The organism is Streptomyces sp. 7R007 (assembly GCF_054850255.1).
The window spans coordinates 606,887-703,448 of record NZ_JBTWMV010000001.1; the positions used below are offsets into that span (position 1 = coordinate 606,887).

The following is a 96,562-nucleotide window of genomic DNA, read 5'->3' on the forward strand; positions in this document are numbered from 1 at the left end:
TGGCCGTCCGGGTCGGTGGTGAGGTACAGCCGGCCGATGCCGGGTTCGTCCTCGACCCACTTGCCGCTGCCGCCGGCTTCCTCGATCGCCTTGACCCGGCGGGCGAGGGCCTCCTCGCTGGAGGTGCGCAGGGCGAGCCGGCCGAGGCCGGGCCGGTCGCGTGCGGTGAGCACCAGGCTGTGGTGCTCGTAGTCGTCGAAGGTCCGCAGGTAGACCGTGTCACCGTCCTGTCCGTTGACCGTGAGGCCCAGGTAGTCGGTGCAGAAGGCGACGCTGGCGTCCAGGTCGGGGGTGAACAGCTGGGCGTGGCCGATGTGGGCGATGTCGCCGAGCGGTGGAGTCATCACTGACCTCCTTGGGGGTGCGGGGGGATCGGGGCCGTCTCGGCGGACCTGGGGAAGACGGTGCCGTCGAAGATCTTGCGGGCCGTACGGACCACGGCGGTACGGCGGGCCGAGGGCAGGCCGTCGGGGGTGGTTCCGAGGCTGCTTTCGATGTCGAGGAACCCGGTGGGATGTTCTATGCGGACCCGGTCGCTTCCGGGAGCGATCCGCGCGAGGTGCGCGCCGACCGCGCCCTCGACGCGCAGCCCGGCGGCGACGCTGGCCGCGCCGAGCACGCCGATGGAGGTGTGGCAGCGCACCGGGATGAAGGTGCGGGTGGTGACCGCGCCGCCGTCCCGGGGCGGGGCGAGCAGGGTGAGCTTGGGCACCGTGGTGTCGGAGACGTCCCCCAGACCCATCAGATGGCCGGCCTTGAGCCGGATCTCGCGCAGCCGGTCGGCGAGCGCGAGGTTCTCCTCCAGGTCCTTGGGCGTCTCGTAGCCGGTGACGTCCAGGGCCGCGGCCTCGATGAGCACCGTCGGCATGCCGTTGTCCACGCAGGTCACGGGCACGCCGTCGATCTCGTCGCGGACCTGGCCGGTGGGCAGCAGCGGGCTGGCGCTCGGCGGGAACTCGATCACCACGGCGGCGGCCGTCCCGGGCACACCCGAGATCTCGGCGTCTCCGGTGTACCGCACGCGCCCGCCCGGGGTGGGGAAGGTCGCGGTGGCGTAGTCGCCGGTGTTGACCATGCGGATGCGGACGGAGGTCTCCGCCTCCCCCGCCGGGACCAGTCCGCGCTCGACGGCGAACGGGCCGATGCCGGCGAGAATGTTCCCGCAGTTCTGACGGTCGCTCACCTCGGGTTTGTCGACCACGACTTGCAGGAAGAGGTAGTCGACGTCCGCCTTCGGGTCGGCCGAGGGGGAGACGACGGCCACCTTGCTGGTGAGCGGGTGGGCGCCGCCCAGGCCGTCGATCTGCCGCTCGTCCGGGCTGCCCATGACACGCAGCAACAGCTCGTCGCGGGCGGCCGGTTCGGCGGGCAGGTCGTCGGCGAGGAAGTAGGCGCCCTTGGAGGTGCCCCCACGCATGAGCAGACAGCGCACGCCGTCGGTCACGGCCGTGCTCCCTCGCCCGCGGTGTACGCCTCGTACGTCTGGTACTCGACGCCGAGTTCCTTGAGCTTCTCGCGCAACCCGTAGCGGTCCAGGCCGAGTTGGCCGTCGAGGAAGGCGGCGCGGGCCTTGGCCTCCTTGTCCTCACGGGCCTGCGACTTCTCCGCGGTCTCCCGGGCCCGCTCGCGGGGGACGACGACCACGCCGTCGTCGTCGGCGAGGATCACGTCGCCCGGCCGGATCACCTGGCCGTCGATGGCGACCGGCACGTTGACCGAGCCGCCGGTGGCCTTGACGGTGCCCTGCGCGGAGACGGCCCGCGACCAGGCGGGGAAGCCCATCTCGCGCAGCTCCTGGGTGTCGCGGATGCCGGCGTTGATGATCAGGCCCCTGACGCCCCGCTTGTGCAGCGCGGTGGCGAACAGCTCGCCGAACATGCCGTCGGTGGACGGCGAGGTGGTGGTGACGACCAGGAAGTCGCCCTCGCCGCACTGCTCGACGGCCGCGTGGATCATGAGGTTGTCGCCGGGCCAGCTGAGCACGGTCACGGCGGTGCCGGCGACCCGCACACCCTGCTGGACGGGCCGTATCTGCGGGCCCAGCAGACCGGTGCGGCCCATCGCCTCGCTGACGGTGGCCACGCCGAAGCCGGCCAGCGCCTCGACGTCCTTGCCCTCGGCCTTCGGCGGGTTGGTGACGATCACGCCGCTCATGCCAGCTCCTTCGCGATCTGCGGGTAGGGACGCATGTACGCCTCGGCCATGGTCTTGTGGGCCAGGCCCAGGTTCGGGCCGGCGTTGCGCTTGAGCTGGACGCCGCGGCGCACGGCGAGGTCGGTGTAGTAGTCCCACAGGTGCTGCTGGGCGCCCAGGCACTCCATCGCCTTGCGCTTGGTCTCCCAGACCTCGGTGATGTCGAGCAGCACCTCGGGCTTGAAGCCGCTCATCTCGGGCTGGTGCGGCTCGAAGTAGAAGACCGGCGGCGCGCCGATGATCTCGCCCTCGCCCGGGTAGCCGATCGCCTGCGCGAGGACGCGGGCCTCCAGGGCCATGCGGTTGGCGGCCGGGTGGTCGCCGTTGTAGGGGTCCTCGGTGGGGTGGGTGAGCACGACGTCCGGCTGCGTCTCGCGGTAGACGGCGACCAGCTGGTCGGTCAGCTCGGCGGTGGCCACCAGCGGGTAGTCGCCGGCGTCGAAGAAGCGGACCTCGGCGCCGAGGGTGGCCGCGGCGCGCTCCGCCTCGTCGCGGCGGATCGCCTTGATCTCCTCCAGCTTCTTCCCCTCGCGCCACGCCTTCGCGGACTCGCCGCGCTCGCCGAAGGTCAGACAGGCGATGGTCACCTTCTCGCCCCGGGACGCGGCCAGGGCGATGGCTCCGCCCGCCCGCCACACGAAGTCGCCGGCGTGCGCGGTGACGACGAGCGTGGACCGTGGGGGGGCGGGCGCGTTGGCCTGGGTCATGCTGAGTTCTCCTTGGTGGACAGGTGAGCGCCCGCCCCCGCGTCCGGCGCGTGCACGTCAGTCGCGCAGCGCCTCGATCACGCTGGTGAGGTGGGCGCGGACGGCCGCCTCGGCCGCCTGCGGGTCCCTGGCCCTGATCGCCTCGATCATCGCCAGGTGCTCGTTCAGGGAGTGCTGCGGACGCCCCGGGCGCAGCGCCAACTGGAAGCGGTGACGCACCAGTTGGGCGTTGAGTCGCTCCAGCAGGTCCACTGCGGTCTGCTGGCCGGAGAACGCGCGCACCTTGGCGTGCAGTTCCTGGTTGAGCTCGGAGTAGGTCACCGGCTCACCGTCGGCCACGGCCTTGGTCATCGCCGTGCCCAGCTCCGTCAGCTCGGCGAGCTGCTCGTCGCCGGCCAGGACGGCGGCCTTGGCCGCGCAGAGCCCTTCGAGGACCATGCGGCACTCGGTGATGGCGACCGCCTCCTCGACGGTCACCACCCGCACCCGCGAGCCGCGGTTGCGGATCCGCTCGACGAGGCCCTGGGCCTCCAGATCGATGAGTGCGGCGCGGATGCTGGCCCGGGTCACACCGAACTGCTCGGCGAGCTCGTTCTCCACCAGCCGCTGTGCCGGTGCCATCTCGCCGTGCAGGATCGCCTGCCGAAGCTGCGTGAGCGCATGCTGCTTGGCCTGCTCTCCCGTGCTCGGACGGGCTTCTTTCGGCATCGTTGCCCTCCCTGAGTGAGTGCCTGTCGAACGTAAATCTAGCCAAACAGGATTGTCAACAATTTTGTCCGCGGTATTGCGGTTACAGATTCTCCGGATCATGCCCGGCGATGGTGCGGCCGAGGCCCCGGGGCACCTACCGGAACGGCACCGGCTCCCTGCCCTCGTACGCCGCCCGCAGCAGCGCCAGCACGCCGTCCGGCGTGACCTCGCGGGGGTGGGCGTGGGCCTGGCCCGCCGTCTGGGCGGCCGCCACCCGCAGATCGGTCTCCTTCAGGCCGAGTTCGGCCAGGGAGCGGGGTGCGCCGAGGCTCGTCGACAGGTGGCGCAGGGCGCGGGGGGCGTCGTCCGTGTCCAGGGCGCGGGCCACGGACGCGGCGGCCTCGGGGACGGCGGGCGCGTTGTAGGCCAGCGCGTACGGGAGGATCACCGTGTGCGTCTCGGCGTGCGGCAGCCCGAAGGTGCCCCCGAGCACGTGGCACAGCGTGTGATGCAGGCCCATCGTCGTGGCGCCCAGGCAGGAGCCGCACAGCCAGGCGCCGTACAGGGCGCGGGCGCGGGCCTCGGTGGACTCGGGCTCGGTGGCGATGGCGGGCAGGGCGCCGGCCATGGCCCGTACGCCCTCCTCGGCCATCAGCGCGACCAGCGGCGAGGTGTCGGGGGCGTAGAGGGCCTCGACGGCGTGGGCGAGCGCGTTGACGCCGCTGGTGACGGAGAGCGGCACCGGGAGGGAGAGGGTGAGTCCGGGATCGTAGACGACACTGCGCGGCAGGACCGCCGGGTCCCGGCCGGTGCGTTTGGCGCCGTGTTCGGTCAGGCCCCACACCGGTGTCATCTCGGAGCCGGAGTAGGTGGACGGCACGGCGATCAGCGGCAGCCCGGTGCGCAGCGCGATCGCCTTGCCCAGGCCGATGGCGGAGCCGCCGCCGACCGCCACGCACCCGTCGGCGCCCGCGGCCCGCGCCACCTCGACGGCGCGGTCGGCCACGTCGGCGGGAACGTGCATACGGGCCCCGTCGTGCAGCCCGGCGCAGACGGGGCCCAGCGCGTCGGCGACCGCGCGGGCGGTGCCGGCGCCGCGGCTGCCGCACACCACCAGCAGCCGCCGCAGGCCCAGCCGTAGGGCCTCGTCCGGGGTGGCGGAGAGGGCGGCGCCGGGCCGGAAGACGACCCGCACCGGCCGGGACTCGTAGGAGAAGTCGAGGAAGTCCCTCACGAGCGGTCCCCGTCCGTGTCGCGTTCCAGCACCAGGTCGAAGCGCGCGTGACGGAAGGGGTTCGGCACGCCGAACTCCCTTGCCTGCAAGGGGTCGTCGGTCTCGGTGAACTCCTTCACCAGGCTCGGCTTGACCGCGAAGACCGCGTCGGAGCCGAGGTAGTCGCTGCCGGCGACGAAGATGTGCGTGGTGATCGGCACATGGCCCCCGGCGGTGGCGATGAAGTGGATGTGGGCCGGGCGGTAGGGGTGACGGCCGGTGGCCCGCAGCAGGTCGCCCACGGGGCCGTCGGTGGGGATGGGGTACGGGCTCGGCACACAGGTGCGGAACCGGAAGCGGCCCTCGGCGTCGGCGGTGAACAGGCCCCGGCCGTTGCCCGGCGGCTGGACGTCGGGGCGCTGGACGTCGTAGAAGCCGTTGCCGTCGGCCTGCCACACGTCGACGACCGCGCCGGGCAGCGGGGTGCCGTCGGCGGACAGCACCCGGCCGCTGACCACGCAGGGTTCGCCGCCGCCGACCAGGTCGATGCTCGCGCCGAGTGCACGGACCGGTGACTCGGTCATGTGGAAGGGGCCGAGGACCGTCGACTCCGTGGCGCCGGGCCCGTGTTCGCCGTTGAGCGTCTCGACGAGCATGGACAGGCCGAGCACGTCCGACAGGAGGATGAACTCCTGCCGGGTGTCGGTGCAGGTCCGTCCGGTCGCGGTGAGGAACCCGATCGCCCGCTCCCACTCCTGCCGGGTCAGCCGGGTCTCGCGCGTGAAGGCGTGCAGGTGCCGGATGAGCGCGGTGAGCAGTTCCCGCAGGCGCGGATCGGCGGTGGCGTGGAGGCTGGCCACCGCCTCGTCCGTGACCGTCGTGTCGGTGGCGTCGGTGGTCATGCGGGTCCCTCCGGCGGGTCCTCGGGCCGCCCGCGGACAGCGGGCCGTCCTGCTTTCAACCACGTTAGTCGGCCGGGCGGCCCGGGACGGGGCCGCCTTACTTGATCATGGCGTTCGCCACCACCACGACCACGCCGAGCAGCGCGTCCACCAGCCCGACGAGCACCGCCACCGGCCAGGTCCGGCCCGACCAGCGTGCCGTGACCAGCCCCAGGGTGAACAGCAGCGCGATGTTCAGGGCGAACGCCGGGTACTCCACCCCCTCGGCCGGCCACCAGCCCCAGCCCGCCCCCGCCAGCACCACCGCGGTCGGCAGCACCGCGGTGACCAGCGGCCACTCGTCGGCGAGCGCGCGCACGGCGTCCCAGCGGCGGTGCGGGCCGCGCTCGGCGATGTAGTGGGCGTAGCCGTGCGCGAGTGCGGAGGCCAGCGCGGTGACCAGCAGCCAGGCCGCGTCGTAGCGGCGGCGGGCCGGGGAGGCGGGGCCGTACTGGCTGAGGGCGGCGACCATCGAACTGGCCAGGACGGCGCCGTAGACACCCCCGAAGAGGACGGCCTCGCGCGTGTCGTGGCGGTGCGGCGCGGGGACGGCCGCCGTGGAGTCCGTCATGCCCTCAACGATCACCCGGGCCGGGGCGCCCCGCCAGTCCGGCCCGGGGCGACGAAGTGTCCCGTCCCGGCGGCCGGCACCCCACACCCTGTCGCCACCGCGGCCGTGTCCACCCTGGTTAGGGTCACCGCATGACGCACAGCTTCGCACTTCACGTCCCCGACGCCGCGCTCGAACCCGAGCCCCTCGACCCCGGGCAGATCGTCTCCGGCACGCCGGAGGTGACCGGCAAGGTCGTGTGGGAGTCGGCGGACGGCAGGCAGCTGCGCGGGATCTGGCAGATGACCCCCGGCGTCGTCACCGACACCGAGGCCGACGAGTTGTTCGTCGTGGTCAGCGGGTCGGCGACGATCGAGGTCGAGGGCGGGCCGACGCTGCGGGTCGGGCCCGGCGACATGGCCGTCCTGCGCAAGGGCGACCGTACGACGTGGACGGTGCACGAGACGCTGCGCAAGGCGTACGCCGTCACGCTCTGAACAGACGCGCCCGCAGCAGCCGTACGCCGTCGGTCAGCGCGTCGGTCACCGCCTGCGGCGGCTCGTCCGGCTCTCCCGGCTGCCGGCCCTCGCGCCGGGTGCGGGCGAGGAGCGGGAGCTCCACCTGGACGCCGGCGGCGCCGGTCATGTTCACCGGGTTGCGGGCGTGCAGCCCGCGCAGCGCGACGGGGATGCGCGCGAGGTCGGTGACCGCGCGGAACTCCGGCCGCAGGGCACGCAGTCCGAAGGCGAGCAGCCGGGCCGCGGACCGGTTGCGGCCGCCCAGGAAGATGGCGCGCGGGGCCGCCTCGCGCATATGGCCGTGCAGCGAGACGGTGACCGCCACCCGGGCCAGGAAGTCCTGCAGGAGGACGCAGTGCTCGGCCGCCATGCGCGGCGAGGGGATGTGCACCGGCTGCCGGGCGCCGGGCTGGGTGAAGACCAGGCTGGTGGCGCCGCAGCGCCGTGCCACCGACTCGGCGAGTTCGGCCGTACCGCCTTCGTTGCTGCCGTGCAGGGCCAGCAGTCCGATACGGCCGCGGGGCGTCAGCGTGGCGGTGAGGCGGACGCCCTCGATCTCCACCCGCTCGGTCAGCGGGCGCGTCAACTCGCCACCTGCACCGGCATGTTGTAGGGCGTGACGACCTGGATGGCGGAGGGCAGGGTGGGTCCGGCGGGCGGCAGCGCGCCGTGCGCACGCATCACGAGGTGGCAGGCCTCGCGCATGTCCCGGCGCAGGTCGTGGTGGAGCACGGCGGACAGGCGGTGCTCGCGCAGCAGCCGGGTATTGTCGTGGTCGAGGTCGTGCGCCACGAACACCGCGCAGGTGCGGCCGAGGTCCTCGAAGGCGCGCAGGGTGGCGTTGTTGCCGCCGCCGATCGAGTAGACCGCCCGGATGTCGGGGTCCCGCTCCAGCGCGGCGCGCACGAGGTCGTACTGGGTGGCGTCCAGACCCTGTCCCTCGGCGATCTCGACCAGGGCGCGCTCGGGGTGGCGGGCGCGCATGGCGCTGCGGAAGCCCATCTCGCGCTCCTCCTCGTTGCGGAAGAAGCCGCTGCTGAGGCTGGTGAGCACGTTGCCGGGGCGGTCGCCGAGCCACTGGCCCATCAGGTACGCGGCCGTGGCGCCGGCCGCCCGGTTGTCGATGCCGACGTAGCCGAGCCGGGCGGTGGCCGGCAGGTCGGTCACCAGGGTGACGACGGGGATGCCGGCCTCGGCGAGCCGGCCGACGGCGGCGGTGATCTCGGGGACGTCGGGGGCCTTGAGGATCACGCCCTGCGAGCCGCGCCGGGCGATCCGGTCCAGGATGCGGGTCAGCTCGGGGACCGGGCCGGTCTCGCGGAAGTGGAAGCGGGAGCGGACGACCGCCGGGTGCAGGGCCGGCAGCTCGGCCTCCAGGGCGGCGCGCACCGCGGTGGAGAAGCGCTCCGGCGTCTGCATCACTATGTCGATCATGAAGGTGCGGCCGACCAGCCGGACCTGGGTGCGCTGCCGGTCGAGGTCGGCGATGGCCTGGCGGACCTCCCGCGCGGTGCTCTCGCGCACCCCTCCGCGGCCGTTGAGCACCCGGTCCACCGTGGCCTCGCTCAGACCGGCCTGACGGGCGATCTCCCGGATCGGGAAGGGGTGTCCCACGACCGGCTCCTTGAGGGGTTTTTGATGGCTGCCTGCTGGTTGTTCGAGGGGTTTGTACTGACAAGAATGACAGAGCCGCGTCGCTCCGTGACCCGAGAGGACGACGATGTCCTTCCTATCCGTCCACCGTCGTACCTGGCTGTCCGAGCAGGACTGCGACCTCGACGCCTTCCGCGCACTCGTGGAGACCACCACCGACCGCGCCGATTACCCGTACGCCTCCGCCGTCGAGCACGGCGTCCTGGTCTACGACGGCGACCGGCTGCGCGGCGCCCCCGACCGGGCCGACGTGCAGGCCGAACTGGTCCGGGCGCTCACCGACGGGCCCGGCATCGTGGTCTTCAAGGGCGCCTACGCCGACCCCGGCGTCGTGGACCGGCTCAGCGCCGTGTTCGAGGCCCTGATCGCCGAGCAGCGGGCCTCCGGCGCGCGGGCCGGCGACCACTTCGCCCGGCCCGGCGCGAACGACCGGGTGTGGAACGCGCTGGAGAAGGCCGCCCGCCACGACCCCGAGGCGTTCGCCGACTACTACGCCAACGACGTCCTCGCGCTGGTCTGCACCGCCTGGCTCGGCCCCGGCTACCAGGTCACCTCGCAGGTCAACGTGGTCAACCCGGGCGGCGCGGCGCAGACCGCGCACCGCGACTACCACCTGGGCTTCCTGTCCAACGAGACCGCCGCCGCCTACCCGGCCCATGTGCACGCCCTCTCCCCCGTCCTCACCCTCCAGGGCGCGGTGGCGCACTGCGACATGCCGGTGGAGTCCGGGCCGACGATGTACCTGCCGCACTCGCAGAAGTACGAGCCCGGCTACCTCGCGTGGCGCCTGCCGCGGTTCCGGGCCTACTTCGACGCCCACCACGTCCAGCTCCCCCTCGCCAAGGGGGACGCGGTCTTCTTCAACCCGGCGCTGTTCCACGCGGCCGGCACCAACCGCTCCGCGGACATCCGGCGCATGGCCAACCTCCTGCAGGTGTCCTCGGCGTTCGGACGGGCCATGGAGACCGTGGACCGTGAGGCCGTCGGCAACGCCGTGTACCCGGTGCTGCTCAGGCGCCGGGCCGAGGGCGCCGGCGAGGAGTGGCTGGAGCGTGTGGTCGCCGCGTCCGCCGAGGGCTACCCCTTCCCCACCAACCTCGACAGCGATCCGCCCGTCGACGGCCTCGCCCCGCCCTCGCAGGCGGACGTCGTCCGGCGCGCGCTGCGCGAGGCCTGGACCCCCGAGGCGCTGCGCGCGGAGCTGCGGGCCGGCGCCGAGCGGCGCGCGAGCTGAAAGGACGCAAGCACTCATGGGGCTTCTCGACGACAAGGTGGTCCTCGTCAACGGCGGCAGTCAGGGCGTCGGCGCGGCCATCGCCCGGGCCGCCGTGCGCGAGGGCGCCGTCGTGACGGTGACCGGGCGGCGCCCGGCGCCGGGCGAGGCGCTGGTGACCGAGCTGACGGCCGGGGGCGGCAAGGCGATGTTCGTGCGGGCCGACCTGGCCGACGCGGAGCAGGCGAAGTCGGTGGTGGGTGACGTGGTCGCCGCGTACGGCCGGGTGGACTGCCTGGTCAACTCCGCCGGGCTCACCTCCCGCGGCACGCTCCTGGACACCACGCCCGACCTGTTCGACCGGCACATCGCGATCAACCTCAGGGCACCGTTCTTCACCATGCAGGCCGCGGTCGCCGACATGGTCGCCCGAAAGGCGCCCGGCACGGTCGTCAACATCATCACCTCCTCGGCGCACGGCGGGCAGCCGTTCCTCGCGCCGTACGTCGCCGCGAAGGCCGGCCTGATCGGGCTGACCCGCAACGCCGCGCACGCCCACCGCTGGGACCGGATCCGGATCAACGGCCTGAACATCGGCTGGACGGCGACCGAGGGCGAGGACGCGACGCAGAAGACCTTCCACGGCGCCGACGACGACTGGCGGGAGGAGGCCGCGGCCAGGCTGCCGATGGGCAAGCTGGGCCAGCCGGACGAGATCGCCGACTTCGTGGTCTTCCTGCTGTCGGACCGGTCGGGCGTGGTGACGGGATCGGTGATCGACTGGGACCAGAACGTCCTCGGCGGCCTCGACTAGACCTTTCTTCCCAGGCAAAACCCTCTTAGGAGCAAGAAACCTCATGCGTATCGGCATTCTCGGCCTCGGCCGTATCGGCGCCTTCCACGCCGAGACCCTGTCCGGACTCGACGTCGTCGAGTCGCTCGTGCTCACCGATCCGTTCGCCGATGCCGCCAAGTCGGCCGCGGAGCGGTTCGGTGGGCAGGTCGTGGACTCGCCGGAGGCGCTGCTGGCCGCCGGTGTCGACGGCATCGTGGTCGCGGCGGCCACCGACGCCCACCCCGGGCTGATCCTGGCCGGCGTCGAGGCCGGCATCCCCGTCTTCTGCGAGAAGCCGGTCGCGAAGACCATGGCCGAGGGCGTCGAGGTCCTCAAGGCCGTCGAGGGCACGGACGTGCCGATCCAGATCGGCTACAACCGCCGCTTCGACGCCGGTTTCGTCGCCGCGCGGGCCGCCGTGCGCAGCGGCGAGCTGGGCGCGCTGCACACCGTACGGTCGACGACGCTGGACCCGGCGCCGCCGCCGGCCGCGTACATCGCCGCCTCCGGGGGCATCTTCCGCGACTGCAGCGTGCACGACTTCGACATCATCCGCTGGGTGACCGGCCGCGAGGTCGTCGAGGTGTACGCGGTCGGCGGCAACCGGGGCGCCGACTACATCAAGGAGGCGGGCGACGCCGACACCACGGGCGCGCTCCTCACCCTCGACGACGGCACCATCGCCGTGGTCTCCAACTCCCGCCACAACGCCCGCGGTTACGACGTCCGGATGGAGATCCACGGCTTCACGGACTCCATCGCCGTCGGCCTGGAGGACAAGCTGCCCCTGCGCTCCGTCGAGCCCGGCGTGACCTTCCCGGCCGGCACTCCGCACGACTTCTTCATGGACCGCTTCACCGAGGCCTACCGCGCCGAACTCACCGCGTTCACCGAGGTCGTGGCCGGCACCCGGCCCTCCCCCTGCACGGTGGCGGACGCCCTGGAGGCCGGCTGGATCGCCGAGGCGTGCACGCTGTCCCTGCACGAGCACCGCCCGGTGACCCTCGCCGAGGTCCGCTCGGCCTGACGGCCGGCCCCCTCTCCCGTGTTCCGGGCGCCGGCCGGCGGGCGGTGTCCGGAACACCTTCGCGTCGCTCCACGTATGACCAGGGAAGGCGATCACGCCCACCGACCGAGGAGCGACGACGATCATGAATTCCGGCTATGACGCCCGTGCACTCCCCTCCCGCCACCGCAGCGTGGTGGTCGTGGGGGCCGGACCCGGCGGCCTCGCGACCGCGCGCGAACTGGAGCGCGCCGGACACCGGGTGACCGTCCTCGAGGAGCAGGACTCCGTGGCCGGCAAGTGCCGGAGCGTGGAGGTCGACGGCCTGGCCTTCGACCTCGGCGGCCACATCTGCACCAACCGCTACGAACGCGTCGCGGAGTTGGTGACGGAGCTGGACGTCCAGACGGAGCGCACCAGCCGCTACCGCGTCCTGGACGGGGCGACGGGCGCCCCGAGCCGGCAGGCCATGGCGTTCCTGCGCGACGAGGCCTTCGGCCGCTACCGGGCGCTCAGGGAGCGGGAGTTCCCGCGCATCGCCGAGCCCGGGCTCGCCCACTCCGCGCGGGCGCTGGCCGCTCCCGTCACCCGGTGGCTGGCCGAGCACGGCCTCGAAGCGATGGCCGAGTCCTTCGGCACCGGCTTCACCGCGGCCGGCTACGGCTACCTGGACGACGACGTGCCCGCCCTGTACTTCGTCAAGTACGCCGAGATGACGGGGCTGTTGTCCCACAGCCCCGAACTCCTCGGCCACGGCGGCGCGTTCACCGTCGTCGGCGGCTTCGGCACGCTGTGGCGGCGGGTCGCCGACGCGCTGAAGGACGTGCGGTGCGGGGTGCGGGTGGAGTCGGTCGAGCGGCACGAGGGCGGGGTGCGGGTGCACACCGACGCCGGCCCGGTGGACGCCGACGACCTCGTCCTCGCCGTGCCCCTGGACCGCGTCCTGCCCGTCCTGGACGCCACCGACGAGGAACGCGACCTGGCCGCGCGGGTCCGCTCCCACGCCTACCACACCACCCTCGCCGCCGCCTCCGGCCTGCCCGGCGACGCCTTCTACTTCCTCGACCGGCACACCGCGAGCCGTGCGGCGAGCGGGCACTGCGTCTCGTACCACCACCGCTACCCGGACAGCGAGGTGCGCACCTTCTACTCCTACGGCCGCCCCGAGGAGGTCCTGCCCCGGCTGCGAGAGGACGTCGCCGCGCTCGGCGGGCGGCTTGCGGAGGTGCACCTGCGGCGGGAATGGGCGTTCATGCCGCACTTCGCCGCCGACGACCTCGCGGCCGGCGCCCTGGACCGCCTCGACGCGCTGCAGGGCCGCAACCGCACCTACCACGTGGGCGGTCTGCCCGCCTTCGAGCTGATCGAGTGCACGGTCGCCCAGGCCCAGGACCTCGCCCGTCGCCACTTCCCGCCGGTGCAGGGCACACTGATCCCGCACGCACACACTCAGGAGGAACACGCGTCATGAGCGAACCGGGCCGGGACCCCTTGCGCATCGGCGTACTCGGAGCCGCACGGATCACCGAGCGCGCACTCGTCGACCCGGCCCGGGCCGGCGGCCACCGCCTGGTCGCGGTGGCCGCCCGCGACCGCGGCCGGGCCGAGGACTTCGCCGCGCGGCACGGCGTGGAGCGGGTGCTGGGCTCCTACGCCGACCTGCTCGCCGACCCGGAGGTGGAGGTCGTCTACAACCCGCTCGCCAACGGGCTGCACGGGCCGTGGAACCTGGCCGCCCTCGCCGCGGGCAAACACGTGCTGTCGGAGAAGCCGTCGGCGAGCAACGCCGAGGAGGCCGCCGAGGTGCGGGAGGCCGCCGCGAAGGCGGGGACGGTGTTCATGGAGGCCTTCCACTACCTCTTCCACCCGGTCACCCGCCGTCTGCACGAGCTGCTGGAAAGCGGTGAACTCGGCGAACTGCGGCGCGTGGAGACGCTGGTGGCGATCCCCGCCCCCGAGGACTCCGACCCGCGCTGGTCGCTGCCGCTGGCCGGTGGCGCGATGATGGACCTCGGCTGCTACGGCCTGCACGCCCTGCGGACGCTCGCCCCGTGGGCGGGCGGCGCGCCGGAGCTCGTGTCCGCACGCGGCGGCCGGCGGGCGGGCGCGCCGGGCGTCGACGAGTGGCTGGACGCCGAACTGGCCTTCCCGGGCGGGGCGACGGGCTCCGCGCGCTGCCACATGGCCTACGACGGGCTGGAGATGAGCTGCCGGATCACCGGCAGCCTGGGCGAGGCGTTCGCGCCGAACTTCGTGCTGCCGCACCTGGACGACCGCGTCGTGGTGCGCACCGGCGAAGGCGAGCGCACCGAGCGGCTCGGCACGCGTTCGTCGTACTCCTACCAGCTGGACGCCTTCGCCGCCCGGGTCCGCGAGGGCGCCCCGCTGCCGCTGGACGCCGACGACGCGCTGGCGACGATGACGCTGATCGACGCCTGCTACCGGGCGGCGGGCTTCGAGCCGCGCCCCCGGTCCGCGGTGTAGACGAACGTCGGGTACGGCTCCCCTGTCGCCCGCTGCCACGCCGGGACGACCGCGTCCCGGTGCCGGGCGCGGGCGTCGGCGAAGGCTCTCAGGCAGGTGACGTGGACGCCGGTGGCGGCGGTGCGGCGGGTGAGGGCGAGCAGGGAGCGCAGGGCGGTGACCGCCTCGGCGGGGCGGCCGGCGTCCAGGTGGGCCACGGCGGCCCCTTCGAGGGCACCGGCGAGCACGGCGACCGTCGCCGTGAGCTCGGCCGCCGTGCCGGGCTGCTCCCGCAGCAGGGTCTCGGCCTCCGCGCAGGCGGCCACGGCCGCCGTGTGGTCGTCGACGTCGCTCAGCGCCTGGGCGAGGACGCGCAGGCGGCGGGCGACCAGCGGGGTGTACGTCTCCCAGTCGGACTCGGCCAGCCGGCGGGTGAGCTCCACCGCCTCACGGGCGCTCGCCACGGCCTGCGCCCGGTAGCCGGCCTGTTGCTGACGCAGGCTCACATTGGCGAGGGTGCGGGCGAGTTCGGCTTCGCGGCCGGTGGTGAGCCGGTAGGCGGCCACGCTGCGTTCGCCGGCCGCGACGGCGGCGCGATGGCGGCCGGCCTGTTTGTGGCAGCGGGCCAGGTCGTCCAGGGCGTCGGCGAGCGCGGGCCGGTAGGTCTCGGGATCCTCGGCCGCGAGCCGGGCGTACAGGTCCGTCAGCTCCTCCAGGGTGCGCAACTCCTCGTGGCGGGCGTCGAGTTCGCGCAGGGTCGCCGCCAGCCGGTACAGGGCGAGGGCGAGCGCCCGCGCTCCCTGGGCCGGGCTGGTCCGGGACAGCCTGCGGGCCTCCTCGACCGCCTCGACGGCCGCCTCGCGGGCCTGTCGATGCCGGCCCAGGGCGCCCGCGCAGTCGGCCAGGTACGTCAGCAGCCGTACGCGCAGTGTCCGTACGTACGCGGGGGCCGCCCACACGACGGGGCCCGCCACCGCCTCCCGGGCCTCGGGGCCGACCGCGAGGGCCTCCTCGTGGCGGCCGAGCGCCCGCAGCCCGGCGACCAGCTCGACGAAGACCCGGGGTCCCACCAGGGCGCCCCGGCCCGCCTGCCGGGGCGTCATGGCCCGCAGCAGGGCGGCGCACTCCTCGAACACCGCCACGGACTCCTCGGTGCGGCCGAGGGCGCCGAGCGCCAGTCCGCGGACGCGCAGGGCCGTGGGCAGGCTGCCGAGCGGGAGGTCCCGTCGCGCGGGGCCGGGGTGGGCGCGGTACAACTCCTCGGCACGCAAGGCGGCTTGCAGGGCCTCGTCGGCCCGCCCGACGCCCAGCAGCGCCTCGGCCCGCACCTGGAGCGCGCACGCCCGCTGCGCCGGAGACTGCCGGGCGCCGGGGACGGCCATCGCCGCGTCCACCGCCGCGCACGCCTCCTCGTACCGCTCCGCCAGCAGCAGCGCCTGGGCGTGCAGCACCAGGGCCCGGGCCAGCCCGTCCCCGTCGGCCATCGCCCGGTGCACGGCGACCGCCTCCTCGGCCCACGCCAGCCGGCGCGGCACCGGCGGCGGGCGCAGCAGCACCCAGCCCGGGGCGAGACAGCGCAGCAGCACCGCGCCGAGCAGGGGCCGGCCCGCTCCCGGCGCCGTCCGGGCCGCCGCCCGCGCCGGCGGCAGCACCCTCCGCAAGAGCCCCATCGGCACCCCCTCGCCGTCACACGGAGGACGCCCGGCGCTCCGGCGCGGTTGCACGCCTGGGATGATCGGCACCATGGCTGTCCGCATCACCCCCGCCCGTGTCACCGACATCCGGCAGGTTCTGGAGGACCACGCCCGCTACTGGGGCGAGCGGGACCTGCGTGCGCTGCATCTGCTGCCGCTGGTCCACGAGTTCGGGCAGACGTGTCTGGTCGCCCGCTCCGACGACGGCATCACCGGCTACCTCATCGGTTTCGTCACCCCCGACCGCACGGGCTACGTCCACCTGGTCGCCACCCGCGACGACGCTCGTGGCACGGGCCTGGGGCGCGCACTGTACGACGCCTTCACCGAGGCCGCCCGGCGGCAGGGCGCGGTGCGGCTGAAGGCGATCACGAGCGTCGGCAACGAGGGCTCGGTGGCCTTCCACCGCCGCCTGGGCTTCGAGGCGCGGGTGGAGCAGGAGTACAACGGGCCGGGTCAGCCCCGGGTGGTGTTCACGCGGGCGCTGACCTGACGCCGTACAGGGCGGGGCGCTCGACCAGTTCGACGGGCACCCGGCCGCCGTCCTCCAGCGCCCGTACGCCCGCCTCGCACACGGCCGCCACCGCGTAGCCGTCCCACACGCCGGGGCCGGTGACCTCGCCGCGGCGGGTGGCGTCCACCCAGGCCTGGACCTCGCGGTCGTAGGCGTCGTCGAAGCGTTCGAGGTAGTCCTGGGCGATGGTGCCGCCCCAGCGGCCCGCCATGTTCGTCACCATGGCGTGGCCGTCGCCGACGCGGGCGGTGCCGCGTTCGCACACCAGCTCCGCCTGGACCTGGTAGCCGAAGCCGCAGTTGACGAAGATCTCGACGTCGACGACCGCGCCGCCGTCGGTCTCGAACACCACGAACTGCGGGTCCTGCACGCCGTCGGGCGCGTTCGCGGACGGCGCCGGGCGCAGCACCGTCACCGCCGTGATCTCCTGCTCCAGCAGCCAGCGGGTGACGTCCATCTCGTGCACGACGGAGTCGTTGACGAGCATCTCGCTGCTCCAGCCGGGCGGCGAGGCGACGTTGCGGTGCCGGTTGTGCAGCATCAGCGGGCGGCCCAACTGCCCTGAGTCCAGCAGGGCCTTGAGCTTGAGGTACTCGGCGTCGTAGCGCCGCATGAAGCCGACCTGCACCTGGCGCCGGCCCCGTTTCAGCTCGGCCTCCATCACGCGCAGCGCGGAAGCCGCGTCGGGGGTGAGCGGCTTCTCGCACAGCACGGGCAGGTCGTGCTCGAACGCCGCGAGCAGCGCCGCCTCGTGGGCGGGGCCCGGGGAGGCGATCAGCACGGCGTCGACGTCGGCCGCCGCCATCGCCACGGCGGGGTCGGTGTAGGCGGTGCAGCCGTCGACGCGGGCCGCGACGGCCTTGGCGCGTTCGGCGTCGGTGTCGACCACGGCGCTCACCCGGGCCCCGCTGGTGACCTCCTGGATGCGGCGGACGTGGTCGGCGCCCATCTTGCCGGTGCCGACCACGGCCACCCTGAGCGTTCCTTGCCGAGCCATGGTCGTCCCCCTCCGAGGGTCAGGCGCCGCAGGACCTCAGAAACCTGCGGGTGCGGACCGCGATGGGCAGCGGCTTGTCCGGCTCGCACGGGTACATGTCCTGCTCGACGATGGCGAACAGCTCCACGCCGAGCCGCTGCGCCGCCTCCAGCACCGGCCCCAACTCGGGGACGCCGGAAGGCGGTTCGCACATCACACCGCGCGCCACGGCCGGCCCGAACGGGGTGCCCTCGGCCTGCACGGCGGCCAGGATCCGCGGGTCGACCTGCTTGAGGTGCAGGTAGCCGATGCGTTCGCCGTAGGTCTCGATCAGCTTGACGCTGTCGCCGCCGCAGTAGGCGTAGTGCCCGGTGTCCAGGCAGAGGTTGACCAGCTCGGAGTCGGTGGAGTCGAGGAAGCGCTCGACGTGGTCCTCGGTGTCGATGTGGGTGTCGGCGTGCGGGTGGACGACGATGTCCAGGCCGTACGTCTCCTTCACCTCGTGCCCGAGGCGTTCCATGCCCTTGGTCAGGTACGCCCACTGCTCGCCGGTCAGCTCCGGCGGCTCCAGGATCTCGGCGGTCTTGTCGTCGCGCCAGAAGGACGGGATGACGACGAGGTGCCGCGCGCCCATCGCCCGGGTGAGCGCGGCCACCTGGCTCACGTGGTCCCAGGTGGACTCCCAGACCGCGGGGCCGCGGTGCAGGCCGGTGAAGACCGTGCCCGCGGACACCTTCAGGTCGCGCCGGGCGATCTCGTCGGTGAGCCGGGCCGGGTCGGTGGGCAGATAGCCGTACGGACCCAGCTCGATCCACGCGTAGCCGGCCTCGGCGACCTCGTCCAGGAAGCGGTCCCACGGCACCTGGCGCGGGTCGTCCGGGAACCAGACGCCCCAGGAGTCGGGGGCCGATCCGACGCGGATGCGGTCGAGCGCGGCCGGCATGTCAGGCCGTCCCCTCGGAGGCGCCCGCCACGGGCGCGGTGAGGTCGGTCTCCTCGGGCAGCTCCTCCACGTCGACGCCGCGCACCTGGGACAACTCGTGCTTGAGGGCGGCGAGTTCGGCGCCGCCGGCCATGTGGTTGGTCAGCTCGTCGAGGCTGACCTCGTCCCGGGAGGCGTTGAGTTCCATGGTGCCCAGGCGCAGCACGCTGAAGTGGTCGCCGACCATGTAGGCGTGGTGCGGGTTGTGCGTGATGAAGATGACGCCGAGGCCGCGGTCGCGGGCGGCGGCGATGTACTTCAGCACCACACCGGACTGCTTGACGCCGAGGGCGGCGGTGGGCTCGTCCAGGATGAGCACGCGGGCGCCGAAGTAGACGGCGCGGGCGATGGCCACGCACTGGCGCTGGCCGCCGGAGAGGGTGCCGATGGGCTGTTCCAGGTCGTCCAGGACGATGCCCATCTCGCGCAGTTCGTGGTCGGCGGTCTTCTTCATGCGGGCGATGTCGAGGCGGCGCAGGGGCCAGGGGCCCTTGGTCATCTCCGAGCCGAGGAAGAAGTTGCGCCACACCGGCATCAGCGGGACGACGGCGAGGTCCTGGTAGACGGTGGCGATGCCCTTGTCGAGGGCCTCGCGCGGGGTGGAGAAGCGGACCGGGGCGCCGTCGACGAGGAACTCGCCCTCGGTGTGCTGGTGCAGCCCGGAGATGATCTTGATGAGGGTGGACTTGCCGGCGCCGTTGTCGCCCAGGACGCAGGTGACCTGGCTGGGGTGGACCGTCAGGTCGACGCCGTGCAGGGCGCGGATGTTGCCGTAGGACTTGCCGGCGTTGCGCAGTTCGACGATCGCCCCGTCGGACCGCTCCGGGGCGGCGTCGGTGAGGATGGCGCCGTGGGTGCCGGAGCCGTTGCTGGATGTCATGGGTGGGTCACCTCCGGGTCGCCGTGCGGCTGACCCACAGATTGATCATTACGGCGCCGAGCAGCATGACGCCCAGGAAGGCCTTGAACCAGTCGGGGTTCCAGCCGGCGTAGACGATGCCCTGCTGCACCATGCCGAACATGAACGCGCCGAAGACCGGGCCGATCGCGGAGCCGGCGCCGCCGGTCAGCAGACAGCCGCCGATGACGGCCGCGGAGATGTAGATCAGCTCGTTGCCGACGCCCTCGCCGGACTGCACGGTGTTGAAGGAGAACAGCTGGTGCATGCCGACGAACCAGGCGCCGAAGCCGACCAGCATGAACAGGGAGATCTTGGTGAAGGTCACCGGCACGCCGACGGCGCGGGCGCTGTCCTTGTTGCCGCCGACGGCGAAGGTCCAGTTGCCGTAGCGGGTGCGCAGCAGCACCCAGGTGGCGATCGCCGCGAAGACCAGCCAGTACACGATGGTGATCTTGACCTGGACGCCGCCGACGTCGAAGGAGGAGGCGAAGATCTTCTTGGCCTGGTCGAAGCCGTCCATGTCGCTGATGTCGTCGGTGGCCACGTTGCCGGTGACCAGCTTGGTCACCGCGAGGTTGACGCCCTGCAGGATCAGGAAGCTGCCCAGGGTGATCAGGAAGCTCGGCAGGCCGGTCCTGACCACCAGCCAGCCGTTGAGGAAGCCGATCGCCAGCGACACCAGCAGGGCGACGAAGACACCGGTCCACACGTTCACCGTCAGCTGGAAGCTGAGCATGCTCGCGGTCAGCGCCGAGGTGATCACCGCGACGCCCGAGGACAGGTCGAACTCGCCGCCGATCATCAGCAGCGCGACCGGCAGGGCCATGATCCCGATGGTCGACGACTGGTAGAGGATGTTCGCCATCGAGCTGCCGTCGCGCACCGGCGGGGCCGTGATGAGGAAGAAGACGTACACCGCGACCGCGCCGAGGAAGACGCCCACCTCGGGGCGGGCGAGCAGCCGCAGCGCCAGCGGACGCCGGGCGGTGCGCCCGTCGGTCTCCTTCGGGCCGGGGGCCGGCGGTGCGCTCACCGCCGGCTCAGCCTGCTGGGCCATGCTCATCACCGGGTGCCCTTCGCGGCGAACTTGGCGATCGTGTCGACGTTGGACTTGTCGACGAAGGCCGGTCCGGTCAGCACGGGCTGCTCACCGCCGCCGCTGTAGTTGCCGTTGTTCTTGTAGAGCCACAGCGAGTCGACGGCCAGGTAGCCCTGCAGATACGGCTGCTGGTCCACCGCGAACTGGATCGTGCCCTTGCTGATGGCGGTCGTGAGGTCCTTGTTGAGGTCGAAGGTGGCGACCTTCGCCTTGCTTCCCGCGTCCGACACCGACTGCACCGCTGTCAGCGCGAACGGGGCGCCGAGCGTGGCGACGTAGTCGATGGAGGAGTCCTGCTTGAGCTTGGCGGTGATCGTGGACTTCACGGACGGCATGTCGGTGCCGTTGACGTAGAGGATGTCGGTCTTGCCGCTGAAGGTCTTCTTCACGCCGTCGCAGCGCTGGGTCAGGCCGACGTTGCCCTGCTCGTGGATGACGCAGACGGTGTGCTTGGCGCCGAGCTCGTTGAGCTTGTTGCCGAACGCCTCGCCCGCCACCGTCTCGTCCTGGCCGAAGAACTCCATCAGGCCGAGCTTCTTCCAGTCGCTGACACCGGAGTTGAGGCCGACGACGGGGATGTTCGCGGACGTGGCCTTGCCGATGACGCTCTTGAGGGCGTCCGGCTTGGCGAGGGTGACGGCGATGCCGTCGACCTTCTGGTCGATCGCGTTCTGCACCAGGTTGGACTGGTTGCCCGCGTTCGGGTCGTTGGAGTAGATCAGCTTGATGTTGTCCTTGGCGGCGGCGGCCTCGGCACCCTTGCGGACGATGTCCCAGAAGGTGTCGCCGTTCGGCGCGTGCGTCACCATCGCAACGGTCATACGCGGGGTGCTGGCCTTGCCCGCGGAGGCGCCGTCCGCGCTCTCCTCGGCCTTCTTGCCGCCGGAACTGCTGGAGCAGCCGGCCAGGGTCAGCGCTGCCGCGGCGGCCATGGCCACCACAGGGGCCAGTCTGCGGGAGCGGGAGTGCGAAGAGCGGTCCATCTTTCCTGGCACCTCACTGTGCTTGCGGGGGAAAGGGGGGATCTCGAAGATCCGGGGCCCGGGATCTTGGCATGTCCGGGTCTTGCGCCGCAAATACGACTGTTGCGCTGGGACGCGATCCAAGCCCTAGATGCGCCCGCTGTCAATACTTTGTTAAGACATCATTTCACGAGCTAGTCCGAATGTAAGTACAAACTATTGACAGTGTCGCCTCTCCCGGCCTACACCTGGGAGGCGGCAGGCCCACGGGGTCTGATACCCCCAGCCCGGTTCGAGGAGCGTTGCGCATGGCCGAGTCAGCCCAGCCCTTCGACTTGATCACCATGGGCCGTATCGGAGTCGATCTCTACCCGCTGCAGTCGGGGGTACCCCTCAGCCGGGTGGAGAGCTTCGGCAAGTTCCTCGGCGGCTCGGCCGCCAACGTGGCGGTCGCCGCCGCGCGCCTGGGCCGCACCACCGCGGTGATCACCCGCACCGGAGACGACCCCTTCGGCGCCTACCTGCACGAGGCGCTGAAGGGGTTCGGTGTCGACGACCGCTGGGTGACGCCCGTCGACGCGTACCCGACACCGGTGACCTTCTGCGAGATCTTTCCGCCGGACGACTTCCCTCTGTACTTCTACCGGCAGCCTAAGGCCCCTGACCTGGAGATACACTCCGGGGACCTGGACTACTTCGCCATCCGGGCGACCCGCGTCTTCTGGATCACCGGCACCGGACTGAGCGCCGAGCCCAGCCGTTCGGCCACGCTGGCCGCCCTCAAGGCCCGCGACAAGGCGGGCACCACGGTCTTCGACCTCGACTGGCGGCCGATGTTCTGGAGCGACCCCGAGGAGGCCCGCCCGTACTACGCGGAGGCCCTGCGGCACGCCACCGTCGCGGTCGGCAACCTCGACGAGTGCGAGATCGCCACCGGCGTGCGCGAACCGCGCGCCTGCGCCGAGGCCCTGCTCGCGGCCGGCGTGGGGCTGGCTGTGGTCAAGCAGGGCCCCAAGGGCGTCCTCGCGGTGCACCGCGACGGCACCACCACCGAGGTTCCGCCGGTCCCCGTCGAGGTCGTCAACGGCCTCGGCGCGGGCGACGCCTTCGGCGGCTCGCTCGTCCACGGCCTGCTGTCCGGCTGGGAGCCGGAGCGGACCATGCGGTACGCCAACGCCGCCGGCGCCCTCGTCGCCTCCCGGCTCGCCTGTTCCTCCGCCATGCCGACCGAGGCGGAGGTCGACGATCTCCTCGCCCGGGCGACCCCCTGATCGGAGCCCCCACTTGACCATCGGCATCCCCGACCTCGTCTGGGTCCGAGCCCGCCACCCCGAGGCCGTCGCCGAGGCCGCGGCCCGGCGCGTGCGCCGGCCGCTGCTCGGCGCCGGCGGCCGCCTGATGATCGTCGCCGCCGACCACCCGGCCCGCGGCGCCCTCGGCGTCGGCGGCAGCCGGCTCGCCATGGCCGACCGGGCCGACCTGCTGGAGCGGCTGTGCGTCGCGCTCTCCCGCCCCGGCGTGGACGGCGTCCTGGCCACCGCCGACATCCTGGAGGACCTCCTGCTGCTCGGTGTGCTCGACGACAAGGTCGTCATGGGGTCCATGAACCGCGGCGGCCTGCACGGCGCCGCCTTCGAGATGGACGACCGCTTCACCGGCCACCGCGCCGAGGACATCGAGCGGCTGCGCTTCGACGCGGGCAAGCTGCTGCTGCGCATCGACCACGACGACCCCGGCTCGCTGACCACCCTGGAGTCCGCCGCCCGCGCCGTCGACGACATGGCCGCCCGGCGCCTGCCGCTGTTCGTCGAGCCGTTCCTCTCCCGCCGGGTGGCGGGCCGGGTCCGCAACGACCTGTCCGCCGAGGCCGTCACCACGTCGATCGCCATCGCCGCGGGCCTGGGCGGCACCTCCGCCTACACCTGGCTGAAGCTGCCCGTCACCGAGAACCCGGACGACATGGGCGAGGCCCTGGAGACCTCCACCCTGCCCACCGTGCTGCTCGGCGGCGAGATCGGCGACGACCAGGAAGGCGCCTACGAACGCTGGCGCAAGGCCCTCGCGCTCCCCACCGTGCTGGGGATGGTCGTCGGCCGCTCGCTGCTCTACCCGGCCACGGGCACTGTGGAGACGGCCGTCGACACCGCCGTAGGCCTGCTGTGACACGGAGGAACAGGATGACGTATCACCTTCCCGCGGGTAAGGCCCTCGGTGGCCCCTACGTCGTGGACATCACGCCCGAGAAGGCCGGCTGGGGCTACTCCAGCCTGCGTGTGCTGGAGCTGCCGCCCGGCGGCACCCACACCTTCGACACCGGCGACAGCGAGTGGATCGTGCTCCCGCTCAGCGGCGGCTGCACGGTCTCGGCCGCCGACGACTTCGGCCACGACACCTTCGACCTCACCGGCCGCGACAGCGTGTTCAGCGCCGTCAGCGACTTCGCCTACGTGCCCCGGGACGCCCGGGCGACCGTCACGAGCACCGGCGGCGGACGGTTCGCGCTCACCGGCGCGCGCTGCACCCGCCGGCTGCCCGCCCGCCACGGGCCCGCCTCCGCGGTCCCGGTCGAGCTGCGCGGCACCGGCAACAGCAGCCGCCAGGTCAACAACTTCGGCGCGGCCGGCGTCTTCGAGTGCGACAAGCTCATCGCCGTCGAGGTCATCACCCCGGGCGGCAACTGGTCGTCGTTCCCGCCGCACAAGCACGACGAGCACCGCCCCGGCGAGGAGTCCGTCCTCGAGGAGATCTACTACTTCGAGTTCGCCGGCCACGACGGCACCCCGGGCCTCGGCTACCAGCGCGTCTCGCCCTCCGGGCACGGCCGCGGCACCGACGTGCTGGCCGAGGTGCGCGACGGGGACGTGGTGCTGATCCCCGACGGCTGGCACGGGCCGTCCATGGCCGTGCCCGGCCACCACATGTACTACCTCAACGTCATGGCGGGCCCCGAGCCCGAGCGGGCCTGGCTGATCTGCGACCACCCCGACCACGCCTGGATCCGCTCCACCTGGGCCGAGCAGCCCGTCGATCCCCGCCTCCCCCTCTACACGGCACCGGAGAAGTCCTGATGAACACGCCCACCCGCCGACTGACCGTCGCCCAGGCCCTGGTGCGCTTCCTGTCCGCCCAGTACACCGAGCGCGACGGCGTGCGCCACCGGCTGATCGCCGGCACCTGGGGCATCTTCGGCCACGGCAACGTGGCCGGCGTCGGCCAGGCCCTGCTGGAGGCGGGCGAGGACCTGATGCCGTACCACCAGGGCCGCAACGAGCAGGCGATGGTGCACGCGGCCGTCGGCCACGCCCGCCACCTCAACCGGCTGTCCGCGCAGGCCGTGACGACGTCCATCGGCCCGGGCGCCACCAACCTGGTCACCGGCGCCGCCCTGGCCACCATCAACCGCCTGCCGGTCCTGCTGCTGCCCGGCGACTACTTCGCCTCGCACGCCCCCGACCCGCTGCTGCAGCAGCTGGAGCACCCGACCGAGGCGGACGTGTCGGTCAACGACACCCTGCGCCCGGTGTCGCGGTACTTCGACCGCGTCACCCGCCCCGAGGCCCTGATCCCCTCCGCCCTGAACGCCATGCGGGTGCTCGCCGACCCGGCCGAGACCGGCGCGGTCACCCTCGCCCTCCCCCAGGACGTGCAGGCCGAGGCGCACGACTGGCCGGAGGAGTTCTTCGCCGAGCGCGTGTGGCACGTACGGCGCCCCCTGCCCGACCCCCACGAGCTGGCGGAGGCGGTCGCGGCGATCCGGGCCGCCGAGCGCCCGCTGATCGTCGCGGGCGGCGGCGTCCACCACAGCCAGGCCGAGGAGGCGCTGAAGACGCTCGTGGAGGCCACCGGCATCCCCGTGGCCTCCACGCAGGCGGGCAAGGGCTCCCTGCGCCACGACCACCCCGCCGACCTCGGCGGCATCGGCCACACCGGTACCGCGGTCAGCGACGACCTCGCGCGCACCGCCGACCTGGTGATCGGCGTCGGCACCCGGTACACCGACTTCACCACCGCCTCCGGCACCCTCTTCCAGCGTCCCGGCGTGCGGTTCGTCAACCTCAACATCGCCGCGTTCGACGCCCACAAGCTGGCCGCGCGGACGGTGGTCTGCGACGCGCGGGCGGGGCTCACGGCGCTGGCGGAGGCGCTGGCGGGCCACCGGGTGAGCCCGGCGTACGAGGCGGAGTACCGGGCGGGCAAGGAGCGCTGGGAGCGGGTCGTCGACGCCGCCTACACCGCCGCCGACGAGAACGCCGTACCGACCCAGACGCAGGTGCTCGGCGCCCTGGACGCGGTCGTCGGCGACGACGACGTGGTGATCAACGCGGCCGGCTCGCTCCCGGGCGACCTGCACAAGCTGTGGCGGGCCCGCAGCCCGCGCCAGTACCACCTGGAGTACGGCTACTCCTGCATGGGCTACGAGATCCCGGCCGCGATCGGCGTGCAGCAGGCGACGCCCGACACCCCGGTGTGGGCACTGGTCGGCGACGGCACCTACCTGATGATGCCGACCGAGATCGTCACGGCGGTCCAGGAGGGGCTGCCGGTCAACCTGCTGCTGATCCAGAACCACGGCTACGCCTCCATCGGCGGCCTGTCCGAGACGGTCGGCGCCGAGCGCTTCGGCACCGCCTACCGCTACCGGGTCTGGGGGTCCCCCCGGACGAAGTCTGGGGGAGGCAGCTTCACCGGCGCCCCGCTCCCGGTCGACCTCGCGGCCAACGCCGGCAGCCTCGGCATGGACGTCCTGCGCGCCAAGACCGTGCGCGAGCTGCGCGAGGCGCTCGCCGCGGCCCGCGCCTCCGACCGGCCGACGTGCGTGTACGTCGAGACCGACACCACCACCGCGACCGCTCCCCCGGCCGAGGCGTGGTGGGACGTGCCGGTCGCCGAGACCGCCGCCCGCGAGGCCGCCGTACGGGCCCGGGCGGAGTACGACCGCCAGGCCGCCGACCGCCGCCGCCACCTGTGAACTCCCGTACCACGAAAGGCCCTTGCCCGATGAAGACCATCACCCACTGGATCGGCGGCAAGCCCGTCGAGACCGCCTCCGGCCGCTACGGCGCCGTCTACGACCCGGCGACCGGCGCGCAGGAGAAGCAGGTCGGCTTCGCCACCGTCGACGAGGTGGACGCCGCGGTCGCCGCCGCCAGGGCCGCGTTCGAGACCTGGGGCAGCTCCTCGCTGGCCCGGCGCACGGCGATCCTGTTCAAGTACCGCGAGCTGCTGGACGCCCACCGCGACGAGCTCGCCCGGCTGATCACCGCCGAGCACGGCAAGGTGCACTCCGACGCGCTCGGCGAGGTCGCACGCGGCATGGAGATCGTGGAGCTGGCCTGCGGGATCAGCGCGCATCTGAAGGGCGAGCTGTCGACGCAGGTCTCCACCCGCGTCGACGTGGCGTCGATCCGCCAGCCGCTGGGCGTGGTCGCGGGCATCACGCCGTTCAACTTCCCGGCCATGGTGCCGATGTGGATGTTCCCGCTCGCCATCGCGTGCGGCAACACCTTCGTGCTCAAGCCCAGCGAGAAGGACCCGTCGGCGTCGTACCGCCTGGCCGAGCTCGCCGCCGAAGCGGGCCTGCCCGACGGGGTGCTGAACGTCGTGCAGGGCGACAAGGTGGCCGTGGACCGGCTGCTGGAGCACCCGGACGTCGAGGCGGTGTCGTTCGTCGGCTCGACGCCGATCGCGAAGTACATCCAGCTCAAGGCGGTCGAGCACGGCAAGCGCGTGCAGGCCCTCGGCGGCGCCAAGAACCACATGCTGGTCCTGCCCGACGCCGACCTCGACTTCGCCGCCGACCAGGCGATCAACGCGGCCTACGGCTCGGCGGGCGAGCGCTGCATGGCCGTGTCGGTCGTGGTCGCGGTCGGCGACACCGGCGACGAACTGGTCGCGAAGATCGCCGAGCGGGCGCGGAACCTGAGGATCGGCCCGGGCGACGACCCCGCCTCGGAGATGGGCCCGCTGATCACGCGCGAGCACCGCGACAAGGTGGCCTCCTATGTGACGAGCGCCGCCGAGCAGGGCGCGGAGGTCGTGGTGGACGGCACGGGCCACACGGTCGAGGGCCACGAGAACGGCTTCTTCCTCGGCGTCTCCCTGCTCGACAAGGTGCCGCTGACGGCGGACGCCTACCGGGACGAGATCTTCGGCCCCGTGCTGGCGGTGGTGCGCACGCAGTCGTACGACGAGGCGATCAAGCTGATCAACGACTCCCGCTGGGGCAACGGCACCGCGGTCTTCACCCGGGACGGCGGCGCGGCCCGGCGCTTCCAGCTGGAGGTCAAGGCGGGCATGGTCGGCGTGAACGTGCCGATCCCGGTGCCCGTCGGCTACCACTCCTTCGGCGGCTGGAAGGACTCCCTCTTCGGCGACCTGCACGTCTACGGCAACGACGGCATCGCCTTCTACACCCAGGGCAAGGTGATCACCACACGCTGGCCGGACCCGGCCGACGCGGGCATCAACCTCGGTTTCCCCAGCCACTCCTGACCCCCTGAGGGAGGTGTACGTCCATGGCGAAGACCCGTGCCTCGGCCCGCGCCGGACACGCCCCGGCGCTCGACTCCCTGGACTTCGCCCTGGACCGGGGCAGTCCGGTGCCGCTGTACTACCAGCTCGCGCAGCAGCTGGAGGCCGCCATCGAACACGGCGCCCTCGCCCCGGGCAACCTCCTGGGCAACGAGATCGACCTCTCCACGCGTCTCGGCCTGTCCCGGCCCACCGTCCGCCAGGCCATCCAGTCCCTGGTCGACAAGGGGCTGCTGGTGCGCCGCCGCGGGGTGGGCACACAGGTGGTGCACAGCCAGGTCAAGCGCCCGCTGGAGCTCTCCAGTCTCTACGACGACCTGGAGGCCGCCGGGCAGGGACCGACCACGCGGGTGCTGCGCAACGAGCGCGAGCCGGCCGCCGCCGACGTGGCGGCCGCGCTCGGTCTCGCGGAGGGCAGCGAGGTCGTCGTCCTGGAGCGGCTGCGCTCGGCGTTCGGCCAGCCGGTGGCCTTCCTGTGCAACTACCTGCCCGCCACCCTGCTCGACCTCGACACGGGGCGGCTGGAGTCGACCGGCCTGTACCGGATGATGCGGGCGGCCGGCGTCACCCTGCACAGCGCCCGCCAGTCCATCGGCGCCCGCTCCGCCACCGCCGAGGAGGCGGCCCGCCTCGACGAGAAGGAGGGCGCGGCCCTGCTGACCATGCAGCGCACGGCGTACGACGACACCGGCCGCCCGGTCGAGTACGGCACGCACGTCTACCGCGCCTCGCGGTACGCGTTCGACTTCCAGCTGCTGGTACGGCCGTGAGCCCTTGACGCGGGCGAACCCCTGGGCGCACATTCGTACATATACGTCGTAAACGTACGATGTCGCCCAGGGAGCCGGGTCGATGAGCGCACCCTCCACAGTCCTGGTCACCGGTGGGGCCGGCTTCATCGGCAGTCACACCTGCGCCGAACTGCTCGACCACGGCTACGAACTGATCGTGGTCGACGACTACTCCAACAGCTCCCCGCAGGTCTCCGCCTGGGTGCAGCGGGTCGCCGGCCGCTTCGTCGGCGCCGTCTACGAACTGGACATCCGCGACCGGCAGGCGCTGTCGTCGGTCTTCGCCCGGCACCCCGTCGACGCGGTGCTGCACTTCGCGGCGCTCAAGCACGCCGACGACTCGGTCCGCAGCCCCGTCGAGTACTACGACACCAACGTGGGCGGCACCACCGCCCTGCTGCGCACCATGCACGACCACGGGGTACACCAACTGGTGTTCTCCTCCGCCGGCGCGGTCTACGGCGACGCCGGTCCCGGGCCGCTGGACGAGTCGGTCCCGGCCCGCCCCGGCACCCCGTACGCGCTCTCCAAGTGGCTCTGCGAGCGCATCCTCGCCGACGTGTGCCGGCGCCGGCCCGAGTACACCGTGGTGTGCCTGCGCTGCTTCAACCCCGTGGGCGCCCACCCCAGCGGACTGCTCGGCGAGGACCCGCGCGGGACACCGGGCAACCTGATGCCGTACGTCGCCCAGGTCGCCGTCGGCCGGCGCCGGCTGCTGCGCGTGTTCGGCGGCGACTACCCCACCCCCGACGGCACCGCGATCCGCGACTACGTGCACGTCATGGACACCGTCGAGGCGCACCGCCTGGCGCTGGACCACCTCGCCGACGCGCCGGGGCTGCACGTGTACAACCTGGGCGGCGGGCGGGGCCGTTCGGTGCTCGACGTGGTCGCCGCGTTCTCCCGGGTCTGCGGCCGGCCGGTCCCGTACGAGATCGTCCCGCGCCGGCCGGGCGGGGCGGCCGCACGCGTCGCCGACGCGAGCGCGGTGGCGCGTGACTGGGGCTGGCGGCCCCGCCGCGACCTGGACGCCATGTGCCGGGACGCCTGGTGGTTCCAGCGGCTGCACCCACGCGGCTACGCGGCCGCCGCCGCGCGTGCGCCGAGGTAGCCGGGAGGGCCGTATGGGACGAGATGCGGCACGGCCGGCGTCGTGCCTACGATCGGCTCCATCGCCGCCCCGGAGTCCTTGGCAACGAACAGGGAGGCGCTTGCCGTGCTGACCCGCCCGCGGCCGCCCATCCACCGGCTGATGACCGCCTACCTCACGCTGGTCGCGAGCGCCGCGGCGCTCTACATGGGCGTGCCCGCCCTGCGCACACCGCTGTGGGCGCTGATCGGACTGGGCGGGGCCGCGGCGGTCGTCACCGGCGTCCGGCTGCACCGGCCCGCGCACCGCTGGCCCTGGCTGGTGCTCGCCGCCGGGCTGCTGGCGTTCTGCGCCGGCGACACCTACTACAACGTGCAGGAGCAGTACTTCCAGGCGTCCAACCCGTTCCCGTCGCCGGCGGACGCCTGCTACCTCGCCGTGTACCCGCTGTTCGCCGCCGGCCTCGCCGGGCTGGTGCGCTACCGCTGGGAGGGCCGCGACCTGCCCAGCCTGCTGGACGCGCTGATCATCACCGCCGGGCTGGCCCTGCCGGTCTGGGTGTACCTGGTGCAGCCGCTGACCACCCTTGAGGGCCTGACCTGGCAGCAGCGCGCCATCAGCATCGCCTACCCCCTCGGCGACGTCCTGGTCCTGGCGATGCTGGCCCGTCTGCTGTCCCCCGCCGCCGGCTCCGCGCCCAACCGCGCGGTACGGCTGCTGGTGCTGGGCACCGTGACACTGCTGGGTTTCGACATCGCCTACGGCGTGCTGCAGCTCAACGGCACCTGGCAGTCCGGCACCCTGCTGGACTCCGGCTGGATCGTGTTCTACACCGCCTGGGGGCTCGCCGCGCTCCACCCGTCCATGGCCGAGCTGACCGAGCCGCAGCCCCAACCGCCCGCCCCGGCACCGGCGGCCGGCCGGCGGCTGGTGCTGCTCGCCCTGGCCACGCTGATCGCCCCGGCCATCCTGCTGGTGGAGGAGCGCGCCGGCAGCGTGCACGACGCGACCGTCCTCGCCGCCTTCTCCACCGCGCTGTTCCTGCTGGTCATCCTGCGGCTGGCGGTCATGGTCGCGGCCCACCGCAAGGCCGTGGCCCGGGAACAGGCGCTGCGCGCGGCCACCGTCTCCCTGGTGGGGGCGCTGGGGGTGCAGGAGATCGCCGGGTCCTGCGAGAGCGCGGTGACCGCACTGCTCGGCTCCGACGTCCCGCACCGCACCGTGCTGCTGCCGGCCGACCGGGCCCAGGAGGTGTACGGCTCCCTGACCGGCGACGGCACCGAGGGCGGCGCCCACCACCGCTCGGTGCTGGTGCCGGTGCCCCGGCTCGACCCCGGACTCGCCGCCGGCCTCGGCACCGGCCCGGCCGTCCTGGTCTGCCCCATGGCACAGCCCGGCCGCCCGGCCGACCGGAACCTGCCCGGCCTGCTGCTGGCCACCGGCCCCGAACGCCAGCTCACCGAGATGCGCGGCTCCCTGGAGATCCTCGCCTCGCACGCGGGGCTGGCCGCCGAACGCATCGCGCTGCGCGCGAAGATCACCCGGCAGGAGAGCGAGGCCTACTTCCGCACCCTGGTGCGCAACGCCTCGGACGTCATCCTCATCGTCAACGACGACCTGACCGTCCGCTACGCCAGCCCGTCCGCGACGGCCGTCTTCGGCAGCGCCGCGCGCCCCGGCACCGCGCTGCCCGACCTGGTCGACCCGCGCGACCGGGCACGCGTCGAGGGCGCCCTGGCGGCCCTGGACGCCGAGGGACGCCAGGAGGCGCACGACCACTGGTGGGTGGCGCGCGAGGACGACCGGATCGAGGTGGAGGTGCGCTGCCGCGACCTCCGCCACGACGAGACCGTCGGCGGGCTCGTGGTCACCCTCAGGGACGTGACCGAACAGCGCCGGCTGGAGCACGAGCTGACCCAGCGGGCCTTCCACGACCCGCTCACCGGCCTGCCCAACCGCACCCTGCTGCTGGAGCGCACCGGACGCGCCCTGCTGCGCGGCCGGCGCGAGTCGACGCTGACCTGCCTGCTCTTCGTCGATCTCGACGACTTCAAGATCGTCAACGACACGCTCGGCCACTCGGTCGGCGACCGGTTGCTGCGCGCGGTGGGCGAGCGGCTGGCGGAGACCCTGCGCCGCACCGACACGGCGGCGCGGCTGGGCGGCGACGAGTTCGCGGTCCTGATGGAGGACGCCCGGCAGCCGCTGGACGCGGAGCTGCTGGCCGCGCAGGTGATCCAGGCGCTGAGCAGGCCCTTCCAGCTGCCCGAGGGACTCGTCGGCGTCTCGGCCAGCGTGGGCGTGGCCACGGCGCTGGACAGCGACGACGCCGAGGACCTGCTCGCCCTCGCCGACCTCGCCCTGTACGCCGCGAAGTCCTCGGGCAAGCGCCGGTGGCGGCGCTACCGGCCGCAGCTGCGGATGCGGATGGCGGAGCGGCACGATCTTCAGGCACGGCTGGACGAGGCCATCGCCCGTGAGGAGTTCGCGCTGCGCTACCAGCCGGTGGTGGACATCGGCGCGGGCGACGTGGTCGGCTTCGAGGCCCTGGCCCGCTGGCCGCACGCGCGGCAGGGGCTGGTGCCGCCGGGCCGGTTCATCCCGCTCGCCGAGGAGACCGGCCGCATCGGCTCGCTGGGCTCCTGGGTGCTGCGCAACGCCGCCGCGGACATCGCCCGGCTCCAGCAGCGGGTGCGGACCTCGGCGCCGCCGTACGTGAGCGTGAACGTCTCCGGGCGGCAGTGGCAGGACGCGGGGTTCCTGGACGACGTCGGGCGGGCGCTGGAGACTCCCGGTCTGCATCCGGGGTCGCTGCAACTGGAGATGACCGAGTCGGTGCTGATGCGCCGGGACGACCGGCTCGACCAGGTCATCGGCGGACTGAAGTCCCTCGGCGTGCGCATCGCCGTGGACGACTTCGGCACCGGGTTCTCCTCACTGCGCTATCTGCGGGAGTTCCCCGTCGACGTCCTGAAGATCGACAAGACGTACATCGACGGCATGCCGCACAGCGCCCGGCAGACCGCCCTGGTCGAGGGCATCGTGCGCCTCGCCGACACGCTGGGACTCCAGGTGATCGCCGAGGGCGTCGAACACGAGGCACAACGGGACCTGCTGACGGCGATGGGATGCCGCTTCGGCCAGGGCTACCTGTTCGCCCGACCGATGACGGCCCAGGAGACCGAACAGGTGCTGCGCCGGGGGCGACGCCGGACGGGGCGGAGAGAGGCAAGGCGGAGGGGGACGGAACAGACGGGGCGAAGGGGAGCGGAACAGGCGGGGCCGACGGGAGGCGGGGGCCGGGGGGTGAGGGCGGACCGGGCCGGTAGGGCGGACCGGGCCGGTAGGGCGGACGGGGCCGACCGGATGGACGAGGCAGACCAGGCGGGCCGGCCGGGCCGGGCGGATGGGGCGAGGCTGGGCGGGCAGGCCGCTGCCGGGACGGAGGCAGGGCCGGGCCTGGCGGGTGGCAGGAAGCGGCCGGCGGAGCCTGACGGGGCGGAAACGGACGAGGCCCGGACGACGTCAGAACCGGACCCGACGGGTGGCAGGAAGCGACCAGCGGAGCCTGACGGGGCGGAAACGGACGAGGCCCGGACGACGTCAGAACCGGACCCGACGGGTGGCGGGGAGCCGTCGGCGAACCCTGACGGGGCGGATACGAGCAGGGTCCGGACGACGGCGGGGCCCGGTTTGGCGGGTGGCGGGGAGCCGTCGGCGAACACCGGCGGGGCGGATACGGACAGGGCACCGACAAAAGGCGCGCCGAACACGGCGGGCCGCGGAAAGTCGCCAGCGAACCCCGGCGGGGCGGATACGAGCAGGGTCCGGACGACGGCGGGGCCCGGTTTGGCGGGTGGCGGGGAGCCGTCGGCGAACCCCGGCGGGGCGGATACGGACAGGGCACCGACAAAAGGCGTGCCGAGCACGGCGGGTGGCGGAGAGTCGCCGGCAAGTCCTGACGGGGCGGATACGGACAGGGCTCCGATGACGGGCGTGCCGAGTGCGGCGGGTGGCGGGGAGCCGTCGGTGAGGCCCGGTGGGGCGGATGCGGGCAGGGTTCAGACGACGGCGGGGCTGGTGCGGGGCGGTGGCGTGGGGCGGTCGGTTGCCGTGCGGGCCGCCGGGCGGGGGCGTGACGCGCGGTGGGCCGATCTGGAGCGGCTGCGCGCGGGCAATCCCATGAGCGACGCGGTGCTGGACGAGGTGCGCGGGCGGCACATCCGCTGCGGGGACCGCTGGCTGGTCGACTTCGCGTCCTGCAACTACCTGGGCTTCGACTGGGAGCCGGAGATCATGGCCGCCGTCGGGCCCGCCGTCCACACCTGGGGCACCCATCCCAGCTGGTCGCGGCTGCTCGGCAGCCCCCGCCTGTACCCGGAGATCGAGGAGCGGCTGACCGCGCTGCTGGCCGCGCCGGACACCCTGCTGCTGCCCACCCTCACCCTCATCCACCACGCGGTGATTCCGGTACTGGCCGCGGGCGGGCACGTCTTCGTGGAGGCCACCGCCCACCGCACCGTCTACGAGGGCTGCGTGGCGGCCCGCGGCGAGGGCGCCACCCTGCACCGCTTCCACGCCGACCGCCCCGAGCAGCTGGCGGAGCTGCTGCGCAAGGCGCCGTCGGGCAGTGGCCCCCGCCTGGTCTGCCTGGACGGCGTCGACAGCATGCACGGCACGATCCCCGACCTGCCGGCCCTGGCCGCCGTGTGCCGGCGGTGGGGGGCGACTCTGTACGTCGACGACGCGCACGGCTTCGGCGTGATCGGCGAACGCTCGCCCCGGGAGCCGTGCCCGTATGGCACGCGCGGCAACGGGGTCGTACGGCACACCGGGGAGAGCTACGACGGCATCGTGCTGGCCGCGGGCTTCTCCAAGGCGTACTCGTCCCTGCTGGCCTTCCTGGCCCTGCCCACAAGCCTGAAGAACCACCTGAAGGTCGCAGCGGGTCCCTACCTGTACTCCGGCCCCTCCCCCACCGCCTCCCTGGCCACGGCGCTGGCCGGCCTGGAGGTCAACGACCGCCGCGGCGACGCGATCCGCGCCGACCTGTACCGCAAGACCGTACGGGTCCTCGACCACATCCGCGCCCTGGGCCTGGCCGCGCCGGGCGGCTGCCGGACCCCGATCGTGGAGATCCCGCTCGTGCACGCGGCGGACCTGGACGCGGTCGCCGGCTTCCTGTGGGACCGCGGCATCTACGTCACGCTGGCCGCCTACCCGCTGGTGCCGCGCGACCGGGTCGGCTTCCGCGTCCAGGTCACCGCACGCAACTCCGACGCCGACATCGACCGGCTCTGCGAGGTCCTCGACGCCCTCGACGAGCGCTTCGCGCTGCGCCACGCGGACTGAGGCGAGCGCCGTGCCGATCCGCAACGACGACGTCGACTGGGACAGCTGGCCGGTGCGGGACTACCTCGCCGAGAACTACCGCGAGCTGCACCCGGCCGACGCCGCCGTCATCGCCCACCACTGCGCCTACTACCGCACCCTCGCACCGGGCTCGGTGACCCGTTCCGTGGAGTTCGGCGCGGGCCCCAACCTGTATCCGCTGATGCTGGCGTCCCCGGTCAGCCGCCGCATCGACGCGGTCGACACGAGTACCGCCAACGTCGCTTACCTGCGGCGCCAGTTGACGCAGGGCCCGGACGCTTGCTGGCAGCCCTTCCACCGCCTCGCCCGGAGCCTGGACCCCCGGCTGCCGGCGACCGCGCGGGCGGCCCTGTCCGGCGTACGGGTCGTGCACGCGGACGTGCGCGCCCTGCCGCCCGCCCGCTACGGCCTGGCGTCCATGCACTTCGTGGCCGAGGGCGCCGGCGAGGACTTCGCGGAGTTCACCGCCTTCTGCCGGCTCTTCGCCCGCTGCGCGACGCCGGGCGGACACCTGGTGGCGGCGTTCATGGAGAACATGCCGACGTACCGCATCGGCACCTCCTCCGGATGGCCGGGCTGCCCGGTCGACCCGGACGCGGTGCGAAGGGTGTTCGCACCCCTGACCGAGGAGCTGACGGTGACCCGCATCGACACCGATCCGTCGCTGCCGGACTACGGGGACTCGGGGATGGTGCTGCTGACGGCGCGCGCCCGTAGCGGCCCCGGCGGTGACTGAGGGTCACGGTCCTGGCCCGGTGCCGCCTTCGCCGGGGCTGGGCGATCCGATGCCGGGCCGGCCCGGTGCCCGCAGGGTCCATCCCGCCGCCGACCAGGCGGCCGGGTCGAGGGCGTTGCGCGCGTCGACCAGGGCCGGGGTGCGGACCGTCCGAGCGAGGCTTTCGGGGTCGAGCTCCCGGTACTGGGGCCATTCGGTGAGGTGGAGGACGACGTCGGCCTGTTCGCAGGCCTTCGTCACGTCGAGCGCGTACTGGAGCTCCGGGCACACGGCACGGGCGTTGTCGATCGCCTCGGGGTCGTGCACCCGCACCTGGGCGCCGCGGTGCCGGACCGCCTCGGCGACGGCGAGGGCCGGGGAGTCGCGGACGTCGTCGCTGCCGGGCTTGAAGGCCGCTCCCAGCACGGCGACCCTGCGGCCGGGGAACGATCCGCCGGCCAGGCGGCGGGCGAGGTGGAGGGTGCGCCGACGCTGACGTGTGTTGATCTCGTCGACCTGCCGCAGCAGCAGCGCCGAGCGGCTCAGGCCGAGTTCCTCGACACGGGCGGCGAAGAGCCGCACGTCCTTGGGCAGGCAGCTGCCGCCGAAGCCGAGCCCGGGGCTCAGATGACCGCTTCCGATGCGGGGGTCGAGTCCCATGGCATGGGCGAGGGTCATGGCGTCGGCGCCGGTGGCGTCGCAGATCTCGGCCATGGCGTTGATGAACGAGATCTTGGTGGCGAGGAAGGAGTTGGCGGCCAGTTTGACCAGTTCGGCGGTGGCCGGGTCGGTGCGGAGGAACGGGGTGCCGGCATCGAGGAGGCTCTGGTAGAGCGACCGCAACCGCTCTTCGGCGTACGGCGAGCGCGTGCCCACGACGATGCGGTCCGGGTGCATGCTGTCCCGCACGGCGCACCCTTCGCGCAGGAACTCCGGGTTCCAGGCGACCTCGGCGAGCGGGCGCAGCCGCTCGGCGATGCGGTCCGCGGTGCCGACGGGGACCGTGGACTTGCCGACCACGACCGTCCGGCGGCGCGACGTGCGGCGCAGGTGCCGGGCCAGGGTGTCGACCGCGGCCTCGACGTGCCGCAGGTCGGCGGCGCCGGAGCCGGGGTGCAGCGGGGTGCCGGCGCACACGAAGTGGGTGTCGCCGAACCGCGCGGCATCGGCGGCGGAGGTGGAAAAGCGCAGCCGGCCGCCGTCCACGGCGCCGGCCAGGAGTGCGGCCAGCCCGGGTTCGTGGAAGGGGGCCCTGCCCTCCGAGAGGGTGGCGACCCGCTCGGCGTCGATGTCCACGCCGAGGACCTCGTGCCCGAGTTGGGCCATGCAGGCGGCGTGCACCGTGCCGACGTATCCGGTGCCGATGACGGTCAGACGCATGTCGGTCTCCCTGGTCGACTGAGGTCAGGTGCCCGGACCGGGTGCCGGTCGGGGCAGGCCCAGCAGGTCGCGGTAGCAGGCGTCGATGGTCTTGCACATGGCCTGCGGGGCGAAGGCGGTGCGCACCCGCCGACGGCCCTGCTGCCCCATCAGCTCCGCCTGGTCGGGGTGGTCGAGCAGCCAGCCGACGGCACGCGCCGCGGCCTGGGGATCGGAGGGGGCGACGAGCAGCCCGGTGGCACCGTGTTCCACGAGGTCCGGCACGCCGTTGACGGCCGTCGCGACGACGGGCCGCGCGCTGGCCAGGGCCTCGGTGAGGGCGCGGCCCAGACCCTCGTACAGCGAAGTGATCACGAAGACGTCGAGGCCGGCGGCGAGCCGGGCGGCATCCGACCGGGGCCCGGTGAGGACCAGATCGACGTCCAGTCGTGCGGCGAGCCGCCGCACCTCGTCTTCCAGCGGTCCGTCACCGATCATGACGAACGCGGTGCCGGGGTGCGCGGCGCGGACCGCTGCCGCCATGCGGACGAAGTCGTCCGGTGCCTTCTGGCGGTCGAGTCGTCCCACGGTACCGACCAGGGCCGTGGCGCGGGGTACCGCGAGCACCCGGCGGGCGAGTGGGTCGAAGCGGTCGGGAATGTCGGCGAGTTCGACCGCGGACGGCACCACCCGGACGCGCCCGGGTGGGGCCAGCCGCTCTTCGACGGCCTGGCGGGCCACGCGGGGTGCGACGGCCAGGAAACGGTCGGCCAGGCGGCGCGTCGCCCGCTCCAGCAGCCGGTACAGCGTGCGCCGCGGGCGTGACATGTACGGATGGAAGCTGACGCCGTGGAAGGTGTGCACGACGACCGGGGTGTGGCACAGCCGGGCCGCGAGCCGTCCCAGGAAACCGCCCTTGGCCGAGTGAGTGTGCACGACGGTGAACCGCTCGCGTCGCACGAGCCGCACCAACCTCCACAGCACCAGGGCATCCCGTGGTGTCAGGGTGTGCCGGAATCCGGCGATCTCGACGGTGCGCACTCCGGCGGCGCGCGCGCGGCTCCACAGCTCGCCGCCCGGTACGCCGGCGATCCACACCTCGTACCGCTCGGGATCCATGCCCGTCGCCGACAGCAGGGTGTTGCCGCCGGCTCCCGCCTCGAAGCGGGTGATGACGTGCAGGACCTTCAGGCGTGGCAGGGCCGGGGCCTTGGGGAGCAGGTCCGGCGGCGCGACCCGGGGAGGAGGGGCGGGCCAGCCCTCGGACGTGTCCGCCGGGCGTTCGGGGAAGGGCGCGAGAACCGCGTTCCGCATCGTCGTCACCGCCTGAAAGCTGTATATTTACGACGTATACATACATCTTCTCTCTGCGGGTGAACCGGGTCAATCAGCAGAAGAGGGCCGGAAGCTTGGCGGGAGGAACGCCCATGGTGCTGGCCGACCTCACGGCGATCGAGCCGCTGCTCGTGTGTCCGCGTTGCCGTTCGGCGCTGGCGGCCGGCGCCGACGCTCTGCACTGCACGGCCGCCCGCTGCCCCTGCCACGCCACTCGTGCGTTCCCGGTGGCCGGACACCGCCCGGTCCTGGTCGATTTCGACGCCAGCGTCGTCGACCGGCGGGCGCTGCCCGCCCCGGACGGCCCCTGGGAAGCCCCCGGGCCACGCAGGACCGCCGGCGCGGACGGTCTGCCCACCCCACTGCGCCACCTGCTCAAACCGCGCAACCGCGTCGCCGCCCGCAACATCGAGCGGCTGCTGGGGGCGCTCGACGGCCCGGCGCCCCGGCTGCTGGTCGTCGGCGGGGCGACGGTCGGCAACGGTGCGGACGCGATCTACCGGGATCCCCGCGTCGAGGTGATCGGGTTCGACATCGTCACCAGTCCGGTCACCCAGTTCGTCGCCGACGCGCACCGGATCCCGTTGCGCACGGCCTGTGTGGACGCGGTACTGGTGCAGGCCGTGCTGGAACACGTCCTCGATCCGCCCCAGGTCGTCGCCGAGATCCACCGGGTTCTCCGGGACGGGGGCCTCGTGTACGCGGAGACCCCGTTCCTGCAACAGGTGCACGCCGGCGCCCATGACTTCACGCGCTACACCGCGAGCGGCCATCGCTACCTGTTCCGCTCCTTTGAGGAGATCGCAGCGGGGCCGGTCACCGGCCCGGGCACCCAGTTGCTGTGGAGCCTCGACCACCTGGTCCGCGGCCTGACCCGCTCCGCCCTCGCGGGCCGCGCCGCCCGCGGACTGCTGTGCTGGCTGCGCGCGCTGGACCGGCTCGTGCCGGAGCGCTACGCGACGGACGACGCGACGGCCTTCTACTTCCTGGGGCGCAAGAGCGGCCGCGAGATGACGGCCGCGCAGATCATCGCCTACTACGGCGGGGCGCAGAGAGCGGGCTGACGACGCCCTCGCGACTCACCGCCGTCCCCCGAGCGCCGGCTCCTCGCAAGGACGGCACGCGCCGCTCCGCCCTCTCGGCACGCACCATCGCGGCCAGTCCCGTGCGGATGTCCGTGGTCGGCCGGTAGCCGAACGCGCGCCGCGCCAGAGCGATGTCGGCCGCCGTGCGCCGGGCGTCGCCGGGCTGCGCGGGTTCTCGAAGCACCTGCACCGGAGCGCCCAACTCGCCCAGCACGGCGATGACCTGACGCATGCTCACTTCGCAGCCGCCGCCGATGTTGGCGACGCCCGTCCACGTGGACAGCGCCGCCGCGCGCATCGCCGCCACCACGTCCCCGACGTAGGTGAAGTCACGGCTCTGGCGGCCGTCGCCGTAGAGCGGGAAGGTGCGGTGCGCACATGCGGCGGCGGTCAGTCGCGCGAACGCCATGTCGGGCCGCTGCCCGGGGCCGTAGACGCTGAACAGCCGCAGGCATGCCGTGGGTACGCCGAAGACGGCCCGGTAGGTCTCGCACAGCTGCTCGGCGGCGAGCTTGCTGACGCCGTACGGGGAGACGGGCCGCGGACGCACCGTCTCCGGGGTCGGGTACGCCTCCGCGTCTCCGTAGACCGACGAACTGGAGGCGAAGACCAGTCGGGCGGGACGGGTGTTCCGGGCCGCCTCCAGGACACGCTGGGTGGCGAGGACGTTGCGTTCGAGGTAGACGGCGAACCCGGCTCCCCACGAGCCCCGGACCCCGGGCTGGCCTGCCAGGTGGTAGACGGCGTCCACGCCCGCGAAGAGCTGCTCCAGGCGCAGCTCCAGCAGGTCGCCGCGGTGGAAGGCGAACCGGTCCCGGCCGAGCAACCGGGCGAGGTTGCGCCGCTTGAGCGCCGGTTCGTAGTAGTCGGTGAGGGCGTCCACGCCGACGACCTCGTCACCGCAGGCGAGAAGACGGTCGCACAGGTGGGAGCCGATGAACCCGGCGGCTCCGGTCACCACGGCACGCATCAGGATGCGCCTCCTCGGTCCCACGGGGCGTACAGCACACGGCCGGCCGTGGCGACGACCAGCAGTACGGCACGCCACGCCGTGGGGCGGCGCAGGAACCGCGCGTCCAGGACGGTCCGCTCGGGGACGAGGACGTTCAGGTAGTACGCCTCCGGGTCGGGGCGGCCGTCCAGCCGAGCGGCGAACTCGCGCGAGCGCAGCTGGCAGGGCCCGGTCAGACCCGGACGGTGGGCGAACACCCAGCGGTGCTCCGGCGGGTACCGGCGGGCGAGAGACGGCACTTCGGGGCGAGGCCCGGCCAGGGTCATGTCGCCGCGCAGCACGTTCCACAGCTGTGGCAGTTCGTCCAGGTGCAGCAGGCGCAGCAGGCGTCCCGTGCTCGTCACCCTGGCGTCGCGGCCGGCCGTCAGTGCCGGACCGGTGGCGCCGTCGCGCATGCTGCGGAACTTGTAGAGGGTGAACTCACCGCCGCCCTGGGCGACCCTCGGCTGCCGGAAGAGCACCGGCGTGCCGCTGGTGACCAGGACCCACCCCGCCAGCAGCAACAGGAGCGGAGCCAGGAGTGCGAGCAGTGTCAGCGCGCAGAGGACGTCCAGGGTGCGGCGCGTCCGAGTGAGGCGAGCCGGCGCCGGGAAGGGCGGGGCCCGTCGGAGGGTGCGGTCGATGGTGCTCATCACTGGACCTCTGGGGTATGTGCCGCATGTCCGTGATACCGTAAATTTACGGTGTAAACATGTTGGCCCCGGAAGTCGCATCCGGTCAAGCGAGGTGGACCATGTTCGAGCCGTACTACTTCTCCCCCGACTCGCTCTCCTCCCTGGCCGAAACCCATCGGGAGACCTTCCGCACCGCCCGGCCCTTCCCGCACGTCGTCCTGGACGGTTTCCTGCCCGAGCAGGTCGTGGACGAGGTCGTCGCGGAGTTCCCCGAACCCGGCGAGGTGCCCTGGACGCGGTTCGACAAGGCGACGTCCAAGAAGCTGGCGAGCGAGGGGGACGCGCTCTTCGGTGAGTTCACCCGGCACCTGCTCGCCCAGTTCAACTCCGCCACCTTCCTCGGCTTCCTGGAGCGGCTCACCGGCATCGACGGCCTGGTACCCGACCCGTACTTCGAGGGCGGGGGCCTGCACCAGATCGAGCGCGGCGGGTTCCTGAAAGTGCACGCCGACTTCAACCGGCACGAGAAGCTCCGGCTGGACCGGCGGCTGAACGCCCTCCTCTACCTGAACCGGGACTGGCAGGACTCCTACGGCGGCGCACTCGAACTGTGGGACCGGCGCATGACCCATGCGGTGACCCGGCTCTTCCCACGGTTCAACCGGTTCGTCGTCTTCGCCACCACCGACTTCGCCTACCACGGTCATCCGGAGCCGCTGACCTGCCCGCCCGGGCGCACCAGGCGCTCGCTGGCCCTGTACTACTACACGAACGGCCGCCCCGCCGAGGAACGCGCGTCCGCCCACAGCACGCTCTACCGGATGCGGCCGGGAGAGCGCGGCGACCGCGCCCGCCGGGCCGTCGAGCGCGTGACGCCCCCGATCCTGCTGGATGCCGCCCGGCACGCCCGGCGACGGGTGCTGTCCTCCTAGCCGCGTGCACCGCCGCGGCGCAGCCAGCGCAGATAGCTGCGGTAGACGGCCAGGGTGGGTCGGAGGTCCGACCACCGGCCGCGCAGCGCCGCCGACGCGAGCCGGGCCGCGGGTTCGACGGACACGCTGAGGGCGACGAGCAGTGCCGCCCGGTGACCGCTCCAGTGCCGGAACGCGTAGCGGCTACGGCTGCACAGCAGCAAGTAGTGCCGCCAGGGGCCGAGTTGGGAGGAGCTGACGTGCTCGGCGTGATGCACCCGCGCCTGCCGCACGTGGTACGAGGGCCAGCCGGCCCGGCGGGCCCGCAGCGCGAAGTCGACCTCCTCCAGATACAGGAAGTACCGCTCGTCGAAGCCGTCCAGCGCGCTGAACACCCCGCGGCGCACCAGGTAGAACGCGCCGATGACCTGGTCCACCGGGCCCGCCCGGACCAGTTCCCCGGGCCGCAGATGATGCGGCGGGAACAGCGCGGGCGCCACCCGGTCGAGTCCGGTCATCTTGCCGACGTACACGCGCAGGGTCGGGAACCGCGAGCAGGAGATGAGCGGGCGGCCGTGCGCGTCCACCATGAGCGCGCCGAAGATGCCGAAGTCGTCGGCGGCCGGCGTGCGCAGGAACCGGCCGACGGCCAGCAGGGTGTCCGGGTACAGCTCGGTGTCCGGGTTGAGGAACAGCACGAAGTCGCTGTCACCGAGGGCCGCGCCCTGGTTGCAGGCGGCGGCGAAGCCGCGGTTGCGGTCGTTGCGCACCACGTCGAGGGGGATGCCGTCCGCGCCGAGTCCGCCCAGCGAGCCGTCGGTGGAGGCGTTGTCGACGACCACCACCCGTGCGACGCGCAGCAGCGACCTGTCGGCGGCGGCGATCGAGTGCAGACAGGCGCGCAGATGGTCCCCGGTGTTCCAGTTGACGATCACGACGTCGGCGGCCGTTGCCGTGCTCTGCGCCGGAGTCATCGCGTCACCGGTTCCAGCTCCAGGGCCGCCGTCCAGGCCGGCAGCCACGCGTCGTACGTGTAACGGCGGCCGACGGTCTCGCGGGCCAGCCGCCCGAGCCGTGCCCGCGTGCCGGCACCGGCGTCGAGCAGGTGGAGGAGCGCGCCGGTCCACTCGTCGCGGGTGCGCGCCGCGGGCCAGCCGAACGCGTCGAGCAGACCGGCGTTGACGCCGAGGGGGCTCGCCACGGCGGGCAGCCCGGCGGCGGCGTACTGCAGCAGCTTGTATCCGCACTTGCCGACGCTGTAGGCGGTCGCGGGCAACGGCATCAGCCCGACGTCCATCGCGGCCGGCGCCGTGCGCTGGCCGGCCGGGCTCCAGGCGACGCGGTCGACGAGGGGTTCGAGCGCCCCGAGGGTGCGGGAGGTCGTGCCGACGAGCGTCAGCCGCGCGCCCGTACGCCGGTGCACCTCGGTGAGCGCCTCGGCGATCAGCAGCAGAAACGGTTCGTTGTGCGGTGAGCCGATCCAGCCGAGTCGCGGGGGATCGTGCAGGGCGTACGAGGTCTTCGGGGCGTAGTCCTCCAGCGAGACGCAGCTCGGGATCACCACGACGTCCCGGTGGAGCCCGGAGGCCCAGTCGGCCAGGACCGCGTTGCCGGCGATGACGCGGTCCGCGTACCGCACCGCCACGCGCGCCTTGCCCGCCTTGGGAGCGAGACGCCGGTGGAGGCCGCCTTCCCCGGCGTCCCACTGCAGGGCGTCGTCGAAGTCGTAGACGGCGAACTGCGCGCTCGTCAGCAGTCTCCGCTCCCACCAGCCCCGGCTGAGGGGCGAGGCCTCGCGGTGCAGGAGGAGCCGCTGCGGGCGAGTGCGCACGACGGCGCCCAGCCGCAGTTCCGCCCCGGCCAGGGCAAGCGGGTGGCGCAGCAGCCGGGACGGGGAGGAGTCCGGCAGCGACAGATAGCCATTGACGGCGAAGTCGCCACCGACCCGGTCCAGCCATTCGTAGACCCGGACCCGGGAGCTGCCGGCTTCCCGGCCGTAGGGGGTGATCGCCCAGCGATCCGAGTGACGTTCCATGGCTCGGCGTCCCACTCGTGTGCGCCGTACGTTTACGACGTAAACCCATGCTGCTTCGCGCTCCGCGCCACGTCAAGCGCGGTCGACGCGTGCCGGGACGCCGTGCATCGCCAGGGCCCCGAGGGCGAGCCCGGCGAGCACCGGCACCCCGGCCAGCAGCAGCGGGAACACCCCGTGCCGGCCCAGCCGCAGGACCAGCAGGTCGCCCAGCGCGGCGACGGCCGCGGCCGGCAGCGTCGCCCACGGCCACCGCGCCGGCAGACGCGGCTCCCGCAGCCCGACGTCCCTGCGGCACAGCACGACGAAGTACAGGGAGCCCGCCGCGAGTCCGACGGCGGTGGCCGTCACGACGCCCATCACACCGAAGGCCAGCGCCAGCGGTACCGTCAGCACGAGGTTCACGGCGGTCGCGACCCAGGAGTAGCGCGTCTCGTACCCGGGTCGGCCGATGGCGCGGACGAAACAGGTGCGCATCCCGGTGAACGCCACCTGCACCGAGTACCCGGCGAGCAGAACGGCGGCGACAGCGCCGCTCAGGGACAGCCCGGGTCCGAGCCACACCTGGACCGCGAAGCCGACGGCGGCGGTCGTCACCACCCCGTATCCGAGCACCGCCGGCAGCCAGCGGGCCTGCAGCAGGTGGTACTCCCTCACCGCGCCCTCCGGTCCGCCCCCGGCGTGGACGCGCGTCAGCCGGGTCAGGGTCGGCGGGAAGGCGTACAGCGGCAGGCTGCGCAGGGCCGTCGCGGCCTGGTAGCCGGCGGTGTAGACGCCGACGTAGCGCACCGGCAGCAGCGCCGCGATCACCAGTGCGTCGATCTCGCCGTTGAGGAAGAAGGTGACGGCGGACAGCTGCATACGGCCGGCGTAGCGGACGAATGCGTGTCGTTCGCGGCGGCTGGGCAGCAGGGGGCGCCGGACGCGCAGCCACCGGGCGCCGGCGGCGAGGCCACCGACCGCCACCAGCAGGTACCGGCCGACGGCCAGTACGGCGAGCAACGGCAGGTCGGGGCCCTGCCGGATCAGCGTGACCACGGCGGTCCCGTACACCAGGCAGGCCCCGGTGCTGACGGCCGCCAACCGCCGGAAGCCCGCGTTGGCCTGCAGCAGCGCGATGGCCGAGTTGGCGGACAGCGCCGCGGTCAGCAGGGGTCCGAGGGCCAGCAGCAGTCGCTCCGCCTCCGGCCGCAGGTGCTGCGGCACGTCCACGGCGGAGACGAGGGCGGGGCCGAGCAGCAGGCACAGGCCGGTCACCGCGGCTCCCAGGGCCAGGAACACCACGAGCGACGCGATGACGAGACGGCCCGCGCCCTCCCGGTCACCACGGGCGGCGTGGACGGCGTGGAAGCGGCCCAGCGAGGCGCCGATGCCGCCGTCCAGCACGGTCAGCGTGGCCAGCAGCACCAGGACCAGCGACCACACCCCGAACCGGTCCAGGCCCAGATGCCGGATCAGGTACGGGGTGAGCACCAGGTTGGTCAGCAGGGGCGCCGCCTGCGCCACCGCGCTGGGCCCGGTGCCGCGGAACAGCCTCCGCGCCCCGCCGTTGTGCGCGGCCCCGTTCCCGTCGGCCCCGGCTGCGGGCACCCGGCTCAGGCGGTCGCGCCGCATCCGCGGTCAACTCCCCCGCTCGGGCGCCTCGTTGCGCTCCTCGCAGGCGCGCACCACGGCCGCCGCAAGACCGACGGAGAGGTAGAACAGCACCCGCAGCGTCGTGCCCTCGAAGCTGGACTCCACGGCGAAGACGATCAGTTGCACCGTCACCGCGAAGCCCACGGCACGGCCCATGGGGCCGGCCCGCTCGCGCGAGAAGAAGAAGACCGCGGTTCCCACGAGGGCGAGCACGACGACGAGCCCGAGCAGCAGCCCGAAGCCCAGGACCTGCTGGACGTAGGTGTTGTGGACGCGTCCCAGCGGAACGTCCGAGCCGGGCGCGACGCCCCCGCCGTATCCCAGCACGGGCCGTCGTTCGATCCAGTGGACGGCCTCGGCGACGTAGTCGACGCGCAGGGTGGAGTTGGCCGAGCTGAATCGGGTGAGGAAGGAGTCGCGCGTGGCCCGGTTGAAGAGGTACAGCAGCGCCACGCCCACGGACACCACGGCGGCGGCGGACACCGCCTTGCCCAGCACCCGGTTGCTGATGCGCCGCCGGCGCAGGAGGTGCCCGAGGGCCGCCAGCAGCCCCGCGACGAGCAGTGCCAGCGCCACACCGCGCGAGAGGGTGAAGGCCACGGCCACGAGCGCGGCGTAGCCGGCCCTGGTGTACCGCGCGTCGGGCTTCACATGCCCCCAGACCAGGAGCACGGGCACGAAGAAGGCAAGGACCGTGCCGAGGTTGTTGGACGGCCCGAGCGCCGGATGCGACAACCGCGTGTAGTACGTCAGGTACCGGTCACTGTCCGGGGCGAGGCCCGACTCTTCGGGACCGAATCCCGGCACGTGCAGCAGCAGGAGGACCGCCGGGACGATCAGCAGGTACGTGTAGCGCCTGAGATACACCATGACCGCGTCCGGCGGGGCTCCGGCGAGTTCCCGCAGCACGAAGAGGTAGGCGACGACGCCCTCGGCGTAGACGAGCGCGCCGCGGGCCGTCTCCGCCCGGTTCTGGGACCAGATCACCGACAGTGCGCAGACGGCCGCGGGAACGCACAGCAACGCGAACAGCCGCAGATGCCCGACGTCCGGCGGCCGAAAGGCGCAGTCCAGCACCAGGGTCACGGCGACGGCGCCCAACAGGATGTCCAGGACCGACACCGACCTGATGAAGGAGTCGCCCGCCGGAAGTCGCACCGGCATGGCCGCGGCGAGCAGCACCAGGGTCAGCGCGACCCGGGGCCGGTGCCGCGCGGCCGTCTGCGCGCGAGCGGTCAGGACGGTCATCGGACCGCCTCACCGGAGACGGACATGCCGCTCGGCAGGTGCCCGTCGACCGCTCGGGCCGGGCGCGGGGCGGACGAGGGAGCCCAGGGCCGACGCGTCTCGCCCCCGCTGAGGACGGTGCCCACGACGGTGGCGCCCGCCGCTTCGAGGCAGCGCTCGGCCTCGGTGACCTCCTCGCCCCTGGTGCTCTTCGCCTCGACGACCAGGATGGTCCGGGGCAGCACGCGGGCGAGCACCACGGCGTCGGCCTCGGTCAGCACGGGAGGCGCCACGAAGAGCACCACGCCGTGCCGGTCCGCGAGCCGCTCGCACAACACGGCCAGCCGGTCGTGCCGCAAGGGGACTTCGTCGAGCTCCGGCCCGTTCGGCCGACCGGCGAGGGCCAGCAGCGGCAGTCCGGGGCGGACCGGCTCCAGTGCCTGGTCCAGGGCGACGCGGCCGGCCAGCACGTCCGTGAGGTTCCCGTCGGACACGAGCCCCAGGTCGGCGGCCAGCCGCCCATGCCGTACGTCCGCGTCGACGACGACGACACGGTCGCCGCCGCGGGCGAGGGTGACGGCCAGGGCCGCGGCGAGCCGGGCGGGAGCGTCACCGCCGGCTGGGGACGTCAGCGCGTACATCCGCGAGCTCGGGTCGGACGTGCCCGGACCGAGGTCCACCCCGAGCCGCCGGAAGGCCGCCCGTGCCCGCGGATGCCGTCCTTCCAGCAGGTCCGTGGGGCGGGTGTCCGCCACCGGGCGCGGCAGGACCGCGAGGAGGGGTGCCCCGGAGACCGCCCGCAGGTCGGCCTCGTCCCGGATCCGCGAGTCGGTGATCTCACGCAGCACCGCGGCGCCAAGGCCGAGGGCGAGCCCCAGCACCGCGCCGGACGTCACGTACAGGGTCCGGTTGGGCGAGACGATGCCCGGCACCGGTTCGGCGGGGTCCAGCACCGTGACCGTGACGTCACCGGGTTTCACCAGGTTCGCGAAGAGAGGCCCCACGGCGGCGGCGATGGTCCTCGCCCGCTGCTTCGAGTGGTCCTCCACGGTGACGGCGATGACGGACGTCCCGGCCGGGTTCACGGCGGAGATCTCGTGCCTGAGCCGGTCGGCGGTGTACGGCAGGTCCAGCTGCGCGATCAGCCCGCGGGCGACCGTGGAGCTGTTCAGCAGCCTCGTGTACGACTGTGCGGACTGCGTCGCGAGCAGCGAGCCCTGGTAGGCGTCGGTGGCGTTGCGGCCCGGGTTGGCGGACGCCACGACCAGCTGGGTCTTGGCCGCGTACACGGGAGGCTTCAGCCAGGCGATGGCGGCGCCGGCGGCCACACCGAGCAGGGTGAGCAGCAGGACGAGGGCCCGGTGCCGGCGCAGCAGTCTGAGATACGCCCTGACGTCCATGTCGTTCCCCTTCTCACCTCTGTCACGTTCTGGGCGGCCGTATCAGGCGAAGCGGTGACACCTCGTCCGCAGCTCCGACCGGTCGAGTACGAGCGCGTACTGGCCGTCGATCATCCGCGAGCCGGCGATCGGCGCGGTGGCGGAGGACAGACCCGAGCCGTCGAGATGACGCAGGCCGAGCACCAGGTCACGCAGGTCTCCGTTGGACATCCGGTCGTCGACGCTCACGGTCCGGGTGATCGCGTCCAGCATGCGCGCCGTGCCCAGCGGGTTGGTCGGTCCGGCTGCCGCGCGGATCTCGCCGACCAGGCTGTGCAGGAACTGCTGCTGCCGTCGGATCCGGTCGAGTTCACCGCCGGGCAGACCGTGTCGCTGCCGTACGTACGACAGGGCTTCGGCTCCGTTCATGACGTGCGTTCCCGCCGCGAACCGCCGGTGCTGCTCGGGGTCGTAGGAGTCCTTCGCGACGGTGATGCGTACGCCGCCGACGGCGTCGGTCAGTGAGGTGAAGCCATGCCAGTCGACGACGGCGAAGTGGTCGACGCGCACGCCGGTCAGTCGCTCACCGGTCTGGATGAGGAGCGGCGGTCCGCCCCAGGAGAAGGCGGCGTTGACCTTGGCGGAGCCGTGGCCGGGGATCGGCACCCAGCTGTCGCGCGGGATGGAGATCATGTCGGCGGTGCGTTCGCCGGGACCGAGGTGGACGAGCATGAGGGTGTCGCTGCGCTGGGCGCCGTAGGTCCACAGCCGCGCGGTGGCGTCGTCTCCGGTGGTCGGTCGGCGGGAACGGCTGTCGACTCCCGCCAGCAGGAAGGTGGTTCCCGGGTCCCTGGAAGGCCGTGGGCCGCTGGGGAAGGCGTGCGGGATGCGGGTCACCTGGTCGCCGTAGTGGTTGGTCGCCCACCAGATCCCCCCGGCTCCGAGCGCGACCAGTGCGAGCCCGGTGGCAGTCAGCAGGACCAGCACCCGCCACAGGAGGCGGCGGCCTCCGGTGGGAGCGGGGTGCGGCCTCGGCGGCCACTGCGGGTGCCCGGACATCAGAAGTCGTCCGGGTAGGGGTCGGTCAGTGCGGCGTGTGCGTGATCCGCCGGTTCCGTCGCGGGGAACCCCGGCAGCAACCCGGCGAGCAACTCCCGCACAGTTCCCCCGTCGTTGCGCTCCGCCGCCCCGTACAACGCCGGAAGCCGCCGTGCCAGTGACGGTGGGCGGGCCACGGGGGTCGCCGCCAGGATGCGGGGGTGGGGGGTGGGGGTGTGGTCCTCCTGGGCGCAGAAGAGGGTTTCGTTGAGTTTCTCGCCCGGTCGCAGGCCGGTGAAGCGGATGGTGACGTCGGGGACGTGCACCGAGCGGGCGAACTTGCGCACCAGGTCCACGATCCGCACCGGCCTGCTCATGTCCAGCACGAACACCTCGCCGCCGCGGGCCATCCGGGCCGCCTCCAGGACCAGGCCGACGGCCTCCTCGACGGTCATGAAGAAGCGGGTGACGTCGGGGTGGGTGACGGTGACCGGGGAGCCGGTGCCGAGTTGTTCGGCGACGACCGACAGGAGGGAGCCGCGGCTGCCGAGCACGTTGCCGAAGCGGACGGCCGCGCACACCGTGCCCGGCGGGGCGTCCTGCTGGGCGCTCTGGACGACGAGTTCGGCCAGGCGTTTGGTCGCGCCGAGCACCGAGACGGGGTCGGCGGCCTTGTCGGTGGAGATGAGCACGAAGCGCGCGGTGCCCACGGCGGCCGCGGCGCGGACGAGGTTCTCGGTGCCGCGGACGTTCGTCTTGACGCCCTCGCACGGGTGCAGTTCGAGGAGGGGGAGGTGCTTGTGGGCGGCGGCGTGGAAGACGACCTCGGGGCGCAGTTCGCGGAAGACCTGGTCGATGCGGGCGCGGTCGCGGATGTCAGAGATGACGATGTCGTCGCCGCGCAGCGCGTCGCCGTACAACTCCAGTTGCAGGCGGTGCAGGTTGGACTCGTCGTGGTCCAGGAGCAGCAGCCGGCTGGGCCCGAAGGCGCGTACCTGGTGGCACAGTTCGCTGCCGATGGAGCCGCCCGCCCCGGTCACCAGGACGCGCCGCCCGGCGACGACCGAGCGCGCCTCGGGGCTGACCACGTGCATCTCGGCGCGGCCGATCAGCGCGGGCACGTCGAGTTCGCGCATGTCGCCGCCGACCACGTCACGGCGGAGCGCGGCGACGAACGACGGCAGGTAGCGCACGCTCGCCCCTTCGGCCTCGGCGGCCCGCGCGACGCGGCGGAAGCGGTCCGGGGCCAGTCCGGGGACGGCGACGACGACGGCCTCGATGCGGTGGGCGCGTACGACGGTCCCGGTGGCGGCCAGCTCCCCCAGCACCGGCAGCCGCGCGACCGTTCCGGCGAGGCGTTTGGCCGGGTCGTCGTCGAGGAAGCCGACCGGGTCGAGGCCGTAGGCGGGGGTGCGGGCCAGGTCCCGGGCGAGGGCCCGGCCGGCCTCTCCGGCGCCGATCACCAGGGTGCGCAGTCCGGCGGGCGGGTGACCGCCGCCGGGGGCGGCCGCGTGACCGGCGAGTTCCTCGCAGACCCGGTCCACGGCCTGTTCGGTGAGGTCCGGGTACAGGGGCAGGGAGAGCAGCTGCGCGTGGAGCCGGTCGGCGCCCGGCAGCCCGCCGGGCGGGACGAGGGACCTCTCGCGCAGATACGGCAGCCGGTGCAGCGGCGTGAAGTGCACGGACGTGCCGATGCCGGCCGCGGCGAGCTTGTCGGCCAGGTCATCGCGGGAGACGCCGTACTCGTCCAGGACCCGTACGACGTAGAGGTGGTGGGCGTGCCGGCCGGGTGCCGCCGGTTGCAGGGGGCGCAGGCCGGGGACGGTCGCGAGGGCCGCCGTGTAGCGGTCGGCCAAGGTGCGGCGCCGGCGTTGCCAGGCGTCCAGGTGGCGCAGTTGGGCGCGGCCGATCGCGGCCTGGACGTCCGTCATGTTCGCCTTGAGGCCGGCCTCCTCGACGGTGTAACGCCAGCTGCCGCCCGGCAGGTTGCGCCGCCAGGCGTCGGCCGACATCCCGTGCAGCCGGGTGCGGCGGACGCGGTCGGCCAGCCGGGGATCGTCGGTGGTGACCATGCCGCCCTCGCCGATGGGCAGGTTCTTGGTGGCGTAGAAGCTGAAGCAGGACGCCCGCGACAGGCCGCCCACGGGGCGGTCCCCGACCCGGGTGCCCAGGGCGTGCGCGGCGTCCTCGACGACGTGCGTCAGCGGCAGCCGGGCGGCCCGGGCCAGTTCCGCGACGGGGGCGGGGGCGCCCGCGTAGTGCAGGACCATCATGGCCTGCGGGCAGCCGCACGCCCGGGCCGCGCGGGCGACGGTCTCCGGCGTGGGCATCGCCGTGCGCGGGTCGACGTCCACCAGGACCGGCCGCAGCCCGGCGTGCAGCACGGCCTGGGCGGCGCCGCAGAAGGTCACCGCCGGCACCAGGACCGTCCCGCCGTGCGGCAGGGCCAGCGCGCCCAGCGCCAGTTCGAGCGCCGCCGTGCACGAACTGACCGCGACCGCGTGCGCCGCCCCCACGTACGCGGCGAACTCGTCCTCGAACCGCTCGGTCTCCGGTCCGGTGGTCACCCATCCGGAGGCGAGCACCCGCCCGGCCGCCCGGCGGGCCTCGGGACAGATGCGGGGGGCGGCGAAGGGTACGGAGTCCGGCGGTCCCGGGCGGTCCGGCTGCCGCGTGGGGCCGAGCGGTCCGTGCCGGGGGCGCAGGCGGTGAACTGTCGTCATGGGGAGCTCCCCTGGTGGCGTCACTTCGTGGGGAACGGTTCGGGCGGGGCGGGCCGCGGGGAAGGGTTCCGCTACGGTGTCCGTCGGCCGACCGCACCACCCATAAGAAGTATATTTACGACGTATACGTACACTTTGCGCCGGTCCGCACATAGAGTCAACAGCGAGCGACGGCCGCTCGGGCGACCCCTCTGGAGGCACGGCATGGCCGACGAACGGACCGGGGCGCGGGGCAGGCCCGCCCGGCCCGAGACGGGGCCCGCGCGCCGGGCCAGCGACCGCGGGCGCTACGGCCGGCTGAGCCGGGAGCGGGTCCTGGCCAGCGCCCTGGAGCTGGTGGACCGCGAGGGCCTGTCGGCGCTGAGCATGCGCCGGCTCGGGGCCGAGCTCGGCGTCGAGGCCATGGCCCTGTACCGGTACGCGGCGGGCAAGGACGCCCTCCTGGACGGCCTGGTCGAGGCGCTCTACCTGGAGCTGGAACGCCGGCTCGCCGAACCGGAGACGGCCCCGGCCGGCACCCCCGCGCAGCCCGCCTGGCGCGCCGAACTGCACCGGATCGCCCGGACGACGTACGCCGTCTGCCTCGACCATCCGCAGGTCGTGCCGCTGCTCGCCACCCGCATGCTGGCGGTCCCGCTGGCCCAGCGGCCGGCGGCCGTGCTGCGCGACCACGAGCGGGTGCTGGCCCTGCTGCGGCAGGCGCCCCTGGACGCGGAGCGGGTCTCCGCCGTCTTCCGCGCCTTCACCGCCTGGCTGCTGGGCTACGTCACGGTGGAGCTGCGCCTCATGGTCGACAATCCCCAGGAGCCGGACCCCGCCTTCCGGCTCGGTCTGCACCGCATGTCCGCCCAGGAGCTGCCGCTTCTGCGGGAGACGGCCGCGGACCTGGCGGAGCGGGGAGGGCCGCAGGGGCTGGCGGCGGGCCTGGACGCCCTGCTGGACCGGTTCACCCGGCGCAGGTCCTAGCCCGGCCGGCCGGGCGGGGGCGCCGTCGTGCCCCGTACCTCCAGGAACGGCGTCGCGAGGTCGACCTCGCGGGGCCGGTCCGGCTCCTCGATGCGGTCCAGCAGCCGCTGCGCCGCCCGGCGGCCGACGTCGTGGCCGGCGTGGTCCACGGTGGTCAGCCACAGGTGGCGCAGGCGGGAGAGGTAGGTGTTGTCGTAGCCGACGAGGGAGAGGTCCCGGGGGACCCGCAGGCCGCTCTCCTCGGCGGCGGACAGGGCGCCGACGCAGGTCATGTCGTTGGCGGCGAAGATCGCGGTGGGCCGCTGCGGACGGCTGAGCAGCCGCACGGTGGCCCGGTAGCCGCCCTCCTCGGTGAGGTCCCCCGGCTCGGTGACCGCCGTCGCGGCCAGGCCGTGCTCCCGCGTCACGGCCTCGAAGCCGCGCCGGCGCAGCTCGCCGACGGCTCCCCGGCCCGCGATGTGCGCGAGATGCCGGTGGCCGAGTCCGATCAGGTGCTCGGTGGCCAGGCGGGCGCCGTGCTCGTCGTCGTTGGCGACGACGTCCACCTTCGGCAGCTCCGGCTCACGGGCGCCGGCGACGACGGTGGGGACCTGTCCGGCCGTGGCGCGCAGGGCATCGGGGTCCTCCAGGGTGCCGACGGCGATCAGACCGTCGACGCGCAGTTCGGTGAAGGTGCGGGTGAGGTCCTCGCCGAGCCGCCGGTTGAGGCGGCCGTCGGCGAGCAGCACGCGCAGGCCGCTGTCGTACAGGCGGGCGTTGAGTCCGTCGAGGAGTTCCACGAACCAGGGGTTGCGCAGGTCGTTCAGGAGCACGCCGACCGTCCGGGTGCGCCGTTCGCTGAGGCTGCGCGCGGCGGCGTTGGGCCGGTAGCCGAGCGCCTCGACGGCGGCGAGGACGGCCGCCCGCTTCTCCGGCCGCACGCCCTCGGAGCCGCGCAGCACCAGCGAGACCAGGGACTTGGACACGCCGGCCCGCTCGGCGACGTCGCGGATGGTCGGGGTCCTCATGAGTGGACCGTTCCACAGAGCGGACCGCCTTGTAAAGACTCTTGACAGCCTCACCGAACGCCCCCATCGTGAGCCGGGCCAGGGTTGTGGAACGGTCCAAAGAAGGAGCGGTCATCGTGGACAGGCTCGGCGTCGCCGTGGTGGGCTTCGGCTGGATGGGGCGGGTGCACACCCATGCCTACGCCCGGCTGCCGCACCACTTCCCGCAACTGCCCCTGCGGCCGGACCTGGTGACGGTCGCCGACGAGGTGCCCGGCCGGGCCGAGGAGGCGGCCGGGCGGTACGGCTTCTCGTCCGCGGTCCGCGACTGGCGCGAGGTCGCGGCGGACCCGCGCGTGCGGGCCGTGAGCATCACCGCACCGAACTTCCTGCACCGCGAGATCGGTGTCGCGATGGCCGAGGCCGGCAAGCACATCTGGATCGAGAAGCCGGTCGGCCTCACCGCGCAGGACGCCCGCGCGGTCGCCGACGCGGTCGCCGAGGCCGGTGTCCAGGGCACGGTCGGCTTCAACTACCGCAACGCGCCCGCCGTCCAGGCCGCCCGCGAGCTGATCGCCGCCGGTGAGATCGGCACGGTCACCCATGTCCGCATCCGCCTGTTCAGCGACTACGCCGCCCACCCCGAAGGCGCCCTGACCTGGCGGTACGAGCGTGAGCGCGGCGGCAACGGAGTCCTCGGCGACCTGGCCTCGCACGGCGTCGACCTGGCCCGCCACCTGCTCGGCGACATCGAGTCGCTGAGCGCCGACACGGCCGTCTTCGTGCCCGAGCGGGCCCGGCCCACCGGCGCCACCGCCGGTCACACCCGGGCGGCGGGCGGCGCCCTGGGCCCCGTGGAGAACGACGACTACGTGGGCTGCCTGCTGCGCTTCGCCTCCGGCGCCCGTGGTGTGCTGGAGGCCTGCCGGGTCTCGGTCGGCGAGCAGAACAACTACGGCTTCGAGATCCACGGCACGACCGGCGCGGTCTTCTGGGACTACCGCCGGATGGGCGAGCTGGCCGTCAGCCGCGGCGCCGCCTACCAGGACCAGCCGGTCAGCACGGTGTACGTCGGCCCGGGCGCCGGCGAGTACGCCGCCTTCCAGCCGGGCGCGGCCAACCCGATGGGCTACGACGACCTGAAGGTGATCGAGGCGTACCGCTTCCTGCGCTCCGTCGCCGAGGGGAGGCCGTACGGCGCGACCCTGGACGACGCCGTGGCGAGCGCGGAGGCACTGGACGCCATGACCCGCTCGGCCGAGGAACGGGCGTGGGTGAGCCTCGCGTGAGCGCCGTAGCCGTCGGGGTGGTCGGCGCGGGGAACATGGGCGCGGATCACGCCCGTACGCTGCACCGGTGGGTCTCCGGCGCCGTGACGCAGCCGGGGCTGTTCGATCAGGCGGCCGTGTAGCCGAGTTGGCGTCGCATGAAGGGGGTCATCAGGGTCTTCGCCTTGGCCAGTGCGGTGGTGCGGGTGCCGAGGACCGCGGTCTCTCCGCCGGGCACGGGCAGCACGGTCACTCCGTCGGCGGGGCCGAACGGCACGATGAGCGGGGTGCGGTGGACCGCGCGGTAGGAGCGGGGCCGCTTGCCGTGCCGGCCCGAACCGCGCAGGTACACGCGGATGTTGTGGGCGGCGACCTCCGCCTGGGCGAGCGCGGCGGGGGTCACCTTGAGCTCGCCCGCGTCGTTCACGTCGCCGACCGCGTACACGTCCGGGTGCCCGGCGACCCGCAGCATCCGGTCGACCTTCACGTGCCCGCTCCCGTTCAGCCAGTCGCCGTGCCCGGCCAGCCGCAGCCAGAGGGTGTTGGGGGTGGTGCCGGTGGCCCAGAAGGAGAGGTCGGCGGACAGGACGGTGCCGCGGGCGTCCCGGTAGGTGCCGAACTCGTTGCCGGGGGACATGAAGGAGTCCAGGCGCACCTCCACGCCGTGCGACTCCAGCCAGGCGCGGGCCTTGCGGCCGGCGCGGGCGCTGCCGGTGGAGTCGAGCAGCTCCGTCCCCGAGTGGGCGAGGGTGACCCGGGCGTCCGGGCGGGCCAGCCGGATCTCGGCGCCGAGTTCGACGCCGGAGGGGCCGCCGCCGACGACGAGGACGTGCTCGGCGCCGGCGATCCTGTGCTGGTGCCCGGCGAACGACTTGGCCGCCTCCTCGGGGGTGGTGCCGGTGAAGCGCGCGGGCTCGGGGTAGTCGGCGCCGGTGGCGATGACCAGCACGTCGTACGGCAGCCGTTCGCCCGTGGCCAGGTGGACCTCGCGCGCGGAGGTGTCGACGCGGACGGCCTTGCCGACGACGACACGGCCGTTGCTCAGCAGCCGGTCGTAGGGGATGAAGGGCGTGATCGTCCACTCCGGGCGCACCCCGGCGCGCAGGGAGGCGATGCGGTGGAAGAAGACCTCCTTGCGGTCCACCAGGGTGACCCGCGCCGTCGCGTCCAGGCGTTTGGCGAGCCGTACACCCGCGTAACCGCCGCCTATCACCACTACGTTGCCGTCTCGCACAACGGTCTCCTGTAACGGGTGGGGGGAACGGCAGCGAGCGTAGCAGTTGAAACCTCAAGCACCGGGTGGGCTTTGTGCGGATGCCGTGAAGAGCGGCGGGGATACGGTCGGCACGGAACGGTGCGCGGCCGCGGGGACCGGGTCAGTGCACGGGGGCGCCGGCCTGGGCGGGGAATCCGGGACGGCCGGCCAGCTCGGAGGTGCAGAACGCGCACCGCACCGCCGCCGCGGGCACGGTGCTCAGGCAGTCCGGGCAGTCGGTCTTGGCCACCGGCTGTTCCTTGACCGGGTTGAAGCGCGCCTGGAGCCGGCCCACGGGCAGGACGACGGCGAAGTAGATCACGGCGGACACCAGCACGAAGCTGATCAGGGCGTTCAGGAAGGCGCCGTAGGGGAACGCCGTCTCCCCGACCGTGAACGCCTGCTTGCTGAAGTCGCCGACCGCCCCGGTCGCCACTCCGATCAGCGGCGTGAGGAACGCGGTGACGAAGCCGGTGACCACGGCGGTGAACGCGGCGCCGATCACGATGCCGACCGCGAGGTCGACCACGTTGCCGCGCAGCAGGAACGAGCGGAATCCCTTGAGCACCGGGTACTCCTTGTGCGATGGGTGAGGGGTGACGGCGGCCCATGCTGCCGGTCGCTTTCTCCGGCGTCCAACCGCCTCACTCGTTCCGGTGAACGGCCGGCGGGCGCCACACCTCGGGGGCGGCCCGCGCCTGACCGATCACGCGAAAAAGGGCCTCCACAGGCTGCCGCCTGCGAAGACCCTTCGCACCGTCGGGACGACAGGATTTGAACCTGCGACCCCTTGACCCCCAGTCAAGTGCGCTACCAAGCTGCGCCACGTCCCGGTGCGCGTGCCGCGGTGGACCGCGTGATCGCGCCGACAGCACTTTACCCCATGTGCCCCGTCGCGCCGAAGCGGGCGGGGGTCGGGGGACAATCGTCGTATGGGCGAGACATCCTCCGAGCGGCGGGCAGGCGTGCGGGACCGGGACGGCGAGGGGCGGGCCCGCAACGCCCGGCCCCGGGACGGGCTCGGGCGGCCGCTGCCGTACGGGGCCCGGGGCGTGGCCCGGCAGCCCGAGGGCGTCGTGCGCGGACCGGAGCAGACCGTGGCCGAGGCGCAGGAACTGCTGGACGCGGGCAAGCCCTTCCACGCGCACGAGGTGTTCGAGGACGCCTGGAAGTCGGGGCCGGAGACGGAGAGGACACTGTGGCGCGGCCTGGCGCAGCTCGCCGTGGGGCTCACGCACGCCGCCCGCGGAAACGCCACCGGCGGGGCCCGGCTGCTGCGGCGCGGCGCGGCGGCCGTGCAGGAGTGGGCGGAGGTCTCCGGACAGCCGCGACCGTACGGGATGGATCTCGCGGGGCTCGCCCGCTGGGCGCGGGAGCTCGCGGAGGGCGTGGCGGCGGGCGGCGGTCCGGTGGACGCGGCGGCCCGGGCGCCGCGCCTGCGGTAGCGCCGCCGACCAGGGCGGACGCGGTGCGCCCACTGTCAGTGGCGTACGGCAGACTCGGGGTGTGCGAAAGATTCATGTCATCGGTATCGGCGCGGGCGACCCCGAGCAGCTCACCCTCCAGGCGGTCAGGGCGCTGCGGAGCACGGACGTGTTCTTCGTCCTGGACAAGGGCGAGGCGAAGAGCGACCTGACCCGGCTGCGCCGGGACATGCTGGAGACGCACATACCGCACGGATCGGCCTACCGCGTGGTCGAGGCGCGGGACCCGGAGCGGGACCGGAAGGCGGGCGGCGCGCAGTACTCCCCGGCCGTCGGGGACTGGCGCAGTGCCCGCGCCGGCATCTACGAGCGGCTGATCGCCGAAGAGCTCGGCGAGAGCGAGAGCGGCGCGTTCCTGGTGTGGGGGGACCCCGCGCTGTACGACAGCACGATCGGGATTCTGGAAGAGGTGCTGGAGCGCGGCACGGTCGCCTTCGAGTACGAGGTCGTGCCGGGCGTCAGCAGCGTCTCGGCGCTCGTCGCCCGGCACCGCACGGGGCTGAACCGGGTCGCCCGGCCCGTCCAGATCACCACCGGCCGGCGGCTCGCGGAGGGCTTCCCGGACGGCGTGGACGACGTGGTGGTGATGCTGGACGCGCACCAGACGTTCCTGAAGTACGCCGACCAGGACATCGACATCTACTGGGGGGCGTACATAGGCACCCCGGACGAGATCCTCGCCTCCGGCCCGATCGCCGAGGCCGCGCCGCGGATCGAGCGGTTGCGGGCCGAGGCCCGGGAGCGCAAGGGCTGGATCATGGACACGTATCTGCTGCGCAGGCATCCGCGGGAGTAGGCCGCCGGGTCGGCGGGCACTCGTGCGGACCGTCCCCGCATGCGGGAACAACCCCCAGGTGTGAAGGTGACCTCGTGACAGCAGCGTTGGAGGAAACCGCACTGCCCGCCGCGCAGCCCCCCGTCCTGGACACGCGTCGCCGCAACGTCGTCTTCCTGACGATCATGCTGGGCATGCTGCTCGCGGCCCTCGACCAGACCATCGTCGGCACCGCGCTGCCCACGATCGTGTCGGACCTGGGCGGCGCCGCGCACATGTCCTGGGTGGTGACCGCGTATCTGCTGGCGGAGACCGTCTCGACGGTCCTGGTCGGCAAGTTCGGCGACCTGTTCGGCCGCAAGGTGGTCTTCCAGGTCTCGGCGATCGTGTTCATCACCGGCTCGTTCCTGTGCGGTCTGGCCGGCAACATGTCGCTGCTGATCGCCTGGCGGGCGATGCAGGGCGTGGGTGCCGGCGGGCTGATGGTGACGGCGATGGCGCTGATCGCCGACGTCATCCCGCTGCGCGAGCGCGGCAAGTACCAGGGTGCCATCGGCGCGGTGTTCGGGGTGGCCACGGTCATCGGGCCGCTGCTGGGCGGCCTGTTCACGGACCACCTGTCGTGGCGCTGGGCCTTCTACGTCAACGTGCCGATCGCGGTCGTCGTGGTCGTCGCCGCCGCCCGCACCATCCCGGTGGTGAAGTCGGCCTCCCGGCCGGTCATCGACTACCTCGGCATCGCGCTGGTCGCGGTCGGCGCGAGCGCGCTGATCCTGGCGACGAGCTGGGGCGGCAACGAGTACGCGTGGGGCTCCGGCGTCATCATCGGCCTGTTCGCCGCCGGTGTGGTCGCGCTGGGGCTGTTCTGCCGGGTCGAGACCCGGGCGAAGGAACCGATGCTGCCGATGCGGCTGTTCGCCAACCCGGTCTTCACGGTCTGCTCGATCCTCAGCTTCATCGTCGGCTTCGCCATGCTCGGCGCGATGACCTACCTGCCGAGTTATCTCCAGTACGTCGACGGCGACTCGGCCACGATCTCCGGTGTGCGGACGCTGCCGATGGTGGTCGGCCTGCTCATCGCGTCGGTGTTCAGCGGCAACGTGGTCAGCAAGACCGGCCAGTACCGTCTCTTCCCGATCGTCGGCTCACTGGTCATGGGCGTCGGCCTGTTCCTGATGTCCCTCATGGGGCCGGACACCGGCGCCTGGCTGGAGTCGCTGTACATGTTCGTACTCGGCGCCGGCATCGGCCTGTGCATGCAGGTGCTGACCATCGCCGTGCAGAACACCGTCGAGTACGCCGACCTCGGCACCGCCACCTCGGGCGTCACCTTCTTCCGTACGCTGGGCAGTTCCTTCGGCACCGCCGTGTTCGGCACGATCTACACCAACAGCCTGGGGCCCAACCTCACCGACGGGATCGCCGCCGCCGCGCGAACCGGCGCCGCGTCGCCGGCCGTCATCGCCAAGGCGGCGACCAGTCCGGAGGGCCTGCACAGGCTGCCGGCCGCGGCGGCCGCCCCGGTCATCGACGCCTACGCCGACACGCTCCAGACCGTCTTCCGGTGGACCGTCCCGGTCGCCGCCGTCGGCTTCCTGGTCGCCCTCTTCCTCAAGCAGGTCCAGCTGCGCGACAGCGCCCGGGCCGGTTCGACGGACATGGGCGAGGGGTTCGCCTCACCGCACGGTGCGGACTCGCAGCGGGTGCTGGAGGCGACCGTCGGGAAGATCATCGGCAGCACGGACCAGGGCACCGCTCGCCGGCTGATCACGGAGTCCGACACGCGGCTCGACATCGCCGGTGCCTGGGCGGTGATGCAGGTCGAACTGTTCACGCGGATGGTGGGCCACGCGGGCCTCGGGCTGATCGCCGCGCGCCGGCATCTGCCGCCCGAGGTGTTGCTGCCGGTCTTCGACCGCATGGTCGAGGAGGGGTACCTGACCCGCGAGGGCAGTCTCCTCTCGCACACCGAGGCGGGCCGGCGTGAGGCCGCCGTCATCAGCGCGGCCTGGGCGAAGTGGCTGGAGGAGCAGGTGCGGCAGGACGTCGGCCGCCCGACCGACGCCGACCTGCGCGCCGCGGTGGACACGATCGCCAAACGGCTCCTGGTCGAGGACCTGAACAGTGGTCTGCCGCAACGGGCACGGGAGCTGGAACCGGCGACCGCCTGAGCGGGCCGGGTTGCGCGGGCCGCTGGGGGCGGTCGCGCTGCTGGCTGCTGGTGCCGGTCGGGCTGCGCGGGCCGCTGATGCCGGTCGGGCTGCGCGGGCCGGTGGGGCCGGTCGGGCCGGTCGGGCCGGTCGGGCCGATCACGCCGGTCTGAAGATCACGCCTTGTGGCCGGTCAGGCGGATCAAGCGACCACGGCCATCCGGCTGGTGAAGCCGGCGGGGTCGATTGGGCCGCGGATGCGCGGGCCGCGGGTGCCGGTCGCGCCGATCACGCCCGTCTGGCCGATCACGCCCTTTGGCCGGTCCGGCAGATCAGGCGATCAACCCACCCGGCTGGTCAGGCCAGCGGGGCTATCAAGCCCGGCGAGCCGGTCAGGCTCGTCAGGCTCGTCAGGCCGGTGTAGCTCGTCGGGCCGGTCATGTCCATCAGGTCAGTCCTGGGTTCAAGTGGTCGAGGGCGGTGGGCACGTCGGGTACGGCGGTCACACCCGGGGGCAGTGGTGGGCGGCGGACGATCACGACGGGCAGGGCGAGTTCGCGGGCGGCCGTCAGCTTGGCGGCCGTCGCTTCTCCCCCGCTGTCCTTCGTGACCAGTACGTCGACCAGGTACGCGCGCAGCAGCTCCGTCTCGTCGGCCGGAGTGAACGGGCCCCGGGCGAGGAGCACTTCGGTATGCGGCGGCATGGGAGGCTCGGGCGGCTCCACCGACCGTACGACGAAGTGGAGTTCCGTCAGATGCGCGAAGGCCGCAAGGCCCAGGCGCCCGGTGGTCAGAAAGATCCGGCGGCCCAGGCGGGGCAGCAGCTCCGCGGCCTCGGCCAGTGAACCTACCGGGTGCCAGCGGTCGCCGGGGCCCGGCCGCCAGCCCGGCCGGCGCAGTACGAGGGCGGGCACACCGGCGGCCGCCGCGGCCCGCGCCGCGTTCGCGGTGATCGTCTCGGCGAAAGGGTGTGTGGCGTCGACGAGGACGTCCACGCGCTCGTCGCGCAGCCAGCCGGCGAGCCCCTCCGCGCCGCCGAAGCCGCCGACGCGCACGTCCCCCGCCAGCGCGCCCGGCCTGCTCACGCGCCCGGCCAGAGAGGTGGTCACCCGCACACCGGGACGTGCCGTGAGGGCGGCGGCCAGTTCGCGGGCCTCGGTGGTACCGCCGAGGATCAGGACATGCGGGGGCATGGCAGGAGCGTACGAGACGCCCCGACCGGCAACGGTCCCGGCCCCGAGGGCCCCCCGGGACGACAGCGACCGGGACGACGGCGACCCGGACGACCGGGACACCCTCGATGACCCGCACAAACCCCGTCGGCCGGGACACCCGAGACCGACCCGGGCGGACCAGGTCGGCCGGGACCACTCGCGATGACCCGGATGGACCGGATCGGCCGGGACACCCGCGGCGACCGGGACGACCGGATCGGCCGGGATACTCGCGACGATCGGGACGGCCGGAGCACCCAGGACAACTGGGTCGGCCCGGACACCCAGGACGACCGGCATGATCGGGACGTCGCGACGCCCGGGGTGCCCGGACGGCGAAGGGCGGCCGTCCGGCGTATGGCCCGGCGGCCGCCCTCCGTGTTCGTTCGTCAGCCCTGGCGGGCCTTGAAGCGGGGGTTCTTCTTGTTGACGACGAAGACCGTGCCGCGTCGTCGGACCACCTGCGCGCCGGGCTTCGCCTTCAGCGCGCGCAGGGACTTGCGCACCTTCATGGTGCCGCCTTCCTCATCGTGCCGACTTCCTCATCGTGCCGCCGTCGCCGACCCCGCCGGCCGTGTCGGCGTCGTGAAACGGCCGTAGCGGCGCTCGAAGCGCTCCACTCGGCCCGCGGTGTCCAGGACCCGCTGGTTGCCGGTGTAGAAGGGGTGGCTCGCCGAGGAGATCTCGACGTCGATCAGCGGGTACGTGTGGCCGTCCTCCCACTCGATCGTCCGGGACGAGTCGGCGGTGGAACGGGTCAGGAACGCGACGTCCGCGGCACGGTCACGGAAGACGACGAGCCGGGATTCGGGATGGATGCGGGGCTTCACGGGGTTTCCCTCCTTGGGAGCGGCCTGGGAGCGGCAGTCGTCGTTCAGCGGGTCTCGCGGAACTCGACGTGCTGCCCGGCCACGGGGTCGTACTTGCGCAGGACCAGCCGGTCGGGGTGGTTCTGGCGGTTCTTGCGGGTCACGTAGGTGACGCCGGTTCCGGCCGTCGACCTCAGCGTGACGACGGGGCGCGCCTTGCTGCGTGCCATGGGGTCCTCCCTTCGCCCACGCCACGGATCCTTGATCCAGGCATGTCAATCACATGCGGTGTAACGCGGGCCCCCCTCCCCGCATTCCCGGCCCCGAACCCAGCCCCGGACCCCGCGATTCCGTGTCAGCGCAGCAGCAGCTGCAGTCCGCCGACGATGGTCGCTGCGATCACGAGCCGCTCGAAGAGCCGCTGGTTGATGCGGTTCACCGCCCACTTGCCGAACAGGGCGCCGGGCACGACGAAGACCGCGAGTGCGGCGTCGAGCAGCAGCGAGCGGCCGTCGATCAGACCGAGGCCCGCGCTGAACGGCACCTTCGAGACGTTGACGATCAGGAAGAAGAAGGCCGAGGTGCCGAGGAAGCCGAGCTTGCGGAAGCCGGCGGAGAGCAGGTACATCGACATCACGGGGCCGCCCGCGTTGGCGACCATGGTGGTGAAGCCGCCGAGGACGCCGTACGAGCGGGCCTTGACGCGGCCGGAGCGGGTGGCGACCGAGTCCGGTTCCTCGTCGGCGTCCGCGGTGCGCCGGCGCCACACCGTCACCGCCGCCATCAGCAGCAGGATCGCGCCGATCGAGGTCCGTACGACCTTGTCGTCGGCCCACACCAGGAACAGCGTGCCGACCACCACGCCGGCCGCGACCGCCGGGAACAGGCGCCACAGGGTGGGCCAGTGGGCGTGCCGGCGGTAGGTGAGGACGGCGAGGACGTCGCCGGCGATCAGGACCGGCAGGAGGACGCCGGTGGAGGCGCGGGCGGGCAGCACCGCGGCGAAGATGGCGAGGCTCACCGTGTTGGCGCCGCTCACGGCGGTCTTCGAGAAGCCGACGAGGAGGGCGGCGAAGGCGAGGGCGGCGAACTCCCAGCCGGTTATGTGCCAGAGCGTCATCGTGTCCATGCGGGGACCGATGCTATGTGCAGGCAACCGGTCCCGTAAGCACCGTCTCGCTGGTTGGCACCCGGCGTCGCCGGCGCCGGGTGATGCGGACCGGCGGCCCGTGATGCCGCTGGTGCCGCTGGCCAGACCCCGTTCCGCTCCCGTGCGGCGCATGCGGTGCAGTAAGGTCGTCAGGATGCGGGCGCCCGAGCAGCCCAGGGGGTGGCCCAGGGCGATCGCGCCGCCGGTGGGGTTGACCAGGGCGGGGTCGATGCCCAGCTGGTCCACGCAGGCCAGGGCCTGGGCCGCGAACGCCTCGTTGAACTCGGCCTCCTCCCGGCGTCTGGGAAGATCCCCGGACCAGGCCCATCCCCGACACGGCCCGAGGAGAGCGATGTCCGACGCCCGCGAGCACGTCCTCGCAGGAAGCCACGGCGCGGTCGCCGTACGCGCATGGCCCCGGGAGCGGCCCCGGTACGTGGCGCTGCTCGTGCACGGGTACGGGGAGCACGCCGGCCGGTACGAGGAGCTCGCCGGCGTGCTGGCCGGGCACGGGGCGGCGGTGTACGCGCCGGATCACCTCGGTCACGGGCGGTCGGACGGCGAGCGGGTGCTGGTGGCCGACTTCGAGGACGTCGTCGACGACCTGCACGCCGTGGCCGGGCTGGCGCGGGAGGCGTGTCCCGGGGCGCCGGTCGTGCTGGTGGGGCATTCCATGGGGGGCCTGATCGCGGCCCGGTTCGCCCAGCGGTACGGCGCCGGGCTGGCGGCGCTGGTGCTGTCCGGGCCGGTGATCGGCGCGTGGGAGCTGCCGGGGCGGCTGCTCGCGTTGGACGAGATCCCGGACACGCCCATCAGCCCGGCGGCGCTCTCCCGCGACCCGGCGGTGGGAGCGGCGTACGCGGCGGATCCGCTGGTGTGGCACGGGCCGATGAAACGGCCGACGGTGGAGGCGTTCGCCCGGACCCTCGGGACCGTCGCCGAGGGCGGGGGCGTCGGCGCGCTGCCGGTGCTGTGGCTGCACGGCGACGACGACCGGCTCGTCCCGCTCGCCGGCAGCCGCATCGGCGTCGAACGGCTCGGCGGCGTACGCGCCGAGCGGATCTATCCCGGCGCCCGGCACGAGGTGTTCCACGAGACGCACAAGGCGGAGGTGTTCGCCGACCTGAAACGCTTCCTCGACGGCGTCCTGCCCCGCTGATCCGCGCCGTCGCGCCGGCCCGGGCCCGGCTGTTTGCAGCAGTGGGTCATGGGCACCCGCGCACGCATGGAGTGGTTGCGGAGAGCGGCCTGCGTGGGTGAGGACCCCGAACTGTTCTTCCCCGTGGGGACGACGGGCCCGGCGTTGCGGGAGACCGCCGCCGCGAAGCGCGTCTGCGCCCGCTGCCCGGTGAGCGACCCGTGTCTGGCCTTCGCGCTCAGCAGCGGCCAGACGGCGGGCGTGTGGGGCGGCACGGGCGAGGAGGAACGCGTGGAGCTGTTCCGCACCTCCAGACGGCACATGACCAGCGACACGAGGAGGAGAAGCGCGCTATGACCGGTGTGAAGAGCACGCTGCCCGACGATGCCCGGAAGGTGGCCTGCACGGCGCTTCAGGACACGCTGGTGGATCTGCTGGGCCTGTCCCTGACCGGGAAGCAGGCCCACTGGAGCATCGTGGGGCGCAGGTTCCGCTCGATCCACCTCCAGCTCGACGAGGTGGTCTCGGCCGCACGCTCGTTCTCCGACACGGTGGCGGAACGCTCCGCGGCCCTCGGCGTGCCGCCGGACGGGCGGCCGGAGACGGTCGCCAAGGACTTCACCCTGCCCGACCCGCCGCACGGCTGGCTGCGCGACTCGGACGTCGTGCAGCTGATGGTGGACTCCCTGGAGGCGGCCATCGGGCGGCTGCGCGAGCGGATCGAGGCGACCGAGACGGCGGATCCCGTCACCCAGGACCTGCTGATCGCCATCACGGCCGAGCTGGAGAAGCAGCGGTGGATGTTCGACGCGGAGAACTACCCGCGCGAGGACTGACCCCGGGCCCGGCCGGAGCACGTACGTACGGAAGGGGCACCCGATGACCGACGCCCTCGAACTCGACGCGCTGTGGGAGGACTTCCACCGCGTGGTGAACATGACCTCGCAGGAGCTCGCCGCCTGGCTGCGGGTGCGGGACGCCGAGGAGCGGACCGAACCACTGCCGGAGGAGGCGGGCACGCCCACGGGGCAGCACGTCCTGGCGATCCTGCAGAAGCGGCGCACCGACCTCACCGACGAGGACATCCAGGTGATGTACAAGGTCGTGGACACGGTGACCGCGCAGACCGACATGGAGAACGAACCGGCGGCCGAGGACACTCCGCGCCGTCACCGGCTGATGACGATCGGCCACGACCCGCTGAAGCCGTGAGCGACCGGCAGGACGTCGTACGGCACCTGGTGCGCGGCCACGGGCGGACGTTCGCCGAGGAGGCGGGCATCACGCTCAGGGACACCCCGCAGCCCCTGTACCGGCTGCTGGTCCTCGCGCTCCTGCTCAGCGCCCGCATCCGCGGCTCGATCGCGATCGACTCCGCCCGCGAGCTGTACCGGGCGGGGCTGCGTGATCCGCGGCGGATGGCCGGGGCGGACTGGCAGGAGCGCGTCGACGCGCTGGGCCGCGGCGGCTACCGGCGCTACGACGAGCGCACCGCCACCCAACTGGGCGACGGTGCCGAGCTGTTGATCGAACGCTGGGGCGGGGACCTGCGCCGGATGCGGAAGGAGGCGGACGGCGACATCGACGCACTGCGCCGGCTCCTCCAGGAGGTGCCCGGCATCGGTCCGGCCGGTGCCGACATCTTCCTGCGCGAGGTGCAGAGCGTGTGGCCGGAAGCCGCGCCGTACCTGGACGCCAAGGCCCTCGACGGGGCGGCGCGGCTCGGCCTGCCGAAGGACCCGGAGCGGCTGGTGAAGCTCGCGGGACGTACCGAACCGGCCGTTCTCGCGGCCGCGTTGGTGCGGGCGGCACTGGATGAGAAGGTCGCCGAGGACAGCCTCCGCGGCGCCGCGTGACCGCATGCGACGCCCGACAGGACGCCCGCGTCCTCGACGCCGACCCGCGGACCCGCCGACTCGCGTCGCCTGACGCCCGTCAGCCCAGCAGCCATCCCCCGTCGACGTTCAACTCCACCGCGTTCACCGACCGGTTGCGCAGCAGGAAGTCGACGGCGTCGACCACGTCGGCCATCGTGGCGAGCCGTCCGGTCGGGGTCCTGGCCCGCAGCCCTTCCAGCACCTCGGCCGGCTTGGCCAGCCAGTAGGGGCTGTCACCGACGACGCCCGGGTGGATCGCGTTGACGCGGACCGGCGCGAGTTCGACGGCGAGGGTGTTGACCAGGCCCCGTACACCGGCGTTGACGGTGGCGACCGTGGTCGCTCCCGGGTAGGGGCGCTCCTTGGCCTGGCCGCCGAAGACGACGACCGCGCCGTCGTCGGGCATCCGGGGCCGCAGGACGTGCACGACCTCGGTGTAGCCGACGAGCTTGAGGGTGACGAGGGCGAGGGCCGCGTCGATGTCGTAGGCGGTGGCCCGGTTCTCGTCGCGGGAGACGCCGGCGAGGACCAGGTGGTCGACGTGTCCGACGCCCGCCAGCGCCGCGGCGATCTCCCGCGGCCGGGACAGGTCGAGGGCGAGTCCGCGCGCCCCGACCTCCTTGGCGACGGTGTCCGCGCGGTGGCCGTCGCGGCCGGTGAGCACGACCCGGTCGCCCACCCGCGCGCGGACGCGGGCGAACTCCCGGCCGATCCCGGACGTGCCGCCGACGACGAGGACACTGCTCATGAGCGAAGGGCCTCCCTCAGGTACTGCCAGTCGCGGGTGAAGCGGTACGAGTGGCGTGGCGGCGGCTGCGGTGCCTGCGTCTCCAGCCAACGCAGCGGTCCCGTACCGGCGTTGGCGAAGCCGTGCACACAACCGGCGCCCGCCCAGGCGCAGTCGCCGGGGCCGAGCCGGTGGGTCACGCCGTCGAAGGTCGCCTCCGCCTCGCCTTCGAGGAAGTAGTACGTCTCCTCGAAGGGGTGGTCGTGGGTGCCGGCGACGCCGTCGGGAGCGTACTGCACCATGAACATGGTGGAGGCGACCGCGCCCAGGTCGCTGTCGACCATCGTCTTCACGGTGATGCCGCTGTAGACGAGCAGGGCGGTGCGCATGCTCGCGGAGACGGCGAGCAGGTCCTGGGACTGCTTGCCGGGGTCCATCTGGGCGGGTTCGAAGTGGCCGAAGGAGCGGGTGCGCGGGTCACGGACGTCGATGCGGACGGGGTCGCGCCGGGGCAGCTCCGGTACCGGCTGGGTGTCGTACCCGTAGCGCGCCCGCGGCACGGGCGCCAGCATGTCCGCCCAGCGTGCGGCCGTGTCCCCGGCGCCGCGCCAGGCGTGCGGGACGCCGGTGGGCAGGAGGCCGTAGTCGCCCTCGCCGAGGAGGTACGAGCCCTCGGGCACGTCGAGGACCACGCTCCCGTCGAGGACGTGGAAGCTCTCCTCGTAGGAGTGCACATGGGCCGGGACCGCTCCGTCCGGCCGCAGTTCGCACAGGCCGAAGCCGGTGTGCACGCTGCCGTCCTCCTCGCCCACCAGCGCCCGCCTCCGGTGGCCGAGCCGGTCGTAGGGCGGGGCGGGCAGGTCGGCGGCCCGGCGCACCAAGTGCCGTGTCATGCCGTCCCCTTCGCCTGCTTCGCCTGCTTCGCGGCCAGCAGCCGCTCCCGGGACTCCTCGACCAGCCGCCGCGCCCGCGCCACGTCGGCGGTCGGCTTGCCGTCCCGCTTGCGGACCACGCCGTCGACGATCACCGTCTCCACGTTGGAGACGTCCGCCGACAGCGTCACCGCGGCAGCCGGGTCGTGCACCGGGGCGACGTTCAGGGCGGTGCCGTCGAGGGCGACGACGTCGGCGCGCTTGCCGGGGGTCAGGGAACCGGTGCGGTGTTCCAGTCCCGCGACGTGCGCGCCGTTGCGGGTGGCGATCTCCAGCATCTGACGTGCCGTCAGCATCGTGTCGGGCACCGGGGTGTCGGCCTCCCAGCAGGCGGCGTTGACGCGGGCGCGCTCGGCGCCGAAGGCCGCGCGGATCTGGGTGAACATGTCGCCGGGGACGGTGGTGACGACGTCGATGCTCAGCGAGGGGCGCAGGCCGTGCTCGATCGCCTTCATCACCGGCGGCCAGCCGTGCCCCATCTGCGTCTCCACCTGTGGCGCGATGGACACCGTGCCTCCGCTGTCGGCGACCATCCGCCACTCCTCGTCGCTGAGGTGGCAGCAGTGGATGTAGGTGGTGTCGGGGCCGAGGAGCCCCAGGTCGCCCAGTTGGCGCACCATGCCGAAGCGGCCGGCCAGGCGGCCCATCGCCACGTGCACGGTGATCGGGATGCCCAGGTCGCGGGCGAGGGCCCATTCGGAGGTGACGACGTCGGTGACGCAGAAGCCGGGACCACGGGTGGCGAGGGCCATCGTCAGCAGGCCGTCGTCGGAGGCGAAGTGCCGGTCCCGGACGCGGCGCACGTCGTCGCCGGGGATCGCGATCTTGCTCTCGAACCAGTAGTCGGCGAGGGAGGTGTTGGCGCTGCCGTAGGCGTACTGCGCCCGGATTCCGGTCTCCTTCAGGGCCTCGATCGCCGCGTCCGGGTGGTCGGGGGTGTTGTTGATGTGCGACCAGTCGACGAGGGTGGTGATGCCGGCGTCGAGGCATTCCAGGGCGCCGGCGAGGTTGGCCGCGTACACGTCCTCGGGCGTGTAGAGCGGAGCGAAGGTGTCGAGGATGTCGATGAAGTAGTCGTCCAGGGTGGCGTCGGGGGCGACGCCCCGGATGGACGCCTCCCAGGTGTGGCGGTGGGTGTCGACGAAGCCGGGGATCACGATCCGCCCGGTCATGTCGAGGACGTCGGCGTCCGCGCTGATCTCCGGTCGCACGGCCGCGATCTTCCCGTCCTCGATGAGGACGTCCCCCCTCGGCAGGTCCCCGACGGCGGGGTCCATGGAGATGACGTACCCGGCGCGCAGGAGTGTCCGATCGGTCATCGCGCTTCCTCCTCAGGGGTGTTCAGTACGCGGCGAGGCTCCGCACGGCCGCCACGACCTTGTCGGCGGTGGGGATGACCCGCTCCTCCAGCGCGTCGGCGAAGGGCAGCGGGACGCACTCCCCCGCGATCCGCCGCACGGGCGCGTCCAGCAGTCCGAACCCCTCGTCGGCGACGACCGAGACGAGGGTGGCGCCCCAGCCGCCCTGGTACGGGTTCTCCTCGACCGTCACCAGCCGCGAGGTCCTGCCGAGGGAGGCGAGGACGGTGGCGGTGTCCAGCGGGACGAGGGTGCGCAGGTCGACGACCTCGGCGTGGATGCCCTCCTCGGCGAGCCGTTCGGCGGCCGTCAGCGCCACCGGCACCATGGCGGCGAGGGCGACCAGGGTGACGTCCCCGCCCTCGCGGACGACGGCGGCGCGCCCCAGCTCGACCACGTGGTCCGGCGGCGCGGGCGTCCCCTTGCTCGCCAGCAGCCCCTTGTGCTCGAAGAAGACGACGGGGTCGTCACTGCGGATCGCCGCCGCCATCATGCCGATCACGTCGGCGGGGGTGGCCGGGGCGGCGATCTTCAGTCCGGGGACGGTCAGCGCCCAGTTCTCCGTGGCCTGCGAGTGCTGGGCGCCGAAACCGAGCCCGCCGCCGTTGGCGGTGCGCACGACGAGGGGCACGGTGACCTGACCGCCCGTCATGTAACGCACCTTGGGTATCTCGTTGGCGAGGTAGTCCCAACAACAGGCCAAAAAGTCCGAGAACATGATCTCGGCCACCGGCCGCATCCCGGTCATCGCGGCGCCCATCGCCGCGCCCACGATGGCCTGTTCGGAGATGGGTGTGTCCCACACCCGGCGCGGCCCGAACTCCTTCAGCAGTCCCGCGGTCGTCTTGAAGACCCCGCCGGCCGCGCCGATGTCCTCGCCGAGGCACACCACGGCCGGATCCCGGCGCATCTCCCGCGCGATGCCCTCGGCGACCGCCTCACGGTAGGTGATCACGTCCGCCATGCGGCACCTCCGTCCGCCCACACGTCGGTCAGCGCCTCGCGCGGATCGGGCGGCGGGGCGTTCTTCGCCGCCTCGACGGCCCGCCGTACGACGTCCCGGACGCGTGCGTCGGCCGCGGTGACCGTCTCCTCGGACACGCCCAGTTCGGCGAGGCGGCCGCGCGCGAGGTCCAACGGGTCGTGCTTGAGCCAGCGTTCGACCTCCTCGGCCGGCCGGTAGGCGGCCGGGTCGGCGCGGCTGTGCCCGAAGTGGCGGTAGGTCTCGGCCTCCACGACAGCGGGTCCGTCTCCCGCACGGGCCCGCTGGACGAGGGCGGCCACCGTCTCCCGGACCGCGAGGACGTCGTTGCCGTCGACGACCTTGCCGGGGACGCCGTACGCCGGTGCCCGGTCGGCCGCCGGGCGGGGCACGGCCGTGACGTCGGCGATGGGGGTGTACTCCATGTACAGGTTGTTCTCGCAGACGAACAGCACCGGCAGCTTCCACACGGCGGCCAGGTTGAGGGCTTCGTGGAAGGCGCCGATGTTGGTGGCGCCGTCGCCGAAGAAGGCGACGGCCACCTGCTCGGTGCCGCGCAGCCGGGCCGACCAGGCGGCGCCGACCGCCATCGGCAGGTGGGCGCCGACGATGGCGTAGGAGCCGAGCATGTTCACGGACGCCTTGGTGAGGTGCATGGAGCCGCCCTTGGCCCGGCACAGCCCCGTGGCGCGGCTCATGAGTTCGGCGAGGCACTCCTCGGGGGTGGCGCCGCGGGCCAGGGCGTGGTGGTGGCCGCGGTAGGTGGCGAAGACGTAGTCGTCCTCGCGCAGGGCCGCGCTCGCGCCGACGGCGATCGCCTCGTGCCCGGCGGCCAGGTGGGTGGTGCCCTTGACCAGTCCGGACATGAACAGGTCGTGGGCGGCCTGTTCGGTACGGCGGATGAGGGCCATCTGCTCGTACAGGGCGAGGAGTTCGGCGCCATGCATCAGCGGTCCCGGGTGTTGAGGTGGGACTGTGACTCCCGCCGGGTGTTCAGCTCGCCGCCGACCGTCCAGTACTTGCGGCCGGCCACCAGCAGTTCCTCGGCCGGGAACTTGGTGATGACCTCGCAGCCGTCGGCGGTGACGACGAGTTCCTCCTCGATGCGGGCGGCGGACCAGCCGTCGACGGCCGGCCAGTAGGTCTCCAGGGCGAACACCATGCCCTCTTCGAGGACTTCGGGGTGGTCGAGGGAGACCAGCCGGCTGAAGATGGGCTTCTCCCAGATGGACAGGCCCACCCCGTGCCCGTACTGGAGGGCGAAGGCGGCCGTCTCGTCGGCGAAGCCGAACTCCTCGGCGCGCGGCCACACTTGGACGATGTCGGCGGTCGTGGCACCGGGCCGGACGAGTGCGATGGCCTCGTCCATGTACGCGCGGCAGCGGACGTAGGCGTCCCGTTGCGCGCGGGAGGCGCTGCCGACGGCGAAGGTGCGGTAGTAGCAGGTGCGGTAGCCGAGATGGCTGTGCAGGATGTCGAAGAAGGCGGGGTCGCCCGGGCGGATCAGGCGGTCGCTGTAGACGTGCGGGTGGGGTGAACAGCGCTCGCCGGAGATGGCGTTGACGCCTTCGACGTACTCGCTGCCGAGATCGTAGAGCACCTTGCTGACCAGGCCGACGCACTCGTTCTCGCGCACCCCGGGGCGCAGGTACCCGTACAGCTCCTCGTACGCGGCGTCCACCATCGCGCAGGCCTGGGTGAGCAGGGAGATCTCGTCGCGGGTCTTGGTGCGGCGGGCCTCCAGGAAGACCTGCTGGCCGTCGACGACGTCGATGCCCTCGGCGCGCAGGGCGGCGAGGACGGGCATCTCGGCCACGTCGACGCCGAGCGGCTCGTTCGCCAGGCCGTGCTCGCGCAGTTCGGCGGCGATCTTGCGGGCGACGTCCCCGGCGATCCCGGCATCCGGGTGGAAGGCTCCCCGCAGGGTCGATATCCCGGCGCGGGCGCCGGTGGGCGGGCCGTCCTTGCCGTCGCTGTAGTCGAGCCAGGGGTTGTAGAGCTGGTGATGGCGGGCGGCGGAGCCGAAGTCCCAGACGACCGGTTCGCCGCCGCGGACCAGCAGGGCGAAGCGGATCAGCTTGTCCATCGCCCAGGTGCCGATGTGCGTGGCGGTCATGTAGCGGATGTTGGCGAAGTCGAAGCTGAGCACGGCGCCCAGCGAGGAGCGGTTCAGGGTCTCGTGCAGCCGGGACAGGCGCTGCCCGCGCAGCCGGCCGAGGTCGACGCGTTCTTCCCAGTCGACGGCGTTGGGTCCGTATGTGCGGATCGCCATGGCGACCACCCCCACTTCGGAGTGAACGACGGCACCCGCCGGGTGTCAAGTGTTACTGAACACCCTTGCCGTCGTCCTCACCGTCGCCGGTCACGAACCACACCCCGACGGCCGGTTCCGTGCCCTCGTTGCGGTAGCGGTGCGGGGTCGTCGACTCGAAGCAGACCGCGTCGCCGGGGCGCAGCGTGTACTCCTCGAAGCCGAGGGTGAGGACGAGCTCGCCCGAGGTCAGCCAGCCGTACTCGGTGCCGGCGTGCCGCATCAGACCGCCGGAGCCGGAGGAGGCGCCGCCGGGCCGGTAGGTGACCAGCAGGAAGTCCACGTCCATGCCGGGCACGTGCCCGAGCCGCTCCCACACCACCCCCGAGTCCAGCTCCAGCCGCTCCCGCTCCCCCGGCGTGACCAGCGGTCCGATCCGGCGGCCGGGGTCGGCGGCGAAGGCGGCGAGGGCGTGCACGACGGTACCGGCCACCGGCGCCGCGACCGCCGGCTCCCCCGCCTCGAACAGGGACTCCACGGAGATCGACAGCGCGGTCGTGATGGCGTACAGCGTGCTCACCGACGGCTGGCTCTTGCCGGTCTCGATCTGGGACACGAGGCTCGCCGACACCCCGACCTCCCGCGCCAGCCGCCGCAGACTCACCCCCCGGGCAAGCCGGGCCTGCCGGATCCGCGCCCCGACGGGCGGCACGTCGGCAGGGGACACGGTGGCTCCTCTCCTCGACCGGGCTGTGCAGCCCCATTGAACAGCCGACGCGGGTGCCGACGCCAGGCCACCGGGCTCGGCGGCCGACCGGACGGCTACAGGCCCAGCACGCGCGCGATGGTGCGCAGTACGCCGTCGTCGTTGTTGGACGGCGCCAGGTGGCGGGCCCTGGCGATGACGTCCGGGTGGGCGTTGGCCATGGCGAAGGACCACTCGGCGGCGTCCAGCATCTCCAGGTCGTTGAGGTAGTCGCCGAACACCATGGTCTGGGCGGGGGTGATGCCCAGCTCGCGCTGGAGGCGGCGCAGGGCGGCGCCCTTGTTGGCGGTGCGGTTCATCACGTCGACCCAGTGCTTGCCGGAGACGACGACCTGGTGCGTGGCGGTGAAGGCGGCCAGGGCGGGGGCGGTGGTCCGCTCCGCCGACCCGAAGTCGAACAGGGCCACCTTGATCACGTCGTCGTCGACCGCGGTGGCGTCGGCGACGACGCGGTGCTCGACGTAGTACTTGCGCACCTCGGCCAGGAACGCCTCGTCGCCGCGCTCGACGTAGGCGGAGCGCTTGCCGCACACGACGGCGCCCACGTCGACCCCGTCCGCCCGCAACCGCCGTACCGCCTCGACCACGTGGGCGGCGACGCCGGGCGCCAGCGGGTCCGAGCTGAGCTCGGCGCCGTCGCGTACGACGTAGGTGCCGTTCTCCGCGATGAACACCATGCCCTCGGCCACGTCGGCGAACTCCCGCGCCAGCGTGGCGTACTGGCGCCCGCTCGCTGGGCTGAACAGCACCCCGCGTCGGCGCAGTTCGGCCAGGGTCTCCCACAGTCCGGCGGGCAGCCGCTTGGCGTCGTCGAGGAGGGTGCCGTCCATGTCGGTGACGATCAGCCGGATGTCGGCGAGAGCACTGGGTATGCCGGACGGGGTGAGGAGGGGCGCGGAGGACATGACCTGCTTCCAGTAGGGGTACGGCGGCCCTGTCACCCTACGCGAACGGGTCAGCCGCCCGGCCTGATCAGCCCGGTGAGGTACCGCCACAGCGACGACCGCCGCTTGGCCGTCCGGTCGGCTGCGACGGGTGCCGCGGGCGCCGGTGCCGGGGGCGCCGGCAGCGCGGGCACGGACCGGGCGATGAGCTCGTAGCGCACCGGCAGTGAGCGCAGTCCGCGCATGAACGGTGAGGACCGCCAGGGCAACTGGTCGACGGGCAGGGCGAGTTCGAGGTGCGAGAACCGTTCGAAGAGGCGGCTGACGCCGGCCGCAGCGATCGTCGAGGCCAGTTCGCGGGCCGGGCACTGGCGCGGTCCGGCGCCCCAGGACAGGTGGGCCCGGCTGCTGATGTTCGAGCCGGGTGTCATCCGGTCGGCGAAGAGGGGGTCGGCGTGGGCGGCGGCGGAGGAGACCCAGACGGGGTCGCCGGCGCGGATGACGTAGTGGCCGAGGGGGGTGTCCGCGGCGGCGAACCTCGGCACGAAGTTGACCAGCGGCGGCTTGCGCATGACCACGCGGTTCATGGTCTCGCGGACCATCCCGGCGGACAGCGTGGCGCGCACGCCGCCCTCGCTCTCGCCGCAGATCACCTCGACGACGGTGTTGGAGATCAGGATGCCGACGTGGTCCGACGTCATGCCGAGCAGCATGAACAGCTCCCGGGCCAGCGCGTCCACCGGGAGGTCGGGGTGGGCGGCGAGCAGGTGGGAGGGGAAGTCGTCGCCGGGTTCGGCGGTCTTGGCGGCGGCGAGGTCGGCGAGGGTGCGCAGCAGCCGTTCCAGGGCGGGTTCGGCGTCCGGGCCGGCGTCCAGGACCCGCCACATGTCCATCAGGGCGTCGTCGCCCTGGGAGCCGGGGAAGCCGAGCAGATGGCTCGCCGCCATCAGCGGCAGCGGCCGGGAGAACTGCGCGGACAGGTCGGCGTGGCCGGTGTCGCCGCCCTGGGCGAGCAGGGTGATCAGCTCGTCGGCGTATCCGGCGACGGCCGCCTTCAGCCGCCTGGCCTGCGGCTGGCGCGGGTCCTGGAAGGGGCGCAGGGCGGCGTCCCAGGCGGTGCGCAGGGTGCGGTAGGCGGGGCCGCCCTGGATCAGGACGTGGTTGACCTCCAGGGAGGGCCCGAGCGGCCAGTCGGCGGGGACGCGGCCCTCGGTGCGGGCCCGCCAGTTCTCCAGGCCCTTCGGCCAGCCGGCGTCGTCCTGCAGCACCTGGAGCGACTCCCGGTAGCCGAGCACGAGCCAGGCGGGCACGCCCAGCAGGTCGACGGGGGCGACCGGGCCGTGCCGCTCGCGCAGCCGCTCGTAGACGAGCTCGGGGCGGGTCTCGTAGTCCCGGGTGAGCAGGGGCTCTGCGGCCAGCTCCTCCAGCGGGGTGCCGTCCGGCACCGCGGCGCCGCCGTCCTCTTCGTCGACCAGGTGGATTCCCACGCTTCCCCCGCCCCCTTCGCCTCCGCCCGCGGACCGGGCAAGAAGCTACCTCAGGTGTCCGGTGGGCCAGGCGAGGGGGGTACTCACCAGTAGCAAATCTTCACAACCGGTCCCGAGGGGGCCCGCGCCGGTGCACGGTGTGGCCGCCGCGTGTGCCGCGGCGGCCACACGAGGGCGCCGAGCGGTGGTCAGTTCCTCGGGTAGAACGTCTGGTTGCCCGGCCGGTAGACACCGACCTGGTCCGCGGCGATGTTGTTCCAGTCGCCGATGACGGGCGTGTCCCCCGTATTGCCGAAGGGTACGACGATGACGCTGCCGTCGTCCTTGCGGAGGTAGAACGTGCTGTTGGCGGGCCGGTAGACGCCGATCTCGTCACCGCCGTCGACGTTGTCCCAGTCGCCTGTGACGGGAACGTCCCCGGGGTTGCCGAAGGCGGTGCTGGTGACGGCGCCGTTGTCGAAGCGGAGGTAGAAGGTGATGTTGCCCGGCCGGTAGACGCCGATCTCGTCGCGGCCGTCGTTGTCCCAGTCGCCGGTCAGCGGAGTGTCGTTGGGATTTCCGAAGGTGATGCGCGTGACGGCGCCGCTGTCCGAGCGGAGGTAGAAGGTGGCGTTGCCCGGCCGGTAGACGCCGATCTCGTCACCGTCGTCGCCTCCCCAGTCCCCGGTGAGGGGAACGTCGTTGGGGTTGCCCAAGGCGACCTGGTCGACAGCCCCGTTGTCGTGGCGGAGGTAGAACGTGATGTTGCCCGGCCGGTAGACACCGATCTCGTCACCGCCGTCGTTGTTCCAGTCGCCGCCGAGAGGCACGTCACCGGGGTTGCCGAACTGTACCGAGCCGGGCAGGTTGGCGCTCGCCGGCACGATGGACAGGGTGGCCGCAGTCGCGCCGCCGAGGACTACGACGGCGATACGGCGCAACAGGCGTTGTCTGCGCATGGCTCCTTCTTCCGGTCGTATCGGGTTCGTTCTCGACACCCCTGCGTGAGGTGCCCCGTGCTGTTGTCACAGGGTGTGGCGCGAAAGTGGGCAGGAACCTTGGGGGAACCTTGCTTCACTGGTCAGCGCGGAAGGTGCGGAGTAGCCACGGGGAAGCGCATGACGGAATTTCTGTTGCTGGGCCCGGTCGAATCGAGGGGCGCGGACGGTGCTCCGGTGGACCTGGGTCCGGCCAAGCAACAAACTGTCCTGGCAGCGCTGTTGGTGGACGCGGGCCGTCAGGTGCCGATGGAGACGCTCATCGACCGGGTGTGGGGCGAGGAGGTGCCCGCCCGGGTACGCCCCTCGCTGTACGCGTACGTCACCAGGATCCGCCGGCTGCTGGCGGGGAGCGGCGCCGGGTCCCAGCTGCGGCGCGGCCCGGGCGGCTACCTCCTCGACGTACCGCCCGACCGGGTCGACGCGCACCGGTTCCGCCGGCTGGTCGAACAGGCCCGCGGCCGGGACCGTACGGATGCCGAGCGCGTGGCGATGCTGCGTACGGCCCTCGCTCTGTGGCGTGGCGAGCCGCTGTCAGGTCTGGCCGGAGCGTGGGTGGAACGCACCCGGGCGAGCTGGCGACAGCGACGGATCGAGGCGGTGCTGGCATGGGCGGAGGCCGAGTTGCGGGCGGGAGACCACGCGGCGGTGATCGACGCGCTGACCCCTCTGGTCGCCGAGCATCCGCTGGTCGAGCCGCTCACCATGGCGCTGATGCGAGCGCTGCGCGCCGCCGGGCGCGGCCCGGAGGCGCTGGACCGCTACGCCGTTCTCCAGAAGCGGCTGGCCGAGGAACTGGGTACGGACCCAGGTGCCGAGGTGCGGCAGGTGCATCTGGCGATCCTGCGCGGCGAGGCGGACCCGCCACCGGCCGAGACGGGGACGCGGCGGGTGGTACCGGCACAACTGCCCATGGAGGCGCGCGGCTTCACCGGCCGCGAGGAGGAACTCGCCGCACTGGACGCGCTCTTGGCCGCGACCGCGCGGCATCCGGCCGTGGTGGCGGTGTCGGGGACGGCGGGCGTGGGCAAGACGGCGCTGGCGGTGCACTGGGCGCACCGGGTGGCCGGTCGTTTCCCGGATGGGCAGCTGTACGTGAATCTCGGGGGCTTCGACCCCTCCGGGGCGGTTCTGACTCCCGATCAGGCTGTGCGGAGCCTCCTCGACGCGCTGGGCGTGCCGGCGCCGCGCCTGCCGGCGGACGAACAGGCCCGGGTGGGCCTGTACCGGAGCCTGATGGCCGGCAGGCGCGCCTTGCTGGTGCTGGACAATGCCCGTGACACCGAGCAGGTCCGTCCGCTGCTGCCCGGCACCCCGGGCTGCCTGGCCCTGGTCACCAGCCGCGACCGATTAGCCGGCCTGGTCGCGGCGGAGGGTGCGCACTGCCTCGCGCTGGATCTGCTCTCGCCGGACGAGGCCCGTGACCTGCTGGCCCACCGGCTCGGCGCGCACCGGGTGGCGAGCGAACCGGACGCGGTGGAGGAGATCATCACCCGGTGCGCGCGGCTCCCTCTGGCCCTGGCCATCGCCACCGCCCGTGCCGCCGCCCACCCGGGGTTCCCGCTCGGCGCGGTCGTCGAGGAGCTGCGCGAGAGCGACGGCAGCCTGGACGTGTTCACCAGCGGTGACATCACCACCGACGCACGGGCCGTCTTCTCCTGGTCCTACCAGGCCCTGTCCGCCCCCGCCGCGCGCCTGTTCCGCCTGCTGGGCCTGCACCGCGGGCCGGACGTCTCCGCCCCCGCCGCGACCGCCCTCGCCGGACTCGCCCCGCGCCGCACCCGCGCGCTGCTCGTCGAGCTGACCCGCGCCCATCTGCTCACCGAGCACGCGCCCGGCCGCTTCACCCTCCACGACCTGCTCCGCGTCTACACCACCGAACGCGTTCTCGCTGAGGAGACCCCTCGGGAACGGCGCCGCGCCGTCGAGCGGCTCCTCACCTGGTACCTGCACACGGCCGACGCCACCCACCCGTTCCTCACCCCGCACCGCCGCCGCGTTCCGCTGGATCCTCCGCCCGCTTCCTGCCACCCCCTGGCGTTCACCGCTCAGGAGCAGGCCCTGGAGTGGTGCGAGGCCGAGCGGGTCCATCTCGTCGCCGCGGTGCACCAGGCCGTCTCCGTCGGCCGACCCGACATCGCCTGGCGTCTGACCTCGGCCCTGTGGGGGTTCTTCCGCCTCCGCGGCCATCTGCACGACTGGCTCGACACCGCCCGCACCAGCCTCGATGCCGCCCGTGAGGCGCACGACCCGGTGGGCGAGGCCCGAAGCCTCGACGACCTGGCCTGCGCCCTGACCCAGCTGCACTGGTACGACGAGGCCGTCGACTGCCTGCGGGCAGCGACCGACCTGTGCCGGGAACTCGGCGACCTCTACGGCAGATGCCAGGCCATGGTCGGCATCGGCTACGCCTACGGCAGGGCGGACGAGCCGTACAGGGCCGTCGAGTACTGCCGCCGCGCACTGGCCGTCTGCCGCGTGCTCGACGACTCCCGCGGTCTCGAGGGCAACATCCTGGTCTACCTGGGCGACGCCTACCAGCGGCTCGGCCGGTTCGACGAGGCCATCGACGTCCTGGAGCAGGCGCTGACGATCCTGCGCCGGGAAGGGGATCGCTGGGGCGAGGGCATCGCACTCGACACCGTCGGCACCGCCCACCTGCTGCTGCGACGGCCTGACGACGCCGTCACGTACTACCACCGGGCGCTCGACACCCATGCCGGCGTCGGCAACCGATGGGCACAGGCCCGCACCTTCGGCAACCTCGGCGACGTCCAGCTGTCCACCGGTGATCCGGACGCGGCACGCGCCAGCTGGCAACGGGCGCTGACGATCCTCGAAGGAGTCGGTCACCCGGACGCGCAGGAGATGCGGGACAGACTCCGCCGGCTGGCGGACCGGTCCATTCCCGGGACACCGTGATCACCGGACGGCACAATGGGCGGCGACGGCCGCGGGTGGTGGAAGAAGGAGCACAGGCGTGAGCGAGAGCGACACCTCGTCGGGCGGGTCGGCCATGCTGAACACCGGTGTGGCGCACAACGCGCGGGTGTGGAACTACTGGATCGGCGGCAAGGACAACTACGAGGTCGACCAGCAGGTCGGCGAGCACGTCGCCGGGATGTTCCCGGTGATCCGGGACATCGCCCGCGCCGACCGCTGGTTCCTGGGCCGGGCGGTGCGCTTCCTGGCCGAGGAGCGCGGCATGCGGCAGTTCCTGGACATCGGCACGGGGCTGCCGACGGCCGACAACACCCACGAGATAGCGCAGCGCGTCGCGCCGGACGCGCGGATCGTGTACGTCGACAACGACCCGATCGTCCTGGTCCACGCCCGCACCCTGCTCACCGGCACGCACGAGGGCGTCACCGACTACATCGACGCCGACGTGCGCGACCCGGACGCGATCCTCGAACGGGCCGCGCGCACCCTCGACTTCGGCCGGCCGGTGGCGGTGATGATGCTGGGCATCCTCAACTTCGTGCTGGATGTGGAGGAGGCACGGGACATCGTCCGGCGGGTCATGGCCGCCGTCCCCTCCGGCAGCCACCTGGCCCTCACGCACCCCACCTTCGACGCCGAGGTCGGCGGCGAGGGCCAGGTCCCGGCGATGAAGTTCTGGAACGAGAACGCCACCCCGCCGATCACCGCCCGCAGCGGCGCGGACATCGCCTCGTTCTTCGATGGGCTCGACCTGCTGGAACCGGGCCTGGTGTCGTGCTCGCAGTGGCGTGCCGAGTCCGGCTCCCCCGCCGCGGTACCGCAGTACGGCGCGGTGGCCGTGAAACCCTGAGCGGCAGCCCATCCGTCGAGGAGGACGCATGACCACCCTTGCCGACCCCGTTCCCGGCGGACGCCCCGGCGACGTCGAGCGGGCCACCGCACTGGGCGCCGAGCTGTCCGCGCAGGGCGTGCACGGTGTCGTGCTGGCCTACGTCGACACGGCGGGCGTCGGCCGGGTGAAGACCGTTCCGGCGGCGAGGCTCGCCTCGGCGGCGGCCTGGGGCGTCGGCATGTCACCGGTGTTCGACACCTTCCTCGCGAACGACTCCATCGTCACCACCGACGTCCTCGGCTCTCCCGACGGCGACCTGCGTCTGTACCCGGACCTCGACCACCTCACCGTCCTCGCCGGGCAGCCCGGCTGGGCGTGGGCGCCGGTCGACCGGATCACCCAGGAGGGCGAGCCGCACCCGGGGTGCGCCCGTACGGTGCTGCGCCGGACCGTCGCCGAGGCAGCCGAGCGGCACGGCCTCACCTTCAAGGCCGCCGTCGAGGTCGAGTGGGCCGTCGGCCAAGGGCCGTCGGAGAGCGGCGCGTTCGTGCCCGCGACCACCGGGCCCGCGTACAGCGCCACCCGCCAGGTCGAGCTCAGCGACTACACCGCCGACCTGCTGGCGGCGTTCGCGGCGCAGGGCGTGGACGTCGAGCAGGTCCATCCCGAGTACGCGGCGGGGCAGTTCGAGATCTCGGTCGGCGCGCTGGATCCGGTCGCGGCGGCCGACCGCAGCCTGCTGGTGCGGCAGACGATCCGGGCGGTGGCCCGGCGCCACGGCTTCGTGGTGTCGTTCGCACCGGCGGTGTTCGCCGAGGGCGTCGGCAACGGCGGCCACATCCACCTCTCCGCCTGGCGCGACGGCGTCAACCTGCACGCCGGCGGCGAGGGCCGGTACGGCATGACGGCCGAGGCGGAGTCCTTCGCCGCCGGGGTGCTCGCCCACCTGCCGGGGCTCACGGCGGTGACCGCGCCGAGCCCGGCCAGCTATCTGCGCCTCAAACCCTCCCAGTGGGCCGGGGTGTTCACCGCCTGGGGCCGCGAGACCCGCGAGGCGGCGGTGCGGATCGTCACCGGCACGGCCGGGCTGCGCGACCAGGCGGCCAACCTGGAGGTCAAACCGGTCGACCTGGCCGCGAACCCGTATCTCGCGCTCGCCTGCCTGATCGGCGCGGGCCTGGACGGCGTAGGGTCCGCCACGCCGCTGCCCGAGGAGATCACCGGGGATCCGGCCCGGCTCACGCCCGAGGAGGCGGCCGGCCGCGGGGTGCGGCGGCTGCCGGTCTCGCTCGCGGAGGCGGTCGAGGAGTTCCGCACGGACGAACGGCTGCGGGCCGTGCTCGGCCCGGTCCTCGCCGACGCGGTGATCGCCGTACGGCAGGGCGAGGGCGCGGCGGTCGAGGGGCACGACGACGAGTACGTGGCGGCGGCCTACCGCTGGAAGTACTGACGTGGGCGCCGTCCGGGAGGCGCTCGACGCACTGCCGCTGACCGACCACCACTGCCATGGCGTGGTCACCGCCGACCCGTCCCCGGAGGAGTTCGCGTCGCTGCTCACCGAGGGTGAGGCGTGGCCGGGCGTCTCGCCCTTCGACACCCCGGTCGGGGTGGCCGTCCGCCGGCACTGCGCGCCCGTCCTGGACCTGCCCCGGCACGCCTCCGCCGACGACTACCTGGCCCGGCGCGCCGAACTGGGCCGGCGCGAGGTCGACCGCCGCTTCCTCGCCGCCGCGGGCACGGACGTGTTCTGCGTCGACACCGGGTTCGACGCGGACCGCGTCACCTCCCCCGCCCGGCTGGCCGGGGCCGCGGGCGGGACGGCGTACGAGGTGGTGCGGCTGGAGAGCGTCGCGGAGGCGGTGGCGGCGCGGGGCGTCGAGACGGACGGGTACGCCGCCGCCTTCCGTTCGGCCGCCGAGGAGGCCGTGCGGCGGCCGGGCGTGGTGGGGGTGAAGTCCGTCGCCGCCTACCGGACCGGCTTCGACCTGGACCCGGCGCGCCCGCCGGACGCGGACGTCACGCGGGCGGCCGGCCCCTGGCTGGCGCGGGGCGGCCGCCTGGACGATCCGGTGCTCGTACGGCATCTGCTGTGGACCGCCGTCGACCTGGGCCTGCCCCTGCAACTGCACACCGGGTTCGGCGACAACGACATCCGCATGCACCGCGTCGACCCCACCCACCTCACCGACTGGCTGCACCTGACCGCCGGCACGATCCCGGTGCTGCTCCTGCACTGCTGGCCCTACCAGCGGCAGGCCGCCTATCTGGCGGCGGTGTTCGAGCAGGTGTACCTGGACGTCGGCCTCACCCTGCACCACGTCGGCCCGGTACGGGCGCGGGCCGTCCTGGAGGAGGCCCTGGAGATCACGCCGTTCCGCAAACTGCTCTACAGCTCCGACGCCTACGGTCTGGCCGAGTTCTACCGCCTGGGCGCGCTGGCCTTCCGCCGGGGTCTGGCGGAGCTGCTCCAGGACCGGGTGGACGCCGACGAGCTGAGCCTGTCCGACGCGCTGCGGATCGCCGAGTGGGCGGGAGCACACAACGCCCGCAGGGTCTACCGCTTTTCCGGCCCCTCCTGAAAGTATGATCAAGCAATGTCTGACATGACCGAAACCACGCCGGGCTGGCTCTCCCCCGACGAGCTGGAGATGGCGCGCGCCCGCATGCCGATCCTGTACGTCGAGGCCGTGCCCGTCCGTGTCGACGACAGCGGCGAAGTCACCAGCGTCGGCCTGCTGCTGCGCATCGGGCCGGACGGGACGGTCAGCCGGACGCTGGTCTCCGGCCGGGTCCTGCACCACGAGCGGGTCCGTGACGCCCTGCTGCGCCACCTGGAGAAGGACCTGGGCCCGGTGGCGCTGCCCCGCATCCCCGCCTCGCTGCAGCCCTTCACGGTCGCCGAGTACTTCCCGACGCAGGGCATCACGCCGTACCACGACCCGCGTCAGCACGCGGTGTCCCTGGCCTACGTCGTCCCGGTCACCGGTGACTGCCGGCCCCGCCAGGACGCCCTGGACCTGGTGTGGTTCAGCCCGCAGGAGGCGCTGTCACCGGCGGTGCAGAGCGAGATGCCGGGCGGCCACGGGGTGCTGCTGCGGCAGGCGCTGGCCCACGTGGGCTGCGTGCTCTGATCCCGCCTCCGGCGGTCCGGTCGTCAGTGGGCCGCGTCCAGCCGGGCCCGCTGGTCCTCGGTGAGGTCCAGGTCGACCGCGGCCAGGCTCTCCTCCAGCTGGGCCACCGACGACGCCCCGACCAGGGGGATGACCGGCAGCTTCCCGCCGATCTGCCAGGCCAGCACGACCTGGTTCAGGGTGGCGCCGGTCTCCCGGGCCACCTCGCGCAGGGCCGTGAGGCGGGCGGGGGTGCCCGGGTGGTCGTAGTCGGGCGGGAGCGGAACGTCCTGGCGGGTGTAGGCGCCCTTGAGCAGCGGTGAGTAGGCGACCAGGGTGAGGCCGGGTTCGGCCCGCAGGTAGCCGAACATCTCGGCGCCGGCGGAGCCGAGGCTGCCGTCGGGGAAGAGGTCGCTGGGCACGTCGGTGCGCGGGCGCAGGTAGCTGTGCTGGTACTGGAGCACCTCGTAGCCGGGCAGTCCGGCGGCGGCCGCGAGGGCGCGGGCGCGTTCGACGCGCCACACGGCGTGGTTGCTGGCGCCGAGGAGGCCGACCGTGCCCTCGGCGACCAGTTCGGCGAAGCCCTCGACGGTCTCCCTGAGCGGGACGGTGGTGTCCTCGATGTGGGCGTAGAGCAGGTCCAGTTTCTCCACGCCGAGGCGTTCGCGGCTGCGTTCGGCGGACTCGCGGATGACCTTGGCGGACAGTCCCTCGGGGTTGTCGACGTAGCTGGTGCCGGGGGCGAGGGGGCGGGCGCCGAGCTTGGTGGCGATGACGATCTCCTCGCCGACGCCGCGGCTGCGCCGCCACCGGCCGAGCAGTTCCTCGCTCTGTCCGCCCTGGCCGCCGTCCTGCCAGAAGGCGTAGTTGTCGGAGGTGTCGATGAAGTTGCCGCCGGCCTCGACATACCGGTCGAGGACGGCGAAGGAGGTCTCCTCGTCGGTCCGCGAGCCGAAGAGCATCGCGCCGAGCTGGAGCACGGCGACCTCGCGGCGGTGGGCCGGATCGCTTCCGATGATGTGGTACTTCATGGCGGTGCCTCCCGTCCGTGCCCGGTCCCCGGGCACGGACGGGAGTCTTCCTGCTGGAGCGCACGCGAAGTCAAGAGGCGGCGAACGGCCCTTCGAGGGCGGCCCACTGGAGCAGCATGATGGTCTTGGCGTCGTTGATCTCGCCGGTGCGGATCATCTCCAGGGCGCGGCGGAAGGGCAGTTCGACGATCTCGATGTCCTCGCCCTCCTCGTCGAGCCCGCCGCCCTCGTGGGTGCGGGTGGCGGGGCCGTAGGCGGCGGCGTAGAAGCTGACGCGTTCGGTGACCGAGCCGGGGCTCATGTAGACGTCGAAGACGTGCCGGACCTCGCCGATGGTGTGCCCGGTCTCCTCCACCACCTCGCGGCGCACGGCGAGTTCGGGGTGCTCGTCATCGTCGTCGAGCAGGCCGCCCGGGGTTTCGATCAGCATGCCGTCGGGGTGGCCGTTGACGTAGACGGGGAAGCGGAACTGCCGGGTGAGTAGGACGGTTTCCCGCTCGGTGTCGTACAGCAGCATGGTGGCGCCGTTGCCTCGGTCGTGGGTCTCGCGCTGCTGGGTGGACCAGGTGCCGTCGGCGTGCTGGAAGTCGAAGGTGGTGGCGCGCTCGACGTACCAGTGGCTGGAGAGCAGTTTCACCTCCCGTACCTTCACGCGGGGGTTGCCGGTCAGGTCCAGGCCCGTGCGGTCCAGGCCGGTGCGGCCGCGGCCGTCCGGGGTGTCGATGCCGGCGGTCATCGGGCACCGCCGGTCCGGCGGGAGGGTTGGCTCGCGTTGTTCATGGTCGCTGTCTATCACGGTGCTGTCAGGTCAGTGCGAACACGTGGTGGTGCCGGGCGGGCAGGTCGACGAAGAGGCCGGGCGCGACCAGTTCGCCGCCGTCGCGGTCGTACGTCTGTGCCGTGAGCAGGTCGGTCAGCCGGCGGGTGTCGCCGGCGAGGTCGGGCCAGGGCAGGGGGACGCGGCCCTGGGCGGGGGCGTCGGAGTGGTTGACGATCACGACGTGCCGGGTGTCGGCGCCGGTCCAGCTCCAGGCGAGCAGGTTGCGGTGGCTGTCGTTGTCGGGCCAGCCGGTGGTGTCGAGCAGTTGCCAGTCGCCGTCGCGGACGGTGGCCGCGGCGGGCAGCAACCGGTCGTAGAACGCGCGCAGTTGCTCGTCCACGGGCTCTGCCGGGCGGCGGTTGAGGAACACCGGCGGGCGGACGCGGCGGCCCTCGAACTGGCCCTCGTGCCAGAGGGTCGCGCCGGGGAGGGTGGCGACGGTGACGGCCGCCGCGCGGTGCCGGTCGCCGGGGAGGGTGGCGGCGGCGCGGGGTTCGTCGTGGTTCTCCAGGAAGCGGACCAGGCCGCGCTGGTAGCCGGGGCCGGCCCGCAGGTGGGAGCGGACGGCCTCGGCGTCGTCGTGCAGGAGGCGGTCGTAGAGGCGTTTGTCGTAGCAGTGGTCGAAGCCCTGCTGCTGCAGGGCCCCTTCGAGGTCCCAGTACGCCTCGGCGACGAAGAGCATGTCGGGGTGGCGGGCGCGCACGCGCGGCAGGACGTACGGCCAGAAGTCCTCGGCGGGCGGCGGGCCCGCGCGGTCGCCCCAGGTCTTGGCGAAGACGTCGTTCATCAGCAGCATCGCCATGTCGCAGCGCACGCCGTCGGCCTGCTCACCGATGTTCACCAGCGTGTCGACGGTCGCGGCGCGCATCTCCTCGCTGAACGCGTCGAGTTGGACCACGTCCTGCCAGGGCGCGAAGTAGGGGTCGCGGCCGTTGGCGTAGATCCGGCCGCCGGCCTCGACGAACGCCTCGGGTGCGCGGGCCAGGTCCTCGGCCGTGCCCCGGATCAGGCAGCCGGGGCGTCCGGTGAGCCAGGGGTGGTCGGGGGCGACGTGGTTGGGGACGTAGTCGAGGAGCAACCGCACGCCGCGCGCGGCGAGTCGGGCGCGCGCGTCGGCCAGCCCCGCCGGGCCGCCCAGGGACGCGTCGGCCACGTAGTCGCGTACGCAGTAGGCGGAGCCGGTGACGTCGGCGTCGGTGAGGTCGGGCAGGGCCGCGCGGAAGGAGGCCGTCAGGGACGGGTCGCGCAGGGCGATGGCGAGACCGGCGGGGCTGCGTCGCCACACGCCCATCAGCCAGACCGCGTCGACGCCGGGCCGGGCGACCTCGTCCCAGACCTCGCCGGGCACCTCGCCGAGGGTGACACGGCGTCCGTAGCGGCTGCTCAAGTCGCCGAGCCAGACGAGGGTGTTGATCTCGTAGACGACCGTCATTGGAACGGCTCCTCCTCGTCGACGGTGAACCGTTCACCGTCCCCGGGCCGCAGCGACTCGCGGCCGCCGCGGTGCCAGTCGTCGGCGCTGATGGTGTGGAAGACGGTCGCGGTGGCCGCCACCAGGCCGGTCCAGCCGGTCTGGTGGGAGGCGCCGAGGCCCGCGCCGTTGTCGCCGTGGAAGTACTCGTAGAAGAGGATCAGGTCCTTCCAGTGCGGGTCCTTGGCGAACTTGGCCTGCATGCCGTGCACCGGGCGGTGGCCGTCCTCGCCGCGCAGGAAGGTGGCGGTGAGCCGGTCGGAGATCTCCCGGGCGACCTCGTAGAGGTTGAGCCGGCGACCGGAGCCGGTCGGGCACTCCACGGTGAAGTCGGGGCCGTGGAAGGCGTGCAGGTTCAGCAGGGCGCGGATGAGCAGGAGGTTCATCGGGAACCACACCGGGCCGCGCCAGTTGGAGTTGCCGCCGAACATGCCGGAGTCGGACTCGGCGGGCAGGTAGCCGACGCCGTACCGTTCGCCGTGCACGTCGAAGGTGTACGGGTGGGCCGCGTGGTGGCGGGAGAGGGAGCGGATGCCGTGCGGGCCGAGGAACTCCTCCTCGTCCAGCATGCGGGCCAGGATGCGGCGCAGGCGGTCCTCGCCGAACAGGGCGAACAGGTAACGGCCGTCGCTGTTGGGGTCGGTGGTGACGTGCTGGTCGACCAGGGCCTCGACCGCCGGGTGCCGTTCGATGAACTCCCGTGCTCCCCGGACCAGTTCGGGGAAGCTGCGGTCGGCCCGGCCACCGATCACGCTGGTCGCCGCCAGCGGTATCAGGCCGACCAGCGAGCGCACCTTCAGCGGCGCCGAGCCGCCGTCGGGCAGCCGCAGGACGTCGTAGAAGAAGCCGTCCTCCTCGTCCCACAGGCTGGCGTTGTCCTTGCCGATGCGGTTCATGGCGACGGCGATCCACGCGAAGTGCTCGAACAGCATCTGCGCCTGCTCGACGTAGACCGGGTTGTCGACGGCCAGCTCGATGGCGATCTCCAGCAGGTTCTGGCAGTACAGCGCCATCCAGGCGGTGCCGTCGGCCTGGTCGAGGTGGCCGCCGGTGGGCAGCGGGGCGCTGCGGTCGAAGACGCCGATGTTGTCCAGGCCCAGGAAGCCGCCCTGGAAGACGTTGTTGCCGTCGACGTCCTTGCGGTTGAGCCACCAGGTGAAGTTCTTCGCCAGCTTCTGGTAGGCGTTCTCCAGGAAGGCGCGGTCGGCCTTGCCGGTGCGGTGCTTCTCCAGTTCGTAGACGAAGAGGGTGGCCCAGGCGTGCACGGGCGGGTTGACGTCCCCGAAGTTCCATTCGTAGGCCGGGATCTGGCCGTTGGGATGCAGGTAGAGCCGGCGCAGCAGCAGCTCCAGCTGGGACTTGGCGAAGCCGATGTCGACCATGGACAGGGCGATGCAGTGGAAGGCGAGGTCCCAGGCGGCGAACCACGGGTACTCCCAGGTGTCCGGCATCGACATGACCGCGTCGTTGACCATGTGGTACCAGGCGCTGTTGCGGATGCCGGGGTCGGCGGCGAGCGGGTCGACGCCGTGTTCGGCGAGCCAGCGCTCGACGTCGAGGTGGTAGTACTGCTTGCTCCACAGCATCCCGGCGAGTGCCTGGCGCACGACGCGTCGCTCGTCCTCGCCCATGCCGTCGGGCAGGAGGTCCGCGTAGAACGCGTCGGCCTCGGTGCGCCGGATGTCGAGGGTGGCGCCGAAGTCGGCCCAGGGATCGGCGAGTTGGGTGTCGGTCAGGCGCAGCCTCAGGGTGGTGTGCGCGCCGCCGGGGACGGTCGCGACGTGGTGCAGGGCGGCCTTGGTGCCCCGCCGGGCGGGGTCGACGGCGGCCGTCTCGCCGTGGACGACACAGCGGTCGATGCCGTCCTTGACGTACGGCGTCGGGTTCGGGCTGCCGAAGACGCGCTCGTCGTTGGTCTCGTTGCCGGTGAACAGGGCGGGGGCGTCGGCGTCGCAGTACAGCAGGCGCGGGCCGAGCTCCTCGTGGTCGGCGCGGATGCCGTCGGGTGTCGCGGTGAGGTTCGGCACGGCTCTTCCGCCGGCCCAGGACCAGGTGTGCCGGAACCAGAGCGTCGGCAGCAGGTGGAGGGTGGCCTCCTCCGCGCCGCGGTTGTGGGCCGTGATCTCGATCAGCAGGTCCTCGGGGCCGGCCTTGGCGTACTCGACGAAGACGTCGAAGTAGCGGTCCTCGTCGAAGATGCCGGTGTCGAGGAGTTCGTACTCGGGCTCGCCTCGGGTGCGCGCCCGGTTGGTGGCGACGAGGTCGGCGTAGGGGAACTCGCCCTGCGGGTACTTGTAGAGGTACTTCATGTACGAGTGGGTGGGCGTGGAGTCGAGGTGGAAGTAGTACTCCTTGACGTCCTCGCCGTGGTTGCCCTCCGCGTTGGTCAGGCCGAACATCCGCTCCTTGAGGATCGGGTCGCGGCCGTTCCACAGGGCCAGTGCGAAGCACAGCCGCTGCTTGTCGTCGCTGACGCCGGCGATGCCGTCCTCGCCCCAGCGGTAGGCGCGGGAGCGGGCCTGGTCGTGGGTGAAGTACGACCAGGCGTCGCCGCCGGAGCTGTAGTCCTCGCGGACGGTTCCCCACTGGCGCTCGCTGAGGTACGGGCCCCAGCGCCGCCATGCCGCGCGGGAGGCGTCCGCCTCCGCCAGCCGCTGCCGTTCCGCGCCCGCCGTGCCGTCGTCCGCCGCCATCGCCAGCCCTCCCTAGGACCATTGCTCCCAGACTCGGACGTCCCGGACGGAGCCGCAATGGCTGGGCGGCGGAGGGGGGACTTCCCCATACAAGGCAGGCGCGGGCGGTCGCCTCAGGCGTTCGGCAGCGGGAAGAGCATGCAGGTGCTGGTGGCGTGGGCGAGCAGCCGGTCCGCCGGGTCCAGCAGGCGCGCCTCGGCGAGCGCGGTGCGCCGACCGCTGCTCAGCACGCTGCCGACGGCGCGCACCTTGCCGGTGTCGAAGGTGATCGGGCGCAGGAACTTCACCGTGATGTCCTGCGAGGTGTACCCCACGCCGCGCGGCAGGGTCGACTGGACCGCGCAGCCGGCCGCCGAGTCGAGCATCGTCGCGTAGATCCCGCCGTGGACGCTGCCGATCGGGTTGTAGTGCTCCTCGCCGGGGACGAGGGAGAACACCGCGTGCCCGTGGTCCACCTCTTCCAGGGCCATGCCCAGCGTGGCGGCGATCGGCGGCGCGGGCAGCCGGCCGGCCAGGATCTCCCGGAGGAAGTCCAGGCCGGAGCCCTGTCCGACGGCGCCCGCGGTGATCGCGGGGTCGTCCCAGTCGTACGTACGAGAGCGTTCCATGCGCCTGCGCCACCTCCCTGACTATGTTTCCCGAAGCTAGCTTTGCCCGACGCTGACTGTCAATGACGAAGCCAGCCGGGCTACCCTGGCGGCATGGAGTGGCTGGAGATCAGCACGGAGAACTGCACGGTCCAGCGCACCCTCGACCTGATCGGCGAGAAGTGGACCCTGCTGCTCCTGCGCGACGCCTTCAACGGGGTCCGCCGCTTCGACGACTTCCGGCGTCACGTGGGCCTGTCGGACGCGGTGCTCGCCGACCGGCTGCGCAAGCTGGTCGCGGCGGGGATCCTCAGGACCGAGCCCTATCGGGAACGCGGCAGCCGCACCCGGCACCAGTACCGGCTCACCGCCAAGGGGCGGGACCTGTGGCCGGTCCTGGTGGCGCTGCGGCAGTGGGGCGAGACACACGTGGCGAACCCCGAGGGTCCCGTCATCGACATCCTGCACCGCGACTGCGGCGCGCCGGTGCGGGTCGTGGTGGAGTGCGGCGAGGAGCACGCGGCGCTCTCCCCCGCCGAGGTCACGGTCCGCCCGGGACCGGCGGCCCGGCCGCGGGCGGGCACCGGGAGTCCGTCCACCGCGACCGCCTGACCACGCCACCGTATGCTGCGGCCGTGGCCTCTGGGCGACCGAGGTGCACGCGTCGCGCGGCCGCTACCACCTGTTCACCACCCTCCACGACCAGGACAGGCCGCTGCCGGCTCCCCCGCCCGGCCGGTGGGGCACGCCGTTCCCGGTCGTCCTCCACATGCGCGGCACCGTCGTCGCCGTGTCCGACTCGCTCCAGGGGCTTCGAGGGCTCGGACGCGTCCTGGCCTGGCGAGCGGATCGCTGCGCCTGCCGCGGCAGTGCACGGAGCTCGACGACGGCGACTGAAGAGAAGTCAACAGCCTTCTGCGCACCGGTAGTTGGGGACCACGGTGCACGTGAGCCGGGTCGGGGGAATAACGTGGGCCTTCACTACTGGTGTTCGACGGTCGCGTGGTGCCCGCGCCACGCAGACACAAGGGAGCGTCCATGACCGAGCAGGCGGAGAACTCCGAGCAGGAGGCACTCTCCAAGATCGATACCTCCGTGCCGCAGTCGGCCCGGATCTGGAACTACTGGTTAGGGGGCAAGGACAACTACGAAGTCGACCGCGTGGCCGGTGACGCGTTCCGCGCGATCTTCCCCGGCATCGAGACCGGGGCCCGCGCCGCCCGGTACTTCCTCGCCCGCGCCGTGCGTCATCTGGCCGCCGACGAGGGCATCCGCCAGTTCCTGGACATCGGCACCGGCCTGCCCAACGTCGACAACACCCACGAGATCGCCCAGCGCGTGGCGCCCGAGAGCCGGATCGTCTACGTCGACAACGACCCCCTGGTCCTCGCGCACGCCCGCGCCCTGCTCACCAGCACCCCGGAAGGCGTCACCAACTACGTCGACGCCGACCTGCGCGACCCGGACACCATCGTGCGGGAGGCCAGGAAGACGCTGGACTTCGACCAGCCCGTCGCCCTGATGCTGATGGGCATCCTGGGCCACATCGAGGACTTCGACGAGGCCCGCTCGATCGTACGGCGGCTCGTGGACGCGCTGCCCTCCGGTAGCTACCTGGTGCAGTACGACAGCACCAACACCAGCGAGGCCTACGTGGAGGCCATCCGCCAGTACAACGAGGGCGGTTCGCTCCCCTACATCCTGCGCAGCCCCGAGCAGATCGCGCGCTTCTTCGACGGTCTGGAACTGCTCGAACCCGGCGTGGCGTCGTGCTCGCGCTGGCGCCCCGACGCGGGCGCCTGGGAACTGCCCGAAGAGGTCCACCAGTACGGCGGTGTCGCCCTCAAGCGCTGAGGCCCGCCCGGCCCCGCCGGGTGCGCTCCCGGATCACGTCTCCTGAAGGACGCGATGCAGAATCGTCGGAGTCTCCTCCGGCGATTCCGCCTCGACCACCAGGCGGTTCATGACGTCCCAGTAGCACTCGATCTCGGCCGGCTTGTCGGGATACAGGGCCGTGGTGAGCTGTTCGAGGTAGACCATGTCGGGCAACTGCCCGCCGGGCAGGCGCAGGATGGTGACCGGCCCGCTCTCCGCGGCGTGGCCGCCGCCGACGAGCGGCACGACCTGGATGGTGACCTGGGGAAGCCGGCACATCTCGATGAGGTGCCTGAGCTGAGCGCGCATCGTCCGGGCGCCGCCCACCGGGCGCCGCAGCGCCGCCTCGTCGATGACGGCCCAGAGCTGGGCCGGAGGCTGCCGGCGCAGGATCAGCTGACGCGTCATCCGCAGCCTCACGCGCCGCTCGATCTCCTCGGCCGGGGCGTTCGCGTGGGAGAGCCGGATGGCGGCACGCGCGTAGTCGGGCGTCTGCAACAGGGCGGGCACACGCTGGACTTCGAAGCAGCGGACGACGCTCGCCGCCTGTTCGGCGCCGAGATAGGCCTGCTTCCACGCGGGCACGACGTCACTGAAGTACTGCCACCAGGCGGGGGCGTTGGCCTGTTCGGCCAGCGCCAGCAAGGTGTCGCGTTCGGCCTCGTCGGTGACTCCGTAGAGCGTGAGCAGATCGGCCACGTCACGCTGTTTGAACGAGTGGCGCCCCGCCTCCAGCCGGCTGATCTTGGACCGAGAGGCGCGGATGACGTGCCCCGCGGCCTCACGGGAGATGTCCCGCTCCTCCCGCAGCTCGCGCAGCCGGGCGCCCAGCACCAGACGCGGCACCATGGGCCCCGCCGACGTGCCGTCCAGAACTCCACTGTCGTACGGGGTGTGTAACTCCCCTGCGCTGCCCATGGGCGTCTCCCTGCGGCTTTCTGCGGTCGCTGCCGGCGTGCACGCCGGCATATGACCAGCCATCGTAGGGGCTGGCCCGTGCGCCGCAATGCCGCGCGCGACGGCAATGGCCCGAACTGCTGCTTTAGCCCTGCATTAACGCGCGGCCGCATCAATAGCCCTATGGCCTCGGACTCGGACCTGTGGATCCGCCGCTACCATCCGGCACCGCAGAGCAACGTGCAACTCGTGTGCTTTCCCCACGCCGGCGGTTCCGCCAGCTTCTACTTCCCTGTGTCGGCGGCGCTGACGCCCGCCGTCGACGTGGCGGCCGTCCAGTACCCGGGCCGCCAGGACCGCCGTACCGAGCCCCACGTCCGCAGCATCCAGGACCTCGCCGACGCGATCTTCGCCGCGATACGCCCCCTGACCGCCCGGCCCCTGGCCTTCTTCGGCCACAGCATGGGAGCGATCCTCGCCTACGAGGTGGCGGTACGGCTGGAGGCAGCCGGCGCCGAACCCCTCACCCGGCTGTACGTCTCGGGTCGGCGGGCGCCGTCGTGCCGGCGGGAAGAGAGCCTGCACCGGCAGAGCGACCAGGCCCTGATCGCGGAACTGGCCCACCTCAGCGGGACGAGTTCGGATCTGCTCACGGATCCGGAGGCCCTTGAGATGATCCTGCCCGCCATCAAGAGCGACTACCAGGCCATCGAGACCTACCGGCCCACTCACACCCGGCCGCTGCGGGCCCCGGTCACCGCCATCATCGGCGGACAGGACTCCCGGGTGACCGTGGAGGAGGCCGAGGCCTGGCGCCGGCACAGCAGCTCCTCCTTCGACCTGCGCGTGCTTCCGGGCGGTCACTTCTACCTGATCGACCGCAGCCGCGACGTCATCCGCCTCATCGCCGAGGACCTGGCCCTCGACGGCGCCCGGCCGCCGGGAGATGTCCTGCGGTGAGCGGCGAGGCACGCCCAAGCCACCCCGACGACCGGGCGCCGTGCCACCACGCCGTCACGCTCGCGAACCCATCCTGCTCTCCCGGCGAAGGGACACAACGGTGACCGGACCACTCCGACACGGGGTCGTGCTCGGCGCGAGCTGGGCCGGCGTGCTGGCGGCTCACGTGCTGGCCCGTCACATGGACTCGGTCACCCTGGTGGAGCGCGACACCCTCCCCGACCAGCCCGCGCACCGCAGGGGACTGCCGCAGGCCCGCCACGTCCATGTGCTGTGGTCGGGCGGTGCCAGGATCGTGGAAGCCCTGCTGCCCGGCGCGATCGACCGGGTGCTGGCGGCGGGCGCGCGCAGGGTCGGCTTCCAGGAGGACGTGGTGACGCTGACCGCCCACGGATGGCAACACCGCTTCCCGGCACGGCAGTACGCCATCATGTGCGGACGCCCGCTGCTGGACTGGGTGGTCCGCGACCAGGTCCTGACCGGCAGCCGCATCACGGTGCGCCAGCGGACGGAGGCCGCCGCGCTGGTCGGCCACGGCACGCGGGTCTGCGGCGTCGAGGTCCACGACCTCGACAGCGGCGCACGGGAGACGCTGGAGGTGGACCTCGTCATCGACGCCACCGGACGGGGCTCGGGTCTTCAGCGCTGGCTGTCCGAACTGGGCCTTCCGCCGGTCGAGACGGACATCGTCGACGCGGGGATCGCGTACTCCACCCGGGAGTTCGCGGCGCCTCCCGGCGCGACTAGCGGGTTCCCCGCGGTCAACGTGGCCGCCGACCACCGGACGGGCAGGCCCGGCCGCTTCGGCGTGCTCTTCCCGCAGGAAGGCGACCGCTGGATGGTGACCCAGTCCTGCACCCGCGGGGGCGAACTGCCCACCCGGAGCGAGGACTTCCTCCCCTGCGCGCAGTCGCTGCCCGACCCGCTCCTGGCGCAGCTCATCAGCTCCGTCGAACCCATGACGGACGTCTTCGTCTCGCGCATCGGGGCCAACCGGCGGCTCTACCCCGAGCGGCTCGACCGGTGGCCCGACGGCCTGCTCGTCCTCGGCGACTCGCTCGCCGCGTTCAACCCGATCCACGGCCAGGGAATGAGCGCCGCCGCCCGCGGCGCGGCCGTGCTGGACGCCCGGCTCGCCGAGGGCGACCTGGGGCCCGGGGAGGCACACCGCACGCAGAAGGCCATCAGCGAGGCCGTCGACGACCCGTGGGTGATGGCGGCCTCCAAGGACCTGGAGTACGTCGACTGCCGCAACGAGTCCACCGATCCGCGGCTCAACCAGGAAGTGGCCTACACCCACCAGTTCGCGGAACTCATCGCCCGCAAGTCGATTCGTTCCCGCGAGGTGTCCGACGTGGCGACCGACGTGGCAAGCATGAGCGTGTCCCAGACCGACCTCGGTTCGAGCCGTTTCCTGCTGCTGATGCAGCAGGCCAAGGAGCTCCCGCCGCTCAGCCGACCGCCGCTGCACGCCGACGAGTTGGCCCTCGCCAACCTGGAGTCGCGTGCGGGGCGTTGACGCCCTCCCGCCCCGACTCCAGGTTCCCGGCCGGTCCTTCCGCCGCGGCTGTCCGGCTCCCCGGCCCGCGGGTCACTCCGACCCGGCCAGCCCGAGCTCGCTGTCGATGAACTCCAGCACCTGATCGGCGGTCGCCACCTCCAGCCGCTCCGCCGCGCTGCCGCCGTTCTGCTGCTGGAGGCGGGCCGCCTTCCAGCCGCCCAGCAGTGACTCCAGCCGGGCCTCGACCGCCTTCGCGTCCACGCCCTGTCCGGGGAGCGCGGCCAGCATGCCTTCGAGCCTGGCCACCTCTTCCAGAACGGAGTCGAGGGCGACCGCGGCCGGCGTCGCCGAACCCTCGGGAAACAGCCGGCTGTCCAGGTAGCCCACCAGACTGGACGGGTCCGGGTAGTCGAACACCAGCGCCGGGGGCAGGCGCAGTCCGGTGG

The 96,562-nt window shown here is 72.9% G+C and carries 89 protein-coding genes, 1 tRNA gene and 3 pseudogenes (1 of these 93 only partly in view); 39 read left to right on the plus strand and 54 right to left on the minus strand.

The features are described from left to right. The 8 genes from ACYF6T_RS02905 to ACYF6T_RS02940 form a co-directional block, all read right to left on the minus strand. Positions 1 to 344 carry the start of a catechol 2,3-dioxygenase gene (locus tag ACYF6T_RS02905; protein WP_461693097.1) on the minus strand. 607 nt of this gene lie to the left of the window's left edge, so 344 of the gene's 951 nt are visible here — the first part of the coding sequence; the start codon lies at positions 342 to 344; its stop codon lies off the left edge, out of view. Beyond that, positions 344 to 1,444 (minus strand): 4-oxalomesaconate tautomerase, encoded by a 1,101-nt coding sequence (locus tag ACYF6T_RS02910; RefSeq protein ID WP_461693099.1) that lies wholly within the window; start codon positions 1,442 to 1,444, stop codon positions 344 to 346. The genes ACYF6T_RS02905 and ACYF6T_RS02910 overlap by 1 nt, the downstream gene beginning before the upstream one ends. Continuing rightward, the gene (locus ACYF6T_RS02915; protein WP_461693100.1) at positions 1,441 to 2,154 is read right to left on the minus strand and encodes a 4-carboxy-4-hydroxy-2-oxoadipate aldolase/oxaloacetate decarboxylase; all 714 of its coding nucleotides are present in this window, start codon (positions 2,152 to 2,154) and stop codon (positions 1,441 to 1,443) included. Before ACYF6T_RS02915 ends, ACYF6T_RS02910 begins: the two co-directional genes overlap by 4 nt. Continuing rightward, complete coding sequence (locus ACYF6T_RS02920; protein WP_461693101.1) at positions 2,151 to 2,900, minus strand: PIG-L deacetylase family protein; 750 nt, start codon at positions 2,898 to 2,900, stop codon at positions 2,151 to 2,153. Before ACYF6T_RS02920 ends, ACYF6T_RS02915 begins: the two co-directional genes overlap by 4 nt. 57 nt (positions 2,901 to 2,957) lie before the next feature. Continuing rightward, a complete protein-coding gene (locus tag ACYF6T_RS02925; RefSeq protein ID WP_461693103.1) occupies positions 2,958 to 3,608 on the minus strand; it encodes a GntR family transcriptional regulator in 651 nt (216 codons plus the stop codon). A gap of 136 nt (positions 3,609 to 3,744) precedes the next feature. Further along, on the minus strand, positions 3,745 to 4,824 hold the full coding sequence (locus tag ACYF6T_RS02930) for a maleylacetate reductase (protein ID WP_461693104.1): 1,080 nt from the start codon (positions 4,822 to 4,824) through the stop codon (positions 3,745 to 3,747). Continuing rightward, complete coding sequence (locus ACYF6T_RS02935; protein ID WP_461693106.1) at positions 4,821 to 5,705, minus strand: dioxygenase family protein; 885 nt, start codon at positions 5,703 to 5,705, stop codon at positions 4,821 to 4,823. Before ACYF6T_RS02935 ends, ACYF6T_RS02930 begins: the two co-directional genes overlap by 4 nt. A 97-nt stretch (positions 5,706 to 5,802) precedes the next feature. Beyond that, on the minus strand, positions 5,803 to 6,315 hold the full coding sequence (locus tag ACYF6T_RS02940) for a hypothetical protein (RefSeq protein ID WP_461693107.1): 513 nt from the start codon (positions 6,313 to 6,315) through the stop codon (positions 5,803 to 5,805). Positions 6,316 to 6,446: 131 nt separating this feature from the next. On the opposite strand from ACYF6T_RS02940, the gene ACYF6T_RS02945 reads away from it, so the two are divergent. Then, entirely contained in the window at positions 6,447 to 6,791 is a 345-nt protein-coding gene (locus tag ACYF6T_RS02945) for a cupin domain-containing protein (protein WP_461693108.1), read from the plus strand. Here ACYF6T_RS02945 and ACYF6T_RS02950 read toward each other — a convergent pair. Together ACYF6T_RS02950 and ACYF6T_RS02955 are read right to left on the minus strand one after the other, a co-directional pair. Next, positions 6,781 to 7,398: a poly-gamma-glutamate hydrolase family protein gene (locus ACYF6T_RS02950; RefSeq protein ID WP_461693109.1), complete on the minus strand. Its 618-nt coding sequence runs from the start codon at positions 7,396 to 7,398 to the stop codon at positions 6,781 to 6,783. The two genes, ACYF6T_RS02945 and ACYF6T_RS02950, sit on opposite strands and share 11 nt — an antisense overlap. After that, positions 7,395 to 8,426 (minus strand): LacI family DNA-binding transcriptional regulator, encoded by a 1,032-nt coding sequence (locus tag ACYF6T_RS02955; protein WP_461693110.1) that lies wholly within the window; start codon positions 8,424 to 8,426, stop codon positions 7,395 to 7,397. The genes ACYF6T_RS02950 and ACYF6T_RS02955 overlap by 4 nt, the downstream gene beginning before the upstream one ends. 106 nt (positions 8,427 to 8,532) lie before the next feature. Here ACYF6T_RS02955 and ACYF6T_RS02960 point away from each other — a divergent pair, with 106 nt between their 5' ends. The 5 genes from ACYF6T_RS02960 (at position 8,533) to ACYF6T_RS02980 (ending at position 14,003) form a co-directional block, all read left to right on the plus strand. Then, positions 8,533 to 9,699, plus strand: a complete 1,167-nt coding sequence (locus tag ACYF6T_RS02960) for a phytanoyl-CoA dioxygenase family protein (RefSeq protein ID WP_461693111.1) — start codon at positions 8,533 to 8,535, stop codon at positions 9,697 to 9,699. 16 nt (positions 9,700 to 9,715) lie between these two features. Continuing rightward, complete coding sequence (locus tag ACYF6T_RS02965) at positions 9,716 to 10,492, plus strand: SDR family oxidoreductase (protein ID WP_461693113.1); 777 nt, start codon at positions 9,716 to 9,718, stop codon at positions 10,490 to 10,492. Positions 10,493 to 10,535: 43 nt separating this feature from the next. After that, positions 10,536 to 11,540 carry a Gfo/Idh/MocA family protein gene (locus ACYF6T_RS02970; protein ID WP_461693114.1) on the plus strand — a complete coding sequence of 335 codons (1,005 nt, stop codon included), beginning with the start codon at positions 10,536 to 10,538 and terminating at the stop codon, positions 11,538 to 11,540. A 124-nt stretch (positions 11,541 to 11,664) separates the two neighbouring features. Then, on the plus strand, positions 11,665 to 12,990 hold the full coding sequence (locus ACYF6T_RS02975; RefSeq protein ID WP_461693116.1) for an FAD-dependent oxidoreductase: 1,326 nt from the start codon (positions 11,665 to 11,667) through the stop codon (positions 12,988 to 12,990). After that, on the plus strand, positions 12,987 to 14,003 hold the full coding sequence (locus ACYF6T_RS02980; RefSeq protein ID WP_461693118.1) for a Gfo/Idh/MocA family protein: 1,017 nt from the start codon (positions 12,987 to 12,989) through the stop codon (positions 14,001 to 14,003). The genes ACYF6T_RS02975 and ACYF6T_RS02980 overlap by 4 nt, the downstream gene beginning before the upstream one ends. On the opposite strand, the gene ACYF6T_RS02985 is transcribed toward ACYF6T_RS02980, so the two are convergent. Next, complete coding sequence (locus ACYF6T_RS02985) at positions 13,958 to 15,652, minus strand: hypothetical protein (protein WP_461693120.1); 1,695 nt, start codon at positions 15,650 to 15,652, stop codon at positions 13,958 to 13,960. The two genes, ACYF6T_RS02980 and ACYF6T_RS02985, sit on opposite strands and share 46 nt — an antisense overlap. A 73-nt stretch (positions 15,653 to 15,725) precedes the next feature. Between ACYF6T_RS02985 and ACYF6T_RS02990 the strand changes: the two genes are divergently transcribed. After that, a complete protein-coding gene (locus ACYF6T_RS02990; RefSeq protein ID WP_461693121.1) occupies positions 15,726 to 16,169 on the plus strand; it encodes a GNAT family N-acetyltransferase in 444 nt (147 codons plus the stop codon). On the opposite strand, the gene ACYF6T_RS02995 is transcribed toward ACYF6T_RS02990, so the two are convergent. From ACYF6T_RS02995 to ACYF6T_RS03015, 5 genes are read right to left on the minus strand one after another with little or no spacing between them, the layout of a single operon-like run. Continuing rightward, positions 16,150 to 17,187, minus strand: coding sequence for a Gfo/Idh/MocA family protein (locus ACYF6T_RS02995; protein WP_461693122.1), 1,038 nt, complete (start codon positions 17,185 to 17,187; stop codon positions 16,150 to 16,152). The genes ACYF6T_RS02990 and ACYF6T_RS02995 overlap by 20 nt on opposite strands. A gap of 19 nt (positions 17,188 to 17,206) precedes the next feature. After that, entirely contained in the window at positions 17,207 to 18,109 is a 903-nt protein-coding gene (locus ACYF6T_RS03000) for a sugar phosphate isomerase/epimerase family protein (RefSeq protein ID WP_461693124.1), read from the minus strand. Position 18,110: 1 nt separating this feature from the next. Continuing rightward, entirely contained in the window at positions 18,111 to 19,028 is a 918-nt protein-coding gene (locus ACYF6T_RS03005) for an ATP-binding cassette domain-containing protein (protein ID WP_461693125.1), read from the minus strand. 7 nt (positions 19,029 to 19,035) lie between these two features. Next, positions 19,036 to 20,112, minus strand: coding sequence for an ABC transporter permease (locus tag ACYF6T_RS03010; RefSeq protein WP_461693127.1), 1,077 nt, complete (start codon positions 20,110 to 20,112; stop codon positions 19,036 to 19,038). After that, complete coding sequence (locus ACYF6T_RS03015) at positions 20,112 to 21,131, minus strand: sugar ABC transporter substrate-binding protein (RefSeq protein WP_461693128.1); 1,020 nt, start codon at positions 21,129 to 21,131, stop codon at positions 20,112 to 20,114. Before ACYF6T_RS03015 ends, ACYF6T_RS03010 begins: the two co-directional genes overlap by 1 nt. A gap of 287 nt (positions 21,132 to 21,418) precedes the next feature. Here ACYF6T_RS03015 and iolC point away from each other — a divergent pair, with 287 nt between their 5' ends. From iolC to ACYF6T_RS03060, 9 genes are all read left to right on the plus strand, one after another. Beyond that, a complete protein-coding gene (gene iolC / locus ACYF6T_RS03020; RefSeq protein WP_461693130.1) occupies positions 21,419 to 22,381 on the plus strand; it encodes a 5-dehydro-2-deoxygluconokinase in 963 nt (320 codons plus the stop codon). Between the two features lie 13 nt (positions 22,382 to 22,394). After that, a complete protein-coding gene (locus ACYF6T_RS03025; RefSeq protein WP_461693132.1) occupies positions 22,395 to 23,273 on the plus strand; it encodes a Cgl0159 family (beta/alpha)8-fold protein in 879 nt (292 codons plus the stop codon). Positions 23,274 to 23,287: 14 nt separating this feature from the next. Beyond that, on the plus strand, positions 23,288 to 24,178 hold the full coding sequence (gene iolB / locus ACYF6T_RS03030) for a 5-deoxy-glucuronate isomerase (protein WP_461693134.1): 891 nt from the start codon (positions 23,288 to 23,290) through the stop codon (positions 24,176 to 24,178). Then, the gene (gene iolD, locus ACYF6T_RS03035; RefSeq protein WP_461693136.1) at positions 24,178 to 26,079 is read left to right on the plus strand and encodes a 3D-(3,5/4)-trihydroxycyclohexane-1,2-dione acylhydrolase (decyclizing); all 1,902 of its coding nucleotides are present in this window, start codon (positions 24,178 to 24,180) and stop codon (positions 26,077 to 26,079) included. The genes iolB and iolD overlap by 1 nt, the downstream gene beginning before the upstream one ends. A gap of 29 nt (positions 26,080 to 26,108) precedes the next feature. Next, positions 26,109 to 27,602, plus strand: a complete 1,494-nt coding sequence (locus ACYF6T_RS03040) for a CoA-acylating methylmalonate-semialdehyde dehydrogenase (protein WP_461693138.1) — start codon at positions 26,109 to 26,111, stop codon at positions 27,600 to 27,602. Between the two features lie 23 nt (positions 27,603 to 27,625). Next, positions 27,626 to 28,411 (plus strand): GntR family transcriptional regulator, encoded by a 786-nt coding sequence (locus ACYF6T_RS03045; RefSeq protein ID WP_461693139.1) that lies wholly within the window; start codon positions 27,626 to 27,628, stop codon positions 28,409 to 28,411. Positions 28,412 to 28,493: 82 nt separating this feature from the next. Continuing rightward, on the plus strand, positions 28,494 to 29,543 hold the full coding sequence (gene galE, locus ACYF6T_RS03050) for a UDP-glucose 4-epimerase GalE (protein WP_461693140.1): 1,050 nt from the start codon (positions 28,494 to 28,496) through the stop codon (positions 29,541 to 29,543). Between the two features lie 141 nt (positions 29,544 to 29,684). Beyond that, the gene (locus ACYF6T_RS03055; protein WP_461693244.1) at positions 29,685 to 34,874 is read left to right on the plus strand and encodes an aminotransferase class I/II-fold pyridoxal phosphate-dependent enzyme; all 5,190 of its coding nucleotides are present in this window, start codon (positions 29,685 to 29,687) and stop codon (positions 34,872 to 34,874) included. Positions 34,875 to 34,884: 10 nt separating this feature from the next. Further along, positions 34,885 to 35,631 carry a class I SAM-dependent methyltransferase gene (locus ACYF6T_RS03060; protein ID WP_461693141.1) on the plus strand — a complete coding sequence of 249 codons (747 nt, stop codon included), beginning with the start codon at positions 34,885 to 34,887 and terminating at the stop codon, positions 35,629 to 35,631. 3 nt (positions 35,632 to 35,634) lie between these two features. Here the strand turns inward: ACYF6T_RS03060 and ACYF6T_RS03065 are convergent, their stop codons facing one another. Next, positions 35,635 to 36,990, minus strand: coding sequence for a UDP-glucose dehydrogenase family protein (locus tag ACYF6T_RS03065; protein WP_461693142.1), 1,356 nt, complete (start codon positions 36,988 to 36,990; stop codon positions 35,635 to 35,637). Positions 36,991 to 37,014: 24 nt separating this feature from the next. After that, positions 37,015 to 38,283, minus strand: a complete 1,269-nt coding sequence (locus tag ACYF6T_RS03070; RefSeq protein WP_461693245.1) for a glycosyltransferase — start codon at positions 38,281 to 38,283, stop codon at positions 37,015 to 37,017. A 113-nt stretch (positions 38,284 to 38,396) separates the two neighbouring features. Here ACYF6T_RS03070 and ACYF6T_RS03075 point away from each other — a divergent pair, with 113 nt between their 5' ends. Then, entirely contained in the window at positions 38,397 to 39,368 is a 972-nt protein-coding gene (locus ACYF6T_RS03075) for a methyltransferase domain-containing protein (RefSeq protein WP_461693143.1), read from the plus strand. Here the strand turns inward: ACYF6T_RS03075 and ACYF6T_RS03080 are convergent. Then, positions 39,331 to 40,359 carry an NAD-dependent epimerase/dehydratase family protein gene (locus ACYF6T_RS03080; RefSeq protein WP_461693144.1) on the minus strand — a complete coding sequence of 343 codons (1,029 nt, stop codon included), beginning with the start codon at positions 40,357 to 40,359 and terminating at the stop codon, positions 39,331 to 39,333. The two genes, ACYF6T_RS03075 and ACYF6T_RS03080, sit on opposite strands and share 38 nt — an antisense overlap. Then, the gene (locus ACYF6T_RS03085) at positions 40,359 to 41,033 is read right to left on the minus strand and encodes a sugar transferase (protein WP_461693145.1); all 675 of its coding nucleotides are present in this window, start codon (positions 41,031 to 41,033) and stop codon (positions 40,359 to 40,361) included. Before ACYF6T_RS03085 ends, ACYF6T_RS03080 begins: the two co-directional genes overlap by 1 nt. Before the next feature lie 101 nt (positions 41,034 to 41,134). On the opposite strand from ACYF6T_RS03085, the gene ACYF6T_RS03090 reads away from it, so the two are divergent. After that, positions 41,135 to 41,947, plus strand: a complete 813-nt coding sequence (locus ACYF6T_RS03090; protein WP_461693147.1) for a 2OG-Fe(II) oxygenase — start codon at positions 41,135 to 41,137, stop codon at positions 41,945 to 41,947. On the opposite strand, the gene ACYF6T_RS03095 is transcribed toward ACYF6T_RS03090, so the two are convergent. From ACYF6T_RS03095 to ACYF6T_RS03125, 7 genes are all read right to left on the minus strand, one after another. After that, a complete protein-coding gene (locus tag ACYF6T_RS03095) occupies positions 41,944 to 42,900 on the minus strand; it encodes a glycosyltransferase family 2 protein (RefSeq protein WP_461693148.1) in 957 nt (318 codons plus the stop codon). The two genes, ACYF6T_RS03090 and ACYF6T_RS03095, sit on opposite strands and share 4 nt — an antisense overlap. Then, the gene (locus ACYF6T_RS03100; protein WP_461693149.1) at positions 42,897 to 43,961 is read right to left on the minus strand and encodes a glycosyltransferase; all 1,065 of its coding nucleotides are present in this window, start codon (positions 43,959 to 43,961) and stop codon (positions 42,897 to 42,899) included. Before ACYF6T_RS03100 ends, ACYF6T_RS03095 begins: the two co-directional genes overlap by 4 nt. Positions 43,962 to 44,033: 72 nt before the next feature. Beyond that, positions 44,034 to 45,572, minus strand: a complete 1,539-nt coding sequence (locus ACYF6T_RS03105; RefSeq protein WP_461693150.1) for a lipopolysaccharide biosynthesis protein — start codon at positions 45,570 to 45,572, stop codon at positions 44,034 to 44,036. A gap of 6 nt (positions 45,573 to 45,578) precedes the next feature. After that, the gene (locus ACYF6T_RS03110; RefSeq protein ID WP_461693151.1) at positions 45,579 to 46,841 is read right to left on the minus strand and encodes an O-antigen ligase family protein; all 1,263 of its coding nucleotides are present in this window, start codon (positions 46,839 to 46,841) and stop codon (positions 45,579 to 45,581) included. Beyond that, complete coding sequence (locus ACYF6T_RS03115) at positions 46,838 to 48,220, minus strand: Wzz/FepE/Etk N-terminal domain-containing protein (protein WP_461693152.1); 1,383 nt, start codon at positions 48,218 to 48,220, stop codon at positions 46,838 to 46,840. Before ACYF6T_RS03115 ends, ACYF6T_RS03110 begins: the two co-directional genes overlap by 4 nt. Before the next feature lie 42 nt (positions 48,221 to 48,262). Beyond that, positions 48,263 to 49,258 (minus strand): LCP family protein, encoded by a 996-nt coding sequence (locus ACYF6T_RS03120; RefSeq protein ID WP_461693153.1) that lies wholly within the window; start codon positions 49,256 to 49,258, stop codon positions 48,263 to 48,265. Beyond that, the gene (locus ACYF6T_RS03125; protein ID WP_461693155.1) at positions 49,258 to 51,960 is read right to left on the minus strand and encodes a DegT/DnrJ/EryC1/StrS family aminotransferase; all 2,703 of its coding nucleotides are present in this window, start codon (positions 51,958 to 51,960) and stop codon (positions 49,258 to 49,260) included. Before ACYF6T_RS03125 ends, ACYF6T_RS03120 begins: the two co-directional genes overlap by 1 nt. 204 nt (positions 51,961 to 52,164) lie before the next feature. Here ACYF6T_RS03125 and ACYF6T_RS03130 point away from each other — a divergent pair, with 204 nt between their 5' ends. Beyond that, entirely contained in the window at positions 52,165 to 52,926 is a 762-nt protein-coding gene (locus tag ACYF6T_RS03130; RefSeq protein ID WP_461693157.1) for a TetR/AcrR family transcriptional regulator, read from the plus strand. Here the strand turns inward: ACYF6T_RS03130 and ACYF6T_RS03135 are convergent. Further along, on the minus strand, positions 52,923 to 53,933 hold the full coding sequence (locus tag ACYF6T_RS03135; protein WP_461693158.1) for a LacI family DNA-binding transcriptional regulator: 1,011 nt from the start codon (positions 53,931 to 53,933) through the stop codon (positions 52,923 to 52,925). The two genes, ACYF6T_RS03130 and ACYF6T_RS03135, sit on opposite strands and share 4 nt — an antisense overlap. A 113-nt stretch (positions 53,934 to 54,046) precedes the next feature. Between ACYF6T_RS03135 and ACYF6T_RS03140 the strand changes: the two genes are divergently transcribed. Beyond that, positions 54,047 to 55,201, plus strand: coding sequence for a Gfo/Idh/MocA family protein (locus ACYF6T_RS03140; RefSeq protein ID WP_461693246.1), 1,155 nt, complete (start codon positions 54,047 to 54,049; stop codon positions 55,199 to 55,201). After that, positions 55,198 to 55,323 (plus strand): hypothetical protein, encoded by a 126-nt coding sequence (locus ACYF6T_RS03145; protein ID WP_461693159.1) that lies wholly within the window; start codon positions 55,198 to 55,200, stop codon positions 55,321 to 55,323. The genes ACYF6T_RS03140 and ACYF6T_RS03145 overlap by 4 nt, the downstream gene beginning before the upstream one ends. On the opposite strand, the gene ACYF6T_RS03150 is transcribed toward ACYF6T_RS03145, so the two are convergent. From ACYF6T_RS03150 to ACYF6T_RS03160, 3 genes are all read right to left on the minus strand, one after another. After that, complete coding sequence (locus ACYF6T_RS03150) at positions 55,308 to 56,414, minus strand: NAD(P)/FAD-dependent oxidoreductase (protein ID WP_461693160.1); 1,107 nt, start codon at positions 56,412 to 56,414, stop codon at positions 55,308 to 55,310. The two genes, ACYF6T_RS03145 and ACYF6T_RS03150, sit on opposite strands and share 16 nt — an antisense overlap. Positions 56,415 to 56,556: 142 nt before the next feature. Continuing rightward, on the minus strand, positions 56,557 to 57,003 hold the full coding sequence (mscL, locus tag ACYF6T_RS03155; RefSeq protein WP_461693162.1) for a large conductance mechanosensitive channel protein MscL: 447 nt from the start codon (positions 57,001 to 57,003) through the stop codon (positions 56,557 to 56,559). Between the two features lie 191 nt (positions 57,004 to 57,194). Further along, positions 57,195 to 57,268, minus strand: a tRNA-Pro gene (locus tag ACYF6T_RS03160). Between the two features lie 99 nt (positions 57,269 to 57,367). On the opposite strand from ACYF6T_RS03160, the gene ACYF6T_RS03165 reads away from it, so the two are divergent. The 3 genes from ACYF6T_RS03165 (at position 57,368) to ACYF6T_RS03175 (ending at position 60,865) form a co-directional block, all read left to right on the plus strand. Continuing rightward, positions 57,368 to 57,880, plus strand: a complete 513-nt coding sequence (locus ACYF6T_RS03165) for a DUF309 domain-containing protein (protein ID WP_461693164.1) — start codon at positions 57,368 to 57,370, stop codon at positions 57,878 to 57,880. Positions 57,881 to 57,941: 61 nt separating this feature from the next. Further along, complete coding sequence (gene cobF / locus ACYF6T_RS03170; protein WP_461693165.1) at positions 57,942 to 58,715, plus strand: precorrin-6A synthase (deacetylating); 774 nt, start codon at positions 57,942 to 57,944, stop codon at positions 58,713 to 58,715. 74 nt (positions 58,716 to 58,789) lie between these two features. Beyond that, complete coding sequence (locus tag ACYF6T_RS03175; protein ID WP_461693167.1) at positions 58,790 to 60,865, plus strand: MDR family MFS transporter; 2,076 nt, start codon at positions 58,790 to 58,792, stop codon at positions 60,863 to 60,865. A 425-nt stretch (positions 60,866 to 61,290) separates the two neighbouring features. Here ACYF6T_RS03175 and ACYF6T_RS03180 read toward each other — a convergent pair whose 3' ends face one another. The 6 genes and pseudogenes from ACYF6T_RS03180 to ACYF6T_RS03205 form a co-directional block, all read right to left on the minus strand. Further along, positions 61,291 to 62,037, minus strand: coding sequence for a cobalt-precorrin-6A reductase (locus ACYF6T_RS03180; RefSeq protein ID WP_461693168.1), 747 nt, complete (start codon positions 62,035 to 62,037; stop codon positions 61,291 to 61,293). A 410-nt stretch (positions 62,038 to 62,447) separates the two neighbouring features. Next, on the minus strand, positions 62,448 to 62,570 hold the full coding sequence (gene ykgO, locus ACYF6T_RS03185; RefSeq protein ID WP_461693169.1) for a type B 50S ribosomal protein L36: 123 nt from the start codon (positions 62,568 to 62,570) through the stop codon (positions 62,448 to 62,450). A gap of 30 nt (positions 62,571 to 62,600) precedes the next feature. After that, a complete protein-coding gene (locus ACYF6T_RS03190) occupies positions 62,601 to 62,888 on the minus strand; it encodes a type B 50S ribosomal protein L31 (RefSeq protein ID WP_461693170.1) in 288 nt (95 codons plus the stop codon). A 44-nt stretch (positions 62,889 to 62,932) separates the two neighbouring features. Then, positions 62,933 to 63,097, minus strand: a complete 165-nt coding sequence (gene rpmG / locus ACYF6T_RS03195; RefSeq protein WP_461693172.1) for a 50S ribosomal protein L33 — start codon at positions 63,095 to 63,097, stop codon at positions 62,933 to 62,935. Positions 63,098 to 63,222: 125 nt separating this feature from the next. Further along, positions 63,223 to 63,996, minus strand: a complete 774-nt coding sequence (locus ACYF6T_RS03200) for a sulfite exporter TauE/SafE family protein (RefSeq protein WP_461693173.1) — start codon at positions 63,994 to 63,996, stop codon at positions 63,223 to 63,225. Between the two features lie 84 nt (positions 63,997 to 64,080). Beyond that, positions 64,081 to 64,305, minus strand: a pseudogene (locus ACYF6T_RS03205) (3-oxoadipyl-CoA thiolase); the annotation flags it as partial. 64 nt (positions 64,306 to 64,369) lie between these two features. On the opposite strand from ACYF6T_RS03205, the gene ACYF6T_RS03210 reads away from it, so the two are divergent. Genes ACYF6T_RS03210 through ACYF6T_RS03230 form a run of 5 tightly spaced genes read left to right on the plus strand, consistent with a single transcriptional unit; the run spans position 64,370 to position 67,011 of the window. Continuing rightward, positions 64,370 to 65,176 carry a lysophospholipase gene (locus tag ACYF6T_RS03210; RefSeq protein ID WP_461693174.1) on the plus strand — a complete coding sequence of 269 codons (807 nt, stop codon included), beginning with the start codon at positions 64,370 to 64,372 and terminating at the stop codon, positions 65,174 to 65,176. A gap of 48 nt (positions 65,177 to 65,224) precedes the next feature. Further along, entirely contained in the window at positions 65,225 to 65,512 is a 288-nt protein-coding gene (locus ACYF6T_RS03215) for a WhiB family transcriptional regulator (protein ID WP_461693176.1), read from the plus strand. Continuing rightward, complete coding sequence (locus ACYF6T_RS03220) at positions 65,509 to 65,991, plus strand: Dps family protein (RefSeq protein ID WP_461693177.1); 483 nt, start codon at positions 65,509 to 65,511, stop codon at positions 65,989 to 65,991. The genes ACYF6T_RS03215 and ACYF6T_RS03220 overlap by 4 nt, the downstream gene beginning before the upstream one ends. 43 nt (positions 65,992 to 66,034) lie before the next feature. Beyond that, on the plus strand, positions 66,035 to 66,367 hold the full coding sequence (locus tag ACYF6T_RS03225) for a DUF3140 domain-containing protein (RefSeq protein WP_461693178.1): 333 nt from the start codon (positions 66,035 to 66,037) through the stop codon (positions 66,365 to 66,367). Next, positions 66,364 to 67,011: an HhH-GDP family DNA glycosylase gene (locus tag ACYF6T_RS03230; RefSeq protein ID WP_461693180.1), complete on the plus strand. Its 648-nt coding sequence runs from the start codon at positions 66,364 to 66,366 to the stop codon at positions 67,009 to 67,011. Before ACYF6T_RS03225 ends, ACYF6T_RS03230 begins: the two co-directional genes overlap by 4 nt. Positions 67,012 to 67,090: 79 nt before the next feature. Here the strand turns inward: ACYF6T_RS03230 and ACYF6T_RS03235 are convergent, their stop codons facing one another. The 10 genes from ACYF6T_RS03235 to ACYF6T_RS03280 form a co-directional block, all read right to left on the minus strand. Beyond that, positions 67,091 to 67,780, minus strand: coding sequence for an SDR family NAD(P)-dependent oxidoreductase (locus ACYF6T_RS03235; protein WP_461693181.1), 690 nt, complete (start codon positions 67,778 to 67,780; stop codon positions 67,091 to 67,093). Next, positions 67,777 to 68,652, minus strand: coding sequence for a cupin domain-containing protein (locus ACYF6T_RS03240; protein ID WP_461693182.1), 876 nt, complete (start codon positions 68,650 to 68,652; stop codon positions 67,777 to 67,779). Before ACYF6T_RS03240 ends, ACYF6T_RS03235 begins: the two co-directional genes overlap by 4 nt. Beyond that, positions 68,649 to 70,010, minus strand: a complete 1,362-nt coding sequence (locus tag ACYF6T_RS03245) for an amidohydrolase family protein (protein ID WP_461693183.1) — start codon at positions 70,008 to 70,010, stop codon at positions 68,649 to 68,651. The genes ACYF6T_RS03240 and ACYF6T_RS03245 overlap by 4 nt, the downstream gene beginning before the upstream one ends. A 22-nt stretch (positions 70,011 to 70,032) precedes the next feature. Then, a complete protein-coding gene (locus ACYF6T_RS03250; protein WP_461693185.1) occupies positions 70,033 to 71,013 on the minus strand; it encodes an alpha-ketoacid dehydrogenase subunit beta in 981 nt (326 codons plus the stop codon). Beyond that, a complete protein-coding gene (locus ACYF6T_RS03255) occupies positions 71,001 to 71,978 on the minus strand; it encodes a thiamine pyrophosphate-dependent dehydrogenase E1 component subunit alpha (RefSeq protein WP_461693186.1) in 978 nt (325 codons plus the stop codon). Before ACYF6T_RS03255 ends, ACYF6T_RS03250 begins: the two co-directional genes overlap by 13 nt. After that, positions 71,978 to 73,303, minus strand: coding sequence for a M24 family metallopeptidase (locus tag ACYF6T_RS03260; RefSeq protein ID WP_461693187.1), 1,326 nt, complete (start codon positions 73,301 to 73,303; stop codon positions 71,978 to 71,980). Before ACYF6T_RS03260 ends, ACYF6T_RS03255 begins: the two co-directional genes overlap by 1 nt. Before the next feature lie 52 nt (positions 73,304 to 73,355). Next, positions 73,356 to 74,009 (minus strand): helix-turn-helix domain-containing protein, encoded by a 654-nt coding sequence (locus tag ACYF6T_RS03265; RefSeq protein ID WP_461693189.1) that lies wholly within the window; start codon positions 74,007 to 74,009, stop codon positions 73,356 to 73,358. Positions 74,010 to 74,104: 95 nt separating this feature from the next. Then, the gene (locus ACYF6T_RS03270) at positions 74,105 to 74,953 is read right to left on the minus strand and encodes a Cof-type HAD-IIB family hydrolase (RefSeq protein WP_461693190.1); all 849 of its coding nucleotides are present in this window, start codon (positions 74,951 to 74,953) and stop codon (positions 74,105 to 74,107) included. Between the two features lie 50 nt (positions 74,954 to 75,003). Further along, positions 75,004 to 76,419, minus strand: coding sequence for a cytochrome P450 (locus ACYF6T_RS03275; protein WP_461693191.1), 1,416 nt, complete (start codon positions 76,417 to 76,419; stop codon positions 75,004 to 75,006). A gap of 188 nt (positions 76,420 to 76,607) precedes the next feature. Next, a complete protein-coding gene (locus ACYF6T_RS03280) occupies positions 76,608 to 77,357 on the minus strand; it encodes a hypothetical protein (RefSeq protein WP_461693193.1) in 750 nt (249 codons plus the stop codon). A 159-nt stretch (positions 77,358 to 77,516) separates the two neighbouring features. Here ACYF6T_RS03280 and ACYF6T_RS03285 point away from each other — a divergent pair, with 159 nt between their 5' ends. From ACYF6T_RS03285 to ACYF6T_RS03305, 5 genes are read left to right on the plus strand one after another with little or no spacing between them, the layout of a single operon-like run. Beyond that, positions 77,517 to 80,318 (plus strand): AfsR/SARP family transcriptional regulator, encoded by a 2,802-nt coding sequence (locus ACYF6T_RS03285; protein WP_461693194.1) that lies wholly within the window; start codon positions 77,517 to 77,519, stop codon positions 80,316 to 80,318. A gap of 58 nt (positions 80,319 to 80,376) precedes the next feature. Next, the gene (locus ACYF6T_RS03290) at positions 80,377 to 81,189 is read left to right on the plus strand and encodes an SAM-dependent methyltransferase (protein WP_461693196.1); all 813 of its coding nucleotides are present in this window, start codon (positions 80,377 to 80,379) and stop codon (positions 81,187 to 81,189) included. Positions 81,190 to 81,217: 28 nt separating this feature from the next. Next, positions 81,218 to 82,621 carry a glutamine synthetase family protein gene (locus ACYF6T_RS03295; RefSeq protein ID WP_461693197.1) on the plus strand — a complete coding sequence of 468 codons (1,404 nt, stop codon included), beginning with the start codon at positions 81,218 to 81,220 and terminating at the stop codon, positions 82,619 to 82,621. A 1-nt stretch (position 82,622) separates the two neighbouring features. Further along, entirely contained in the window at positions 82,623 to 83,750 is a 1,128-nt protein-coding gene (locus tag ACYF6T_RS03300) for an amidohydrolase family protein (RefSeq protein ID WP_461693199.1), read from the plus strand. Between the two features lie 24 nt (positions 83,751 to 83,774). Then, positions 83,775 to 84,302 (plus strand): NUDIX hydrolase family protein, encoded by a 528-nt coding sequence (locus ACYF6T_RS03305; protein ID WP_461693247.1) that lies wholly within the window; start codon positions 83,775 to 83,777, stop codon positions 84,300 to 84,302. A gap of 23 nt (positions 84,303 to 84,325) precedes the next feature. Here the strand turns inward: ACYF6T_RS03305 and ACYF6T_RS03310 are convergent, their stop codons facing one another. From ACYF6T_RS03310 to ACYF6T_RS03330, 5 genes are all read right to left on the minus strand, one after another. Continuing rightward, entirely contained in the window at positions 84,326 to 85,312 is a 987-nt protein-coding gene (locus tag ACYF6T_RS03310) for an aldo/keto reductase (protein WP_461693200.1), read from the minus strand. Positions 85,313 to 85,382: 70 nt separating this feature from the next. Then, a complete protein-coding gene (locus tag ACYF6T_RS03315) occupies positions 85,383 to 86,048 on the minus strand; it encodes an NUDIX domain-containing protein (protein ID WP_461693202.1) in 666 nt (221 codons plus the stop codon). A gap of 67 nt (positions 86,049 to 86,115) precedes the next feature. After that, positions 86,116 to 87,564 carry an alpha-amylase gene (locus tag ACYF6T_RS03320; RefSeq protein WP_461693204.1) on the minus strand — a complete coding sequence of 483 codons (1,449 nt, stop codon included), beginning with the start codon at positions 87,562 to 87,564 and terminating at the stop codon, positions 86,116 to 86,118. Further along, positions 87,561 to 90,296 (minus strand): MGH1-like glycoside hydrolase domain-containing protein, encoded by a 2,736-nt coding sequence (locus ACYF6T_RS03325; protein ID WP_461693205.1) that lies wholly within the window; start codon positions 90,294 to 90,296, stop codon positions 87,561 to 87,563. The genes ACYF6T_RS03320 and ACYF6T_RS03325 overlap by 4 nt, the downstream gene beginning before the upstream one ends. A 113-nt stretch (positions 90,297 to 90,409) precedes the next feature. Continuing rightward, positions 90,410 to 90,904, minus strand: coding sequence for a PaaI family thioesterase (locus tag ACYF6T_RS03330; protein ID WP_461693207.1), 495 nt, complete (start codon positions 90,902 to 90,904; stop codon positions 90,410 to 90,412). A 93-nt stretch (positions 90,905 to 90,997) separates the two neighbouring features. Between ACYF6T_RS03330 and ACYF6T_RS03335 the strand changes: the two genes are divergently transcribed. The 3 genes and pseudogenes from ACYF6T_RS03335 to ACYF6T_RS03345 all read left to right on the plus strand — a co-directional run bounded on the left by ACYF6T_RS03335 (position 90,998) and on the right by ACYF6T_RS03345 (position 92,737). Next, positions 90,998 to 91,495, plus strand: a complete 498-nt coding sequence (locus ACYF6T_RS03335; RefSeq protein ID WP_461693208.1) for a winged helix-turn-helix transcriptional regulator — start codon at positions 90,998 to 91,000, stop codon at positions 91,493 to 91,495. Between the two features lie 25 nt (positions 91,496 to 91,520). After that, positions 91,521 to 91,694, plus strand: a pseudogene (locus tag ACYF6T_RS03340) (glycoside hydrolase); the annotation flags it as partial. A 227-nt stretch (positions 91,695 to 91,921) separates the two neighbouring features. Next, positions 91,922 to 92,737, plus strand: a complete 816-nt coding sequence (locus ACYF6T_RS03345) for an SAM-dependent methyltransferase (RefSeq protein ID WP_461693209.1) — start codon at positions 91,922 to 91,924, stop codon at positions 92,735 to 92,737. A 33-nt stretch (positions 92,738 to 92,770) separates the two neighbouring features. Here ACYF6T_RS03345 and ACYF6T_RS03350 read toward each other — a convergent pair whose 3' ends face one another. After that, positions 92,771 to 93,676 carry a helix-turn-helix domain-containing protein gene (locus tag ACYF6T_RS03350; protein ID WP_461693211.1) on the minus strand — a complete coding sequence of 302 codons (906 nt, stop codon included), beginning with the start codon at positions 93,674 to 93,676 and terminating at the stop codon, positions 92,771 to 92,773. 162 nt (positions 93,677 to 93,838) lie between these two features. Between ACYF6T_RS03350 and ACYF6T_RS03355 the strand changes: the two genes are divergently transcribed. Both ACYF6T_RS03355 and ACYF6T_RS03360 read left to right on the plus strand, forming a co-directional pair. Continuing rightward, the gene (locus tag ACYF6T_RS03355; protein ID WP_461693212.1) at positions 93,839 to 94,615 is read left to right on the plus strand and encodes a thioesterase II family protein; all 777 of its coding nucleotides are present in this window, start codon (positions 93,839 to 93,841) and stop codon (positions 94,613 to 94,615) included. 100 nt (positions 94,616 to 94,715) lie between these two features. After that, positions 94,716 to 96,134, plus strand: a complete 1,419-nt coding sequence (locus tag ACYF6T_RS03360; protein WP_461693213.1) for an NAD(P)/FAD-dependent oxidoreductase — start codon at positions 94,716 to 94,718, stop codon at positions 96,132 to 96,134. 72 nt (positions 96,135 to 96,206) lie between these two features. On the opposite strand, the pseudogene ACYF6T_RS03365 reads toward ACYF6T_RS03360, so the two are convergent. Next, positions 96,207 to 96,562: pseudogene (locus ACYF6T_RS03365) on the minus strand (hypothetical protein); the annotation flags it as partial.

Excerpts from the sequence above, each read along its gene's own strand:
- ACYF6T_RS03045 (WP_461693139.1), top strand. The coding sequence starts at position 27,626 with ATGGCGAAGACCCGTGCCTCGGCCCGCGCCGGACACGCCCCGGCGCTC.
- ACYF6T_RS03110 (WP_461693151.1), bottom strand. The coding sequence starts at position 46,841 with ATGACCGTCCTGACCGCTCGCGCGCAGACGGCCGCGCGGCACCGGCCC.
- ACYF6T_RS02940 (WP_461693107.1), bottom strand. The coding sequence starts at position 6,315 with ATGACGGACTCCACGGCGGCCGTCCCCGCGCCGCACCGCCACGACACG.
- ACYF6T_RS03055 (WP_461693244.1), top strand. The coding sequence starts at position 29,685 with ATGACCGCCTACCTCACGCTGGTCGCGAGCGCCGCGGCGCTCTACATG.
- ACYF6T_RS03335 (WP_461693208.1), top strand. The coding sequence starts at position 90,998 with ATGGAGTGGCTGGAGATCAGCACGGAGAACTGCACGGTCCAGCGCACC.
- ACYF6T_RS03075 (WP_461693143.1), top strand. The coding sequence starts at position 38,397 with ATGGTGCTGGCCGACCTCACGGCGATCGAGCCGCTGCTCGTGTGTCCG.
- ACYF6T_RS03080 (WP_461693144.1), bottom strand. The coding sequence starts at position 40,359 with ATGCGTGCCGTGGTGACCGGAGCCGCCGGGTTCATCGGCTCCCACCTG.
- ACYF6T_RS03120 (WP_461693153.1), bottom strand. The coding sequence starts at position 49,258 with ATGTCCGGGCACCCGCAGTGGCCGCCGAGGCCGCACCCCGCTCCCACC.
- ACYF6T_RS02990 (WP_461693121.1), top strand. The coding sequence starts at position 15,726 with ATGGCTGTCCGCATCACCCCCGCCCGTGTCACCGACATCCGGCAGGTT.
- ACYF6T_RS03310 (WP_461693200.1), bottom strand. The coding sequence starts at position 85,312 with ATGAAGTACCACATCATCGGAAGCGATCCGGCCCACCGCCGCGAGGTC.
- ACYF6T_RS03085 (WP_461693145.1), bottom strand. The coding sequence starts at position 41,033 with ATGAGCACCATCGACCGCACCCTCCGACGGGCCCCGCCCTTCCCGGCG.
- ACYF6T_RS03010 (WP_461693127.1), bottom strand. The coding sequence starts at position 20,112 with ATGAGCATGGCCCAGCAGGCTGAGCCGGCGGTGAGCGCACCGCCGGCC.
- ACYF6T_RS02975 (WP_461693116.1), top strand. The coding sequence starts at position 11,665 with ATGAATTCCGGCTATGACGCCCGTGCACTCCCCTCCCGCCACCGCAGC.
- ACYF6T_RS03125 (WP_461693155.1), bottom strand. The coding sequence starts at position 51,960 with ATGACGACAGTTCACCGCCTGCGCCCCCGGCACGGACCGCTCGGCCCC.
- ACYF6T_RS03100 (WP_461693149.1), bottom strand. The coding sequence starts at position 43,961 with ATGGAACGTCACTCGGATCGCTGGGCGATCACCCCCTACGGCCGGGAA.
- ACYF6T_RS03345 (WP_461693209.1), top strand. The coding sequence starts at position 91,922 with ATGACCGAGCAGGCGGAGAACTCCGAGCAGGAGGCACTCTCCAAGATC.
- ACYF6T_RS03215 (WP_461693176.1), top strand. The coding sequence starts at position 65,225 with ATGGGCACCCGCGCACGCATGGAGTGGTTGCGGAGAGCGGCCTGCGTG.
- ACYF6T_RS03270 (WP_461693190.1), bottom strand. The coding sequence starts at position 74,953 with ATGTCCTCCGCGCCCCTCCTCACCCCGTCCGGCATACCCAGTGCTCTC.
- iolB (WP_461693134.1), top strand. The coding sequence starts at position 23,288 with ATGACGTATCACCTTCCCGCGGGTAAGGCCCTCGGTGGCCCCTACGTC.
- ACYF6T_RS02915 (WP_461693100.1), bottom strand. The coding sequence starts at position 2,154 with ATGAGCGGCGTGATCGTCACCAACCCGCCGAAGGCCGAGGGCAAGGAC.
- ACYF6T_RS02945 (WP_461693108.1), top strand. The coding sequence starts at position 6,447 with ATGACGCACAGCTTCGCACTTCACGTCCCCGACGCCGCGCTCGAACCC.
- ACYF6T_RS03105 (WP_461693150.1), bottom strand. The coding sequence starts at position 45,572 with ATGCGGCGCGACCGCCTGAGCCGGGTGCCCGCAGCCGGGGCCGACGGG.
- ACYF6T_RS02925 (WP_461693103.1), bottom strand. The coding sequence starts at position 3,608 with ATGCCGAAAGAAGCCCGTCCGAGCACGGGAGAGCAGGCCAAGCAGCAT.
- ACYF6T_RS03355 (WP_461693212.1), top strand. The coding sequence starts at position 93,839 with ATGGCCTCGGACTCGGACCTGTGGATCCGCCGCTACCATCCGGCACCG.
- ACYF6T_RS02970 (WP_461693114.1), top strand. The coding sequence starts at position 10,536 with ATGCGTATCGGCATTCTCGGCCTCGGCCGTATCGGCGCCTTCCACGCC.
- ACYF6T_RS02935 (WP_461693106.1), bottom strand. The coding sequence starts at position 5,705 with ATGACCACCGACGCCACCGACACGACGGTCACGGACGAGGCGGTGGCC.
- iolC (WP_461693130.1), top strand. The coding sequence starts at position 21,419 with ATGGCCGAGTCAGCCCAGCCCTTCGACTTGATCACCATGGGCCGTATC.
- ACYF6T_RS03295 (WP_461693197.1), top strand. The coding sequence starts at position 81,218 with ATGACCACCCTTGCCGACCCCGTTCCCGGCGGACGCCCCGGCGACGTC.
- ACYF6T_RS02960 (WP_461693111.1), top strand. The coding sequence starts at position 8,533 with ATGTCCTTCCTATCCGTCCACCGTCGTACCTGGCTGTCCGAGCAGGAC.
- ACYF6T_RS03135 (WP_461693158.1), bottom strand. The coding sequence starts at position 53,933 with ATGAGGACCCCGACCATCCGCGACGTCGCCGAGCGGGCCGGCGTGTCC.
- ACYF6T_RS03090 (WP_461693147.1), top strand. The coding sequence starts at position 41,135 with ATGTTCGAGCCGTACTACTTCTCCCCCGACTCGCTCTCCTCCCTGGCC.
- iolD (WP_461693136.1), top strand. The coding sequence starts at position 24,178 with ATGAACACGCCCACCCGCCGACTGACCGTCGCCCAGGCCCTGGTGCGC.
- ACYF6T_RS03235 (WP_461693181.1), bottom strand. The coding sequence starts at position 67,780 with ATGAGCAGTGTCCTCGTCGTCGGCGGCACGTCCGGGATCGGCCGGGAG.
- ACYF6T_RS03280 (WP_461693193.1), bottom strand. The coding sequence starts at position 77,357 with ATGCGCAGACAACGCCTGTTGCGCCGTATCGCCGTCGTAGTCCTCGGC.
- ACYF6T_RS03245 (WP_461693183.1), bottom strand. The coding sequence starts at position 70,010 with ATGACCGATCGGACACTCCTGCGCGCCGGGTACGTCATCTCCATGGAC.
- ACYF6T_RS03330 (WP_461693207.1), bottom strand. The coding sequence starts at position 90,904 with ATGGAACGCTCTCGTACGTACGACTGGGACGACCCCGCGATCACCGCG.
- ACYF6T_RS03095 (WP_461693148.1), bottom strand. The coding sequence starts at position 42,900 with ATGACTCCGGCGCAGAGCACGGCAACGGCCGCCGACGTCGTGATCGTC.
- ACYF6T_RS02920 (WP_461693101.1), bottom strand. The coding sequence starts at position 2,900 with ATGACCCAGGCCAACGCGCCCGCCCCCCCACGGTCCACGCTCGTCGTC.
- ACYF6T_RS03350 (WP_461693211.1), bottom strand. The coding sequence starts at position 93,676 with ATGGGCAGCGCAGGGGAGTTACACACCCCGTACGACAGTGGAGTTCTG.
- ACYF6T_RS03165 (WP_461693164.1), top strand. The coding sequence starts at position 57,368 with ATGGGCGAGACATCCTCCGAGCGGCGGGCAGGCGTGCGGGACCGGGAC.
- ACYF6T_RS02980 (WP_461693118.1), top strand. The coding sequence starts at position 12,987 with ATGAGCGAACCGGGCCGGGACCCCTTGCGCATCGGCGTACTCGGAGCC.
- ACYF6T_RS03040 (WP_461693138.1), top strand. The coding sequence starts at position 26,109 with ATGAAGACCATCACCCACTGGATCGGCGGCAAGCCCGTCGAGACCGCC.
- ACYF6T_RS03315 (WP_461693202.1), bottom strand. The coding sequence starts at position 86,048 with ATGACCGCCGGCATCGACACCCCGGACGGCCGCGGCCGCACCGGCCTG.
- ACYF6T_RS03285 (WP_461693194.1), top strand. The coding sequence starts at position 77,517 with ATGACGGAATTTCTGTTGCTGGGCCCGGTCGAATCGAGGGGCGCGGAC.
- ACYF6T_RS03015 (WP_461693128.1), bottom strand. The coding sequence starts at position 21,131 with ATGGACCGCTCTTCGCACTCCCGCTCCCGCAGACTGGCCCCTGTGGTG.
- ACYF6T_RS03325 (WP_461693205.1), bottom strand. The coding sequence starts at position 90,296 with ATGGCGGCGGACGACGGCACGGCGGGCGCGGAACGGCAGCGGCTGGCG.
- ACYF6T_RS03240 (WP_461693182.1), bottom strand. The coding sequence starts at position 68,652 with ATGACACGGCACTTGGTGCGCCGGGCCGCCGACCTGCCCGCCCCGCCC.
- ACYF6T_RS02985 (WP_461693120.1), bottom strand. The coding sequence starts at position 15,652 with ATGGGGCTCTTGCGGAGGGTGCTGCCGCCGGCGCGGGCGGCGGCCCGG.
- ACYF6T_RS03260 (WP_461693187.1), bottom strand. The coding sequence starts at position 73,303 with ATGGCGATCCGCACATACGGACCCAACGCCGTCGACTGGGAAGAACGC.
- ACYF6T_RS03220 (WP_461693177.1), top strand. The coding sequence starts at position 65,509 with ATGACCGGTGTGAAGAGCACGCTGCCCGACGATGCCCGGAAGGTGGCC.
- ACYF6T_RS03115 (WP_461693152.1), bottom strand. The coding sequence starts at position 48,220 with ATGGACGTCAGGGCGTATCTCAGACTGCTGCGCCGGCACCGGGCCCTC.
- ACYF6T_RS03000 (WP_461693124.1), bottom strand. The coding sequence starts at position 18,109 with ATGCCGGCCGCGCTCGACCGCATCCGCGTCGGATCGGCCCCCGACTCC.
- ACYF6T_RS03225 (WP_461693178.1), top strand. The coding sequence starts at position 66,035 with ATGACCGACGCCCTCGAACTCGACGCGCTGTGGGAGGACTTCCACCGC.
- ACYF6T_RS03250 (WP_461693185.1), bottom strand. The coding sequence starts at position 71,013 with ATGGCGGACGTGATCACCTACCGTGAGGCGGTCGCCGAGGGCATCGCG.
- ACYF6T_RS03255 (WP_461693186.1), bottom strand. The coding sequence starts at position 71,978 with ATGCATGGCGCCGAACTCCTCGCCCTGTACGAGCAGATGGCCCTCATC.
- ykgO (WP_461693169.1), bottom strand. The coding sequence starts at position 62,570 with ATGAAGGTGCGCAAGTCCCTGCGCGCGCTGAAGGCGAAGCCCGGCGCG.
- ACYF6T_RS03200 (WP_461693173.1), bottom strand. The coding sequence starts at position 63,996 with ATGGACACGATGACGCTCTGGCACATAACCGGCTGGGAGTTCGCCGCC.
- ACYF6T_RS03210 (WP_461693174.1), top strand. The coding sequence starts at position 64,370 with ATGTCCGACGCCCGCGAGCACGTCCTCGCAGGAAGCCACGGCGCGGTC.
- ACYF6T_RS03005 (WP_461693125.1), bottom strand. The coding sequence starts at position 19,028 with ATGACATCCAGCAACGGCTCCGGCACCCACGGCGCCATCCTCACCGAC.
- ACYF6T_RS02995 (WP_461693122.1), bottom strand. The coding sequence starts at position 17,187 with ATGGCTCGGCAAGGAACGCTCAGGGTGGCCGTGGTCGGCACCGGCAAG.
- ACYF6T_RS03305 (WP_461693247.1), top strand. The coding sequence starts at position 83,775 with ATGACCGAAACCACGCCGGGCTGGCTCTCCCCCGACGAGCTGGAGATG.
- ACYF6T_RS03130 (WP_461693157.1), top strand. The coding sequence starts at position 52,165 with ATGGCCGACGAACGGACCGGGGCGCGGGGCAGGCCCGCCCGGCCCGAG.
- galE (WP_461693140.1), top strand. The coding sequence starts at position 28,494 with ATGAGCGCACCCTCCACAGTCCTGGTCACCGGTGGGGCCGGCTTCATC.
- ACYF6T_RS03320 (WP_461693204.1), bottom strand. The coding sequence starts at position 87,564 with ATGACGGTCGTCTACGAGATCAACACCCTCGTCTGGCTCGGCGACTTG.
- ACYF6T_RS03180 (WP_461693168.1), bottom strand. The coding sequence starts at position 62,037 with ATGCCCCCGCATGTCCTGATCCTCGGCGGTACCACCGAGGCCCGCGAA.
- rpmG (WP_461693172.1), bottom strand. The coding sequence starts at position 63,097 with ATGGCACGCAGCAAGGCGCGCCCCGTCGTCACGCTGAGGTCGACGGCC.
- ACYF6T_RS02965 (WP_461693113.1), top strand. The coding sequence starts at position 9,716 with ATGGGGCTTCTCGACGACAAGGTGGTCCTCGTCAACGGCGGCAGTCAG.
- ACYF6T_RS03070 (WP_461693245.1), bottom strand. The coding sequence starts at position 38,283 with ATGCGGAACGCGGTTCTCGCGCCCTTCCCCGAACGCCCGGCGGACACG.
- ACYF6T_RS03065 (WP_461693142.1), bottom strand. The coding sequence starts at position 36,990 with ATGCGTCTGACCGTCATCGGCACCGGATACGTCGGCACGGTGCACGCC.